Source organism: Marinomonas polaris DSM 16579, assembly GCF_900129155.1.
Lineage (GTDB): Bacteria > Pseudomonadota > Gammaproteobacteria > Pseudomonadales > Marinomonadaceae > Marinomonas > Marinomonas polaris.
In genome coordinates this window covers 113,666-196,850 of record NZ_FQVF01000009.1, presented here as the reverse complement: position 1 = coordinate 196,850, position 83,185 = coordinate 113,666, and the positions used below count along the sequence as shown (strand labels likewise).

The 83,185-nt window shown below is 41.6% G+C and carries 87 protein-coding genes, 1 tRNA gene, 1 other RNA gene and 1 riboswitch; of the genes, 36 read left to right on the top strand and 53 right to left on the bottom strand.

What is annotated here, in order from left to right:
* Positions 1-108: 108 nt before the first annotated feature.
* Positions 109-561 carry a LysR substrate-binding domain-containing protein gene (locus tag BUA59_RS11735; protein ID WP_072839877.1) on the top strand — a complete coding sequence of 151 codons (453 nt, stop codon included), beginning with the start codon at positions 109-111 and terminating at the stop codon, positions 559-561.
* Between the two features lie 154 nt (positions 562-715).
* Here the strand turns inward: BUA59_RS11735 and BUA59_RS11730 are convergent, their stop codons facing one another.
* From BUA59_RS11730 to rsmI, 8 genes are all read right to left on the bottom strand, one after another.
* A complete protein-coding gene (locus BUA59_RS11730) occupies positions 716-1,198 on the bottom strand; it encodes a Spy/CpxP family protein refolding chaperone (RefSeq protein ID WP_072839876.1) in 483 nt (160 codons plus the stop codon).
* A 209-nt stretch (positions 1,199-1,407) separates the two neighbouring features.
* The gene (thiH, locus tag BUA59_RS11725) at positions 1,408-2,580 is read right to left on the bottom strand and encodes a 2-iminoacetate synthase ThiH (RefSeq protein ID WP_139248865.1); all 1,173 of its coding nucleotides are present in this window, start codon (positions 2,578-2,580) and stop codon (positions 1,408-1,410) included.
* Positions 2,577-3,353: a thiazole synthase gene (locus BUA59_RS11720; RefSeq protein WP_072839875.1), complete on the bottom strand. Its 777-nt coding sequence runs from the start codon at positions 3,351-3,353 to the stop codon at positions 2,577-2,579. The genes thiH and BUA59_RS11720 overlap by 4 nt, the downstream gene beginning before the upstream one ends.
* A 1-nt stretch (position 3,354) precedes the next feature.
* Positions 3,355-3,552, bottom strand: a complete 198-nt coding sequence (gene thiS / locus BUA59_RS11715) for a sulfur carrier protein ThiS (protein ID WP_072839874.1) — start codon at positions 3,550-3,552, stop codon at positions 3,355-3,357.
* Positions 3,552-5,084 (bottom strand): thiamine phosphate synthase, encoded by a 1,533-nt coding sequence (gene thiE, locus BUA59_RS11710; protein WP_072839873.1) that lies wholly within the window; start codon positions 5,082-5,084, stop codon positions 3,552-3,554. Before thiE ends, thiS begins: the two co-directional genes overlap by 1 nt.
* Positions 5,085-5,099: 15 nt before the next feature.
* Positions 5,100-7,148, bottom strand: a complete 2,049-nt coding sequence (gene thiC, locus BUA59_RS11705; protein ID WP_245813139.1) for a phosphomethylpyrimidine synthase ThiC — start codon at positions 7,146-7,148, stop codon at positions 5,100-5,102.
* 183 nt (positions 7,149-7,331) lie between these two features.
* Positions 7,332-7,436, bottom strand: a riboswitch (TPP riboswitch).
* A 118-nt stretch (positions 7,437-7,554) separates the two neighbouring features.
* The gene (locus BUA59_RS11700) at positions 7,555-8,343 is read right to left on the bottom strand and encodes a transporter substrate-binding domain-containing protein (RefSeq protein WP_217653737.1); all 789 of its coding nucleotides are present in this window, start codon (positions 8,341-8,343) and stop codon (positions 7,555-7,557) included.
* A gap of 23 nt (positions 8,344-8,366) precedes the next feature.
* A complete protein-coding gene (rsmI, locus tag BUA59_RS11695; protein ID WP_072839872.1) occupies positions 8,367-9,230 on the bottom strand; it encodes a 16S rRNA (cytidine(1402)-2'-O)-methyltransferase in 864 nt (287 codons plus the stop codon).
* A gap of 113 nt (positions 9,231-9,343) precedes the next feature.
* Here rsmI and BUA59_RS11690 point away from each other — a divergent pair, with 113 nt between their 5' ends.
* The 3 genes from BUA59_RS11690 to BUA59_RS11680 are packed head-to-tail and all read left to right on the top strand — an operon-like array spanning position 9,344 to position 12,049.
* Entirely contained in the window at positions 9,344-11,116 is a 1,773-nt protein-coding gene (locus BUA59_RS11690; protein ID WP_245813138.1) for a penicillin-binding protein activator, read from the top strand.
* Complete coding sequence (locus BUA59_RS11685; RefSeq protein WP_072839870.1) at positions 11,067-11,450, top strand: YraN family protein; 384 nt, start codon at positions 11,067-11,069, stop codon at positions 11,448-11,450. Before BUA59_RS11690 ends, BUA59_RS11685 begins: the two co-directional genes overlap by 50 nt.
* Positions 11,451-11,455: 5 nt before the next feature.
* Positions 11,456-12,049 (top strand): SIS domain-containing protein, encoded by a 594-nt coding sequence (locus BUA59_RS11680; protein ID WP_072839869.1) that lies wholly within the window; start codon positions 11,456-11,458, stop codon positions 12,047-12,049.
* 99 nt (positions 12,050-12,148) lie between these two features.
* On the opposite strand, the gene BUA59_RS11675 is transcribed toward BUA59_RS11680, so the two are convergent.
* The 5 genes from BUA59_RS11675 to zapE all read right to left on the bottom strand — a co-directional run bounded on the left by BUA59_RS11675 (position 12,149) and on the right by zapE (position 15,735).
* A complete protein-coding gene (locus BUA59_RS11675) occupies positions 12,149-12,526 on the bottom strand; it encodes a ClpXP protease specificity-enhancing factor (protein ID WP_072839868.1) in 378 nt (125 codons plus the stop codon).
* Between the two features lie 89 nt (positions 12,527-12,615).
* Complete coding sequence (locus BUA59_RS11670) at positions 12,616-13,248, bottom strand: glutathione S-transferase N-terminal domain-containing protein (RefSeq protein ID WP_072839867.1); 633 nt, start codon at positions 13,246-13,248, stop codon at positions 12,616-12,618.
* Between the two features lie 397 nt (positions 13,249-13,645).
* Entirely contained in the window at positions 13,646-14,038 is a 393-nt protein-coding gene (gene rpsI / locus BUA59_RS11665; protein WP_072839866.1) for a 30S ribosomal protein S9, read from the bottom strand.
* Between the two features lie 14 nt (positions 14,039-14,052).
* Positions 14,053-14,481: a 50S ribosomal protein L13 gene (gene rplM / locus BUA59_RS11660; RefSeq protein WP_072839865.1), complete on the bottom strand. Its 429-nt coding sequence runs from the start codon at positions 14,479-14,481 to the stop codon at positions 14,053-14,055.
* A gap of 153 nt (positions 14,482-14,634) precedes the next feature.
* On the bottom strand, positions 14,635-15,735 hold the full coding sequence (gene zapE, locus BUA59_RS11655) for a cell division protein ZapE (protein WP_072839864.1): 1,101 nt from the start codon (positions 15,733-15,735) through the stop codon (positions 14,635-14,637).
* A gap of 127 nt (positions 15,736-15,862) precedes the next feature.
* Between zapE and BUA59_RS11650 the strand changes: the two genes are divergently transcribed.
* Positions 15,863-16,318, top strand: coding sequence for a Z-ring associated ZapG family protein (locus BUA59_RS11650; protein WP_072839863.1), 456 nt, complete (start codon positions 15,863-15,865; stop codon positions 16,316-16,318).
* Between the two features lie 67 nt (positions 16,319-16,385).
* On the opposite strand, the gene BUA59_RS11645 is transcribed toward BUA59_RS11650, so the two are convergent.
* Positions 16,386-17,147, bottom strand: coding sequence for a Nif3-like dinuclear metal center hexameric protein (locus BUA59_RS11645; protein WP_072839862.1), 762 nt, complete (start codon positions 17,145-17,147; stop codon positions 16,386-16,388).
* Between the two features lie 18 nt (positions 17,148-17,165).
* On the opposite strand from BUA59_RS11645, the gene BUA59_RS11640 reads away from it, so the two are divergent.
* Positions 17,166-18,218, top strand: a complete 1,053-nt coding sequence (locus BUA59_RS11640) for a S1C family serine protease (protein WP_072839861.1) — start codon at positions 17,166-17,168, stop codon at positions 18,216-18,218.
* A gap of 8 nt (positions 18,219-18,226) precedes the next feature.
* Here the strand turns inward: BUA59_RS11640 and BUA59_RS11635 are convergent, their stop codons facing one another.
* From BUA59_RS11635 to BUA59_RS11595, 9 genes are all read right to left on the bottom strand, one after another.
* Positions 18,227-18,778: an SRPBCC family protein gene (locus tag BUA59_RS11635; RefSeq protein ID WP_072839860.1), complete on the bottom strand. Its 552-nt coding sequence runs from the start codon at positions 18,776-18,778 to the stop codon at positions 18,227-18,229.
* Positions 18,778-20,088, bottom strand: coding sequence for a histidinol dehydrogenase (hisD, locus tag BUA59_RS11630; RefSeq protein WP_072839859.1), 1,311 nt, complete (start codon positions 20,086-20,088; stop codon positions 18,778-18,780). Before hisD ends, BUA59_RS11635 begins: the two co-directional genes overlap by 1 nt.
* A complete protein-coding gene (gene hisG, locus BUA59_RS11625; protein WP_012070108.1) occupies positions 20,089-20,733 on the bottom strand; it encodes an ATP phosphoribosyltransferase in 645 nt (214 codons plus the stop codon).
* A 1-nt stretch (position 20,734) separates the two neighbouring features.
* Positions 20,735-21,997 (bottom strand): UDP-N-acetylglucosamine 1-carboxyvinyltransferase, encoded by a 1,263-nt coding sequence (gene murA, locus BUA59_RS11620; RefSeq protein WP_072839858.1) that lies wholly within the window; start codon positions 21,995-21,997, stop codon positions 20,735-20,737.
* A gap of 24 nt (positions 21,998-22,021) precedes the next feature.
* Entirely contained in the window at positions 22,022-22,258 is a 237-nt protein-coding gene (locus BUA59_RS11615; protein ID WP_012070110.1) for a BolA family protein, read from the bottom strand.
* A gap of 213 nt (positions 22,259-22,471) precedes the next feature.
* Positions 22,472-23,089: an MlaC/ttg2D family ABC transporter substrate-binding protein gene (locus BUA59_RS11610; RefSeq protein WP_072839857.1), complete on the bottom strand. Its 618-nt coding sequence runs from the start codon at positions 23,087-23,089 to the stop codon at positions 22,472-22,474.
* A 3-nt stretch (positions 23,090-23,092) separates the two neighbouring features.
* Positions 23,093-23,557, bottom strand: coding sequence for an outer membrane lipid asymmetry maintenance protein MlaD (mlaD, locus tag BUA59_RS11605; RefSeq protein ID WP_072839856.1), 465 nt, complete (start codon positions 23,555-23,557; stop codon positions 23,093-23,095).
* Position 23,558: 1 nt separating this feature from the next.
* Positions 23,559-24,341 carry a lipid asymmetry maintenance ABC transporter permease subunit MlaE gene (mlaE, locus tag BUA59_RS11600; protein ID WP_072839855.1) on the bottom strand — a complete coding sequence of 261 codons (783 nt, stop codon included), beginning with the start codon at positions 24,339-24,341 and terminating at the stop codon, positions 23,559-23,561.
* On the bottom strand, positions 24,338-25,138 hold the full coding sequence (locus BUA59_RS11595) for an ABC transporter ATP-binding protein (protein ID WP_084122376.1): 801 nt from the start codon (positions 25,136-25,138) through the stop codon (positions 24,338-24,340). Before BUA59_RS11595 ends, mlaE begins: the two co-directional genes overlap by 4 nt.
* A gap of 127 nt (positions 25,139-25,265) precedes the next feature.
* Between BUA59_RS11595 and BUA59_RS11590 the strand changes: the two genes are divergently transcribed.
* From BUA59_RS11590 to BUA59_RS11545, 10 genes are all read left to right on the top strand, one after another.
* Entirely contained in the window at positions 25,266-26,264 is a 999-nt protein-coding gene (locus tag BUA59_RS11590) for a calcium/sodium antiporter (protein ID WP_084122374.1), read from the top strand.
* On the top strand, positions 26,264-26,842 hold the full coding sequence (gene lptC / locus BUA59_RS11585; protein WP_072839853.1) for an LPS export ABC transporter periplasmic protein LptC: 579 nt from the start codon (positions 26,264-26,266) through the stop codon (positions 26,840-26,842). Before BUA59_RS11590 ends, lptC begins: the two co-directional genes overlap by 1 nt.
* Positions 26,826-27,353 carry a lipopolysaccharide transport periplasmic protein LptA gene (gene lptA, locus BUA59_RS11580; RefSeq protein ID WP_072839852.1) on the top strand — a complete coding sequence of 176 codons (528 nt, stop codon included), beginning with the start codon at positions 26,826-26,828 and terminating at the stop codon, positions 27,351-27,353. Before lptC ends, lptA begins: the two co-directional genes overlap by 17 nt.
* Positions 27,354-28,079, top strand: a complete 726-nt coding sequence (gene lptB, locus BUA59_RS11575) for an LPS export ABC transporter ATP-binding protein (RefSeq protein ID WP_012070118.1) — start codon at positions 27,354-27,356, stop codon at positions 28,077-28,079.
* Between the two features lie 78 nt (positions 28,080-28,157).
* Positions 28,158-29,633: an RNA polymerase factor sigma-54 gene (locus BUA59_RS11570; protein ID WP_072839851.1), complete on the top strand. Its 1,476-nt coding sequence runs from the start codon at positions 28,158-28,160 to the stop codon at positions 29,631-29,633.
* A gap of 17 nt (positions 29,634-29,650) precedes the next feature.
* Positions 29,651-30,100 (top strand): PTS IIA-like nitrogen regulatory protein PtsN, encoded by a 450-nt coding sequence (ptsN, locus tag BUA59_RS11565; protein WP_012070120.1) that lies wholly within the window; start codon positions 29,651-29,653, stop codon positions 30,098-30,100.
* A gap of 9 nt (positions 30,101-30,109) precedes the next feature.
* Positions 30,110-30,379 (top strand): HPr family phosphocarrier protein, encoded by a 270-nt coding sequence (locus tag BUA59_RS11560; protein ID WP_012070121.1) that lies wholly within the window; start codon positions 30,110-30,112, stop codon positions 30,377-30,379.
* A 7-nt stretch (positions 30,380-30,386) separates the two neighbouring features.
* Positions 30,387-31,739, top strand: coding sequence for a magnesium transporter (gene mgtE / locus BUA59_RS11555; protein WP_072839850.1), 1,353 nt, complete (start codon positions 30,387-30,389; stop codon positions 31,737-31,739).
* A 6-nt stretch (positions 31,740-31,745) separates the two neighbouring features.
* Positions 31,746-32,285, top strand: a complete 540-nt coding sequence (yjgA, locus tag BUA59_RS11550; protein WP_072839849.1) for a ribosome biogenesis factor YjgA — start codon at positions 31,746-31,748, stop codon at positions 32,283-32,285.
* Between the two features lie 225 nt (positions 32,286-32,510).
* The gene (locus tag BUA59_RS11545; RefSeq protein WP_072839848.1) at positions 32,511-32,879 is read left to right on the top strand and encodes a methionine-R-sulfoxide reductase; all 369 of its coding nucleotides are present in this window, start codon (positions 32,511-32,513) and stop codon (positions 32,877-32,879) included.
* 67 nt (positions 32,880-32,946) lie between these two features.
* Here the strand turns inward: BUA59_RS11545 and BUA59_RS23650 are convergent, their stop codons facing one another.
* From BUA59_RS23650 to BUA59_RS11525, 5 genes are all read right to left on the bottom strand, one after another.
* Positions 32,947-33,324, bottom strand: a complete 378-nt coding sequence (locus BUA59_RS23650) for a hypothetical protein (RefSeq protein WP_139248863.1) — start codon at positions 33,322-33,324, stop codon at positions 32,947-32,949.
* 237 nt (positions 33,325-33,561) lie between these two features.
* On the bottom strand, positions 33,562-34,263 hold the full coding sequence (locus tag BUA59_RS11540; RefSeq protein WP_072839847.1) for a C40 family peptidase: 702 nt from the start codon (positions 34,261-34,263) through the stop codon (positions 33,562-33,564).
* A gap of 64 nt (positions 34,264-34,327) precedes the next feature.
* Positions 34,328-34,828, bottom strand: a complete 501-nt coding sequence (locus BUA59_RS11535) for a hypothetical protein (RefSeq protein ID WP_072839846.1) — start codon at positions 34,826-34,828, stop codon at positions 34,328-34,330.
* Entirely contained in the window at positions 34,815-35,498 is a 684-nt protein-coding gene (locus tag BUA59_RS11530) for a hypothetical protein (RefSeq protein ID WP_072839845.1), read from the bottom strand. The genes BUA59_RS11535 and BUA59_RS11530 overlap by 14 nt, the downstream gene beginning before the upstream one ends.
* A gap of 115 nt (positions 35,499-35,613) precedes the next feature.
* Positions 35,614-36,495, bottom strand: coding sequence for a hypothetical protein (locus BUA59_RS11525; RefSeq protein ID WP_072839844.1), 882 nt, complete (start codon positions 36,493-36,495; stop codon positions 35,614-35,616).
* 312 nt (positions 36,496-36,807) lie between these two features.
* Between BUA59_RS11525 and BUA59_RS24130 the strand changes: the two genes are divergently transcribed.
* The gene (locus BUA59_RS24130) at positions 36,808-36,939 is read left to right on the top strand and encodes a carbon storage regulator (protein ID WP_425435121.1); all 132 of its coding nucleotides are present in this window, start codon (positions 36,808-36,810) and stop codon (positions 36,937-36,939) included.
* A 309-nt stretch (positions 36,940-37,248) separates the two neighbouring features.
* Here the strand turns inward: BUA59_RS24130 and BUA59_RS11515 are convergent, their stop codons facing one another.
* Entirely contained in the window at positions 37,249-39,009 is a 1,761-nt protein-coding gene (locus BUA59_RS11515; protein WP_217653736.1) for a UvrD-helicase domain-containing protein, read from the bottom strand.
* Positions 39,006-40,952 carry an ATP-dependent nuclease gene (locus BUA59_RS11510; RefSeq protein ID WP_072839843.1) on the bottom strand — a complete coding sequence of 649 codons (1,947 nt, stop codon included), beginning with the start codon at positions 40,950-40,952 and terminating at the stop codon, positions 39,006-39,008. Before BUA59_RS11510 ends, BUA59_RS11515 begins: the two co-directional genes overlap by 4 nt.
* A 382-nt stretch (positions 40,953-41,334) precedes the next feature.
* Between BUA59_RS11510 and BUA59_RS11505 the strand changes: the two genes are divergently transcribed.
* From BUA59_RS11505 to BUA59_RS11490, 4 genes are all read left to right on the top strand, one after another.
* Positions 41,335-42,405, top strand: a complete 1,071-nt coding sequence (locus tag BUA59_RS11505) for a DUF6765 family protein (RefSeq protein WP_072839842.1) — start codon at positions 41,335-41,337, stop codon at positions 42,403-42,405.
* The gene (locus tag BUA59_RS11500; RefSeq protein ID WP_245813137.1) at positions 42,371-43,354 is read left to right on the top strand and encodes a hypothetical protein; all 984 of its coding nucleotides are present in this window, start codon (positions 42,371-42,373) and stop codon (positions 43,352-43,354) included. The genes BUA59_RS11505 and BUA59_RS11500 overlap by 35 nt, the downstream gene beginning before the upstream one ends.
* Before the next feature lie 8 nt (positions 43,355-43,362).
* Positions 43,363-43,695, top strand: coding sequence for a hypothetical protein (locus BUA59_RS11495; RefSeq protein WP_072839841.1), 333 nt, complete (start codon positions 43,363-43,365; stop codon positions 43,693-43,695).
* A gap of 161 nt (positions 43,696-43,856) precedes the next feature.
* Positions 43,857-44,993 (top strand): protein NO VEIN domain-containing protein, encoded by a 1,137-nt coding sequence (locus BUA59_RS11490; RefSeq protein ID WP_072839840.1) that lies wholly within the window; start codon positions 43,857-43,859, stop codon positions 44,991-44,993.
* Between the two features lie 475 nt (positions 44,994-45,468).
* Here BUA59_RS11490 and BUA59_RS23855 read toward each other — a convergent pair whose 3' ends face one another.
* Together BUA59_RS23855 and BUA59_RS23850 are read right to left on the bottom strand one after the other, a co-directional pair.
* Positions 45,469-45,624 carry a hypothetical protein gene (locus tag BUA59_RS23855; protein WP_175550768.1) on the bottom strand — a complete coding sequence of 52 codons (156 nt, stop codon included), beginning with the start codon at positions 45,622-45,624 and terminating at the stop codon, positions 45,469-45,471.
* Positions 45,625-45,831: 207 nt separating this feature from the next.
* Complete coding sequence (locus BUA59_RS23850) at positions 45,832-45,990, bottom strand: hypothetical protein (RefSeq protein WP_175550767.1); 159 nt, start codon at positions 45,988-45,990, stop codon at positions 45,832-45,834.
* Positions 45,991-46,241: 251 nt separating this feature from the next.
* On the opposite strand from BUA59_RS23850, the gene BUA59_RS11480 reads away from it, so the two are divergent.
* The 3 genes from BUA59_RS11480 to BUA59_RS11470 all read left to right on the top strand — a co-directional run bounded on the left by BUA59_RS11480 (position 46,242) and on the right by BUA59_RS11470 (position 49,126).
* Positions 46,242-47,366 carry a hypothetical protein gene (locus BUA59_RS11480; RefSeq protein WP_072839838.1) on the top strand — a complete coding sequence of 375 codons (1,125 nt, stop codon included), beginning with the start codon at positions 46,242-46,244 and terminating at the stop codon, positions 47,364-47,366.
* A gap of 399 nt (positions 47,367-47,765) precedes the next feature.
* Positions 47,766-48,686, top strand: coding sequence for a bacteriophage abortive infection AbiH family protein (locus BUA59_RS11475; protein ID WP_072839837.1), 921 nt, complete (start codon positions 47,766-47,768; stop codon positions 48,684-48,686).
* A 140-nt stretch (positions 48,687-48,826) separates the two neighbouring features.
* On the top strand, positions 48,827-49,126 hold the full coding sequence (locus BUA59_RS11470) for a hypothetical protein (protein ID WP_072839836.1): 300 nt from the start codon (positions 48,827-48,829) through the stop codon (positions 49,124-49,126).
* A 73-nt stretch (positions 49,127-49,199) separates the two neighbouring features.
* Here the strand turns inward: BUA59_RS11470 and BUA59_RS23480 are convergent, their stop codons facing one another.
* The 6 genes from BUA59_RS23480 to BUA59_RS23845 form a co-directional block, all read right to left on the bottom strand.
* Positions 49,200-49,583 carry an MbcA/ParS/Xre antitoxin family protein gene (locus BUA59_RS23480; RefSeq protein WP_084122370.1) on the bottom strand — a complete coding sequence of 128 codons (384 nt, stop codon included), beginning with the start codon at positions 49,581-49,583 and terminating at the stop codon, positions 49,200-49,202.
* Between the two features lie 72 nt (positions 49,584-49,655).
* A complete protein-coding gene (locus BUA59_RS11460; RefSeq protein ID WP_072839835.1) occupies positions 49,656-50,078 on the bottom strand; it encodes a hypothetical protein in 423 nt (140 codons plus the stop codon).
* A 74-nt stretch (positions 50,079-50,152) separates the two neighbouring features.
* On the bottom strand, positions 50,153-51,424 hold the full coding sequence (gene umuC, locus BUA59_RS11455; RefSeq protein WP_072839834.1) for a translesion error-prone DNA polymerase V subunit UmuC: 1,272 nt from the start codon (positions 51,422-51,424) through the stop codon (positions 50,153-50,155).
* Entirely contained in the window at positions 51,424-51,870 is a 447-nt protein-coding gene (gene umuD, locus BUA59_RS11450; protein WP_072839833.1) for a translesion error-prone DNA polymerase V autoproteolytic subunit, read from the bottom strand. The genes umuC and umuD overlap by 1 nt, the downstream gene beginning before the upstream one ends.
* Positions 51,871-52,135: 265 nt before the next feature.
* On the bottom strand, positions 52,136-52,972 hold the full coding sequence (locus BUA59_RS11445; RefSeq protein ID WP_217653735.1) for a hypothetical protein: 837 nt from the start codon (positions 52,970-52,972) through the stop codon (positions 52,136-52,138).
* Positions 52,973-53,228: 256 nt separating this feature from the next.
* Positions 53,229-53,336 (bottom strand) — tRNA-OTHER (locus BUA59_RS23845).
* Positions 53,337-53,687: 351 nt separating this feature from the next.
* Between BUA59_RS23845 and BUA59_RS23840 the strand changes: the two genes are divergently transcribed.
* The gene (locus tag BUA59_RS23840) at positions 53,688-53,852 is read left to right on the top strand and encodes a hypothetical protein (RefSeq protein ID WP_175550766.1); all 165 of its coding nucleotides are present in this window, start codon (positions 53,688-53,690) and stop codon (positions 53,850-53,852) included.
* Positions 53,853-53,878: 26 nt separating this feature from the next.
* Here BUA59_RS23840 and BUA59_RS11440 read toward each other — a convergent pair whose 3' ends face one another.
* From BUA59_RS11440 to ffs, 12 genes are all read right to left on the bottom strand, one after another.
* Entirely contained in the window at positions 53,879-54,244 is a 366-nt protein-coding gene (locus BUA59_RS11440; RefSeq protein ID WP_072839831.1) for an MbcA/ParS/Xre antitoxin family protein, read from the bottom strand.
* Between the two features lie 126 nt (positions 54,245-54,370).
* The gene (locus tag BUA59_RS23835) at positions 54,371-54,523 is read right to left on the bottom strand and encodes a hypothetical protein (protein WP_175550765.1); all 153 of its coding nucleotides are present in this window, start codon (positions 54,521-54,523) and stop codon (positions 54,371-54,373) included.
* Between the two features lie 365 nt (positions 54,524-54,888).
* Positions 54,889-55,482, bottom strand: coding sequence for a type I-F CRISPR-associated endoribonuclease Cas6/Csy4 (gene cas6f, locus BUA59_RS11435; RefSeq protein ID WP_072839830.1), 594 nt, complete (start codon positions 55,480-55,482; stop codon positions 54,889-54,891).
* On the bottom strand, positions 55,482-56,510 hold the full coding sequence (gene csy3 / locus BUA59_RS11430; RefSeq protein ID WP_072839829.1) for a type I-F CRISPR-associated protein Csy3: 1,029 nt from the start codon (positions 56,508-56,510) through the stop codon (positions 55,482-55,484). The genes cas6f and csy3 overlap by 1 nt, the downstream gene beginning before the upstream one ends.
* Complete coding sequence (locus BUA59_RS11425) at positions 56,488-58,539, bottom strand: type I-F CRISPR-associated protein Csy2 (RefSeq protein WP_072839828.1); 2,052 nt, start codon at positions 58,537-58,539, stop codon at positions 56,488-56,490. The genes csy3 and BUA59_RS11425 overlap by 23 nt, the downstream gene beginning before the upstream one ends.
* Before the next feature lie 8 nt (positions 58,540-58,547).
* Positions 58,548-59,699: a TniQ family protein gene (locus BUA59_RS11420; protein WP_072839827.1), complete on the bottom strand. Its 1,152-nt coding sequence runs from the start codon at positions 59,697-59,699 to the stop codon at positions 58,548-58,550.
* Positions 59,700-59,780: 81 nt separating this feature from the next.
* A complete protein-coding gene (locus BUA59_RS11415; RefSeq protein ID WP_072839826.1) occupies positions 59,781-62,126 on the bottom strand; it encodes an AAA family ATPase in 2,346 nt (781 codons plus the stop codon).
* A gap of 42 nt (positions 62,127-62,168) precedes the next feature.
* Entirely contained in the window at positions 62,169-62,471 is a 303-nt protein-coding gene (locus tag BUA59_RS11410) for a helix-turn-helix domain-containing protein (RefSeq protein WP_072839825.1), read from the bottom strand.
* Positions 62,472-62,593: 122 nt separating this feature from the next.
* The gene (locus BUA59_RS11405; protein WP_072839824.1) at positions 62,594-63,598 is read right to left on the bottom strand and encodes a TniB family NTP-binding protein; all 1,005 of its coding nucleotides are present in this window, start codon (positions 63,596-63,598) and stop codon (positions 62,594-62,596) included.
* A gap of 4 nt (positions 63,599-63,602) precedes the next feature.
* Positions 63,603-65,432, bottom strand: a complete 1,830-nt coding sequence (locus BUA59_RS11400) for a Mu transposase C-terminal domain-containing protein (RefSeq protein WP_072839823.1) — start codon at positions 65,430-65,432, stop codon at positions 63,603-63,605.
* A 3-nt stretch (positions 65,433-65,435) separates the two neighbouring features.
* Positions 65,436-66,059: a TnsA endonuclease N-terminal domain-containing protein gene (locus BUA59_RS11395; protein ID WP_072839822.1), complete on the bottom strand. Its 624-nt coding sequence runs from the start codon at positions 66,057-66,059 to the stop codon at positions 65,436-65,438.
* Between the two features lie 135 nt (positions 66,060-66,194).
* Positions 66,195-66,291: signal recognition particle sRNA small type (gene ffs / locus BUA59_RS11390), an RNA gene on the bottom strand.
* Positions 66,292-66,512: 221 nt separating this feature from the next.
* Here ffs and BUA59_RS11385 point away from each other — a divergent pair.
* The 5 genes from BUA59_RS11385 to BUA59_RS11365 all read left to right on the top strand — a co-directional run bounded on the left by BUA59_RS11385 (position 66,513) and on the right by BUA59_RS11365 (position 71,573).
* Complete coding sequence (locus tag BUA59_RS11385) at positions 66,513-67,394, top strand: 6-carboxytetrahydropterin synthase (RefSeq protein ID WP_072839821.1); 882 nt, start codon at positions 66,513-66,515, stop codon at positions 67,392-67,394.
* Complete coding sequence (hisI, locus tag BUA59_RS11380) at positions 67,391-67,804, top strand: phosphoribosyl-AMP cyclohydrolase (RefSeq protein ID WP_072839820.1); 414 nt, start codon at positions 67,391-67,393, stop codon at positions 67,802-67,804. Before BUA59_RS11385 ends, hisI begins: the two co-directional genes overlap by 4 nt.
* A 320-nt stretch (positions 67,805-68,124) precedes the next feature.
* A complete protein-coding gene (locus BUA59_RS11375) occupies positions 68,125-69,792 on the top strand; it encodes a methyl-accepting chemotaxis protein (RefSeq protein ID WP_072839819.1) in 1,668 nt (555 codons plus the stop codon).
* A gap of 73 nt (positions 69,793-69,865) precedes the next feature.
* The gene (locus tag BUA59_RS11370) at positions 69,866-70,651 is read left to right on the top strand and encodes a class II glutamine amidotransferase (protein WP_072839818.1); all 786 of its coding nucleotides are present in this window, start codon (positions 69,866-69,868) and stop codon (positions 70,649-70,651) included.
* Positions 70,652-70,814: 163 nt separating this feature from the next.
* A complete protein-coding gene (locus tag BUA59_RS11365) occupies positions 70,815-71,573 on the top strand; it encodes an SDR family NAD(P)-dependent oxidoreductase (protein ID WP_072839817.1) in 759 nt (252 codons plus the stop codon).
* 133 nt (positions 71,574-71,706) lie between these two features.
* On the opposite strand, the gene BUA59_RS11360 is transcribed toward BUA59_RS11365, so the two are convergent.
* The 3 genes from BUA59_RS11360 to BUA59_RS11350 form a co-directional block, all read right to left on the bottom strand.
* A complete protein-coding gene (locus tag BUA59_RS11360; protein ID WP_072839816.1) occupies positions 71,707-72,663 on the bottom strand; it encodes an isopenicillin N synthase family dioxygenase in 957 nt (318 codons plus the stop codon).
* A 10-nt stretch (positions 72,664-72,673) separates the two neighbouring features.
* Complete coding sequence (locus tag BUA59_RS11355; RefSeq protein WP_245813136.1) at positions 72,674-74,980, bottom strand: ATP-dependent helicase; 2,307 nt, start codon at positions 74,978-74,980, stop codon at positions 72,674-72,676.
* A gap of 72 nt (positions 74,981-75,052) precedes the next feature.
* A complete protein-coding gene (locus tag BUA59_RS11350) occupies positions 75,053-76,195 on the bottom strand; it encodes a succinylglutamate desuccinylase/aspartoacylase family protein (RefSeq protein ID WP_072839887.1) in 1,143 nt (380 codons plus the stop codon).
* A gap of 176 nt (positions 76,196-76,371) precedes the next feature.
* Here BUA59_RS11350 and BUA59_RS11345 point away from each other — a divergent pair, with 176 nt between their 5' ends.
* From BUA59_RS11345 to BUA59_RS11320, 6 genes are all read left to right on the top strand, one after another.
* A complete protein-coding gene (locus BUA59_RS11345; protein ID WP_072839815.1) occupies positions 76,372-77,601 on the top strand; it encodes an ABC transporter substrate-binding protein in 1,230 nt (409 codons plus the stop codon).
* Between the two features lie 183 nt (positions 77,602-77,784).
* Positions 77,785-79,521 carry an ABC transporter permease gene (locus BUA59_RS11340; protein ID WP_072839814.1) on the top strand — a complete coding sequence of 579 codons (1,737 nt, stop codon included), beginning with the start codon at positions 77,785-77,787 and terminating at the stop codon, positions 79,519-79,521.
* Positions 79,515-80,147, top strand: a complete 633-nt coding sequence (locus tag BUA59_RS11335; protein WP_072839813.1) for an ATP-binding cassette domain-containing protein — start codon at positions 79,515-79,517, stop codon at positions 80,145-80,147. The genes BUA59_RS11340 and BUA59_RS11335 overlap by 7 nt, the downstream gene beginning before the upstream one ends.
* 248 nt (positions 80,148-80,395) lie before the next feature.
* Positions 80,396-81,613, top strand: a complete 1,218-nt coding sequence (locus tag BUA59_RS11330; RefSeq protein WP_072839812.1) for a metallochaperone AztD — start codon at positions 80,396-80,398, stop codon at positions 81,611-81,613.
* A gap of 164 nt (positions 81,614-81,777) precedes the next feature.
* A complete protein-coding gene (locus BUA59_RS11325) occupies positions 81,778-82,128 on the top strand; it encodes a hypothetical protein (protein ID WP_072839811.1) in 351 nt (116 codons plus the stop codon).
* Positions 82,129-82,136: 8 nt separating this feature from the next.
* Positions 82,137-82,676 carry a nucleotidyltransferase family protein gene (locus BUA59_RS11320; protein WP_175550764.1) on the top strand — a complete coding sequence of 180 codons (540 nt, stop codon included), beginning with the start codon at positions 82,137-82,139 and terminating at the stop codon, positions 82,674-82,676.
* Positions 82,677-83,185 lie beyond the last annotated feature (509 nt).

Here is an 83,185-nt window from a genome sequence, read left to right as displayed (position 1 = left end):
CCCATCAGTATAATGGTGGGTTATCACCCAATGAATCAGAACGATTATATTGGGAAAACTCTAAAACCGTGGCCAGTTTTACTTGACCACTACAGTTTTGATGCCGCCGTGCATTTTGAACATCTAGCATGGGCTGGAGAACGAACTTATCGATTATTTCAGGAGACTTTGATTCCTGTATGCCATCCATCTCTTCTCGGAGACAATGAACCAAAGGCACTATTGGATAATTTACCTCGCTTGCATCGACGTCAAAATCCAGAGGCATGGCAAGATTATGCGAGAGAAACTAACATAACATTAACGAATCCCGCCATTGGTGCTCGTTATGATCTGCATACTATGTTGATTGAAGCGGCTATTTCAGGCCTAGGCGTTGCCTTAGTGCCACGCATATATGTAAAAAAGGAACTGGAACTTGGTAACTTAATCGCTCCTTGGCCGGAGAGCGCAATTGTCTCCAAGACATTCTGCTTAGTCTTGCCGGAGTCCATTATGTTAAATGAGCTTCCAGTACAAAAGTTTGCAAAATGGATTATAAGCGAGGCAAAAATAGCCTAATAAACGACTGTTACAAACATCAGACACGGAGCATCAAAAAACAAAAAAGCCCCAGCTTTTTGACGGCTGGGGCAAGGCTCTCAGTACAGGATTACTAATAAAGGGGATTATCAGTAATAGATTTCAGTAAAAAGGGAAATGATTTACTGAAAAATTAAGATTGTGGTTGTGCTGGCGTTTCCAGCTTTTTAATCTGTTGCGGAGTTAACAAGGCATACAAGCCTGCTCTATTTTTTGCATAGGCAATGGTAAGATCTTCGGTTAACTCACCGCTTTTTTCTGCAAGATCATCAACTTTGTCCATATAATCTTTTGAACTCGGTGACAGGCTACTTAGCTCCATTTGAGTTGTTTGTAGCTGCTCTTGAATTTTACGAATCGCCTTGCCATCTTTTTCAAAAAGATCAGATACTTTCAACTGCGTTTTTTCATCTAAACCAAGTTGTTGAGCCATACGGCTTGCAAGCTGCTCATGACTTGGTACTGCATTCATTGGAGCTTCCTGAGTGGCTTGGCCTTTGACGACATCACTTTGAGGTGATTTTGTTTCTGCATAAGCACTCACTGCTACACCGGTTATAATCGCGGCACTCAAACCGATAACACCCATCATTCCTGCTTTTTTATGATTAAACATAGTTGGCTCCTTAAGCTCTGTTTCCTGTTTGGATGAAGTCTATTATGTCCATTTATTTGTCAAACAGTGTCAAAGAGAGTGAATCGAGATGCACAACTTGTCATGAGAGCGTAAGGGAAAATGCGCATTCGCAGATTTTCCCCATTAACCGAGTAAGACCGAACATATTCTTAGGAATGGCGATGAATGGCTTTACGCTCATCCTCTTTTTAAACATGTGAAAGCGCAGGATCCCAGTCTTTCCAGACAACTTCACGTCCCTGCTCACGAATCATCGCCATAATTTCAGCGACTGGTCGCTCGTCGCTGATCTCAAACTGTTCAAGAGCCTCTTGAGAGTCATCCGCGTATCCACCCGGCTGGGTTTTGGATTCTGCACTCATAGTGGTAAAACCCATTCGCACCGCATGATGACGGAATTCAGGTGATTCACGAGTAGACAGACTCATTTCTAAATCTCTATCAAACAAACGCCACGCCGCAATAAGCTGAACCAATTGTCGATCAGAAATTATCGACTTTGGCACTATGCCACCTTCACAAGGACGAATACGCGGAAACGCCACACTAAAGCGGCTTCGCCAATAGCGCTTTTGCAGGTGCCGTAGATGATGCGCCATCATCACCGAATCCGTGCGCCAGTCTTCCAAGCCAAGTAACACACCCAAACCAATCTTATGAATACCAGCCTGCCCAATACGATCAGGTGCGTCGAGGCGATAATTAAAGTTTGATTTGTTACCCCGCAGATGATGCTCAAGATAGGTTTTGCGACGATAGGTTTCTTGATAAACCAACACCCCATCCAGACCGATACCTTGTAGCTGTTTGTATTCGCTAGCATCTAATGGCTGAACTTCCATGGAAAGCTGGCTAAAATGCGGCTTAATCAAGGGAATCATGCGCTCAAAGTACGGCATGGAAACCTTATTAGTTTCCCCAGTCACCAAAAGGATATGATCAAAACCTTTACTCTTAATCGCTGCGACTTCTTTTCCCACCTGAGTTTCATTCAACGTAAGACGCTTAATCGCATTACTCATAGAAAAGCCACAATAAGTGCATTCGTTCGCACAAGTGTTAGATAAGTACAAGGGTGCAAATAAGCTCAAAGTGTTGCCAAAACGCTGCAAGGTAAGTCGTTCGCTTTTCGCGACCATTTCCAACAAATAAGGCTCTGCTGCTGGCGAGATCAAGGCAGCGAAATCATCGACATCGAGCTTGTCCTTACTCAAGGCTCGCAACACATCTTGTTCGGTTTTCTCTTGATGAGATTGGGTCACTGCTTGCCAATCTGTACTCTCCACAAAATGACTAAATTGCCCTTCTAACGCTGGGCTTTGTTCTAACAAACGAATTTTATTACTGGTTCCGTCTATCATGACAATGCCCCGAGAAAATCAGTCAATGGACTCGTTGCTTGAGCCTGCACTCGCCTTTCCCCCAAACCGGACTCATACGCCATTCGCCCCGCTTCCACCGCAAGTCTAAAAGCTTTACCCATTTGTGCTGGCTGTCTAGCAACGGCCATAGCGGTATTCACCAATACCGCATCAGCACCAATTTCTAGCGCCAATGCCGCATCAGACGGTGCACCAATACCAGCATCCACAATCACAGGCACAGTACTTTGCTCGATAATGATTTCCAAAAATGGGCGACTTGCCAACCCCATATTCGATCCAATCGGCGATCCAAGCGGCATCACGCACTGACAACCCACTTCTTCTAATCGTTTACACAGCACAGGGTCAGCATGGACATAAGGCATTACCACAAAGCCTTTTTTGATCAACTCTTCGGCAGCCAACAAGGTTTCCATGCCATCTGGCATCAAGTAACGCGGATCAGGATGAATCTCTAACTTCACCCAGTTGGTTTGCAATGCTTCTCTGGCAAGCTCGGCAGCAAATACCGCTTCTTTCGCGGTGCGAGCACCGGAAGTATTGGGCAGCAGTTTTATGCCCTGCTGCTGCAAAGGCTTAAGAATATTATCCGTCTGGTTTTTTAAATCCATGCGACGTAATGACAAAGTCACCAGCTCACTTTCACTGGCGGTTAAAGAATCCATCATGGCGTCGGCACTGGCGTATTTCCCTGTGCCAGTAAAAAGTCGAGAATGAAATTCGTGTCCTGCAATAAATAAAGACGACATATTAGCCCCCAGCAATGGATTCAAAAATAAACACCTGACTCTGCTCATTCAACTCAGTACTGCGCCACAAACTCTTTGGCACCACTTGCTGATTTATCGCAATAGCGATGCCTTGCTCGCTCTTGTCTAAATGAGTAAGCAAGTCCTGCAAAGTTTCCCCTGAGAATTCATGAGGCGCATCGTTCAGCATGATTTTCATTACTTGCCTCCCTTATTTCTTTGAGTGTTCAAGTGCATTTCAAACAAGCAAATAAGTGATCGAGTCGCGGCTTCTGGCTCAACCGCTTTGGTAATAGCCGTTACTAATGCAACACTATCAACACCTGTTTGAGCTACAGCAGACAAGCGCTCTGCATTGATGCCACCAATCGCAACGGTTGGAAACACGCCTTTTAATAAAGTCGCGTAATGGGCAAGTCGAGTTAGTCCCTGCGGCTGAGATGGCATGTCTTTGGTTTGTGTAGGGAAGATATGACCTAACGCGATGTAACTTGGCTGAATGGATTGAGCGCGGGCAATTTCATAGTAACCATGAGTACTGATGCCAAGCCGCATGCCAGCCGCTTGGATTTGTGCTAAATCTGCCAAATCTAAATCTTCTTGGCCAAGATGAACCCCATAAGCGCCAAAGGCGATGGCCTGCTGCCAATAGTCGTTGATAAAGACTTGGGCGTCGTACTCTTTGCCCAAGGCGATCGCCTGCTGGATTTTATTTTCCAGATATTCATCGTCAGGGTCTTTGATACGCAACTGGGCGAGTTTCACTCCTTGCTTGAGCACTAACTCTAACCAAGCAATGGAATCCACTACTGGATACAAGCCCATTTTATCGAGATCCATCTTGGCAAAAGGCAAACTTATCGACGTCGTAGGATTATTTGGGGTGACAATTGTTGGCAGATTTTCAATTTGCAACGGCCAACCAGGACGACCAAGCGGCCCTGCCCCTTCACCAATTTGCACACCGGTTTTTAATGCACCCGTGATATAGGCTTTGGCCATGGTCATAGCATCTAGAAAATCGTAACCATGGGCGATAAAGCTAGCCAGCGCTGTCGACAAGGTACAACCCGTGCCTCGTGTATTGTGTACAGAAAGCCTTTCACTTGCGAAACCAATGATAGAGTTGCGATCTACTAACCAGTCAGTTGAGCCATCTAAGTGACTGCAATGGCCTCCTTTAAGCAACCAACGGCTTTCAGACGCTGCGAAATACGGTGTCATTTCAGCTTGCAAATCCTCAATAGCCAGTTCACCAGATAAGCCCGTAAGCGCACTAAACTCCATCAAATTTGGTGTGATCACATCTACATACGGCAAAATATGATCCAGCAAACTCGCACCTGCGTCGGTTTGCTGCAATTGATTGCCCGATTCACTACTCGCCGCCATAACTGGGTCAAATACCACCTGCACTTTCGGGAAATATATTTTTATAAGTTTCAACCAATTCGAGCACGCTTTAACTATCTCGATTGAAGGAAGCAAACTCACTTTAATAGCATTTGGCGGCACATCATCGAGCAAGGTTTGCCATTGCTCATCAAACATAGTCAAAGAAACCGGTTCAACAGAGCGCACCTCTTTGGAGTTTTGCGCTGTGATGCAGGTGATAATCGTTTGTACATGGCAGTTTAAATCTTGCCCCGTACGCAAATCCGCTTGAAGTCCTGCGTGGGCGGACGAATCCGACCCGCCCACACACCAGACAACAGGAGGTTTTATAGACATAAATCCTCCTTTTACTTACAACGATTTTTCTTTTGATTTATCGGTTGTAAGCTTATCTGTGGTTAAGTAGACATCACTGCCTAGCTCACGGAATTGCTCGGACATTTTTTGCATGCCCGTTTCGGCTTCACTGACATCAACTGCGTTCGCTTCTAAAGCACTCGTATCGATTTTTTGAGCGTCCTCTAGACCTTTCGCATAGTCACGCACTTCTTGGGTGATTTTCATCGAGCAGAATTTTGGCCCACACATGGAACAAAAATGCGCTACTTTGCCAGAGGCCTGCGGCAATGTTTCATCATGGTAAGAGCGAGCCGTTTCAGGGTCTAACGATAGGTTAAACTGATCTTCCCAACGAAACTCAAAGCGTGCTTTCGACAAGGCATTATCTCGAATTTGCGCCCCAGGATGGCCTTTGGCTAAATCCGCCGCATGGGCAGCGATTTTATAAGTGATCAAACCTTGTTTAACGTCTTCCTTGTTAGGCAAACCGAGATGTTCTTTTGGCGTCACGTAACACAACATGGCACAGCCGTACCAACCAATTTGAGCGGCACCAATACCAGAGGTAATGTGATCGTAACCCGGTGCAATGTCTTGAGTTAATGGCCCCAACGTATAAAACGGCGCTTCGTGACAATGCTTAAGTTGTTCTGTCATATTCTCTTCGATCAATTGCATCGGCACATGCCCAGGACCTTCAATCATCACTTGCACATCGTATTCCCAAGCAACTTTCGTCAGCTCGCCCAAGGTGCGAAGTTCCGACATTTGCGCTTCGTCATTGGCATCCATAATCGAACCCGGACGCAAACCATCACCAAGCGACAAAGCCACATCGTATTCCGCACAAATCTCACAAATTTCACGAAAACGTTCGTACAAAAAACTTTCTTTGTGATGTGCCAAACACCATTTAGCCATGATGGAACCACCACGAGACACAATTCCTGTAAGACGCTTAGCCGTCATTGGCACATAACGCAGCAATACACCCGCATGAATAGTGAAATAATCCACGCCTTGCTCCGCTTGCTCGATTAAGGTATCGCGGAATACTTCCCAATTAAGATTTTCAGCCACACCATCGACTTTTTCTAAGGCTTGATAAATTGGTACAGTACCGATTGGCACGGGAGAGTTACGTAAAATCCATTCACGTGTTTCGTGGATATTTTTACCAGTAGACAAATCCATCACGGTATCCGCGCCCCAACGAGTAGACCAAACCAGTTTTTCTACTTCTTCTTCAATAGAAGACGTCACGGCAGAGTTACCGATATTAGCGTTTACTTTCACCAAGAAGTTTCGACCAATAATCATTGGCTCAGATTCAGGGTGATTAATATTGTTAGGAATAATGGCACGACCTCTTGCGACTTCGTCGCGCACAAACTCTGGAGTAATACGAGTTTGCAGATTAGCACCAAAGCTTTTTCCAGGATGCTGCTTCAATAACAACTCGCTCTTGATCGCATCGATATTCTGATTTTCACGCAGTGCGATGTATTCCATTTCCGGCGTGACGATGCCTTGGCGAGCGTAATGCATTTGCGTCACACATTTACCTTGGCGAGCTTTGCGCACTTTAGGCAATTCTTTAAAGCGTAATTCGTCCAGTGCAGAATTTTCTAAGCGTGACTGGGCAAACTCAGATGACACACTCGTTAATACTTCGGTGTCATTACGCTTATCAATCCATGGCGCACGCATTGGCGCCAAACCACGGTAAACATCGATATTTTCTTGCGGATCAGCATAAGGACCAGAGCAATCGTAAACATAAATAGCTTCGTTTGGTTCGAAAGTAAGATTGTCTGGATCAGAACCAATCGGTGTGTCTGTCAGATTGATCTTGCGCATAGGAACGCGAATCGAGTCGTCTGAGCCAGTTAGATATATACGTTCAGACGCGGGAAAAGGTCTTGCTTGTAATGATTCGATAAAAGATTTCGCGGCTTGGCGTGATTCTTCACGAGACTGCTTTTTAGATAAGTTGGTTGGTTTTTTATGTTGATTGGCTTCGCTGTTCAATTCGCTGTTTAATTCATTAATAGTCGACATGAGCACTTCCCTTATTTTTAAAATGGAGAATTGCTTGTCTGGGGTGCTGTTTCACAGGCAAACGCACTACTGGCGTTAATTGCAAAACGTGAACCCTGAATTTTATTCAAAAAGGATGCTTTAGAGGATATGACTGCATCGATTCCATAAAAAATCAGGAGTTCATTCGATGCAGAAAAGAAAAATGGAGACTTTCTTGTTTCCTACGCGGGTATTAGCCCGATCAGGTTCTGCGGATCCCGCACTTAATTATGCGATCTCAGCCAAATGGCACTCCGACAAGTTGTGCAAGCATACTCTCAGGCAATAGATCTTGTAAACACGGATTTTTTGCCCGATTGATCAAGAGCTTTCCTTCAAGAGCAAAATACAGCTTATCAGAGCCACTGATGATAAAATGAATAGTTTACTGAGTAATACCCCAATGCATCATCAAATCTGATTTATCAGAATCATGAAGCCACGTATTAACCTTTCCAAGCAAATGGCTATTATCTTTTTTCATCATATAAACTTTAACACTCGACGTACCAGCTAATATTTGCTTTGAAGAAACACAAAACACACCCTTTTCATGCAGTTGATAATAGTTGCCTTCTATTAAATCTGTAATCATGGCGTCCGCCGTGTTATCACGAATTCCTTGCAAGTTAGCAAAATTATCTTTAGTCCGAATGATGTCAGCAGATGTAATGTGCTCATCCACATAAGTTTGGTTGGTGCCACCTGGATTCACTATGACTTTCACGGTAGGCTGATTAATATCCTCTAGTGTATTCAGTGGTTTAGCATTACTGCAATTGCTTAGAATGATCTTGCCATTTGCCGCTACAGAATCGGATAAAGAAAACTGTTCTGCACGCTTTTGCGTTTTCGTCACACCGCCAGCTGCAATATCAAACTTATCATTAGCAAGATCTTGAGAAAGTGCAGGCCAAGTTGTTTTAACGAAATTCACTTTTAAGTCCAATGACTTTGCTAGGTTCGTCATCATATCAACATCAAAGCCCTCTAAATTTCCGGCTTTGTTATAAAACGACAAAGGAGAATAATCCCCCGTTACTCCAACCTTTAACTCCCCACTCTGCTTTATTTCATCCCAAGTACGGGCTTGAGCAGCTTGTGAACTTAATAGGACTAACGCGGCAAAAGATAAAAACTTCACGCTATTTTTTTTATTTTTCTCAAACATCATATACGTAGCACTCATAGTTTAATTTAATTATCGCCTTGCATTTCCAGCGCCATTTTATAAAGGTAATTTTTCTTTTCACCGGTTAATTTAGCCGCCATAGCTGCCGCTTGTTTAACTGGTAAGTCTTCTAACAATATTGTCAGAATACGCTTCGCTTCTAATTCTGCTTCGTTACCGCTTTCTTGCGTAAAACTCAGCATAACGACGAATTCACCACGTAATTGGTTAGCATCTGCATCGAACTTGGCAAGAATTTCAGATGCGGTACCAGACAAGAAAGTCTCAAACGTTTTCGTTACTTCGCGAGCCAATACTAATTGCGCGTCTTCACCATAGACTTTTTGCACATCCGCAATTGAATCATAAATTCGGTGAGTGGATTCATAAAATACCACTGTGCCAGTTTGCTTCTTCCAAGATTCAAATAAATCACAGCGCCCTTTGGATTTGGCTGGTACAAAACCCGCAAAAAAGAATTGATCCGTAGGTAAGCCTGAGGCGCACAAAGCTGCGACCAATGCACAAGCACCTGGGATCGGCAAAACTTTATGGCCTTTTTCTCGTAATGCATGCACAACGTGATAGCCAGGGTCAGATATAAGCGGCGTTCCTGCATCAGACACCAGAGCGACACTCTTACCTTCGTCTAATAAACTAGCAACGTAGTCGGCTTTGTCTTTTTCATTGTGATCGTGAATGGAAAAAAGTTTTGCTTCAATGGCAAAATGATTGAGTAAACGTCGGGTGTGTCGAGTGTCTTCAGCTGCGATATAATCTACATCACGTAATGTTTGCTCGGCTCTTTTGCTGAAATCGTCTAGATTACCAATTGGGGTGGCAACTATGTATAGCGACCCTCTCGCATCATCAGAACTATGTGGTACCATGTGGCCTCTTTTATTTGTCATTTTATAAGCTTATGAGCCTAATTAATTACCGCATCATATCATTAACTCTTTGCTCTTTTCTGCTAAGCGCCTGTAATTCCATGAATTTAAATATGGATCAGTCTCAAAACAGGGTACAAAACGCCAGTAGCAGCTCGCAAGAAAGAACCTTGCCGCCTAGCATCTACTATCCAATTAAAACTTCGGATGTTTCTAAGGAGCTAGCGGATGCCTACAACGCAGCAAAAAACTTCTATGCACAAGGCGAGTATCAACAAACCATTGATGCATTAGAAAGTAAGGTGTTAATTACAACATCGTCGATTCAATTTGAAGCCTATTTACTTGCTGCTTTAGCCTCTTCAAATTTAGACAATTCCACCGACGCTTTAGCTTACCTAGAAAAAGCCGACAAACTGCCTGCAGCAAGCCACCCTGACAATCAGAATCGATTGAAAGAAACAAAAGCATTGATTCTTGAATACTTTGGCAATTGGCTTGAAGTCGTAAATCTACGAATGGATTTAACTTATAACCTTCCGCTAAATGAAGGTGAAGAGAATCAAGCAAAATTATGGATGGCTATCCAAAATTTAACGCAAAATGAAATTGATGAATTATACCAGCTGCAAAAACCCTTACTTAATGGCTGGCTGACCATCAGCAGCATATTAAGAGATCAATCACTGTCAATCGAGCAACAACTCAAGATATTCAAAAATTGGCAGATTGAAAACCCAAGCCACCCCGCAGCACTTTCGCCACCGGAAGATTTCGAAATCATGTCATCCGTTGAACAGATGGCACCGAAAAAAATCGTCTTGATGTTACCAATGAGCGGTAAATTAGAACGCGCATCTCAAGCCATTGTAGATGGCTTTTTTGCCTCTTTTTACAACCAAAAAGAAGCAAGACCACAAGTTAACATTGTTAATATTGATGACTACTCAAACATTAATGAAGCACTTGCCGCCGCAAATGCACAACAACCCGATGTCATCATTGGACCATTGCAAAAAAACAATGTTGCTCAAGTAAGTCGTTTAGACCTACCTTACCCGGTGATAGCACTAAATCAGCTGGACATAAATCAACACCCAAAAAATCTTTATCACTTCTCCTTGAGTGCAGAAGATGAAATACACGAGCTGATCACCTTCGCTAAGCAAGAAGGCGCAACGAAAGCGGCGATCCTGAGCACTCAGGATACATGGGCACTAAAACAAAGTGATGAATTTCGTGCCGCAGCAGCAAAAGAAAACGTCACCATCACTTCTAATCAGTCTTATGCCAACACACCAAAAGGCAGACAAGATGCGATTCAGAAACTGCTTTTGATTAATGAGAGTTATGCCCGTAAAAGATCCGTAGAAAAATGGATCGGCACAAGTGTAGACAGCATCGCAAGATCTCGCGAAGATTTGGATTACGTCTATTACATTGGCAAACTCAATGACGCTAAACAAATCAGACCTCTTTTAGATTTCTACTTCGCTGACAAGATACCAATGCTAGCCAGCAGCACTCTAAATGACAGCGCCCCAGAAAGATCAACAAAACCTGAAGATATTGAGCGCATACTGTTTACAGAAGCTCCAGCTCTTACGCCAAACAACACTTCGTTAGATGCTTTGCCTAAAAATCAAAATTCAAATATTTTGCGCAGATTACAAGCTCTAGGTGCCGACTCGTATTTACTAGCCAGCAAATATCAGCTATTCACCCTGCTTCCGAGCACTAAAATTTCTGCAAATACTGGCATTATCACCATGGATGAGAATGGCATATTTCATAAACGACCTGAGATCATGACTTACCGAAAAGGAAATTTGGTATATGCCACCAGTCACCAGTTTTTTAAACAGAAGGAAGGCACCGAAAAATAACGGTGAGAAAGCCGAGCAAGCAGCCGAAGCCTTTTTACTAAAGCAAGGGCTTCGGTTTGTAGAACGAAACTTCTTCTGCCGTATCGGAGAAATTGATTTAATTTTTTTAGATCAAAATACCTATGTTTTTGTAGAGGTGCACTTTCGTGCGAATAACACTCATGGCAATGCCGCTGAAAGCCTTGGACAATCAAAGCTTAAGAAAGTACGCAACAGTGCGGCTTTATGGCTACAAAAGAATAATAAAGTAAATAACGCAAGTCGCTTCGATGCGATACTATTTGACGAAAAAATAGACTCTCAACATTTAACCTGGCTTAAAGCAGTATTTTAATCACTATGGATTTTCAAGAAGCAATCTACACACAATTTGCCCAGAGTTTTGAAGCACAACAACAAGCCCTGGAAAGTTTACCTCCTTATATTGAACATGCTGCAAAAGTGATTTTTTCAAGCATTGCTTCTGGTGGTAAAGTTATTTGCATCGGCAACAGCACAGGATCTCACCTGTCTCAGTACTTTAGTACTTTAATGTTAGACCGAATGGACAGAGAGCGCCCTGGACTGCCAGCAATCAACCTAAGCGGCGAAGGCTCCGCTCTATTAGCAATTACTCATAACGATAGCTATCACGATGTTTTCTCAAAGCAAATCACTGCACTAGGCAATCAAGGCGACATACTGTTTGTCATTGCTAACAGAGGCAACACCTCACCAATAATACAAGCCATTCAAGCGGCCCATGAACGCAAAATGAGTATAGTCGCGCTAACTAGCCCAGAAGCAAAGAATGTCTCGTCACTCACCTCTCAGGATGATACAGAGATAAAGATCAATCTTCTTGGCACAGCCAGAGTGCACGAATGCCAACTTAGCGTCATTCACATATTGATTGACCTACTTGAGCGCCAACTATTTGGCTACGAAGACTAAGTAGATTCAATCAAAAATATTTGAGACAAAAAAAGAGCCACTTTAAAGCGGCTCTTTTTTTGTCTGTTAGAAAAGTATAGCGAGATGTTGCGCTATTCTTTATTTCACAACTTTCAACTGAAAACCTTTTTTAGGTTCTGGTGGTGTTGGAGTCGGCTCATCAAAAAATTCTTCATCCGGAAAAACAAAACCATCGCCATTTTCTTTTGCATATAAAGCCAGTGCCGCTCGTATCGGCACATAAACCTGCATAGGTTTACCGCTAAAGCGCGCCTCAAACGAGACAGCGTCTTTATCCATGATCAAATGACGCACAGCAGACATACCAATATTTAACACTATCTGACCATCTTTAACGAATTCGGTAGGCACCACAACATCTTTCTGCTGAGCATCTACCAGCAGATAAGGCGTCATATCATTATCAGCAACCCAAGAATAAGCCGCATTTAATAAATAAGATCTTTTCGGTAACATTTTGTCTCCTACCTAATAAATATTTAGTAAAAAAAAGGAGCTATAAGCTCCTCTTTTGCTACTTAACAAAACCGAGATAAAGCCTCAGCTTAGTCTAAACGCATTTCTTGTTCTGCTTCAGAAAGGCTTTCTTGGAAAGACTCACGAGCAAAGACAAGATCCATATATTTGTACAGCGCTCTTGCTTGATCCTTAGGAATCTCTACGCCAAGTATAGGCAAACGCCACAAGATTGGAGCCAAACAACAATCCACGATAGTAAACTCATCGCTCATGAAATAAGGTTTTTCTTCAAAAATTGGAGTAACGTTCAACAAACCTTCACGCAATTCTTTTTGTGCTTTAGCAACAGCTTCTTTGTCCTTACTAGTAAGAATCAAATCAACTAGCTTTGCCCAATCACGCTGAATACGATACATAAACAAACGACTTTCAGCACGAGCAACAGGATATACAGGCAGCAATGGTGGATGTGGAAAACGCTCATCCAAGTATTCCATCATGACATTTGGCTCATAAAGAACCAAATCACGATCAACTAAAGCTGGTAGCTCATTGTATGGATTAACATCCGCCAACTCGTCTGGCTTGTTAAACGGGTCTACATCTATGATGTCCACTGTGACGGCTTTCTCAGCCAATACAATACGAACTCTATGGCTGTAATGATCTTCTCCATCAGAGAAGAACGTCATTGAGGAGCGCTTTGCAATAACACCCATGTCTAACCCCTATATTGAAAACATCTACATCCCCTTCAAAGGAGGGGACAAACTATAATATGGTGACGAAGTAACAAAAATATTACATGATATCGTCAACACAGAAAATTTTTCATGGAATATTTACTCGCGCACCTCTTATAAAACAAGGCTTTAACTTAGTACTTGAGTCTATAAAGAGAAATATCTCAAACCTAGACTTCAAGCAACACGTAGCAAACTAAAATACACTTATGAAACCATGAATTTCAAAGCCCGACTATTCTAACATTATTTTCAAACAATTTTTCTTAGAAAAACCATTTTGTTGCAAGAATTCTATAGCCAACTTTATTTCAAGCAAAAAAAACGCTTGGCGAAAACACCAAGCGTTTTGATAATAATTCCAAAGCGAAAATTAACGCTTAGAGAACTGAGGACGACGACGTGCTTTGCGTAGACCAACTTTCTTACGTTCAACTTCACGAGAGTCGCGTGTAACGAATCCTGCAGAACGTAGAGTACGACGTAGAGTCTCATCATATTGCATCAAAGCGCGTGTGATACCGTGACGGATCGCACCAGCTTGACCAGAGATACCACCACCTTTAACAGTGATATAAACGTCAAATTTTTCAGTAGCGCCAACAAGTTCAAGAGGTTGACGAACAACCATTTGAGCTGTTTCACGACCGAAGTACTGAGAAAGAGTACGGTTATTGATAACTAGGTTACCAGAACCCGCTTTAAGGAACACACGAGCGGTAGACGTTTTACGACGACCTGTACCGTAGTATTGAGTAGCTGACATAATGATCTTCCGTATTAAATGTTAAGGGCTTGAGGCTGTTGAGCAGCATGTGGATGCTCAGTACCAGCGTACACTTTCATTTTCTTGTGCATTGCACGGCCCAAAGGACCTTTTGGCAACATACCTTTTACGGCGATTTCAAGAACGCGCTCAGGAGCGTGATCAATCAACTTCTCGAAATTCATAGAACGCAAGCCGCCTGGGTAACCAGTATGGCGGTAGTATTGTTTAGCAGCTGCTTTGTTACCTGTAACGTGAATTTTCTCAGCGTTAACAACAACGATATAATCGCCAGTATCAACGTGTGGAGTATATTCAGCTTTATGCTTGCCACGTAGACGACGAGCAATTTCAGTAGCCAAGCGGCCTAGAGTTTTGCCTTCAGCATCAACCACGAACCAGTCGCGGCGAACTTCAGCAGGTTTAGCTGTAAAAGTTTTCATCAAAAAACCCTTTCAATACGCGTGTTCAATGACACGCTATACCTATTATTATTGGTTGGCCAAGTAGTAAACTACTTGATCAACGTACACTTACCTTTAAAAAGGCGAGCGAAGTATATACCAACACAATGAAATATGAAAGTCGAAATACACTTAAGGACGGTGCTCTAAAGACAAATATTCTTCTGATTGCATCTCCAATAATCGACTCACTGTACGGTCGTATTCGAAAGCCAATCGCGTACCCGTATAAATATCTGGAATAGCAACTTCTGCAGAAAAAATCATCTTAACATGGCGATCATAGAACTCATCTACCAAGTTAATAAAGCGTCTCGCCAAATCATCTCGTGACGCATCCATTTGCGGTAAATTAGAAACAATTACCGTAGTATAAAGACGCGCTAATTCAATGTAGTCAACCTGACTTCTTGGCCCATCACACAACGCTTTGATATCAAACCAAGCGAGCCCTTCACAGCTTCGCAACAAAGGAATGCTTCGGCCTTCAATTTCTGCAGCCCCCCCCTCAACAACATGCGAGGCATCAGAGATTAAACTCATGAAACGCTCATTTAAAGCCTCATCCGCTTCCTCACTTAAAGGAAAGTGATAAAGTTTAGCTTGTTTCAAGGTACGCAATCGGTAATCCACACCACCATCAACATTCATGACTTTAGTGTATTTTTTCACAAGGTCGATAGCCGGTAAAAAACGTGCCCGCTGCAAACCATTTTTATACAAGCCATCTGGCTCTATGTTCGAAGTTGCCACTAAAGTCGTGCCATTTTCAAACAGCACCTCAAGTAAGCCAGCCAAAATCATAGCATCAGTTATGTCTGTCACAAAAAACTCATCAAAACACAACACCTGCGCTTTAGACGAAATTTCCTTACCAACAATCTCTAATGGATTTTTAACATCATGCAACTTACGAAGCTCTTGGTGAACCATCTGCATAAAGCGATGAAAATGGAGACGCATTTTCTTTTCTGTTGGCAAACAGTCAAAAAAAGTATCCATTAAATAGGTCTTACCTCGACCTACTCCACCCCAAAAATACAATCCTTGTTCAACAGTCGGCGCTTTCTTTTTCAAAAAGCGCCCCAAGAAGCCACTGGAGGATTTATCTGCTTGGTTCGCAACCAAACGGTCAAATAAATCCTGAAGAGCTTCCACTGCTTCTTCTTGAGCTGGATCGTAATTAAAGTCTGTTCTTGTCAAATCTTGCTTGTAACGTGTAATGGGTGTCATCGCAGCTCTTTCGTTCGATTAGTAAATTATGCTTATTCTAACAAATTGCATCTTAAACAACACCTATCAAGCTGTTATCGTAGGGGTGGTTTCGCTATAATGGATTATCTGTTTTTTGGAGAAAGTCATGAACTTAGAAGAATTCAACATTATTATCTTTATTACCGGCATCATTATTGGCTGTGTTGCTACACTTGCTCTTAAAAGCTACAGTGCAAAAAATAACAGCAAGAAAGCTGACTCAAGCTCAAACATCATCACGATGAAGTCACTACAACAAGAGCTAGACAGCAAGCAAGTTATTATCGACAACTTCTTCACTGACAGTAATGAACACTTAATGTCTGCAGAAAAACGCTTAGCAGACCTCAGAAACACTCTTGCAGATAATGCAACTCAATTAAGCAACATAAAAATTGAAAGAAGCACAGCCGCTTCAAACAATACCGATACTATTGAGCCTGCATCTTTCGAACCACCAAGAGACTACGCTCTGAAAAAAGATAAAGAGCCTGGCACACTGAGCGAATCATTCGGCCTTGATGATAGAAATATAGACCTCGAACCAAAACGAACTTTTTAACAAGAAAACATACCAACAAAAAACGGGCTTTCAAAAGCCCGTTTTTTTTCATCTGCTTAACATCTCACTAAGCTGGATTATCCACATCAATAAAGACCGCTTCCAAACCACACTCACTAGATAAATACGCAGCCATAGACTGCGCTCCAAAACGTTCTGTTGCATGATGTCCTGCCGCAATAAAATGAATATCCATTTCACGCGCAATATGAATTGTCTGCTCAGAAACCTCACCAGTGATAAACACATCCGCACCAACAGCGACAGCCTGTTCTATATAACCTTGCGCACCACCGGTACACAATGCTACCCGACGAATTGGGCGATCATTAACGCACTCAAACAATACGCTTCGACCAACCGCAGATTCGACGATTCGTCGGAATACATCGGACGAGACAGGCTCATTTAATTCACCAACAACGCCGATAGACTCTTCGATGGGCACACCTACCTGCAAGCCAGACCGATTTAAAAGTCCAATAGCATCAGCTAAGCCAGCATTATTACCTAGCGTAGGATGTGCATCTAATGGCAAGTGATAGCCATATAAATTGATATCATTTTTAATCAAAGACGCAATTCTACGATATTTCATACCAACAATTCTGGGATCTTCATTCTTCCAAAAATAACCATGGTGAACGAAGATAGCGTCTGCTTTATAGTCAATAGCAGCATCAATTAACGCCTGACTAGCAGTTACACCAGTAACCACGCGGTTAATCTCTTTTTTTCCTTCCACCTGCAACCCATTGGGCGCATAATCTTTGAAGCGACTTGGACTTAATGTCTTATTAAGCAATAACTCAAATTCACTGCGTAGCAAAACAACTCCTTATACTTTATGAATCAAAAAACCTACTGGACGCCCATCATTATCTCTATTCTCTCTGGCACTTGTATAGGTCTAGCTGTACTACTTATACAGGAGAAACAAAAAATCTCCGACTCTAGCTATTCAACGCCGGTCAAAATCGCCACACCTTCTGTTGTTAACATTTACACCCAAGTCATACAACAAAAAGGCCTTAGCGATTCAAACAAAGCAAAACACAGCGTTAACCTAGGCTCTGGCGTCATAGCAACGAAAGATGGCTTCATACTAACAAACCATCACGTCATTCAAAATGCACAAAGTATTGTCATTGCTCTTCATGATGATAGACGTGTTGAAGCAAAACTCATTGGCTCAGATCCATCCACCGACCTAGCGGTTTTAAAAATAGACTTACCTAATCTTCCCAACATTAAAATGGGCAACAGTGACAAGGTGTCAGTTGGAGACAAGATCCTCGCAATAGGCAACCCATTTGGAATTGGACAGACGGTAACAGCAGGCATTATTAGCGCCAAAGGCCGAAACAGCATAGGCCTTAACACCTATGAAAATTTCCTACAGACGGACGCAGCAATAAACCCAGGCAATTCAGGCGGCGCGTTAGTCAATCTACGAGGCGAACTCATTGGCATTAGCTCTGCCATTTATTCAAGCACTGGCGGCTCACAAGGAATTGGCTTTGCCACACCGATTGACGACGCTCTCGATGTCATGACCGATATTATAAAACAAGGGGAAGTAGTAAGAGGATACTTAGGAATGGACGCTCAAAAAATAACTCAGTCTCTGGCAGATAACTTACTCTTACCATCAAATCACGGACTATTAGTAAGCGATATAACTAAAGAAAGTCCTGCTGAAAAAGCCGGAATAGAAGTTGGGGATATAATACTTGAAATTAACAACACGCCGAGCGAAGACCCATTTCAGATAAGACACCTAATAGCATCACTAAAACCTGGAACACGCATTTCGCTGGTTGGCATTCGCGGGCAGCAATCCTATCAGACAAATATCATGCTAGAAAAACAACCCACGATGCAACGTATTACATATTAGGATATGCGCTAATGCTGAAACTCAACCTGCTCTTTCAACTTCTGCAAGCTGCGCTCAAAATTACTACCCGCAATATCATTTGCAAACATCGCAAGATATGGACTCAACAAGCCAGCACTAAGGCTACCTTCGATCGTCCACTTAACCAAAGTACCGCCTTTGCTTTCCTGCAAGTCTATTTGATTATGCACTAAGTTTACCTTCGGTTTAGGACGCACATCAAAACGCACGACATCCTCAGATGATTCAGTCACCGATAAAACACCCTGCTCGGTTGTTTTATCATAAAACAAGGCAACAGAATCACCTTTACCCAAAACACCTTCAAATGAAGCCACTTTACCATCCTGAACAAACATCCAATCTGGCAAACGATCCCCTTGAAGCATATCTTGGTAAACCACATCACGAGGAGCATTAATAATCACACTACGCTCCACCCGATAATCTGCCGGCATAAAAAAACCAACTACCACTAAAAACAAGATAACTAACGCTGAAATACGCGTCACCTTTCTCAGCCTATAAAGAGCAGCTGGATGCGATAAATTACCCGCCATTAAAAATCCTTCAGAATACGATATTCCGCCGACATAGCATGCGCCTCTAAAGACTCTCCACGAGCCAAAGGAGAAGCAATTTTTGCCAACTCACTCGCCCCTTCAGGCGAACAATAAATCAAAGAACTACGCTTTTGGAAATCATAGACACCCAAAGGTGATGAAAATCTTGCCGTACCAGACGTTGGTAAAACATGATTTGGTCCTGCACAATAATCACCCAATGCTTCTGGCGTATGACGACCCATAAAGATCGCACCAGCATGACGGATTTTTTTCGCCCATTTCTCAGGTTCATCAATAGATAACTCAAGGTGCTCAGCAGCGACTACGTTCGCAATATCCATAGCCTCATCCATATTTTCAACATGAATGAAGGCTCCACGACCTTCTAAAGAAGCCTTAATAATATCTTTGCGACTTTGAGTTTCAATCAAACGCTCCATAGAAGCTTTTACATCTTTGATAAAAGCTAAGTCAGGAGAAATCAAGATAGACTGGGCATCTTCATCATGTTCCGCTTGAGAGAATAGATCCATGGCAATCCAATCAGGATCTGTCTTACCATCGCACACAACGAGTATTTCAGAAGGTCCGGCAATCATGTCGATACCGACAACACCAAACACCATCTTCTTAGCTGTGGCCACATAGATATTACCTGGGCCAACAATCTTATCAACTTTTGGAATAGTTTCAGTACCATACGCCAAAGCCGCAACAGCCTGCGCACCACCAATAGTGAATACACGATCCACACCAGCAATATAGGCCGCCGCCAAAACGATATCATTAACCAAACCATCTGGTGTTGGAACAACCATGATAATTTCGCCAACTCCAGCTACTTTAGCAGGCATAACATTCATCAACACAGAAGAAGGATAAGCCGCTTTACCACCTGGCACATAAACACCAACACGATCTAAAGGCGTTACTTTTTGACCAAGCACGGTACCGTTATCTTCTTGATACTGCCAAGATGGCTGCTTTTGACGTTCATGATAATCATGAACGCGCTTTGCTGCCGCTTCCAAGCTAGCCACTAACTCAGCACTGACTCGACCTTTTGCAAGAGCCAACTCTTCACGTGAAATTTCAAGCTCAGCAGAAGAAACAACATGACGACGATCGAAGCGATTGGTGAATTCAATAACCGCCTCATCACCTTTTAGGCAAACTTGCTCAACAATATCGGCCACTGCCTTTTGTACGCCTGCATCAGACACGGAGTCCCAAGCAAGCAACGACTCCAACTCAGAACGAAAACCAGCAGAGCTAGAAGAGAATTCTCGAATATTCAGGTTCAATTATTTACCCTCGTTATCTTCAACCGCACGTCTTATCATTTCTAGGATAGGCTCGATTTCAGAATACTTCGTTTTATAAGCCGCTTTATTGACCACCAAACGTGTACTGATTGGCGCGATCAACTCACGAGCCTCAAGACCATTTGCTTTTAGCGTATTGCCTGTATCAACGATGTCCACAATAAGATCAGCCAAACCCATAATAGGCGCCAATTCCATCGCACCATATAGCTTAATGACATCAGCCTGAATACCTTGCTCAGCAAAATACGCCTTCGCTGTTTTGATAAACTTCGAAGCAACTTTCAAACGTCTATTAGGCAATGGCTGACCAACAACGCCTGCCGTCATCAAACGGCATTTCGCTATTTTAAGATCCAGCAGCTCGTAAAGATTTTTTGTGGATGCTTCCATCAACACATCTTTACCAGCAACACCAAAGTCTGCCACACCATGATCAACATAAGTCGGTACATCAGTCGCACGCAAAATAACTAGCTTGATATGCTCATGATTGGTATCGAATATTAATTTTCGGCTTTTACTAATATCTTCAACTGGAACAATATTCGCTTTTTCTAAAAGCGGTAAAGTTTCACCAAGAATGCGCCCTTTCGACAGCGCAATCGTTAATGTTTTACTCATATTAATTTAAGACCCGTGAAATTTTCGCACCCAATGAACCGAATTTTTCTTCAATACACTCATAGCCACGGTCAATATGATAGATACGATCAATCTTTGTATCACCCTCCGCTACTAAAGCAGAAAGCACCAAACTTGCAGAAGCACGTAAATCCGTCGCCATTACTGGCGCGCCTTTCAAACGCTCACAACCACGAACGATTGCAGTGTTACCATTTACTTCAATATCGGCTCCCATGCGAAGCATTTCATCTACATGCATGAAACGATTTTCAAAGATATTTTCGATAACTCGACCAACGCCGTTTGCAATTGAGTTCAAGGCAACAAACTGTGCTTGCATATCTGTTGGAAACGCAGGGTACGGCGCAGTACTGATGTTTACAGCATTTGGACGACGCCCTTCCATATCCACTTCAATCCAATCATCACCACAAGTCACTTTCGCGCCAGCCTCTTCCAATTTAGAAAGAACAGCCTCAAGCGACTTAACATTGGTATCAATAACACGTACTTTGCCACCAGTAATAGCAGCAGCAACCAAGAAAGTACCTGTTTCAATACGGTCTGGCATCACTGGATAACTGGTACCATGCAAAGCTTCTACGCCATCAATAATAATGGTATCTGTACCATGCCCCTTAATTTTAGCGCCCATTGAAATTAGACATTCAGCCAAATCAACCACTTCAGGTTCACGCGCCGCGTTTTCTAAAATAGTTTGTCCATCAGCCAAAGTCGCTGCCATCAACAGGTTTTCAGTTCCCGTTACTGTCACTTTATCAAAAAAGATACGAGCACCTTTAAGACGACCATCAACGCTTGCAATAATATCGCCGCCTTCTACAGCGATTGTTGCACCCATGGCCTCTAAACCACGCAAATGCAAATCCACTGGTCGACTACCAATAGCACAACCACCAGGAAGTGATACAACCGCTTTACCAAAATGACTGACTAAAGGACCAAGAACCAAAATAGAAGCGCGCATGGTTTTAACAAGATCATAAGGCGCTTCGCAATTATTAAGAGTCGAAACATCCAGCTGAACACTCATTTTTTCGTCAACAACAACGCCACATCCCATAGAGCCAAGCAGCTCAAGCATGGTGGTAATATCGTGTAAATGAGGAAGGTTTTTAATTGTGATCAATTCTTTAGTTAACAAGGTTGCCGCTAAAATTGGCAACGCAGCATTTTTCGCACCAGAAGCACGAACAACACCATTAAGCCGAGTACCACCGGTAATCAGAAGCTTATCCATATTTTTAATCTCTTATAATAGCTTTTATAGCTTGCTTATTTGTTCTGGCGTATAGGTTTTCATTGTAACGGCGTGAATGGCGCCACTGGAAATAGCTTCTTGAAGATGTGAATACACAAGCTGCTGCCTCTTAACCGTTGACAGCCCCTCAAACTCACTTGTCACTACAACTACTTGAAAATTACAACCTTCTCCCTCTGCAACCACTTCACAGTTGCGGATAGAGGATTCCAAAAGTGCTTTAACTTCACCTGCGTTCACAGTCGCTCCAATATATAAAATATGCTCGATTCCCCTATTCTACATGAGTACAGCCAACTACTTAACACCTCTAAGCCTAACTCTGAATAAAAAACCACTTGTTTTCTAAGATTTTAATCAAGACTGACAATGCTCCCTCCCAAAAAACAAAAAATCCGAACCCATTTAATGGATTCGGATTTTATTGCTCACAATAAAGCCAGATTTATTGAATTAAGACTTCTTCGCTAGAGACTCTCGCCATGCAGAAATAGCCAACTCAATGTCATTCTTATTCTGCTCCATCATGACACCAAACTGCTTACGAAAGGTTAAGCCAAAGTTAATGTTGTTAATCACAACATTACTCAACATCCATACACCTTTTTTAGACTCTTCCATGAAAAAGCTGATATTTAACATCCCGCCAGATTCCATCTGGAAGTCAACGTCAACTTTGGTTTCTTTCCCCCTACCTTGAGGCCCTAGAGGTAAAACATTAATTCGATCTGCATCCAGCTCAAGCAAGGAAGTGCCGTATGTTTTCAACAAGGTATCTTTAGTAACACTGGCAAAGCGAATACGCTGCTCAGGCGATGCTCTTCGATAATATTTCCCCATCACTTTTTTGGAAAAATCATCAAAATCGACCACATTCGCCAAGATATTATCAACTCGCTTCTCTAATAAAACCGGATCTTTAGACAACACCGCTTTATCAGCAACGATATCTGTTCGAAAAGCGTCAACCACTTTAATAACCGTATCCCTTGCACCATCAACGTCAGACCAAGTTACACTTGACCCAAGCAAGGAAAAAACAAAAACAACACCAGATAAAATCTTAGACATATATTACTTCTCCGAATCGCCGCCTTTGAACAAGAACTGACTGATCAAAGTTTCTAAAACCAGGGCGGATTGGGTATCAAAAATTTCACTGCCATTTTTAAGCATTTCATCCTCAGCCCCAATAGAAATACCTAAATACTTCTCACCCAGCAAACCACTCGTCAACACTGCAATAGAACTATCGGTAGGAATATTATTAACGTCCGAATCAATATTCATTGTTACCAAAGCCATATACAACTTCTTATCAAACGTAATTGACTCAACATTACCAACCGCCACGCCAGCAATAGAGACTTTAGCTCGATTTGTGAGCCCTGCAATATCATCAAACCTAGCAACGACCTGATACGTGTCTTTCTTGCTAGAGAAGGCAAGCCCACTCACTTGAACGGCCAAATAAACAAGAGCAACAACGCCCAATACAATAAAACACCCTACCAACAATTCTGAACGCTTACTTCTCATGCTAAAAATCCCCAAACATAGCGGCGGTTAATATAAAATCTAAAGCCAAAATAGCCAATGAACCTAAAACCACTGTACGAGTGGTTGCTTTACCAATCCCTTCAGAAGTGGGGACACACTCATAACCTTGATAAACAGCAATCCATGTAACAACAACTGAAAAACATAACGCCTTAATAAGGCCATTCATAATATCAGTATCAAAATACACAGACTGCTGCATTGATGACCAAAAAGCGCCATCATAAACACCTAACCATTCAACAGAGACAAGATGCCCGCCAAGAATACCCGACGCAGAAAAAATCAAACTCAAGATAGGCAAGCAAATAACACCAGCAATAAAGCGAGGCGCAATCACCCGTCTTAGAGGATCAACACCCATCATTTCAAAACTGGATAATTGCTCCGTTGCTTTCATCAAACCAATTTCAGCCGTCAAAGATGAGCCAGCACGTCCAGCAAACAAAAGCGCCGTCACCACTGGAGATAACTCTCTCAACAAAGAAAGCGCCAGCAGCTGTCCAACCGCTTCTTCTGAGCCAAACTTAGCCAAAATACTGTAACCCTGAAGCGACAGCACCATGCCAATAAAAGCACCTGAAACAATAATAATAACGAGAGATAACACCCCAACAGAGTAAAGCTGCTTCACTAGCAAATTTACAGACTCTTTAAACCGAACAGGCAACCTAAAAATACTTTGTACCAAAAATATTCCGGCTCGACCAACGGCTTCAAGCCAATCCAGTAGCGACGCCCCCAACAACTCAATGCTTTTCATAATGCAGCCCTACTAGAAATACTTTCTTCTGGATAATGGAAGGGAACAGGACCATCAGGTTCACCATTCAAAAACTGCTTTACCTCAGGGTCATCAGAAGCACGAATTTCGTCGGCAGAACCCTCAGCAATCACTCGCCCGCCAGCTAAAATACACACATGATCAGCAATAGAAAGAGACTCTTCAACATCATGAGATACAAGAACAGACGTCATATTTGCTGAATCATTAAGCTGGCGTATCAACTTAACAAGAACCCCTTTAGAAATAGGATCTTGCCCAGTAAAAGGCTCATCGTACATTACTAACTCTGGATCCAAAGAGATAGCACGGGCTAACGCAACACGTCTAGCCATCCCTCCAGATAATTCCGACGGCATTAGATTAGCGGCACCGCGTAAACCAACGCTATAAAGCTTATCAGAGACAATACCCGCTATTGTTTTTGCATCCAGCTTGGTGTGTTCTTCCATTGGAAAAGCAATATTCTCAGCAACAGTCATATCACTAAACAAAGCACCACTTTGAAAAAGCATGCCCATTTTTTTGCGCACCTTATAAAGTTCAGAGCGGGACAAAGCGTGAACATTTTGACCGTCTACTAAAATAGTGCCTGAGTTTGGTGCGAGCTGCGCCGCAATTAAACGTAGCAATGTCGTCTTCCCCGTCCCACTAGGACCCATCACCGCAGTAATCTTACCTCTTGGAATAGTAAGTGATACGTTCTCATAAATAGAACGCTCTCCCCTTGAAAAACTAACATTTTGGACCTTTATATAAGCATCTACCACTGACACACCTTTTTAATCCCTATCAAATATGGCCCGATACTAACATCGCCCCCCAACAAATAAAATCATGACACAGCCAAATCCACTTTGTTTATAAGATCAAGCCTTGAATTTCAACGCCAAACCTCATTAAATGGTACTCCCTGTATCTTTGAGTAATATCAATACCATGCTGTTGTTTTCTATCGCCCTAATTGTAGGGTTAGTTTTGCTCGTAATGAGTTCCGACAAATTTATAGAACACTCTGCGCTTGTAGCAGAGAAACTGAATGTAAATCCAATGATAATAGGGATTACGTTAGTCGCGTTCGGCACATCCGCACCAGAAATGGTCGTTTCGGCCATTGCGGCACTTGATAACGCACCAGAAATAGCAGTTGGCAATGTGCTTGGCTCGAACATTGCCAACATCGCACTTGTCTTCGGCATCACATTATTATTCTCAGCAATTCCAATCGCCTCCGGACTGTCCACCAAAGAAGTCCCTCTCGTATTAGCTATCACCCTGCTAGCAGGTTTTTTACTATACGATCAGACCCTTGGCGTATGGGATGGCGTGATTCTAATTGCTGCTTTTATTATTATCCTGACAATATTGCTAAGAGGCAGTAAAGATTTAGAAAAAGATTTAAAAGAAGGCTTACCAGAAGACGATGGTACCTCTGTCAGCAAATCCCTCATCATTGCACTAATCGGATTAGCTGTATTGATAGGAAGTTCTAAATTACTTGTCTGGGGTGCAATAGGCATAGCAACCGCTTTAGGCGTAAGCGAATTAGTTATAGGCCTTACTATCGTTGCAGTTGGAACCAGCCTACCTGAACTAGCGGCTTCAATTAGCAGCGTCAGAAAAGGCCATCACGATATAGCAATTGGCAATATATTGGGATCAAACATCTTCAACTTGGCCACCGTATTACCACTACCGGCCCTTATTGCTCCAGGACTAGTAGATCAAAGCGTGATAAGCAGAGATTTTCCTTGGGTTTTAGGCCTAACAGTTGCTCTCGCTCTTGCTATTTTCATTTTCAAGAAAACGAAAAACAACAGCATCCCTAGATGGGTAGGCTTACCGCTTATTGCTTCTTATGGTGTTTATTTATTTATTATTAGCTCAAACGGTTCGGTGTAATGCTTTCGTTAAAAACACTAACAAAACCCAAAAGCCTTTTAATCATTGGGGCTACTTTAATAGTAGTAGCCTCTTTAGGTTGGTATGGGGCAGCACCTATACAAAACCTCGTTCAAACAGACTCATTGAGCAGCTCTCCAGACTACTTTATAACTAATGTCAAAGTTAAAGAGTTTGATGCTGACGGACTTCTGATCGAAACACTTGATGCTGAACAAACGCTGCACTACATAGCAAAATCCACAACACTCTTACAAACGCCTAACGTCGAGCGCTACTCAAAATCAGGCCATTGGAGCGCAAAAGCAGATAAAGGGGTTATTGAAGACGGAAGTAATGATATTCTATTAACCGAAAATGCCAGAGCGACTAAAAAATACCTTCAATCTGAAGATATAAAGCTAAGTGCAGATAACATACATTATTTAGATAAAGATCAATCACTAACCAGCTATGGAAATGCAACACTTATCTCCACTCAAGGAGAGACTTCTGCTGGCACAATTACAACATATATAAACTCAGAAGAAGTCGTGATGACAGGATCTGTACGAGGAAAATATGAAACGATTCATTAACGTCAGCGTGTTGCTTACTTCAGCCCTAATTGGCCAATACGCATACGCACTACCTGAAGACACAACCAAGCCATTAGAAATACAAGCTGATGAGGCATCATTCGACCAAAATTCAGGCGAAGCAATATACAAAGGTAATGTATTTGTTAAGCAAGGTACCATTGAAATTCAGGCCCAATACCTTAAAGTAACAACAGACGCTAAGACCCGAAAATTTAGCAGCCTAGAAGCCACAGGAAAACCTGCGAAATTCAGTCAGCAGATAGACTGGAGCGGCAACATTGTTATCAGTAAAGGCAATGAAATACATTATTTAACCAGCGAATCAAAATTAGAAATTATTGGTGATGGCTACCTAAGCAGAATGCAGAACTCCATCACCGCAGACTACATCCTCTATATGATTGATGACGGCACATTCAGTGCTGAGAAAAAAGATTCAGGGCGCGTATCAATGACCTTACAACCACAAGCGCCAAAAGATAAACAAGCACCTGAGAATAAAAAATAGATGGCACTACTAGAAGCAAAACACCTTGCGAAGAGCTACAAAAAACGCCAAGTCGTAAAGGATGTATCTATTTCCGTTGAGTCTGGCCAAGCCGTTGGCCTGCTTGGCCCTAATGGCGCGGGTAAGACCACCTGTTTTTATATGATAGTTGGCATGGTAGCAAACGACGCTGGAGGCATATTTATTGATGGCCAAGACATCACTCATGACGCCATGCATACTCGTGCTCAAAAAGGCATTGGCTACCTCCCTCAAGAGGCATCTATTTTTAGGAAAATGTCTGTAGAAGATAATATCCTAGCCATTTTAGAAACCCGCAAAAAGCTAACAAAAGCACAACAACAAGAAAGACTAGAAGAACTCTTAGAAGAGTTTCATATCACCCATATTCGCACCAACCTAGGAATGGCACTATCAGGAGGAGAAAGGCGCCGGGTTGAAATAGCGAGAGCGGTTGCCATGAACCCAAAATTCATCCTACTTGATGAACCCTTTGCTGGCGTAGACCCTATCTCAGTTGGTGACATAAAACACATAATCAAACATCTCCAAGAAAGTGGAATCGGTGTCTTAATTACCGATCACAATGTCAGAGAAACACTAGACATTTGTGATAAAGCTTACATTGTTGGCAATGGCTACATCATTGCATCTGGCGATGCCAGTACCGTCATCAACAATGAACAAGTAAAAAAGGTCTATTTAGGCGACGACTTCCGTCTGTAACCCCTTATCATTGCTGTAGAAAGGGAGTAGTATGCATAACTCGTTCCAATTCATTCAAATAGAAGAAAGAGTTGCTCTATGAAGCAGTCTTTACAATTAAAGCTTGGTCAACAGCTGACTATGACGCCACAACTGCAACAGGCTATTCGCTTGCTGCAGCTTTCTACGTTGGATTTAAAACAAGAAATTCATGAGTTTCTTGAATCGAACCCATTGCTTGAGCTCGACGACGACGAACAAATTCATCACGACATCCCTGCAAGCATAGAATCAAAAAGCGCTGCCGATACAACAGTCGACAATAATAGCGAAGAACCACGCGTAGAATCTGAGTGGACAGAAAGCATCCCTGAAGAACTATCCATAGATAGTAACTGGGATGATACCTATCAAAGTTCTGCAGCTGTCAGCGATCACAACAGCTACGAAGGCGATAGCGACTTCGAAAGCCGTAACGCACCAGCAGAAAGCATCCAAGACCATCTTATATGGCAATTAAATTTAACCCACATGTCAGATCGCGACATTGAAATCGCTTACGCCATCATTGAATGCGTTCAACCTGATGGCTACCTAAGCATTTCTCCCGATGACATCTGGGAATCTCTCGGCACTGAATTAGAAGATCTAGATATTGAAGAAGTCATTGCAGTGCAGCATAGATTGCAGCGCTTTGACCCTGTAGGCGTATGCTCAATTGACCTACGCGACTGCCTTCTTGTGCAACTAGAAGCATTCCAAAGCCACCCGCTGTATAAGAGCACATACAATCTTATTGATCATTACCTACCATTACTAGGTAATCGAGATTTTGCTCAGTTGAGCCGTAAGACAAAACTCAAAGACGAAGCGCTAAAAGAAGTCGTCAATTTGATTCAACAGCTCAACCCACGCCCAGGCTCAGTTATTGACGCTGACGACACGGACTACGTTATTCCTGATGTCACAGTGAAAAAACGCCATGACGTATGGCAAGTGGAACTAAATAATGACGCTTTGCCACCCATCAAAATCAATGAGACTTACTCAGCGATGGCTAGCACTGCAGCAGCAACAGCAGAAGATGTGACTTACATAAAAACATCTCTTCAAGAAGCAAAATGGTTCATGAAGAGCCTACAGAGCCGCAACGAAACTTTATTAAAAGTGGCAAGCTGCATTGTAAGTCGACAAATTGATTTCTTCGAACTAGGCGAAGAAGCCATGAAACCCATGGTTCTTCACGACGTTGCAGAAGAAGTAGGTATGCATGAGTCAACTATTTCCAGGGTAACAACTCAGAAATACATGCACACACCGAAGGGCATCTTTGAGCTGAAATACTTTTTCTCCAGCCATGTAAACACCGCCTCTGGCGGAGAATGTTCTTCTACCGCAATACGAGCTATGATTAAAAAGCTTGTATCGGATGAACCGGCGAAAAAACCGTTAAGTGATAACAAGCTAGCTGCTATTTTAGCAGACCAAGGCATACAGGTTGCTCGACGCACTGTAGCCAAATATCGAGAGGCGATGAACATCCCTCCTTCCAATGAACGAAAACGACTGATCTAAACGGAAACCATTTTATCATGTCCTTGAAATCATTATTAAAAGCGGAACTCGTTCTCGCAAAACAAGATATTGTTAGTAAAAAACGAGTACTTGAAAGCATTGCTGAAGTTGCTTCCAATCGACTACATTGTGACAACGAAGCTGTCTATGACGCACTACTAGGTCGTGAAAAGCTAGGTAGTACAGGCATAGGCAACGGCATAGCTATTCCACACTGTCGCCTAGAATCTGCAAACCATACCGCTATTGTCGTTATGTCATTGCAAACTCCGATTGATTTCGATTCCATCGATAAAAGAGCGGTAGACTTAATATTTGCATTAATTGTTCCACCTCATGAGTGTGACCAACACCTTGCAACGCTAGCTCAAATAGCAGAACTTGCCCAATCCCCAGAAGCACTGGATAAATTGCGCACAGCACAGACCAATGAAGAACTATTCAATATATTTGAATCACTAATATAGGAAAAAAGCATGCAGGAAGAGTCCGTCACGATCATAAATAAACTTGGCTTGCATGCTCGCGCTGCTGGCAAATTGGTTGAAACAACCACTCGCTTTTCTTGCGATATCACCATAGAAAAAGATAGCCGAAATGTTGACGGAAAAAGCATCATGGCAATGATGATGCTTGCTGCCGGCAAAGGCACAGAAATTCGCATCAAAACCAATGGTGAAGACGAGTTAGATGCAATAAAAGCGGTAATAGAATTAATAAATAATCGTTTTGGTGAAGACGAGTAAGACTTATATGTCAGAGCAAAACACTCTAAATCACCTCCAAACGGTCACCGAATCGCTCGAATCCGGTACCACCATGCAAATCCGTTATTTACTTAACGGCGCTTTGCCCGCACAGGATGTTGCTCGTCTATTAGAGTCTTCTCCTCCCAAAGAGCGTAAGCTTCTTTGGGAGTTAATAGAAGCCAAGAATGAAGGCGAAGTACTTCAATATCTAAGCGAAGATATTGGCGTACAATTCATGAAAAACATGGATACAGAGCGACTTATCGCCGTATCCGAACATTTTGAAAGCGATGACCTAGCCGACTTACTACAACACCTACCAGAAAAGGTCGTAAAAGAAGTTCTTGCGTCAATGTCCACGCAAGACAGAACAAGAGTTGAAGCACTATTAAGCTACTCGGAAGATTCTGCCGGCGGCTTGATGAATACGGACACCATCACCATACGTCCAAATATTACCGTCGATCTAGTGTTTCGCTATTTACGCAGACACTCAACACTACCAGACATGACAGACAACTTACTTGTTGTCAGCCGTTCAGATCGCCTTTTAGGAATACTTCCACTTACCAAACTACTGGTATCAGATATTAGCGCTACAGTGCGCGATATCATGGAAACAGAATTCACCGTCATTGACGCAGAAACGCCTGCCAGCGAAGTAGCGCAGCTTTTTGAAAAAATGGACCTAGTATCCGCTCCCGTTATTGACAGCAAAACTAAAAAACTACTTGGCCGCATCACCATCGATGACGTTGTAGACGTTATCCGTGACGAAGCCGAACACTCCATGTTAAGCATGGCGGGTCTTGATGATGACGAAGATACCTTCGCACCCATCATGAAAACCACCAAGCGACGCGCAGTGTGGCTTGGCATAAACCTAATAACCGCATTTACAGCGTCTTACGTTATCGGCTTATTCCAAGAGACACTAGACCAAGTTGTCGCATTAGCTATACTCATGCCAATCGTTGCTAGCATGGGCGGTATAGCTGGCTCTCAAGTACTGACACTGGTCATTCGTGGTATTGCACTCAATCAGATAGGCTCTACCAATACTCGCTGGCTACTCAATAGAGAGCTCATTGTTGGACTCATAAATGGCCTTCTTTGGGCAACAGTAATAGCCGCACTTACCGCACTTTGGTTTGACAACATCAAGATTGCCTATATCATTGCAGGCGCTATCATAATAAATCTGCTTTTTGCAGCGGCCACTGGTACACTTCTGCCAATTCTACTAAAAAAAATTGGCATCGACCCCGCCCTAGCCGGCAGCGTAATTTTGACTACCGTGACCGACGTGGTTGGATTTCTATCCTTCCTTGGTCTCGCTACTATTTTTCTAATATAGGTTCCCATGACAGATTTTGATCAATTTGAAAACAACGACGAAGAAATCCCTAAGAGCAAAACCCAGATCAAGCGTGAAATGGAAGCCCTGCAAGATCTTGGAAAAAAACTACTAGGCCTAAGCAAAAATCAGCTTAAAAAAGTGGAAATGTCTGACACTCTACGCGAAGCATTCGTTGAAGCTGGCCGCATAAAGCAACATGAAGCCATGAGAAGACACTTGCAATACATCGGCAAGGTGATGCGCACAGAAGATCACGAAGCCATAGCGCACCGTGTAGCGCTTTTCGATTCCACTTCTGCCGCTTACAACAAGCTATTTCATCAGCTTGAGATTAAACGCGACATGCTAATTGGCGAGAACAGCAAAGAAGTGCTGTCTGAATACTTAGCAGAAAACCCACAGATTGAAGACATTCAACTGCTTAGACAGCTTATTCGCCAATCTCAGAAAGAAGTGTCACAAGAAGGAAATACCACAAACCGTAAAAAACTTTTCCGTTTCTTACGTGAAGCCGAAGAAAAGCGCCTTGGTTTAATGGAATAACCTTAAACTCAAGTCCAAAGATCGACGCTATATATTGATAATGGCGTATCCGTACACAAAATTGCCCGTCTTTAAGATGGGCTTTTTTATGCCCACTCCCTACTAAAAACTAACGCCCACAAAAACTCGAACTCGCCGTGCAATTTATTGTCTTAGTCTACAGCGATAAGGCATGACATAATTTATGCTATTAACGTCCATCATAGTGACAGGAGAACAAGTCTTATGAGTAAACCATACAACAAGCTTACACCTGTAGAAGCCAGTGTAATCCTCGATAAAGGCACCGAACGTCCATTTACTGGCGAATACACGGACACCATGGAAGGCGGCCTGTATGTTTGTCGCCAATGCGAAGCACCACTTTATACATCAGAACACAAATTCATCTCTCACTGTGGCTGGCCAAGCTTTGACGACGAAATTCCCAATGCAGTTAAGCGTGTCCCTGACGCCGACGGCCGACGCATAGAAATCGTCTGCGCAAACTGCGAAGGCCACCTAGGCCACGTATTTGAAGGAGAAAGACTCACAGAAAACAACATCCGCCATTGCGTTAACTCCATCTCAATGAAGTTCGTAAGCCAAGGCTGATCACTTAGCCCAAGCGCTAAAACAATAAAACCGCCCAACTGGCGGTTTTATTGTTTCTACAACTGTTTTATTGGTGGCGTCTGAAACACAAAAAATCACCTAAAGCCGGTACTTGCTTAGCTGGATTAAAAAGCGAGTTAGGCGATTGAGGGTTCTTATTTTCAGGGAAAGTGCGGACGGCTTGGATTAGGTCGATGAGTTCTTTTGATGGAACGACGACGTGGTCGCTGTGTATCTGCATGGATTTGACGATGTTGTTGAGCAGTTGCTTTCCTTGGTGGGAATAGCTATCTGTTTTCGCTAGGGATAGGTTGTATGTGGTTGGTTTTGCTCGTGGAGCTGTTTGGAGTAAATGAAGGTTTTCATCTGACCACAAACTCAGGATACGGCCAACCCGAAGGTTGCCCAACAAAGACCCACCATAACTGGCGGACTCCGGCCACAAAAAAACACGCGGTGCGTGTTTTAGGCCGCTGTGTAAAAAGGGGTTCTAATCCAAGCACTGGATTTTGGCAGTGCAAAGAGAGTGCTAGATCAAGATTGGGGTGGGGACAATGTTAGCAACAAACCAAATCCATTAAGGAGTTAGGCAAATGAAATTATTGCTGGCTTTCGTCTGTTCCCAAGCTCTCATGTACTCTACCCACCTAACTGACACAAGCTAAGGCTGATGTGACATTTATTATCTGTCTTTCTCATGCCAGTACTTTAACTCTCTTCCAGATAACATTTCTCTCATTGTTCGAGCTAGTTCTTGACTCTCTACTGAACCGCCTTCAAGGCGCTCAATAATTTGTTGCCTATATGGTTCATGTGCTTTACGCCTTGTCATGACAGCACTTAATGTATTAGCAGCCAATCTATATGGAAAAAGATTTTTTTTCATGTCAGCAAGAATAGCTTGATATTCTTCGGTGACATCTACCCAATCTTCCAAATTATCAGCTTCTTTGTCAAAATGAGCTGGTGTGACTTTACTTGGAGCTTTTCCTCCAATAATTTCTATTTCAGCTCTAGCGTAGGCTTTCGCAACGAGTTCAGAGCAAAATGAAGATGACTCATTCCCAGAGCCCATGAAAGCTTTATTGTAATCTTGAGCATAAAAAAACATAGCTGCTTTCTGAAGGTTCTCAGTAGCCAAACACATATCTGTAATAGATCTATGCCTAATCACTCTCCATCTGCTTTTACAGGCAATGTCTTCATCGATTAACAAAGTTAAATGAACACCTTTATTTCCTGTCGAATGTATAAAAACACCATCACCTAAACTTAATTCAACATGACTTGAACTTGCGTGGGGGTAAATAACTTTCTGAACAGTCACAAGTGATGAAGACAATTTACCTTCACCACTTACTAGCAATATATCTCCTGGTAACATATGCTCCTCCTAGACAGCTAAAGCCTAAATCAGGTAAACCGTAGGCGTTACTTGAACCTTTAAGTTATAAGAATTTTTGTACATCTTTCATTTCAAAATTTGTAGAAATTTTTGTATATTTTTGAATTTGATCTAAGATGAGAAAGCCAATCAGAGATGATTTCCTAGTGAATGCTGTTGAATCTACAAAACCATGACTAATTGTATTACGACTAATAAAGCTATTTTCACCGCGCACATCAAAATCTTTGAAAAAATTGGTAAGAATATACTGACTAAATTTCTCAGGAAAAAGCCTTGATATATTATGTGTATGATTAGTTATGTTCGTTTGTAAGTGTTCAGATAAAGCATCTTGACGGCGCCCTTCTTTTTCTGGGTTAGCACGAATAAAATCGTCACGAAGAATAGCTTCTATTCTTGGATATAGTATGTGAATTGAAGCATCATAGTCGCCACCTGTATGGTAATTTAATGCTTTCTCTATAAATGAAAAATGCTTAGAAATTTTCTCATTCGTTTGTATTTCATTTAACCATGACTCTTTTTCATCAATAAACTTCAAGTTTAACCTTTCTTCTATGGAAGTTGTCCCCCACCCCAGTTTTTATATGGTTCAATAGATTTTTCTGTTCTTTGTAGTCAATGAATGAAAATGGAAACCAGCTAGACTCTAGAATTACTTTCCACTCTTCTTCATTCAGGTCAAAGATGTCATAAAATATTGATTCTGAAAGTGCCGCACCGACTAATTGACCGACGTCATAATCTATAGGGTGATTATCATCATCCTGTAGTGATGGCCCAAAGTCATAGCACATAACCCTATCCCAGCCATTGTTCATAAGAACAAAATATGAGCAATCACTTGGAAATGAAACATCTTTAAAATCAACTTTATCAATATGATATATATCACTTTTATAAACAGGATCTCCAATCTTGATTCCCTTAGCAACCACAACATGAGCAGAGATTTCAACCTCATTTAAATAAACATCAACTTCAAGATTACTCTTAATTATTGCAATTAGAGTTTTAACTTGCGAAGGATGGAAGTCACCGAATGCTTTATAAAGTATTTGTTGAGGATACCCTTCAACCTTACGAATAAAATCTTTGCCATAAGAGGACAAAGAAATCCCACGAAATTGGACTTGTAATGATTCTCCAGCTTGCGCAGCCCCTAAGCTATAACCTGCTGGTCTTTCATCTAACTGAATAGTTTTTTTCATGTTTATGATCAACTCGATTAAAATATGTAGGGTCAAGTTTTTATCAAAAAAAAAATTGTTAAGATCCTTGAAAAAATTGACGTCTTAAGGTGCGTATCTTAATAGACTTTTAATATTAATGTTTTTTACTCAACGCATATACAGCATTTTTTATTTCTTCACTACCATCTAAACACATTTTTTCAATCAAATAATTAACCCCCTCAGTAACACTATTTTCTGGCGACTCACTAGAATGTTTATTTAAATCAAAAACACTAGTCTTTTGAAAATCATATCCAAATTTTGTTAAGAAAGACATTAAAATAAAATGAAAAGACTGAATTGACTGCCATTTAAGGCATTGTTTGTTTTTTTCAATGCTTGATATATAATCGTAAACCTTATTATAATCATGAAAATCATTTTTATTTTTATTTTCCAAAAAAACATTAAAACTTATAATTTCACCATCAACAACCATCAAATCCAAAACTCTATTAAATTCATGCCTGAAAAAATGATCTGAATCAATAGAGTCGTCATACCCTTTACCTTTGAATATTTCAACATTACAAAAAAACTGAGGCATTAATTTTAAATACTTAATTAACTCAAGGTCTTCTTTTTCAGAAACGGTACTATCTATATAAATCATTTCTTTTTCAGACTTTCTTGCCCATGCAAAAAAAGCTAAAAAATTATATGCAAATGAATTTAGATAATAAGCTTTCCCTCCTTCAGTTTCATCATAGCAATGCCACCCTTCTCCAATTTTTTTGGAAAAATTCCATAATCGATGATTTAATGTCTCTGCATTTTCAATCAAGGAAATCTTATTTTTAGATATTACTTCTTTTACTTTTTTCTTTTGCTCATATGTATGATTTGACCTAAGCTTATAATTATGAAAGTAACTTTCCCATAAAGGCTTAATAACCCAATTAATAGCAAGAACAATAAGTGTCACTATCGCGGAAATAAATACAGGCTGCGATTTCGTAATAAGCTCTTCCATTTCCCTTCCTTAAAATCTGTAAAAATTTGGTTTAATAGTTATTTTATATATCTTTCATTAAGTATTAATAAAATATACTGCAAACTCAACAGCTAACTTCCCAGCTTATCTGTCAAACTCCCATAGGCCCTTGTCGCCACGTCCATATTCCCCATCATTCCTTGTGCAAATTCGGCTCTGAGTCTTTCTATTACTTGGTGAACTATGTCTTGATCATACGTTGGATTGCATGTTGGTGTTAGGTGGATGACGGGCGCAAAGGTTGTTGTTTTGTAGCTGTTGGCTTTGCGCTGCAATACAAGCGGGTGCGGGTTGGTCGATTTTGCCGTGGTGAAATTAAATATCAGTCGTAAAGACGGACAAGTTCGAGTCGGTGTAACAGCACCAAAAGGCGTGACGGTACATCGTGAAGAGATTTATAAAGGCATTAAAAAAATGAAATAAAAATGATGTAAAAAAAGGGAGAGTTTAGAACTTTCGGTATTGTTTGAACCATAAAATGACAAGCCACCCAATTAAGAATCAATGAGTTACGCACTTTTTTGAAGCATAAGTTGACAAACAAATGAAGCATAAGCTGACAATTTTTTGGTTACACTCAAGTATTTACTCAAAGCACGCCAAGAGTTTGTTGTAATTTTACAAGAAAATCTAATTATCTCATCTATTTGCTAGACTATTAAAGAACAAATAAACTCACAACCAAATGCCTTCTAATTCTAGCTTTGCACAATGTTTGAATATGTCGCGTCATCAAATAATTGTAAAACCAACAGCTTCTAGTTGCTTCTTTTCGGGTTGTTTAAGAGACTTCACAGCCCATATAAGGAATTCTTTTGGTCGTGAAGAAGCAACATAAGCGAACCTAGCAGCTTCGCTATCAGGATCTTTAAGCCAATCTTTCCAATGAGAGTCCTTCCCTGATATAGCGGACGATATAACAATGGTGACATCATGAGTTTCCCCTTTCGCCCCATGAATTGTTGATTTTTTGTACTTAAGCGAAGGCGTTGTTGTCACCCCTAATGACGAAGCGACTTCAAGTTTGGAAGAACCAGATGGCGCAGATAAATTTACATTTTCTAATGAAGCCAATACGCTTGCTATACTTTCAGAACAAAAATTCTGCTTTGGAATAGCTCGAATCAGTGCTTTTGCGGTCTTAGTCCAACTTGACCAATTAACATCAATCTTCTGTAGATCATTGCCAATCAAATAATGTAAAGACTCATATAAAAACTTTCGCCATGAAAGGTTTGAGACAATAGATTGAGGACAATTGAAACTATTCGGTTTACAACTTTCCTTTAGGTGATAACGAAGAAACTCAGAGAAGTACTGTAAAGACTGGTTTAAAGCTTCCATATTCTGAGGATTATACAGCTTAATCGCGAGTGCTAGCTTCTGTATGTTGTTTGGCTCAGTAACAGAAGTCTGGAATTTATTAAGTATGGAATGACCTCTTGATACAACAACATTGTTGTTAAAACCAATACATTTTTCCTCAAAAATTTCTATCAGTTCTGTAGGGCAGATATCATACTGAACAACAAAACACCTTGGTTCAAGCCAAGACATACTACCAACTATATTGCTACGACCAGTAAGTTTCATACAGAGATCGACTATATTTTGGCAGCTTCTAAAATTTCGAGTCAATTGCAAACTTGTAAAGTTATTATCCTTTACGAATTTATTAACTTTAATGGGCTCAACATCACGAAAACCATAGATTGCTTGATGAAGATCTCCAACAAAGTGTAGTTTTGCGCCATTATCAGCAAGTACTTGAAGAATGGAAAGTTGCTCTTCTGATAGATCTTGGCATTCATCAATTAATATCAAAGGGTACCGCTTTACTAATAATTTGACGAAATCCTGATATTTTTTATTTATTAATGCTTCTAAAGCTAAGCACTCAATGTCTTTGTAGGTAGCGAATCCTCCCTGAAGCATTCTAAGTTTAGCTTGAATAAAGTCTTTGATTTGCCAATCGTCTAATTTTAGAGCGCCTAACGTGTTATCTAGTACAGAATCCCCTGAATCAAATATCAGCTTGCCGCTTTCTTGGTCGATTGAGTAATGGTTCGCAGCTACATTTCCTCTCATAGCATATTGGTATTTAGTACGATAGCCAATATGCGTTGTAGACTCTATTATACGGATCGATGAATCACCTCCTTCCCCAATATAATTTGTTAGCTCTGTGGATAGAGGAGATACGACATTCTTGTAGATGAAGCTATCAAATGTACCTAAGAAATGTGGAAATATGCCTCGGCCGTGTGGTAGATACTTAGATACTCTGCTCGTTAACTCATCAGTTGCACTGTTGGCAAAAGAAAGTGCAGCCAGACCTCCTGGATTCTTATTCCAAGAATCTATTTCCTTAGCTACTTTCACTGCAACTACCTCAGTTTTGCCACTTCCAGGGCAGGCTTCTAAGAATATGTGCTTCTCGATGCCTGAGTTAACATAGCTCAGTTGCTCCTCCGTAAACTCTACCGCCATCATTTATCCTCCGTGACATCTAACGATGAAGCCCACAGAATGGCATTTTTGATATACTCAGGAACAGTAAAATCAAACCCACTAGACTGGATTCTATCGCTCAAAACTTGAGCAAACAGCCCCTTACCAATACTGTCGTTATCAATTTTTTTAAGTATTTCGTGAGCAGTAGTAGCAACCTCATGAGTTGATTTTTTACTCCAGTCTTCCTCTGACATTGCAATAAACTTTGGAATTACTGTGCCCTTCTTTTCAGTTGGTTCCGGCCACAAATCAGCAATTACCCTGGACATTAATGCTGCATTATTACCCTCCATGGCTAAGTCATACTCTAATGTCTTATACTTACTTACATAAAGTCGTGCATTAGCTGAGTTATTGACATGGTCAACTAGTTTAATTGCATGGTTGGTCCCATCAAGAATATTACCTTCGCAAGGAAGAAAGTCTTCACTTATTTCTTTTTCAACACCCTTCATTTCCGGATCAGGTACTTTTTTCTTTACGGTTTTTGGAGGGTCCAAATCGGTTATTCCAACACATCTTACCGGAATGCTCTCCCATTGTGCTTCTTCTGCAATATCATCTGACTTTGAAACGTTGCAATATAGTTGCATGAAGTGATTAAAGTAGATCCCATTTAGGTTGATTGTTGATACCCCAAGGTCTTCGAGACTTTTGCACCCTTCTTTCTGTTCCTTTAGAACTATTTTTGCCAAAGCTGGAATTAGCATTTGCTCTGCAATCCCTTCGACAAGAATTACACCGCTAGCAAATAGTAAATTTGACTTTGTTACATCTAGCCAACGATTAATGAATTGGCTACTGGGTGTCGGTAATCCACAATTTCGTAAAGGTGTCGCTACAGGAGTTGGTAATTTAGATATATGAATTATCGACTCAAGGTCAACCGAAGAGGCTAAAACTGTTGAATGCGTAGTGACAATAACCTGAACATTTTTATTCTGTTGTGCTACTGATTTGAGATGGTTTAGCAGTCTAATTTGTAACTGTGGATGTAAATGAGCTTCCGGTTCTTCGATCAGTAGCAACTTAAAAAGAGGTTGTTCTTCATCCTCATCATCTAGAGTAAGTTCAGCAAGAATTGAAGCTATATACAGTAAGTTGTTATATCCTAAGCTGTTTTGGCTAAGGTCACGGAACAACGTCTGCTCCTCAGCCGACAAGTCCGGAAAGAACATTAAGGTAAGGTTCTCTGCGATCTTAGTGAAATCACTTTCGGCAAATTGAATACTAGTATTTTGTGCAAAATGATGTCCAATTGCTTTAGTTAAGTTACTTGATATCAGTGCGTTAGCACCTTTAATGCTCAATGTCTCATCATTTGCCAAGGATTCGTTGAAGTTCTTCAAACTAGCTTCAAGAGGGTGTAATGCGTCGTCTTTTCTACATTGTTTTAGCTGCTTGCGATTTAGCGCCTTAAGAAGTTTTGAAAGCCTAGACTGACGACCGTTCGACAATTTTGCTTCTGCGTCTCTTAGCGGCGGTAAATAGATACATTGAACTAGATCTAACAACTCAGGATCAAATTGAGAACTTTTTGACTTCCCTCCCCATATAACTTTTTTGAACCTTCCACGTATTTCTTTATTTTCAGCTTGTAGATTTAATAATGCTGTATTGGAAGCTCCTACCCAAGGAAGAAAGGCTACTTTATCTTTTGTATTCAACCCATCAAATTCAGCACAAATTGAGAAAGATTCGGCCGTTTTTCCTTCAACTACGAATGGGCGAAAAAAATCATCGCTAGTTAGGCTATATCTACCCGTTTCTGAATCTTCAAATAATTGACGAATCGCACTTATGATAGCTGTTTTACCTGCACCATTTTCGCCAACTATTACATTTAGACCATCTGATAATTGAACATTGAAGTCTTTGCCAAAGCATCGAAAACCTTCCGCTTTTAAATTACTTATGTACATAGCTTTCCCTATTTAATTGCTTACGAAGTCAGAACACCTTTTAAGCTATGACAAGTGATTAATCAGCTTGCTTTATTGCCATCTGGAGACCCTTCACTTCCTCTAAAACTCACTCGTTGGCAACAGTAACAGTTCTACCGACTCATTACTCAATGGGAAGTATGGACTATCCAGACTTTACTAGACAAATACCCCAGTCGAATGGTGAACAGGATTAGAGTAATTTCAGTACACCAATTCGATGTATTAATTACCGAAAGAGTGAATGATTATGAACAATAAATCGTCAGTTATTAACACAAAGCTTAGCCAATTAACTAAATACTATGCTATATAAATATTTACTCGATTATCTTACGCCCATTTATATAAGGAAAGTCAAATGCAGATAGACGGACATCATACCCTAACTTATGTCGTAGCCCGTTACGCCGGTATCGATCATTATACAGCCGAGAAGGTTGCCTATTCGGCACAATATGTAGATGAAGCAACAAATGATTCTCAAATCCATTTTGAAAATGGTGCAATGTATGATCGAATTGTTTCTGCACATAAAATGCTTGATTACCGAAACACGCAAGAGTTAGCGAATAACTTAGTGTGGATACCTTTTCATTTTTTACCTGGTAACGAAGGTTTTCCATCAAGTGAAACTCCAGAAGGAAGCTTCATAAATCGATTAATATGCATGCCAGACAGTCAGGTAGCTAGAGACATGTTGAAAATGGTTGCACAACATTGGGAGCGACCGTATGCAGCCCAAATGATGGGGGTAGCTATGCATGTTTACGCTGACACATTTGCCCATCAAGGCTTCGCCGGCGTTATACATGATGTTAATCGGGTTGATGAATTAGAATCCACATCGACCAGTCTCTTACAAAAAGTCAAAGACAATTTATTTAGCTATGCTATATCAGAGTCGTCGCCCCTAGGCCATGGCGCAGCCCTATCTTTTCCTGATCGTCCCTATACCTCTTGGGAATATCAAAATGGGCTAGGAAAAAAAGTTGAACGAGATAATACAAAGATTTTTTTAGATGCCGCAGATGCTATGTGTAAAGCGATGCAATGCTGGAAGTCTAGAGACACTTCGATAGATATTGATAATCAACCAGGCTTAACAAAAGATCAACTAGCACTTATTAAACACGCACTACTTACTATTAATGATGACAGTGGAGACGCTCGTCATAAAGAATGGTTAAAATGGCTTCAAGAAGACAAATTCGAGCTGGGAGCTGTCGATTTAAGTTTTGATATTGAAGGTCAAGATAGCTGGAAATTTAAAGCAAGAGGCGAAGGAATAAAAATAGACGGTGTTTTCAAATATCCCTACTCCGAAGCTTTTCTAACCTCTGATTGGAAATACTTTCATGATGCACTAAAAACCTATCGACTGGAGATTATTCGAGATGTACTCCCAAGCTACGGCATTTGCGTCGCCTAACCCAAAACTAAAGCAACTAAATTGGTCAAATAAAATCCTATTTATGAAAATAGTATATCAAAGAGTTTTTTTCGTTATATTTTTATCGTTTGGCCTAATGGGCTGCGCCTCTAACAAATCATTAGGTTTAGTTAATAACTATGCTAAGCAAACACACGAAGTTGAAGAAGCTCTTTTGGAGGTCTATCAGCAAACACATAATGCACAAGTAGATGCGGTATTAGCTCAAGCTTCAAGAGATGGAATTTCGAGTAATGACCTACTCATTAAGAAAATAGACAATCGAGGTCAAGTAACAATGCTACAAAACCTTCTTTCATTCTCACAAAGTATATATCTTCTCTCTTCAGACAACTACGATGAAGATTTAGACTCCTATTCTAGACAGCTCAATTCTTCACTATCCTCATTGTCCGAACTTTCTTCCACTCAAGTGATAGACAAACCTCAGATAGAACTAGTATCGATTAGCGTAAATACTATCACCAGAGCATATTCAGAAAGAGCTAGATACAAGAGCCTTAAACAAGTACTAATTAGCTCCCAAAGCATCGTACAACGATCATTTCAAACTCTAAGCAAAGAACTCCAAGCATGGGAAATGATCACAAAAATTTCAATGGAGAAAGAGCTAAGAGCTAGACTCTATATGCTGAACAATCCCAATCGATGTGAGACAGAAAATGCAAGATGTGCGGCCCTCTTCCACTCATTAGAAGAACGCATTGAGGCATACAGAAAAGCTTACATATTAAAGTCGAATATAAACGCTTTAAATACTAAATTTAAGAATTTAGAAAGTGCATTACAAGCGGTACAAGATCTAAATATTGCTCTTGTCGACTCTCTTAATCAAACCGATACTTTTTCGAAGGATTCAGTAACGAGTGCAATCGAATCAACACAAATACAATTGAAGAAGTTAAAAAACTTCCAAAGCACCTTATAGGCAACAAAATGATAGAAACGCACGAAAAAATTTATGCTGAAATCAAGTCTCTTTACGATGAACTTCAAACATACTTAGATTCGATAATAATGACACCTGAACAAGAACATATTTGTCTGAAATGCGATAAACTAGGTGACAAAATAGTTGAATACAATATATCAATAATTACAAATAACTCTAGATTAAGTCAGTCAAATAATGAGGCGTTAAGAAGTTTACTTGAGGAAGTCAGTTTAGCTAGAGCTACCATTAAAAATGATATTAACAAGCTGAAATCAGTAGCAAAAGCAGCCAGTGCCATTGATAAAGTTTTGGAAAAGTTAGTTGGGATTGTATGATTTTTTGGAAATGACTACTGTCTAGCAAACTTTGGGAAGTCCACTCATGGCCTACGGACAAGGTAAAAGTAGAAAGCACTAATAAGTTATGAATCACCCCCTTTTTTAAACACTTTAGCACCTAACATGTCTCGCCCGTTAAACTTTTATAAGGAAGTAGTATGTCTATTAAAACTAGCGATTTAATGAAGTTCGAACCTATGTATAGCAGCGAACAAGAGGACAAAGCACACAAATTTAGAGGGGCTTTTTTAAAAGACTTCCCATTAGATAACCTTGAGAGTATGGAAATTGACGATTATGTCATTGGTCATGGGACCAATTCATTCTGCGCTCAAGTAGAAGCAAAAACCATAACTTGGGCGAATATCCAAGGTTCCACCTCGTTTAAGTTTGGCATTTACTTTGGTCGAACTAAGTATGATCCAAAGAAAGTCTATCGTTTTTCAAAAAAGTTTAATAACACTGGAAACTCTGAAGAAGCTTATCGAAATGTAAAAAACGAACTTTTAAGACTTATTGAAGCAGGAAAGAAAAAAGACTTCCATGAAATTGATGCTAACAAGACCTCCCAGATGTTTAAAGCAAAAATATTGAGTCTTTATTTTCCTGAAAGTTTCATCAATATGTGCAGCGCTGAACACCTTCAATTAGTTGCCAAAGAACTAGGCTATGCTGATGACTGCTACATTAGCGAGATTCAAAATATTCTTGTACGCGAGAAGAATAATAACGAAATCACCAAAGATTGGAGCAATCCTAGGTTTATGCAATTCCTATATGCCAAATACATTAAAAAAACGCTTGTAGGTTCTCCCAGTTCAAAGCCTGATAAAAAAAAGCGAAAGCCGTCTGATCAAAGTGTAGATTTCGAAAAGTTGAATCAAATCAGAGCAGAGAAAGGCAAGAAAAGTGAAGCATTTGCCCTTGAGTGGGAGAAAACGAGACTAATTGGAGCTAACTTGGGTGATTTACAAGAAAAAGTAAAAGATCTAACTAATAAGCCTAGTTTCGGATATGATTTTCAGTCTTACTCAGCTAAAAAAGTAAAGCGCTATATCGAAGTTAAAACCATTAGCAGATGGAAAGGTGGATATCATTTTTTTCTTTCGGATAATGAGCGCTTTAGATCCGAGTCAGAGGAGCTTCGAGACAATTATTATTTCTATTTAGTTGAGTATGATAAACATAACGAGCCAAAAGATGTCCACGCTAAGCTTGCCAAGGATTTTTATGGAGAATGTGAGCTTAACCCAATTGCTTACAAAGTTGAATTTGATTTGGACGAGGTCAATTAGGGACTCTACCTTAGAAACTAGGGAACATACGATTAAGTCGGCAACATGAGACAATCTTGCCGACTTCATCCATTGATGACTACAATTGCTACTCCACTAATGTCATCGAGAAGCAATTTTTCAACCTGTTGTGCTTTCATACATAAAGTTCCACGTTCACTTTATAACTAGCTGTAGTTCTTTCGACATTGTTACATACCATCAACAATCTGGCTACGCACTACAGGACGTCCCAGAGTTTGCTAGAGGCTATCTGATATGGAGAATTGCTAACGACATCCCCCTGAAGAAAAAAGTAATAAATTACTCTTCTAAGATGCCAATTATATGCAATTATATTTTTTCATATAATTGGCAGTTTCCCGTTAGATGGGTCGAAAAAACCACACCACTTTGCTTTTTGAAAATCACTTCTAGCATGTATTCTTTCGGTGTTTTTGACATGGCAAGCTGCATTAATAAAAAAACCAACCTTTCATTCCTGCTTTTTTTCTTCGCCTAATAGCTCTGCGGCTCCGCGCCCCCACCACGGAGGTCGATTTATTTCGGGTAACACCAAACTCGCCGGAACGGCCATCCAAAAATAAGGATTCGCGTTAGATCCGGTCAAACCACTAGCTAGAACACTCACAGCCCAACCATACCGGATTACCCTCAAAGAAAGGACACAACCAACGAAGAATTGGCACGCACCTTGAAATCCCATCCTATTAACGCTCTTTAAGAAAAAATTAAAAAAGAACACCCCGGGGAAAAAGAGGACAAGCCAAGCGAGTAAGAGAATAAGAAGAAAAGGATTTGTTGATTAGGGTATCTAAGAGGTTGACTCCTATACAAACTATAGGGTGACCATGGCCATATAGCCGGATAATAAATAGGCAGGTTTGAAATGGCCGGTTGACCATGCCGCCGCATCGATCAAGTTTTCACCAGACAATATCCGCTCTAGACGACTCGAGCGAAATCGCCTCAAGCGACCATCCACTTCCCTGCTCATAGAAATGGTTGCCACGGTCACCTCTTCATATGCTCGATCAAATCTCGTTAATTCATCTTGCCAAATTCGGCTAGTCTGCTATCTTAGATATTGGAGCTGATTGCCAAGGCTGTAAGTGACCTAAAAGACAGCATACCGAACTACCTGCCAATTTCAGTTGATCTTAATTAACCATGCTGGCAAGCGTAGTGACTTAAACACTTACCACTACCTATAAAAAAGTCCAGCGTTGTTTGTAAAGGATCACTCTCATGAGTACTGACTTATCAAAACTTTGCGCTGATTTCCTGCGTAACAATCATGCTTCCCAATCCACTGAAAAGCTAAAAGCCTCACATGCCAGAGAACTTGTTGCAGCGTTTTTTGGGTATAAGAGCCATGCTGCGCTTATGGCTGAAAAGACCTACCCACTGGATCAGCTCGAAGAGGTTGATATCTTCATTCCTGATGTACCGTTGATGGACGACAGACGCTCAAAATTTAACGGTTTGCCAAATGACCTTACCCAATCAATCGACCTTGTTAAATTTCTAGCTGAAAAGCTTGCCGATGAAGGGCTATGCGCTGCAAATGTTTGGATCTATGACACACTCGAAAGCTATATGGCCGAAGTTTTCCTACCCGATTGCCAAACTCTAATAGATGATCAGCTTTCTGGTGCAATGGCTGAAACCAATGCGGAATTTTTCGATTCACCTTATTATGAAAATGTACAAATCGAAGATCGAGGTGACGAGCTGGTTGTTATTGCCAAAACCAAATACAAGGGCGAGCCATTGGAAGATAAACCATTCTGTGGCGACACTCTTGATATGGTAGTTCAGGTGACATTTCCTCGCATGGCAGGCAAGCGCGGGTTTCACGAATTCGAGCTTGAAGTTGGGGGCAGCGTCAATGACGACTGGGCTGACCCAGAACTACGATATGGCATACGCTCTCAGAGCAGATTAGCAATGGAACTTGGCCTAACCAACGAAGATCTCGATTCGCTGGAGTGGGACACCCAAGAAAACCGCAGTAATGACGGTATGCTCTATGACCATGTGCTGACCTTTAACGAAAATTGTCCACCTGAGATTTTAGAGAAGATTGAAGGATTATCGGATAATTTGACCATCCGTGTTTCTGCAAACGCTTTTGACAGCCCTTTTCCAGATGAGACAGATGAAAGCATGCATTACGAGATACCGAATATCCGTCCCAAAGATCAGTGGCTTGAGATGACAGGCGGCTTTCAAATTGGTGAAAGCACTGAGCAGCTCAAGACGAGACTAGATGAAATTCATGTCATTCGTAATCGAATTGCTGAAGGCAAAAGCACAGTAAATGATATCGAAAGACTCTCTTACCTACTTGGTAACGATCAAGACTATTAAGGGGATCTGAAAAACAATGGAACAAAACGTACACTAAGCTAATCGGACCCACCTCATAAGACTTCGTTGCAAGACTTGGTGTGGTTTAATTCAGGCCATTACAATCGCTATGATCGGCTTAGTGTACGTTTTTGTTCCGAATTTTGATGTAACATCTCATCAATGCCGATAGAGAGGGAAGCCCATCTTTAGCCTAAATTTATCAATTTCTTGAAATAATAAATGCATCTTTAAGTGCGGGACATGAAACTTAATAAGCGCATATTATCTGACAGGTTATCAGCAGAGTTCTAAACCAGACATATGGGCAGTTGATATTGTACTAATGAAGCAAAACCATGACGAAATTTTATCTTACTAGTGAAGAGCTTTCTTAGAAATATACAGGATGGAACAGGCATGAGTACACTTTATATCATTGGTAATGGATTTGATTTACATCATGGCTTGCCAACATCACTAACTGATTTTAGGAAGTATGCCGAATACAGTGCTTTCTCTCGCTTGTATGAAGATGGCGCTTTTATGATTTGTGCTAACCAGACACTGGATAAGCATTGGGAAAGTCTGGAGGAGAATCTATCTAATTTTGATGTTGACGCACTCATTGAGCATGCAGCAGAATACTATGATGATGACCCTCATGAAAATCAGTTTGTTTATGAAGTTGAGTCTGCTATTGATGTGCTTACAACGGGTCTTAAGCGGGGGTTAAGCAAGTATTTGTCATTGGCAGAATCTCAGGATGTTGGCATAGACAAATTATTGAAGATCGACACTAATGCTCGTTTTCTTTGCTTCAACTACACAAACACTCTCGATCGTATTTATAAAATACCTTCAAATAGGATTTGTTATATCCATGGAAAGCTGAATACACCAAATGCACCCATTGTTATTGGACACGGTATGGAAGATTCTGGATATACACCCCAGGATGAAATTGACATTTCAGCGCTAACTGAAGAAGCACTAGCAGCATATGAGGACTCTTACTCTCCTGACTATGAATATGCAGTTAAGGAGGCTCATGGATACTTTAAAAAGAACTACAAGGATACAGTTGGTTGTATCAATGCTTCTAGCGAGTTTTTTGAGTCTTTATCTGATATTGATAGAGTGATAATTCTTGGACATTCTTTGGGTGAAATTGATTTGCCTTATTTTGAATGTATCAACAGGACTGTTAGAAGCGATTGCCATTGGGCAGCTACTTATTATCAAAGCGACCAAAAAAGAAAAATCTTCGAACGCCTTGAGGGGATCGTGAATGATCGAAGCAGAATGAGTTTATTTGAAATATCCCAATTAGTAAGATAAAGATAGAGAGCATTTTAGAGCGCCAATTATTGAAGATACTTTGCGATTTGATCCAGATTAATAGAGCTTTTATCCAGTTACCGTCTAAGAACTAAAGCTCAACCCCCTTCAATCAACCCTAACAACCATAGGCAAATGAAATGTTAGTGACAAACGAAATAACACAAATGGCTAACGCGATAGTAGCTCAGTTACCAATTCTGAATGGTATATCGAACTCTGATGAGCACCAACAAGCCCTGATACTTTTAGAAGAATTGTTAGAGCGCTATGACGAAAACTTGATCATTATTGAGGCTTTGAGCAATGTCATTGCACGGTATGAGGATGGGGCAGCAGAGTTTGATACTTTCAATAAACGACAAATAGCTATAAACCCAGAAACAGCAATGCTAAAGCTCTTGATAGATCAGGACCTAGCGAATACAGACCAGACCTAAGTACGTTACAAGAAAGAAATCCGATGTGCCGTCATCATCTCAACCCTTGATATCAAATAGCTACACTGTTCATTTAAACCACTACCCCGTGGCCAATTTGGCCCAAAAGATCACTTACCCGCTGAATTCCTTCTTTAGTAGCCATAATCGACTCTGGTGACTTACCACCTAACGCTAGTGCAGGTGCTTTAATCCATGATTTCCATTTGTCTTCGTCACCAAACAGCTCTAGACCCAATTGATGAACTCTTTCATTCAACTCTCTCATTTCAGATGCATCAACTAATTCTAAAATTGCCACATATGTGTCAGCGGGAACACAGTAAAATACGGGGTTACCGTCCTTCATAACAGCAACTGGACTGCCTTTTGAATCATTCATAACACGATCAAGACTGCTCTCAATATCATGAATATCAATGCATTTTTCAGCATGATTTTTTCGTTTAGTACTCATATCTCTCCTCCAACATATCTGTTAAGTACAATAATGACTAACATGAAAAGCTTAATTAAGGATAAATAATTTTTAGATGAGTACCTTACTCCGAAAAAAATTTCTTACCTTGAGGAAATCATCAAATGAATTATTCTCCAGCATAAATTCTCTAGCTGACTTACCATTAAATATCGGGTCATTTATAGGCCTTTTGAAAAAATCATACTTAAATCCAGTTGGTGCACTTAGGTGAATCATCTTGTATATACTTACCAGCATCGCCAATGTATCAATGGTTTCTTGGTCTACTTGAAGACTCCCACTAGTGTGTGCTGTCTCTTTCCATTGATTCCAAGTTGAAATCGTAATACCACCTAGAAGAACACACATCTGTTCATCAGATAAGTCCCAACGCTCCTGTGAACATTGTTCATCTAGCCATAATACAACCGTTGCAATTATCTTGTCTGCTGGCAGATTACTGGCGTTTTCTTTAGTACTTTTCTCGTTCATGGAACACCTCCCAATCAATTATTATAGTTTGAATTTTTTAACTAATAGCCCGTTTCTCTTTTCTACATTTTGGTTCAATAAACCTTTGGTAACTCATCCCACCTTGTCGTGTAGCCTGGCGATAGGTGCTCTCTTTTCATAGACCACTGAGGTGACACACCTTGCGAGGCGAAGAAGACATTGCCGAAGCCGCTGTGGTTGATTTTGTCCACGACGTTCATTAGGGCTTTTGAGTTGATTTTTGTGTTGTCGGCTCGGAATAAATCTTGTTGAAAGGCGCCGTGTTCGTAGAAGTCCGCCAGCATCACGCCGCCTTTGGCGTAACGATAACCTGCACGATAGATGCGACGAAACAACACATCCGCCACTTCTAACAAGTCTCGCGTATCGTCCGTGGGATTAGGCAGCTCTACAGACAGGGTTTTCGAGTACTGCGGTTCGTTTGGAATAAATGGACTGGTACGAATAAACACACTCACCACACGACAAAGACGTTTTTCACCGCGTAGTTTTTCGGCGGCTCTGGTTGTGTATTTGGCGATGGCTTCCCGTAGTTCGCGCTTGTCTGTCACCTTGTGACCAAATGACCGACTACAAATGATCTGCTGCTTTGTTGGCCTAAGCAATTCCAAATCCAAACACGACACACCATTCAACTCTCGAATGGTTCGCTCCAGCACCACAGAAAACTCACTGCGAATCGATTTAGGGTCAGCATTCGCCAGATCCAACGCGGTTTGAATTCCCCTAGCCTTTAGCTTGGCAGTGGTGCGACGGCCAACACCCCATACATCACTGACATCAACAATTGCCAATAAACGCTTTTGTCTGTCTGGGTCCATCAAATCTACCACCAAACCGGTGGCTGGGTATTTCTTCGCGGCATGATTGGCCAACTTCGCCAACGTCTTGGTTGGAGCGATGCCCACGCCTACCGTAATGCCCGTCCATTGATCGACCTTGGCTTTTACTCGTTTACCAAATGCCAGCAAATCCGTCACATGATCTACACCGGTTAAATCCATGAAAGCTTCATCAATGGAATACACTTCCAGCCGTGGCGCTTCCTCTTCTAAGATGGTCATAACCCGATTCGACATATCCGCATACAAAGCATAATTCGAGGAAAAGCAAACAATACCGTGCTTTCTTATCTCGTCCTGAACCTGAAACATCGGCACGCCCATCTTGATGCCCAGCGCCTTGACTTCTTTGGAACGCGCGACAATACAACCATCGTTATTCGACAACACCGCTACAGGCGTGTGTTTTAAATCTGGTCTAAATAGCTTCTCGCAACTGGCGTAAAAGTTATTGCAATCGACCAAGGCAAAGACCGTTTTCATCAACCGCGCTCGTACTTACGAACCACACCCGTCACCACGCCGAAGATTTCAAGCTCCGACTCTTCGGTAATATGAATGGCTTTATAGGCTTTGTTCTTCGGGCGAAGCAACACATTGGGCTTCAGCTCCAACGTCTTCACCGTCATTTCCCCATGAATACAAGCAATCACAATATCCCCATGCCGTGCGGTTAACGAACGATCCACCACCAACACATCACCGGAATGAATGCCCGCCTCAATCATCGAATCACCCTGAGCACGCACATAAAACGTCGCGTTCGGATGAGCCACACAGAACTCATTTAAGTCTAAAGATTTTTCAACAAAGTCCTGAGCAGGCGAAGGAAACCCCGCCGACACCGAATCCACATAAAGTGGGATTCGCACACTATTGGCAGCGATAGACGCCGCCGACTCAGACACACCAAGATAAGTCACACGCATGATCAACACCAAAAACTGTATAGATATACAGTATAGTTTTAAGCAGTGGGAATGACCAAGTGAATTTTTGTAACAGGTAGAATTTCCGATTTTGCGACCAAAAATGAGGGGCCAAAGAGAGTTTTTCACCTTGACTCCAAATATCTGATATTGGGCTAGAGCAAAGCGCCTTAACAACTCAATAGCGGCGTGTCGCGGCAACTCACAGGTGTTTTGATCAGGTACAAAAAACCACCCGAAGGTGGTTATATTGATCCTTAAAAACTTACAAATTCACCTTAGCTGATGGATAACTAGTAATGCATTGATCATCATTCAAAACCATAAATACATTTCCATCTAATGCACAAAATGGAAATTGAGCAAAACCTATATTTCTTGCACTGACTTCAATGTACATACGTTTGTCATGCAACTCTAATCGTTTTGCCTGAACAGGAAAGATCCCTTCATTTTTAGGCGTAATCAAAAATGCTAACGGAAAAAAGTTCAAACAACTCAAAGATGCATTATGTCCTTTGTTATGAAAACCAACTAAGCGGGCACTAAAATGGCGCCGAAACGGATAATACCAATAATATAAATCATGTGTTTCTGAGATAGCGTTATCGTCACCTAATACAAATCTTCGAAGACTATCGAAATGTGGTGATGGCAATGGCTTTTTTAGACACTCTTTGGATGACGTAGCAGCAAGAACATGACCAACCATAGCTCTGCAAAATTTTAAAGCATCTACTTCGATGGATAAGATATTACTATAAGAATTTGCTGATTTAATGTGATGAAGTAGTTTATGGTTCAAATCTTTAAATAAGCGCGCAACTTCATTATCATTTTTCCCCAAGTGGTAATTGTTACAGTTACTGCAAATTGTTTTAAAAGTACTTCCCCTCTTACCTTTAACTCCCTTTAAACTTGGATCTAGATTACTTCCATATATTTCTGTTACCAACTTCTGTTCAACCGCGGTTAGTACAATGGCTCCTTTTGGAGGAACATGATCTTCTGTTAAACGAGAAAATTCACCACATATGAGGCAATAGCCTTCATCAATTCTGCAACTATCAATTCTTCTAGAAATCCCTCTGCTTTTTTTCATCATCAAAATCCTTCTAGCTTCTGCAGTTTCTTATCAAATTACTTCATTTATTTTAAATCAATGCTATACAACAAAAAAACTGACAATTATAACCAAACCTTTGGCAATTCATCCCACCTGATCGTGCAGGTTGGCGATAGATGCTCGCACGGTTTTGAACTATACGGATTAATAGAATTTCCGATTTTTCTACCGGAAGTGAGGCGAGATCAAAGAGGAGCAAGTGTGAACTTTTCATCTGAGCTCAATATCTCGATGGTGAGAGAGGGGGGAATTGAACCCCCCGCGTTACTCTTGGCACCTGAATATTTAAATAACATTATATATGTCTCGCTCGGGGTGAAGCCATACCACAGGCTCTCTCAGGAACGCAGGCATCACCATCTCACGCTTTTTAGTATTAATTACTTTATTTCTCGACATAGACGTCTCCAAATTAATAGATGCATTAAAACTCGCATTACATTCATTGGTTAGGTCCACCCCAAGCGACACATCACAATCTACCGTCATAGACAGGCTTAGTCCCAAGACTTTAGGCTATAAAGCCAATAAATCAATATTACTGGAAGCAACCAAAGTTACAACAAAAACCTAACCTTCACCGAAGTGTCGGCCTGTGGCGTTTTTGACGCGTTCGATGGTTTGGTCGGCCCATACGGGGTTAGTTCGGGTTCTGGCGAGTTGTAGTTGATAATTTCGAATGGTTTGAATCTTGGCAATGATGTCGGTGGCGGATGCGACGGCGATGCTTTCTGTTATGCCTAAGGATTTGGCGACATCGTTAATGAGTTTGAGCTTTTCGTCGTCTTGGATAGGTTTCTTGGGTGACCTTGGGCAAAGGAACTTATCAATTGCAGATTTAACTTGGGAGAAGTAAGTATTATTGACGAGTCAACCTCTTCGTCACACATACTCTCCAAATTCCATTCGTCGAAGCGCTTGCCGCACAACTTCACGGCCAGCATGTGAATCGATCATGTTCACTGGAATTTCTCCTCCAAGTGCTGGAATAGACGAACGCATCCATTCTTTTGCCAAATCGAATGATTCATAAATTTTTGCAGCTTGAATATAAACTCGTAGAAGGTCAATCAGATTATCCGTTGCAGTAGAAGATAAGCGTTTAGTTTGATAACTCTTACTTAAATTTGAAGTGGTACCGATTGACCGAGCAATCAACTCTTTTTCCCCTATCAAATCCGTAATCGCTTTCAATTGTTTGCCATTTGCCCCTGATCGAACAATCGACAAATAACCTACTGCCGACATGATATCAACATCAGGAAACAGATCATTGATGGAATCAAGTGAAAAATCTTTTATAGTTCCAAGCGGTTTCAGAGGCTATCCATTAGCTATTGTTTTGATCATATTGAATACACTAGACCACTGACTTTAATAAAATTTAGACTCCAAATAGTCTTGCAGCTCTTCAATTTTTGAAGCTATTATGTGCTGCTCTTCTAGGGGAATTTTAGAAATATCTTCAAAGGTGATCGATTTAACAGCAAGAAGCAGTTTCAAAAGAAAGTCGTTATAAGTAGTCATTTTTTCAATCCTTGAATAAATTATAAACAATAGAAATTGCCCATCCGTGGGCTTTATCTACCTTTTCGGTAGGTTTATGTTCATCGTTGCGGAATCTTACTTCCAGTCCTAATCTCAGCTGCCTATGCGGCAGGACACGAAATTGGTTACACCTCAAAAGCGCCAAAATGTTTACCAGCTGCCTATGCGGCAGGACACAGTCGATGATAATGTTTACGCCCTAACGTTATTTTACCAGCTGCCTATGCGGCAGGACACTACAACAAAGTTAAAAAATCGTCTTAACTTACAATAATGTAGACCAATTTTATAAAAAATACCTAATTTCTCAGGTTATTTCTAGATTATTGTTTACCCCTACCAAATTAAATTGGTAACAGTGCTTGATGCTGCGAGTTAGTTGAAAGGCCATATGAACACACTTCAAAGCAGCTATCGTTGGCCTGTGATTGAACTACATCATACCGCTGCACTTTTAACATGTAAGCTCTACCTGATTGTGAGCTATCCATTGGAATTGAATGGTAAAAATCAATTTCCTTTGGTTGAGCGTCAATAGGATTAAACTCTTCGCCTCTCTCTAACGCTCTTTTCTTTGCTCTACGCAGCCTTCTAGCCTTGGCTGCTGGTGTTAGTTTGTCTATTGACTGATTTCGAACGTATTTAACGCATGTGTTTGACTGCTCAAGAATAATAGGATCGCTTATTTCAAAAAGCCCATTCTCTGTCATCACTTGATAATACGGCTGCTGAATCAGTGTATTAAGTTGATCCACTATAGGCGAGACAAACATCAGCTGGTTACCAACACTAATTTGAGACCATTTAGGGAAAGATACAGCAATATTTGAAAGGCTATGCCTGCTCATAAAACCATGCAACACCTTAATACAGCGCCCTGCCAATAAAGCATGATCACAGCTCTTTGGTAGATAGGTAACCACAACACCATACAACATCAACTTTTAGCTCCTTGAAACATTCCCCCTTTCACGAGTACTGATGCAATGAAGTGGATATCAGGATTTATACTCGCGGTAGAACTTGAAGCAGCCAATTCTTTTAAATAGGACGGTAGTTTTTGTAGCAATTGGTAAAAATCGCGCTTTGTCTGAGGGTGACGCCGGGCAATTAAATTTGCCTGATCAGCAGCAAACTCACTTACTCTTAAGGGGAAATCGCAATGCTCATCCCACCAGTCGTCGATAATTTGAATTCCCGCTCCTACCTTATCGGCATTAAAACAAGCGGCCATAACACCGTCTATGTCCGTTGTTAAAAGAACTTTACTCGCGGCACTTTTATCGTCGTTATCTACGAAACACTGGCTTGGAAAGACTTCTGCGCAAAAAGGCAGCTTAACCTCAGCCCAAACATCACAATGCCAAACGTAACGAGTATTGGTCAGTGCTAATGCTAACTCTGAAGCAAGCTTGTCTAGTTCGTGACTTTGATTATCTGGCCATTCAGAATCCCAATACAAGCGGTGAGCATTAACAAAGCTAAAATCACTTCCTTCACTTGTTTTTACAAACACGTCAAAAGCATTACCTTCCTTGTTACGCCACAACCAGGTTCCCATGGCTATATTTTTCGCGTAACGCCTAGCTAATTCGATATAGCCTCCTTTGTCAGCATAGGCTCTAACAAAATCAGATATATTGCTCTTAACTGACTGATCTGAACAACGGTCTGGCGTTAATGAATTTGCACAAACTCGAATAGAAAAACGGCAAACGAGACATTCTGCTACTGGCGGCAAATAGCAGGTATCGACAGTATGCGGGTTACCCATAGAAAGGTTATGTAATGTGGCAGATTCTTTAATACCTTTTGATGTATGAGCTTCGCTAAAACCACTCTTACTACCACGAATTTTAATACGTTCAATTGGAAGCGGAAAAAGCTGCCCATCTCGGCGATAGTAAAAAATCGCCTTACTAGGGTTAATTGATCGCTTGTAGCTAAGTTGATTCGGAAGTTGCATTGGATTCTCCACAAACTGGGCCTACTTGTAATGTAGTACAGCTTTGAGAGATAGGCATAAATTGCCAAAAAATTTGCTTTTCAATATTACTTGCAGCTCTTATCACGTCTATGCTGCGCTCACGCGTACAAAGGCCTATAAGCGGCTCACAGAATGCATGAATACCAGAATCTACCTCACGAGATTTGATAGGCTCTAAAAGCCTATAACCCACTAAGCAAAGCGACAATTTAGCTTTCTGCTTTAAAAGCTGCAAATTCGAGGATAAGTCAAAACCGCTGTCTCTAACGGGTGTCAGCCAGTTTCCATCAAAGAGATTGATCGCTATGAATTGCTTCAAGTTATTTGAACCATAAAACAACTGAGCCCATTCAGTTTCTTCGTATAAAAATGGCGGATGAAGAGAGCCACCCCACAATCGCTCTGGTAGAACTTGCTTAAGTAGCTCTACATCAAGCTTATCTGTAAAACCAGAGTGTTTATGAAGCTTAACCACTATAGAAAACTTACCATCAAAACTGCACTCTGGAACTATGCCGCTGCGCCTAATCCCCATATCCTTTTCAGGAATACTGTAGGCGGGTAATTTATTTTTATTAATTACTTGATATTGGTTACATTGCAGCGCGAAGCTTTCAACAATTACTTCTGGATAGCAATCTATTAACTGCCTCTCAAAACGGTGTAAGAAACCATATAACCCAATCATGGATGGCATCCCAGCCACGAATGGATTGTTTAAACCGTTAGCCTCAGTGAGTCGGAGATTCTTTAAAACAAGATACAATTCTTCTTCATGGTCAGATGTCACTTTAGCGTTTATAGAAAACGCCCTTTTAAGCATACTTGCTAAACGCTTCTGAGTTACCCCTAACAAGCGCTGATGGTAGCTATAGCTTCGAGTATATTTATTGTGCTCAAGTACACCATGAAGCTTTCGATTCAAATAGCGTGAGAAGTCCTGTAAGTCTGTTTCTTTTGACTGAAGAAAGTAATGTTCTTCATCGCTTAGTTTGTTTGTTTCAGCAGCCACTTTACCAATGAGCTTTAGGCGTACAAAAGGTGCAATCCATTGACTTAAAACATCATCTAGTTGCTTCAATACCAAAAGACGAGCCCGTCTTTTAAGTCTTAGAGAAGAATAAGTATTAACATCTATGATCTCACGATAAATACTGACAGCTTGCTTGCAAGTAACTGGATAGCCATTAAAAACCTCTTGCTGCTCAGCATAAGACCATTTCGTCTCAGGCCTGCGCAGCAATGGGGACTGTTTAATAAAGCGCATATGGCCGCCCATACAACCACACAGAACACCTAGCGCGCTAGGGTGAGGAAAGCTTAATGTCTGAATAGGAACACCTGAAATACTTTGAATGAGCAACTGATCAACATGAGACGCCACAGGAGTAACAGTTAAGTAATGATTATCTTTATATGGAAACAACAATTCATGGCTGTACTGATCAATCTCCTCAGGAAAATGGCTACCTGAGAATAGCTCCTGGAACTCTTGCTTTATTGAATACCAAAACGTCTTGTTTATCCCTAGCTTATACGCAGCTTTACGCCAAATTACGTCATCATCAAGCCATACAGAAACAAGAGAATGCTTACGGCCTCGCCACAGAAAAGTACTTGTGAGCATTCGACCAATTCGATAGTCACTGCTATTCCCCGCCCAACCAAACTCGGGTAACTCTCCGTTTTGAGGAATAACTCGTATTTGGTGTTTTAGGCTAACACGCGAGTCTGGCCATTTAAGGTTGTGCGTATGCAGTTGCGAGGCGACTTTGCGAAACTTAGTCCAAAAAAGATCGCTATTTAAAGTCGTTTTAGCATTTTGAATATTATCCAACCGACATTCGGCTTTACTGGTTAAGTTGACCAAGATAGCTAGACACAGCAGTTCTTGATCAGTCACATCAACTAAGACCGAATTCAACTCAAATAGCTTTTTAGCGATATCGTTAAAGTCTTTAAGGCTAAGTGAGTTTTCTGATGAAAGCAGTGCTTGAAGTGAATCCATAAAAACCACTACCACGCTGATTGGCTAAACTGATATTTAGAATAGGACAATGCTAAAGAAGCAACATCTCTTAGCCGAAATACTGGGTTGTGAGACTCCAGTTTACCTTCATTTCGTAGCCGCCTCCCGACAACTAAAATCCCTGACTCATAAAGTCGATATATATCATCAAGTTCTGAACCGATTATAACGGCAGCCTCTCTAGCGGACACAAGGGTATCGCCAATATTGGCAATCGTTGAACGTTCTTCGTTGATCGCTAAAGTGATAACAACACCGGCAATGAACTCTTTGATTTTTAATGGTAAGCAGCTAATTGCAGAGATATCATCTAGAAAATCATTGGATATTTGAGCAAACGACAATCTATTTGGCTTCTCCGTTGCCAGCAGTAAATTTTGCTCGATTAAACCATTTAGGTACTCATCAATATGACGACGTGGATCAACAATGAAGTCTTCATAAGCTAACAAAGGAAAAAACTTATCTGAAAATACGAGCACTGCTAATTTTTCGGAAAGTGAGCAAGAACCAATTGCCTCATATAGCGAATGATCACGCCAGCTATCAAAGCCAAACTCTCTATGTGAGTTTTGTAACAAATTCAGACCACAGATGCATCGTCCAGGGTCTTCAGAGTTCATGTAGTTCAAAGGGATATGACATGAAGGGCAATTTCTTAGCAGTTTAATACCATGCTTCTCGCAGCACTCAACCTTGTTGATATGCCAATCAAATCGAACATAATTTGATTCATTCAGGCATTCTGGGCAGATAGGGATAATCGTCGAACGAAGAAATTCTCTGGGAATATTGATTTGTTTATAACGAACTTCGGCATACTGTCCAAGGTCTACAGCGGTGGTATGCTTGAAGCAGATATCCAGTAATGAAAAACGTGACAGGCCGACCAACTGCTCAAGTAATTGAATCGCCTGTACACGCTGGGCGCTGCTTTGCTTTGCGTGATAGATGTTTACTGCATCTAGAGAAAGTGGAAATGCCCCAGCAATAGTGGGATGGCGCTCTTCCAACCAAGACTTCACCTCAATTGAAAGGTCACTGTAATGCTCAAAGTGATTGACTCTGCACAGGCGAAGCAAAGCACTTTCAAGCGCTTCATCTTCATATAGATCGATGGAGTTAGGTAAGAAGCTCATCAGCACACCTATTTTCTAAGATATACTTAGAAATGTAGCAGAAGTAACTAGCTTTACCACTATTTAAATCAAATCATGAGACTATAAACGGTTATAGATAAAGTCCATCATACCTTTAGCATACGATCTTGAGTCTTCTAAACTCCATGAGGTTAACTCATGTGCAGGGAGGTTAAGTGTTGTTCTATAGTCATGAAGAAGAACCGCTACAGCATCGTCAATTTGACTATTGTTTTTTAGTGCTTCAATACAATCGTTAAAACTATCTCTTTCTGTTAGATTCATGCCTGATAATGGCAACCTATAACGCTGTCTCATTTCATCTTCAATGAATGGCCTGAGTTTTGTGATTTTGTTGTCCTGTGTCCTTAGGTTAACAAAATCCATAATTTCCATGTATCTTTCATCATGAGCTGTTGCAGTCATTTCTACTTTTGTTGATTGAATAAAACTAGACCCTTGAGCTGTTTGAATGATTTTCAATGCTTGAGCTTCATTAAACTTTTTCATTACCGCTGATGCCATACCTTTGTAGTGGGTCGTGATAATCATCTGTTTAATTGATGGTTTAAGCGCAAAAAGAATGCGCAGAATGCTTGAAATGCGCTCATTATCAAAGCTGGTAACAGGATCATCCATGACTAAAATAGCCTTGCGTTTATCTTCATCTGAAAGTCGATGGATTTTTGCTAGGAAGATACACAGAGCTAGCGCTCTTCTATCCGACTCACTAAAGAGACAATGTAACTTTGAGTTATTAATTACTTGTCCTTTGAATGTAACTTTCAGATCATAAACGGTTCTTGCTCCACCTCTGTTAATTTTTCGGGATATATTAAAATCAGATGAACCAATTGCTCTAAATAACGTATTTATTTCGGTAAAGTAAGTGTCCAAAAATACCTCTTGAGCTTGCTCTAGAGAGGTTTTATCCATGTCATATTGCGCTTGAAGAACGTCAATCTGGTTTTTTAAGTCAATGTACTCAGTACATTCTGTGTCTAAGTGAAGCCTCTTACGTTCATTTGTGATTGCTACTTCATTTTGTTCTTCTTGTCGCATAATATTCAAAAGAGCGGTTGCATCTTGAGCGCCTTTAAAATTGATAAGAATCTCATTGGTCGCAATAGTGATTGCTGCGTATTCAGTAACAGTGTCATTGAAAGTTTGTAGCCTGAATTGGAGCGCACTGAAATTAATAGGGTTTATAAGGTTGTAGGGAGTGTCATATTTCTCAGTCAATGAAGCTCTAACTATTTGGATTGTTTCCGCTAGAGATGCATTCAACTCTTGAAGAGTGACATTAATATCCTCGAACTTATCATTTAACTGTGTCGCAAAATTTCTTTCATCGAGTTGTGCTTTTATAGCTTCTTCTGGATAGCTATCAAGTGCTGCAAGGTTACGTTCATGCTGTTGAGTCAAGGCATTTAAGGAGATCTCTAAAAGAGTTTCTCGCTGTAGCTGAGTAGCAGATGTTTTTGTTGTTGCAATGAAACGTTGAAATGTATCGTCAAAAGCAGTTCTATAGCTTTCTATAAGGCTATGAGCTTCATTACCAAGAGTTTGACCACAGAACGGGCAGTCTTCAATAAGATGTGTTAACCCTTTTGCTGTCCATCCATCGAAAGAGCTATTATTTGCGACATGACTTTTGTGAGCTGTCACTACCGATTTAGAGGCTTCGTGAACATTCTCCATCGACAAAGCCAAAAAATCGTTAATTCTTTGGACTTTATCATCGATAGAATGGAAACTTAAGATATTCTCAAGATTAGGTCTTCGAGTAACTTGATTAATATTTGCAATCTGAGTTGCTAGCGTTTGTTGGGTAAATTTTGATGTGTGAATTTCTGTGTCAAGCTCTTGCAGAGTCTTAATTGGTTTCGGTGAAGCTATGAATGTATTGAAGTCACCTAACTCGTGGGCTATTAGTTGTGCTTTATAGCTAGCGAGCGTTCGTCTGTCTACTCTTAGTTGCTGGTTTCGAGCTTCTAAAGCTTCAAATTGTGCAGCATTCTCTCCTAGGATGAAGCCAGACATATTTGTTGAATTATCGCGGCTGTATATGGCACCAGTCATCACGTTACGATGAATGAAGCTATGATCAAAAATGTAGAGTTTTGAATTTTCTGGTGGTTGAGAGTCCCATACTGCATTAATAAACCTCACAGCTTGTCTTTGACCTTCAAACTTTAACTCTACTCGCTGTTGGATTTGAGCAGCATTTCGATTTGGTAAGATTGATTTTCTATCAAGAATAAATTGTGGATCGTTTAAAGAAAGAGAATAGAAAATGTCACACAGTGTGCTTTTACCATTTCTATTTTCACCATAAATTATATTAACATCTGTAAATGTTATACTGCCCGCGTTAGCACCAGAATAATTACCTACATTATCTATCATTTGAATCCGTTCGAGCACGCCAATTTACTCCAATAGTTTAAAAATAATTTGCTTTACCATTTAAAGATCTGAAATAGATTCAATTATCATAGTTAGTTGATTTTCATCTAATTTGGAGGCGGCAAGAATCAAGTCAGCCAATTTCTCTTCATCACAATAGAGATATGCCACAGGCACTCCTAATGCATCTGCCATTTTCTTCGCCATTGCAAAATCTGGGGCATGCTTTCCGGTCTCATATTGACTAATTCGGGCTGTCCCATGGGATCGATCATCAAACCCTAGTTTATTACTGAGTTTTTCCTGTGTGAGCTTGGCCAACTTGCGAGCACTCTTTAGTCTTTGAGGTAATGGGCTTTGCATAATCCTAGCTACTTAAAAAACGTAATCTAAGATTTTCTTAGCATAGAGACCAAAAGTATATTAAGGAATCCTTAGAAAATGAAGCGTTGAAGCCAATTTAGACTGTTTTTTAATCAACGCAGCTATTTCTTGGATAAAATCTGGGTCAATGTCATTACTTCGGAAAGCCTTCGAGGCTCTATTGAAGCGCGATGAGAGCTATCTCCACGAATGTACTGGGAATGCATTTCAACTTCACGGATTTTGATTTTTTCTTTTGGCAGATCAAAAGGATTTTCATTACCAGGATAAAGGTTTTTAAATGAATCACTCAGAGATTGCTTGGAAAGAGGCTTACTACTGATAAGACATAGTTTAATTGCCTCTGTCAGGAGCGCTTTAAGCTGACGGATCTCGCCACATGAAGCTGCAAAAAGAGAAAGGCTAATCTCAAACTCTGTTAGGCTATTTTCAACTTCACATGGAATTGATTGCTCTAACAGCTTTAGAAGCTCATTGTATTCTTTTGGCCGCTTTGACAGGCTCAAATAGTTCAACGTGTGCCTTCTGGTTGCAAGTCGGGAGGCCCACTGAGAGTCATTAAGTATCTCATCAATCCAAGGCATACCTGCAAGAACTATCGGTACACCAGCCTCTTCACTTATAAGCTTTAAACGATTCCCTATGGCCTGACGATCACGAGCGCCTTTAAACTCAATCAGCTCTTGGAACTCATTAATTATAATCAACTTTGTATTCTTAACTCTTAAAGCGTCAAGCAGTCTGCTCGTAAGATGCGCATCACTTTGAGTATTTTTGTATCTGTGTGAGCTTGAGCCAAATACTCCTAGGTCACATAAAAGCTGTCTCGTTGTATCTTCGACAGTCAGTTTACTTGGTACACGCGATAGCAAAATGGGAAGGCTTTCAGATTGATTTTGATTTTTTGTTTCGCTGAAGTAACGAATGAGAGCGGATTTACCAGTTCCAGTATCACCGCATAGAAGCATTGAAAGCTGATCCCCACCAATTTCGGCACTTTGATAAAGTGACTCAAGATCTGCTAACACTTCACGAACTGGGGTATAAAGACAAAATGAGTCTTTAAATGTTCGTATCTTGGACTTATTTGCATCAGTAAGGCTCAAGGGGTCAATCCTTATTAAACGACTGCCATAATGCCTCTAAATCAGAAATATTCTCACTGGAGTCTGACGTTTTGCCCTCATGAGTAGATAATCCTTTATCTGCATTACCCGCATTTCTGACTGTCTCGCTACTGTATCCTTTATACTGAGCTGCTTTTTTATTGGTTGTTACTTTTGTTGAAGTTTTAACGTTAGCATCATGCCCAGCAAGGACTTCTCGTATCTCCTCTCTCGAAGCTGCTAAATCCTTATCAGATTTTCCATGTAAGAGGTTTTTCGCTCTTGTTAACGACTTATTTATCAAGTGCTGATCTAGACTTAGATTGTAAGTGTAAACTTTATCTACGCAAGGTACGGTTAGATACGTATTTAACTCGGATAGATATACATAAATTTTGCTAACATCATCTATATCAACTTTAATTATAACTTTTTTCCGTTGGTCAGGTGACCAGCAACTTTTACGATAATCGGATAACGCTTCAGAATCATAACGCAGGAGCTCATGGGTAATTCCGGAAGGCTGTAATGTCCTAGTTTTTTTAAGTCCTGCAATCTTTGGCAAGTCTATAGCATCTTGTTCATTTAACTTAGCAGGAGGTAACTTATCAAAACCTTCTTGCCAAAGAAGAGATGGCACCCTCAACCCTCGGCTATCTGAAGAGCAATTGTAGACCTCAGCCATCCACTTCTCAAAACCGTGAACAAAATTACTAAATTTAATTGTTGCCTCTTTAACAGAATCATATTCATCACGGACATCCAAACTACGAAAGGTTTTTCCATCTTGCTCGTCCAGTAGCAGATCATTAATCGACCTAAAGTTACGCTCAATAAAGGGTTTAAGCCATGGTTGACGTACTGGGTTATACTGGATATTTATACCTAACTCTAAGCACATTTGCTCTAATGATTTAGACCAAAATTCAGCGCCATTATCGACAACCAGCACTTCAATTTTTCCATTACAAGGCCATTCAATACCCCATAATTCTTGAGATTGGCTTTTAGGCAATAAAGTATGGCATATGGCCTTTGCTACAGAAGCATAACTTGGCGCCTTGAATGTTAAATGGTAGCCGACTAAACAACCACTATAGACATCTTTAAGGAGTGTTAGAAACGGCTTACCAATAGGCTTGCCTGTTCCATCATCTAATAAAATTATATCTAGGGGTGTATGGTCTATTTCAACTCGTTGCATGACTCGTTCTGGTTTTATTATCCCGCCTTTGTAGCCAAACTTCATATCGGCTTTGTATTTACCCCTGCGTTTTGCAGTCATTTCATAGGAGTTTTGTTTATAGATCCTGTCGTAGAACGCCCTCTGCGACATCGGACGAATACCTCCACCTTTACTTTGATCCCTTAGAAGACACTTATCTTTATAATAACGATAGGCACCAGCTATACTAGGGCGCTTCGCTTTTAAAAAAAGATCATTTGGTACCTCTATAATGTTATCATGATCTAGGTGTAGTTTCTTGTTTCGATTCCCCTTGCAATCATGTCTATCGATTAGAGCAACTAGGGCATCACATTGCTCTAATAATTTTTTATGCCACCTAACCGCAGTACGCCAGCTTGGCATTGTGATGAGCCTATTTTGTGAAAAATACTCATCAAATAAAGGATCAATATTTTTCTGAGTCCACCCACCGGTCAGTCGACTGCGTAGAAATATTACTAATTCATATTTTGCAGTGGCTTCTTGGCTAATATCTTCTGAGTATGAACCTAAGTCAGAGCTGAAGAAAATAGGATCATTGGTTTGAAGATGCTGATCTGAGGTGTCTTCAGAGATAATTTGATCTTCAAACTCATCATCAAACATTCCTTAAGCCTCATTTAACAAAGAATGCTCACAGAGAAGTTCGACCTCTAGGTCCACTTTTATCATGCCTATTCCGATAAGCATTGCGCAAGCTGCGATACAGTCTCCAATAAGAAGGTCAAGCTTATTGGCTAGTTGGCGAATAGAAAGGCTTTTCGCACTTTTAATATGATGTAATACAAGCTTGTGAAGCTCAGACAAGCTAGAGCTTGCGTATCGATGAAGCACTTTAAGATTAGCAAGTAGGTTGTCGTTACGTATTTGCTTTTCAGACACCAGAATTAATTTGTATCCCAGAGTGTTGTAAGCAGCCCTTTTGCACTCAAACTCTTCGCGAAACTTCTGAGTAGAGTGAATCTGTTCAGGTTTTATCTCAATGTATTCAATCTCACCTGTATCCTTCACGATCTTGAAGTCCGGTGTATAACGTCGAACTTTATTGTCCGCTTGATACTCTATGCCGGTGGGCTGAGATTCAAATGAAGCGATGAATGGAGAAAATTCAAGATGAAAACAGGCATCAAACTCTAAACCGCTCTCACACATAATAGTTGAACGATTTTTTCTACTAACGAATTTGTAAATGTTTTTATTTGGACTTGGCTTGCGGAGGTTGCGATTGTACATAACCCATACCTGTAAGTTGTAACTAAATAACAACTTAAAAATAGACTATGACATCATATAGTGCAAATTTGACAGCTTATGCTTCCAATTTGTCAGCTTATGCTTCAATTAATATTCGGGAGATTAAGGTGGCATCTCTACCAGCCGCACCTCGGCACACAAGTCCACCGCTGTGGCTGCTTCCTTCCGGACCTGACCAGATTAACGGTTTATCGTTGCGAGGGGACCAGCAGAGACACCATAAAGGAGGCTTGTTGACCTTGGGGCGCAATTATACGCAGCAAAATCGAAATATCAACCGCCTTTCTTATGTATTTTCAAATACTTATAAATTGCCGCTAATCATCACCCTTTTCTACTCCATCTCTACTCTATTGCTTCTTAGTATCAAGCTATAACGCTGCTTCTATTTACGGTAAGATACGCGCCATTAAGAATCATAGGAGTAGCGAGTTGAAGCTATTTGTAAAAAACCTGACCCACGTGGATTTTTCCTACTTTGATGCCACACGTGGTTTGTTGGGTGAAAGCTGGCAGACAGACATTGTGCTGACAGGCAAGTTAAACGATGAAAGCATGATTTGTGATTTCAGTATCGTTAAAAAACAAATCAAGAAATGGCTGGATGACAACATTGATCACATGCTGGCGATTCCTGCTGAGCACAGCGGATCAACTATGACTCCATTAGCTGATGATCGCGTGTCTTTTCACTTTGATCACAGTAAAACCACAGCTGACGACAAACGCGTATTTCAATGCGACGCACCGACTCAAGCTATTTGCGTGTTGCCAATGACAGAAGTGACACCCGAAGCGGTCGCTAAATGGGTTGAGTCACAAATTCTTAATCTACTTCCAGCGGAATTAGAAGCGGTCAGCGTGCGTTTTTCACCAGAACAAATTACTGGCGCACAATACCAATACAGCCATGGTTTAAAGAAGCATGCAGGTAATTGCCAACGAATTGCTCATGGTCATCGCTCTACGGTTGAGATTTACACCGATGGCGCACGTAATGCAGCAATGGAACACGATTGGGCAAAGCGTTGGGAAGACATCTATTTAGGCACCCAAGAAGACTTGATAAGCCAAGTGACTGAAAATGGCGTTCACTATCACTGCTTTAGCTACACCAGCCAGCAAGGTTTGTTTGAACTAAAAATCGACAGCAATCAAGTCTACATGCTGGATTGTGACACCACGGTTGAGTCCCTTTCAGCGCATATTGCAGAGGTACTGGCGGAAGAAAACCCAGGAACGCATATTGAAGCACACGGCTTTGAAGGCATTGGTAAAGGCGCGATCTCAGAAAAAATAAAGGCAAGAATATGAGCTTAAAAGAATACGAAAACCTCGCCAAAGGCGAAAAGCTATCGCTAGACACAGTATTAGCGAATCTGAAAACAGACGAACACGGCTTGATCGCGGCCATCGCGCAACAGCACGATACTGGTGAAGTATTAATGTTGGCGTATATGAATGAGAAATCCATTCGTGAAACCCTAGAAACAGGCCAAGTATGTTATTGGTCTCGTTCACGCCAAACTTACTGGCGCAAAGGCGAAAGTTCTGGTCATCGTCAAACGTTAGTATCCATGTCATTTGACTGTGATGGCGACGCGATTCTGGTCAAAGTGAATCAACAAGGCCCTGCTTGCCACACCAATCGACGCGACTGCTTCTTTTTTACTGTTGACGGAAACGACGTCGTTATCAGCTCCGCACCATCTACAACCAAGTAAGTTACAAAAAACGCACAAAAATGGAGCATTTTGGCAAAAAACCACTATGCTTCTCTCTCCCTTTCGAGTTACCTTAGGTCTTGTCAGTTTTTTTTGCACATTCCACAAGAATTATGCAATTCAATCTGAACGGTAAAAAAGCAAATTTTTTATTCACTCTCGAAGCTAGCAAATATTTTGCCAAACTTTAGATCAAATAAAGTACAAGTTCAGGAAGGATAACAAGTCAACGCCCTTCGTGCGAGGGAATGAAACTTGATTGGCATAAGTATTGCTGGATAAGAGATATCGACCAACACTCTTAATTCATTGGGTTAACTATGTTAAATCTGTCCGTACGCACTAAAATACTTTCACTTATTGCACTCTTTTCGCTGGTTATTGTTGGTATGAGCGTTAGTTCTGCACTTACCAGTAAATCCGTGTCTTCAGAATTACAAAGTCTTTCCTCACAAAGCCTCCAACTAGTTAAGAACTTAGAAAAAAGTCGTCAGCTTTTACTACAACAATCTGTTGAATTTGAACGCGGTTACTTCCAAGTATCTATTGCTAAAACAATTGGTGGATATGGCACTGAGCAAATTGCAGAATCAGCCGAAAAATTCAAAACTTACACTGGTGAGTTGGTAACCAGTATCGAAAATGTAAAAAGCATTCTTGCAACCATGCCAGTACACGATGGATTAGACGGATTGCTAGAACAGATTAAAGCCCTAGAAGAGCAACAAGCTATCTTCTTAGAAGCCAGCACAGAAACTTACAGCTGGTGGGTCAAGCTAAATACCATGAAAGCGAATAAATCTCGACGTGCTGCTGACGAAAGCTTGATTACGGTGAACAAGCAAATGGAGGAAATTATAACCTCCATTAATGAATACAGTAGTGCCGTTGCAGACAACCAAAACAGCAAACTTGATCAAACCATTTATGCTAGTGGTTTATTTGCCGCAGTACTCATTGTGATTGGTATCACTGTCAGTATCATCATTGTTAACGGCATTTGTAGACCGCTTATTAAAGCTGTTCGTCGCGCAGAAGAAATTGCCTCAGGTGATTTGGTTCAATCTAAAATTGCCAGCACACGCAAAGACGAAATCGGCATGCTGGAAACAGCAATGGACAAACTAGTCATTCAGCTTAGTAGCATTTTGCATGATGTGGCTGAGTCCAGCTCCATGTTGACCAATGCTGCTAATGACCTTAACCGTATTACCGACGAATCCTCTGAAATGGTCGATCGCCAACAACAAGAAACCAACTTCATATCTCAAGCGATACAAGAAATTCAAGCCACGGCAGTGCATGTTTCTGAATCCACAACAGACGCAAGCCAAGCAGCGCATGATGCCGAAACAGCAGCCAATGAAGGCACCGCAATTGTCACTAGAACAATTGATAGCATTCAAGAATTAGCGACTGAAATCGCCAGTTCTGCATATACCATCAATGAATTACAATCCAATACTAAAGAAATCAGTAATATCCTTAACGTCATTCTAGGTATTGCTGAACAAACCAACCTACTCGCTCTAAACGCTGCGATTGAAGCTGCGCGAGCTGGTGAACAAGGTCGAGGCTTTGCAGTGGTAGCTGATGAAGTGCGTCATCTTGCGCAGAACACGCAAAATGCTACGCAAGAAATTGAGAAAATGATTGCTCTATTACAAAGTGGTACAAGCTCTGCAGTAAAAGCCATGACATCGAGCCATCAGCGCTCCACTGATGCCGTAAATCAAGTTAAACACGAGGAAGATTCGCTTCGACATATCAATCAATCCGTGTCTAAAATTCGCGATATGAACGATAGAATTTCAGCGACAGCAGAAGAGCAAGCATCAGTAACGGCCGAAGTAAGCCGCAATGTCGAAAATATTACCGAGATTGCATCACGCACCACTAAATCTATACATTCTATTAGTAACTCAGCTGGACAGCTGGCTTCATTAGCCACACAATTGTCGGCAAAAATCAGCTACTTCAAAGTATAGAACTACAGCAAATTAAGATCTCTAGGGAAGTAACGAAGTTACTTCTCTTTATTTTCATTCCTAGGAGAAAATCATGTGTCGTTGGATGGCGTACCAAGGCGATCCTGTTTACCTTGAGTCATTGCTTTTTAAACAAGAGCATTCTTTAATTCATCAAAGCTTAAGCGCCAGAAAATCCGAAGTCACCGTGAATGCCGATGGTTTTGGTCTTGGCTGGTACGATGAACGCGAAGAACCAGGGCTTTATCATGAAGTCTTGCCAGCTTGGAGTGACAGCAATTTAAAGAGTTTAGCGAGACACATTAAAAGTGGGCTATTCTTCGCCCATGTTCGCTCCTCTACGGGCACAGAAACCAACCGTTCGAACTGCCACCCATTCAGTTACAAGAATTGGTTATTCATGCACAACGGACAAATTGGCGGTTATGAGTCTTTACGCTGGCAGTTGGATCGCTTGATTCCAGAGCATCTTTATAGCCACCGTCATGGCGCAACTGATTCAGAAGTTATTTTCCTATTGATGATCGCCAATGGTTTAGAAACGAATCCAGAATACGCGATTGAGATAACTTTATCGCAAATTCTCGACATGATGAAACAGAAGAACATCAAAGATCCATTGCGCTTCACGGCGGTTTTTTCAGACGGAGAAGAAATCACCGCGATTCGCTTTTCCAGTGATGAACTGGCACCAAGCCTATACTGCAAGCAATTCGCCAAGCACATTGTGATTGGCTCAGAACCTCTCGACCATTGCAGCGACAGCTGGACTCAAGTGCCAGCAGGACACATTGCCAGAATCAAAGGTCAAAATTACCAAATCCAACCTTTGTCTGAATTATTAAAAATGACCGCCTAGCGGTCATTTTCGCCCTTCTTTTTTGATAAATAATTTATCTTTTATATTATTGCTACTTTATCTTCCCACTTCCTTTGACCTACATCATGCAACTTAACCGTTTGACTGTTACCCTTCAGGGGTGAGTTATTCAATTGCATTGATTCAATTAAAAGGAGCTAACATGATCAACTACCAATTAGACAACAAAAAGGCCATGGTAACAGGCGGCGCATCAGGGATTGGTTTAGCCTGTGTAGAGCTACTGGCCTATTCAGGTGCCGATGTCGCCATTTGGGATCTTCATGAAGAGGCATTAGAAAAAGCTAAACAATCTATCAGCAAATACAATGTGAAATGCATCACCATTAAAGTCGATGTAAGCGATCAAGAATCGGTCAAAGCCGCTATGGCTGAAACGTTGAAGCAACTTGGCAGTCTAGACATAGCGGTCAACAACGCAGGCATCGGCGGCCCAGCATGCAAATCTGGCGATTACACCACAGAAGATTGGTTAAAAGTGATTGATGTAAACTTCAACGGTGTTTTTTATTGCCAACGCGAAGCCATTGCTGCCATGCGTAAAAATGGTTCTGGTAGCATTATCAACATGGCGTCCATTCTTGGCCAAGTTGCGTTCCCGAGCTCACCCGCTTACGTCAGTGCAAAACATGGCGTTGTTGGTATGTCCAAAGCCGCTGCAGTCGAGCATGCAGAGGACAATATTCGTGTAAATGCCGTAGGCCCTGGCTTTATTCATACGCCTTTGGTCGATGAACATTTAGATGCCGAGACACTAGATATGCTTGCTCAAAAACATGCACTGAAGCGCCTTGGCAAACCAGAAGAAGTCGCTCACCTTGTGGCTTGGTTAGCCAGTGATGCGGCGTCTTTTGTTACTGCATCGTATTATCCTGTAGACGGTGGTTACCTCGCTCAGTAAATCGACCTAGATAGATTTTTACTTAGCGATAAAGCTTTTTACTTAGCGATAAAGCTTTTTACTTAGCAATAAAAAACCTCACCTTGGATCAAGATGAGGTTTTTTATTGCGATACTATTTATGCACCCTTCTTTTATGCGCTCTCTTTTTCTCGATACGCGTAAGTCGCATCAAAGCGCGACTGAATCCAGTCGCCGCTTAAAATAGCATCGTATTTCGCAGGTTTGTCAGCTGTAGCACAACTCGGCACGCACTCAACATTGGTTTCGTAATCTGGCTCCACAAAGAATGGGAAAGAATAGCGATGCACGTCTGGCAATGAAGCACGCACACGGTGTGCAGTAGAAACATATTCGTCGTTGGTCCAACGCTGCATCAAGTCACCAATATTTACCACTAACGCGTCATCGATTGGCGTTGCATCGACCCATTCGCCTTTGCGATTTTTCACTTGCAAACCACCAATCTGATCTTGCAACAACAAGGTGACACAGCCGTAATCCGTGTGCGCACCCGCGCCGTTGTCATGGTCGTTAGCTGGACGCGGCGGATAGTGAATCATACGTAACACGGTAACGTGATCTTTAAAGCAACGTACAAAGAAATCATTGTCCAAAGACAGTGCTTGCGCCATAGCCGTCAGCAATTTTTGTGCTACCTGAAAGGCTTGTACATAGTATTCTTGCAGTACTTCTACGGTTGCTGGATCACTTGGATTTTGGTTTGGCCCGTACATGGTTGGGTATTTCGCGACCAAAGGATGATCCTTTGGAAAATCCAACGCCATATCAAAGGTTTCTTTCCAATCCGCGTGACCAATTTCATCCAGCTGCTCTTCACCAATATTGCCATAACCGCGGTGATTAATACTGTCTTTAATATCAATAGCGTTTTTCACATCTTGCGGCTGATTAAAGAATCGTTTAGCTTCACGCATCAACGCGGCCATCAATTCTTTCGGAATACCTGTATTAGTTAGGTAGAAAAATCCAATCTCTCGGCACGCCTTGTCTAGGGCGTTTATTTCAGTTTGGCGGACTAACTCGCTCTCGTGAGTCAGTTTAGATAAATCAATCAATGGAATGGACATTACGCGTTCCTTAGGCTCTGGAAGACAGTTTAATAAGTTGTGTGTGCTTAGGATTAAAGCGTTTTAGACCCACTTCGCCAAAATCCACAAAAATCATTTGTTTTTCGTCTCGCTCTTGTCGCACGACAACGCCCTGACCGAACTGATCGTGGCGCACTTTATCGCCGGGCTGCAAGAGACTTTTACCTTCAACCCGATGACGAAAGGTCAGCGACGGAGATGGATCGACCGCGTTCAAATAACGTTGAAAGACCGAACCTTTTTCCGTATCAATTGGCGTGCCAACATTCTCGACATACCAGGCTTCGCAAATACGACTCACCGCATAAGGCTGCGCTTCAAAGACAAAACGCGACAAAGACAAGCTTTTCAGTGCCGCGCGGGGAATATCACCCTGCTTCATGCGTTTATGCTCATCTGCACTCGGCGTTTCTAACAGCACGAGTTTCTGTTTCGCGCGGGTAATCGCCACATAAAACAAACGGCGTTCGGATGCCAAATCACTGGCGGCTTGCTTATCAATGGCGCTTAGATCCTCATCATAATAAGGAAAGCGCCCTTCTTGTAAGCCAGACAATAACACCTGATCGAACTCTAAGCCTTTCGACTTGTGAATCGTCATCAAATGTACGCCATGAACATCGTCCGTTTGTTTTTCATTCAAGGTGGCGAGTTGTTCTAAAATCGATTTAGCATCACCGCCAACACCTCGCACATAGGCCATAAAAGCATCGCAAGTAGCTATTTTCTCTTGGGTCTGAATATCTTTACTACTGGTGCTTTCAAAGTAGCGATAAATGCCTAACTTTTCTAAAGTGTGCGCCAAGCCTTGCGCCGGATCGGTGCGATAAATACTTAAGCTGCGCAACCAGTCTGCACGTTCGTAAAGCTTTTTGGCGCGCCAACCATCCGTCGCATCCGCAACAGACTCAATAATCTGAGGCAACAAATGCGGCGATTGTTTGGCTTGTTGGATTAAGGTTTTACGCTGAGCCATCGAAGCACCAAGGCTCGGAATCATCAGCAAGTATTCGATATCGTCGGGGTGAAAAAACGTGCTGGTATTTTCTAAGCCACCAGCAATCACCGCAAGATACGCCATTAGCATGCGAATCTGACGATTTTCCAATAACGGCGAATCACCGTGTAATTGATACGGCACACCTTTGTGCATCAAGGCTAATTGCACTGGCACCATGTCGCTGTACAAACGCACCAACACTGCGGTATCGCTTAGCGCACGACCCTCTTCCACCCAAGCTTTCAATTCGCCCAGCAAGGCTTTGCCTGTCTTCGGTGCTCGTGCAAAAGACACTCTGGTGCGTTCGCCAGCGCCAATCACCAAGGCATCAGGGTCGTTTTCGCTGATCACGCTCGACGCCATTAAACCGACCGCGTGGCCGAAGCGAAAACTGGTGCTCAATGGGTAAGTCGCCACATTAGCAAAGTCTTGGTCAAATTGCGTCGCCATGATGTCTGGACTGGCTCCGCGCCATTCGTAAATACATTGCTGCACGTCGCCCACAATCATCCATTGGCAAGGCGCAGGATAAAGCAATTTTAATAGCTCGTATTGGCAAGGGTTGATGTCTTGAAACTCGTCAATTAATAAGTAGCGGAAATCCGGCACCAAGCCACGTACTCTCACGCGTTCAGCTTCGTCTAATTGACTGATTAATTCATAAGGATCGCTGAGTAAATCAGCAAAAAAACGAATGTTATTGCGTTTGCGCAGCTTTTCTAATTCATCGTATAGCGCTGGGAAAAATTTGCGTTCGTTAGACCAACCCAAGGCTTCAAAAACGATCTGTGCTGGTTGGTCAGACGCTTTGACCTGATCGACAAATAACAGCACGTCTTCCAGCCAATCCTTCTCATCCAAAATAGCAATTTTCTCACCATTACGAACCAGACGCTGTAAGGCCTCGCGTAACATCTTCACCAAGCTAAAATCATCGGTAATTAACTTAGCAGCAGACAACCAACCTTGCTGCTCTAAACGGCGACAAAACTTCATCCCAAAGGCATGAAAAGTCATCACACTGGGAGAACGGAAATGCCCAGCACTCATGAGTCGCTTGCTCAAACGCTCGGAAAATTCTTCCTGCGCGCTTTTGTTGAACATAAATACGCCAATGTGAGACGGATCAACACCCTGAACCAATAAATGCTCGATGCGAGAAATTAAGGTGGTGGTTTTACCTGCACCCGCCACGGCGATAACTTTCGCAGGCGACGTGAGATCGTGATGTACAACAAGCGTTTGCTCATCGGTTAACGAGGTGGTCATCTCAGTATTGGGCTGTACTTGTGTCAAAATAATTTTGCCTAGTATTTATACGATTGGATCTTCAATTACTAATTATCGACTTTTAAATCGCCAATTTTTCTAGTCTTCAAACAGCTTGCCGATCTCACGAAATGCGAGATGCTCTCTGCCAGCTATCTTGGCAATGGATTCACCACATACCACCAAACGACGCTGTACGCGGGCGAAAAATACGCCATTGGTTCGCGCCACCAGAGGATAACTAGAGGTTTCCACATCATCGTCCATCAGGTTTACCACTTCGCCAATCACCTCGCCCGCTTCCACTTCTTCACCAATGGCTTTGTGGTAACAAACAATGCCAGCACACGGCGCTTTTACTAAATCCATGGCATCCAGTGGATAATATTCAACGTCGCTGTCATCAATCGCTGGTGACTTACCAGCAATCACTTCTCGCAGCACAAGATAATCAAATAAAGCTTGTGCATCTTGCTCGGCAAACTCATTGGAGATGTCATTTTCGCCGCGTAATTCTACCGTTAAAGAGCGGCTTCCCCAAGGAATCAAATGGGCATAATGGGCTTTTAAATCGCGCCACACGCTGACATTGGTTTCATCAAACGAAGCAGCGCCAGTTTCTAATTCAGACAAGCCAACTTTCGCGCCCAATAGCGCCAATAATGGCTTAAAGTGGCCTTCAAATTCTTGCGCCACGTAGGCGTGCATACTAGCTTCGCCAGAACAATGCAGATCGATAAGTTCATCCGCATCCATAGACAAAGCCAACAAGGTTTTCTTCATACCTTGCAGTTCCGTGGTTTCAGGTAACAAGGCCAATTCTTCGTGAATGGCTTGGCGAACTAAATCAATATTACTTTCAATGTCGCCGGTCACATCACCCTTGATACGTTTTTCAACTTTCGCGCCCAACTGTGGCCAGTTGCGATTAAAATTACCGCCGCCATCAGAGAACGCAAAACGCCCCGGAATATAACCATGAAAGTTCTGCGCCAAACCAATCGGGTTCGCCACAGGAACGATGACAATTTCACCTTGAATCAAACCTGCATCGTCGGCTTTTTTTAGCTGTCTTAGCAAGGTGTTAAGCACCAAAAAACCTGGCCATTCATCGGCATGCAATCCCGCCTGAAAATAGACTTTAGGACGCGCACCCGCTTCGCCGAAATGATGCGCTTTTAAAATACGCTGGGTGCCCGGTGTCGCGCTCGGTAATACATGAGAGTAGATTTGATAAGACATAACACCTCGCAAAAAAGCCGTGAAACATTCGCCCAAATTGAGCCTGCAACATGGTACGCTAAAACCCATTTTTAATAAAAACCAATTCCTTAAATAAAAGCTGTAAGAAACAACGATCTATTTACGTCTAAGAACTCGTAAAGATTAAAACAACTAAAGAACATCAGGAGAAAGGAATGAGAAAATCGTTTGTCGCGGCTTCCATCGCTGCCACCCTAGCCTTATCAAGCTTGCCTACACTAGCCACTTCAACTCAAACCAACGCAAGTCAACAAAGCTGGCAAAACACTCTTCAACAAGCCAAAGGCCAAACCGTGTATTTCAACGCTTGGGGCGGAGCCGACAACATTAACGATTATATTCAATGGGCGGCAGATCGCATTAAAGCAGAATACGATGTGACGCTTAAACAAGTGAAACTAACCGACACGTCCGACGCCGTAAACAGAGTATTGGCCGAAAAAGCCGCTGGCAAAAACAGCAATGGCTCCATCGATCTTATCTGGTTGAATGGCGAAAATTTCCGCGCTATGAAAGACAACAATCTGCTGTTCGGCCCTTTCAGCAAGTCTCTACCTAACTACATCACTTATGTAGATGAAAATGCCCGTCAAAGCTTAACCCAAGATTTCGGCACACCAGTCGATGGTATGGAGTCTCCTTGGGGCATGGCGCAAGTCATCTTCATGCACGACACAGCGACTTTGAGTAATCCGCCAAAATCCATTGCCGATTTACTCACCTACGCCAAAGCGCATCCTGGACGAATCACCTATCCTGAGCCACCACAGTTCCTAGGCTCGACCTTTTTGAAACAAGCCTTGTACGAATTAACGCCTTACCGCAAAGCGCTGTCGCAACCGGCCGACACTGTAGATTTCGACAAGATCACTGCACCATTGTGGGCGTATCTCGATCAACTGCACCAAGTGGCATGGCGCAACGGCCAAACTTTCCCATCCAGTTCAGAAGAAATGGTACGTTTGCTTGATGACCAAGAGATCGACATAGCCTTGAGCTTTGATATTTCCTCCGCTTCGGTACAAATCGATAAAGGCAATTTGCCGGATACAGTGCGCTCTTACGTGTTTACCGGCGGCACCATTGGCAATACACACTTTCTAGCAATTCCATATAACAGTGGCGCGAAAGCGGGTGCACAAGTCATCGCGAACTTTATGTTGTCGCCAGAAGCTCAAATCAAAAAGCAAACGCCAACTGTTTGGGGCGATTTAAGTGTTTTATCTTACGCAAAACTCCCCGCTGCTGAGCAAGCCAAGTTCGACGCCTTACCACGTGGTATCGCCACACTGAGCATTGAAGAACTGGGTCAAACCTTGCCAGAACCACACAGTAGTTGGGTGGGAGCGTTGGAATCGGAGTGGCGTAAGCGTTACGCACAATAATTAATAGCACGACTACTGCGCTCGCCAATACTTTGTTAAAAATAGACTCAAAGTGCTCATTTATAACTTATAAACTCCGCCTTTTCGTCTATTTTTGCCTCGTCTTGGCATCGCTCGTGACGTAGTGCTAAGTTCCGCATTGACGTCGTGAAAATTTCTATAATGAGCTGAATAAGAAGCAAGATGCCGTTAAAACACGCTAAATGGATCACGGGGATTATCACCCTATTACTGATCTTTCCTATTGTCATTGGCTTGGTCGGCACCTTGCTTCCTGCGTTTGCGTATTTCCCGCCCCTTGGCGAATACAGTATTTCCTTAGTGCCTTGGCGCAATTTATTTGCCCAAGGAGAATTTTACGCCAGTTTAAAACTGACTCTAATAACCGGCATAGCCGCACCATTACTCGCTCTTTGGTTCGCTCTGTCGCTATTGGCTTGGGGTTATCAACGTCCGTTTTTCACTAAAGTTGAAGCGGCGTTATCGCCGATTCTAGCGATTCCCCATGCGGCGATTGCTATCGGCTTGTTGTTTTTATTAAGTCCGTCCGGTTGGTTAGTTCGCTTGTTCAGCCCATGGCTAACAGGATTTGATCGACCGCCTAACTGGATTACCGTACAAGATCCTTATGGCGTTTCACTGATTCTCGCCCTTGTGATAAAAGAAATGCCTTATCTATTGTTTGTCATGCTCGCCACGATGAGAAGCATCAAGGCTCGAGAAAGCTTACAAGTCGGCCAAGCCCTCGGTTACAGCCGTTTTACCTTGTGGCGCAAGGTGTTAATCCCTCAGCTGTATCCAATTATTCGTTTGCCTATTTTTATCGTTGTCGCCTTTAGTTTGACTGTAGTGGATTTGGCTTTGGTGATCGGCCCCAACACACCGTCAACACTGGCGGTGACTTTATTACGCTGGTTTAATGATCCCGATTTATCCATGCGCTTAATGGCAAGCGCTGGCGCAATTTCCCTTATGTTGGTAATTGTTGTTGTCTTAGCAGGCTGGGAACTGGCGCATTTGTTGTTTAGCAAGCTAACCCGAGCAGAGCGCAGCAATGGCAAGCGTTTTGGATTAACCGACAGCTTGCTCCGATTGGGTGTTGTTTTAGGTTTGCTCGCCTTACTGAATGCCTTTTTGGCTCTGGCTTTGCTACCGATTTGGTCGCTTGCCAGACGCTGGCGTTTCCCTGATGCGTTACCAAGCCAATGGACCTGGGACAATATCGACCGCGCCACACCGCTGTTGATTGAGCTCACTTCGAACACACTGACCATTGCATTAATTGCCACACTGTTAGCCTGCGTCATCAGTCTTGTTATGTTGGAAACCAAGCGACGTTCTTACTCAACCGACCATGGCAAACAGCACGTATTCGATTGGCTGATTTACGTGCCGATTCTATTACCGCAAATTGGTTTTTTGTTTGGTTTGCATGTGCTGCTGATTTATCTGAACCTGAATGGCGATCTATGCGCCATTATTGCCCTGCATTTGATGTATGTTTTGCCTTATGTTTACTTAACACTAAAAGGCCCCTATTTGGCATACGAAGAGGAATACTTACTGCAAGCCAATCGACTCAATCATCGCCCTTGGCGCAATTATGTCTTAGTCAAAATCGCCATGCTAAAACCAGCGATATTCACCGCTTTTGCCATTGGTTTTTCCGTCAGCATCGCCCAATATTTACCAACTCTTATCGCGGGTGAAGGCCGTTACAGCACTTTAACAACCGAAGCCGTTGCCCAAGCCGCATCGGGTGATAGAAAGCAAGTGGGCAGCATGGCAATGTTGCAAGCCTTCTTTCCCATCATGGTATTTTGGCTCGCGCAATTCATTCCACCACGTTGGACAAAATGGCGACTTAAATTCAAGAAAGCCTTTAACACTGGATTAATAGAAAAGGATAAAATGTGCTGACTGTAAATGCGTTTTCTTTGTCTTTGGGCGATAAGACACTTATCAAAGAATTAAGCTTTAAGATCGCTGACGGACAAGTCTTGTCTATCATGGGGCCGAGTGGCATTGGTAAATCCAGCCTACTGCATTTTTTGAGCGGCTCTTTATCATCTAACTTAACCACCACTGGCGAAGCTTTTTTAAACGACGAAGCTTTGCAGACAAAATCTACACAAGATCGAAAAGTCGGCTTATTACAACAAATGCCCTTGTTGTTCCCACACATGAGCATCATCGAAAACCTATTGTTTGCCATTCCTGCCGACATCAACAAAGCAGAACGCATCACCATGGCACAAAATGCCTTGGAAAAACTCGGCATTCCCGATAAAGCCAGCGCTTTACCGAAAGAACTCTCGGGCGGCCAACAAGCCCGCGTCGCCCTGCTCCGCACCCTACTTTCCCAACCAGACTACCTACTGCTTGACGAACCCTTTAGCAAACTCGACCCAGCCCTAAGACGCGACGTAAGAGCCTTTGTACTGAACGAAATACGCCAAGCGAACATACCTGCACTGCTCGTCACACACGATCCAGAGGATGCAAAAGCCATGGAAGGGGAATGTTTGGAATTGGGACGTGAGTAAATAACCTTTTAATTTCATATAAAAGGTTCGTAATGCGTTGGCTCGCGTTCAGGCGTTAAGTCTGTCTAACAACACGTAATTTTACAAAGTTCCCCCTGTTAAAGTTTATAAACTCGGCATAAGCACTTATTGCGCACATCAATGTTATGATATAACATTTCTTTTGTCGTTAACCTAGATTGACATTACCTGTGCAAACAACGAACCCTGCATTAAGTAAAAATTATAATTTCAAAGGAGAGAACTGAATGATCAAACGCCTTAGCAGTGTTAGCCTTCTCGCACTGAGCATTAGTACTATTGCGATTGCAAGTGAAAACCACGATGACAGCATGACTCGTTATCGTGTATTTATTGGTGATCACGCTACACCACAAGTCACTGCTTTGGACTTAGATAATCCAGATAAGCGTTGGACCTTTAATACTGCAGGACAAAGCAAACTTTACTCTGTTTCCAACAATGGCCTAATCGTTGCAGTTCAGTCTGATAATGATCAGGTGAACTTTATTCAATCCGGCTTCCACTTCCATGATCACGGTGCCCATACTGATATAGAAATCAATGATCCTGTCGCTCTAAAAAAAGTGCTTCAGGGCCCTCGTCCATTCCATCTAGTTGAGCACGATGATCTAGTGTCCATCAACTTTGATAAAGGTGGGTACGCTGATGTTTTAGATGGCCATGAACTAACGGAGGGACATATTGAAGTAACACGAGTACAACAAAATCATGCACATCATGGCTTTGTGACACCTTGGGGAGATAACTGGCTTTCTAGTATCGCATCGAACGAAGCTGAAGAAGGTCATGCTCCGCCACGAATTGGTTTAAAAGCAATTAAGACAGACGGAACACCAGCAGGTGATTTGCAAACTTGCACAGGATTACATGGAGAAGCTTTTTCTGGTGCTTATCTGACTGTCGGTTGCAAAGAAGGAGTCTTAGCCGCAAAAGCTGGTAAAAACGGTACAGAATACAAAATGCTTCCTTACCCTGCAGATTTTCCAAAAGGGGAAACAACAGGCACCTTATTAGGCTCTAAATCCTTTCAGATATTCCTTGGCAACTATGGCAAAAAAAGCTTAGCCATCATAGATCCAACAGAAGCACCTTACATGCAGCTTGTAGAGTTGCCATTCCGCCGTGTGGACTTCATTTTAGATCCAGTTAAGCTTCAGAATGCCTATGTTCTAACCGAAAATGGTCAAATCCACCGTATTAACTTATTAAGTGGTGAAATCGAAAAAAGCACTCGTGTAACAGCGCCATACAGTATGGACGGGCACTGGAATGATCCAAGACCTCGCTTAGCCATGGCTGGTGATAATATTGTTATCACTGACCCAAATGCTGGCCTGATACGCCTCATTAATGCAAAGGACTTCTCTGAGTCGAAGACCATTAACATTGAAGGTATCCCTTATAATATTGCCGTTGCTGGCGGTAGTGGTATTAGCCACTAACTCAACCTTAGCCTTTAGATTTCGCAGATTCTCATTCAAAACCACTTTATGCAATGTAAAGTGGCTTTGTTGTTTTAAATTGACCAACAATATTGCAGACTTTAAGGCAGTTAGAATTTCCATTCGTTCAGACCACTAATAACCAAGCAAACAAGGAAATAACTATGCCTGAACTCAAAAATGAAAGAGCCATCGCGGAACAATTCCTTAAGGAAATGCTGAAAGCAGATGACACAGGCAACTATGAGTTGTTTGTTAAACATTACGAAGAAAAGGATCTTGTCGATTTCTCTCCAGAGCGTTTTGAGCATGACATCAAACAAATGCAAGCCAGAAATGGCAAGAACATGAGTTACGAATATTTTGGAGCATTAAAAGGCTATCACGACGGTAAACGTTGCGCCTGCTATCGGTTTGTGTGGAAAGGCATTTATGAAAAACGTGAAGCGCTTATCACTATTGGTATTCACCATAAAGATGATACTTGGTATATCAATGAGTCAACCGTTCGATAAAATACTATATGATAAATAAAATCATTCAGTTAATTGAAAAAGACCAGGTTCGAATAAGAGCACTTGAGTGTGTCGCTTCTCTGGATTTACCTCAGTGCTATATTGCTGCAGGATTCGTAAGAAATTTAGTCTGGGATTCGTTACATAACAAACAAATCCCAACTTCGTTAAATGATGTTGACGTTATTTATTATGACACCAACGAAATCAACGAGACCGCGCATCTAGAATATGAATCTCGCTTGTCAGCCTTGATGCCAGGGCTAAATTGGCAAGTTCGCAACCAAGCCAAAATGCATTTAAGAAATGGCGATAAACCCTATCTAAACTTGATCGATGCAATGAGTTATTGGCCTGAAAAAGAAACAGCTGCCGCGATTCGCCAACTCGAAAATAAAGACTATGAATGCGTATCAGCCTTCGGCTTTGATTCACTATTTGACTTAAAGCTAAGTCACAATCCAAAACGTAAGAAAGCCATATTTGAACATCGTCTTTCATCAAAAAAGTGGCTACATCATTGGCCTAAGCTAACTCTAGAATCATAGTGAGCTAAAAACCATTTAAGTGACTAAAATCGCAGCGTTTAAAGATATGGACTGTCGTCGTAATATTATATTCCTTGATGGCATAGCTGCATCTTGTATTGGAGTCATCACCCTATCGTACATTAAGCTGGCTACAAGATTTGCATAAGTTACCCAAAGAGTTGCTCGTATCGATCGCCTTAATCAATTTACTCTACGCGGCCTATTCTCTCAGCCTTTCAATACTTAAAAATCGACCAACGATATTGATCATTGCATTAGTCATAGCGAACTCTATCTGGTCCATTAACTGCCTGAGATTAGCTTATAACTACGCAGATATTGCGAGCCTATTTGGATTGTTACACTTACTTGGTGAAGCGATATTTGTCGGTACACTTGCCTATTTAGAATGGCGATGGCGTGGAGCTTTAGTGAAAAGATAGTGGTTTAAGAAACTTTAAGGCACAAACCATTACGTCACCCTTCCGTACAAATTGCATCTTTATTGATCAAGTTTTATACTACCA

What these genes read in the sequence shown, in the direction of transcription:
- lptA (WP_072839852.1), top strand. Translation starts at nt 26,826, where the DNA reads ATGAAACGATTCATTAACGTCAGCGTGTTGCTTACTTCAGCCCTAATT.
- BUA59_RS11325 (WP_072839811.1), top strand. Translation starts at nt 81,778, where the DNA reads ATGCCTGAACTCAAAAATGAAAGAGCCATCGCGGAACAATTCCTTAAG.
- BUA59_RS11610 (WP_072839857.1), bottom strand. Translation starts at nt 23,089, where the DNA reads ATGTCTAAGATTTTATCTGGTGTTGTTTTTGTTTTTTCCTTGCTTGGG.
- BUA59_RS11570 (WP_072839851.1), top strand. Translation starts at nt 28,158, where the DNA reads ATGAAGCAGTCTTTACAATTAAAGCTTGGTCAACAGCTGACTATGACG.
- BUA59_RS11650 (WP_072839863.1), top strand. Translation starts at nt 15,863, where the DNA reads ATGAACTTAGAAGAATTCAACATTATTATCTTTATTACCGGCATCATT.
- BUA59_RS23835 (WP_175550765.1), bottom strand. Translation starts at nt 54,523, where the DNA reads ATGACTACTTATAACGACTTTCTTTTGAAACTGCTTCTTGCTGTTAAA.
- BUA59_RS23850 (WP_175550767.1), bottom strand. Translation starts at nt 45,990, where the DNA reads ATGAGCAGGGAAGTGGATGGTCGCTTGAGGCGATTTCGCTCGAGTCGT.
- lptC (WP_072839853.1), top strand. Translation starts at nt 26,264, where the DNA reads ATGCTTTCGTTAAAAACACTAACAAAACCCAAAAGCCTTTTAATCATT.
- BUA59_RS11445 (WP_217653735.1), bottom strand. Translation starts at nt 52,972, where the DNA reads ATGAAAAAAAGCAGAGGGATTTCTAGAAGAATTGATAGTTGCAGAATT.
- umuC (WP_072839834.1), bottom strand. Translation starts at nt 51,424, where the DNA reads ATGAAAACGGTCTTTGCCTTGGTCGATTGCAATAACTTTTACGCCAGT.
- umuD (WP_072839833.1), bottom strand. Translation starts at nt 51,870, where the DNA reads ATGCGTGTGACTTATCTTGGTGTGTCTGAGTCGGCGGCGTCTATCGCT.
- BUA59_RS11400 (WP_072839823.1), bottom strand. Translation starts at nt 65,432, where the DNA reads ATGTTTGATGATGAGTTTGAAGATCAAATTATCTCTGAAGACACCTCA.
- yjgA (WP_072839849.1), top strand. Translation starts at nt 31,746, where the DNA reads ATGACAGATTTTGATCAATTTGAAAACAACGACGAAGAAATCCCTAAG.
- BUA59_RS11460 (WP_072839835.1), bottom strand. Translation starts at nt 50,078, where the DNA reads ATGAACGAGAAAAGTACTAAAGAAAACGCCAGTAATCTGCCAGCAGAC.
- BUA59_RS11685 (WP_072839870.1), top strand. Translation starts at nt 11,067, where the DNA reads ATGCCACCAGTCACCAGTTTTTTAAACAGAAGGAAGGCACCGAAAAAT.
- BUA59_RS11360 (WP_072839816.1), bottom strand. Translation starts at nt 72,663, where the DNA reads ATGTCCATTCCATTGATTGATTTATCTAAACTGACTCACGAGAGCGAG.
- BUA59_RS11490 (WP_072839840.1), top strand. Translation starts at nt 43,857, where the DNA reads ATGTCTATTAAAACTAGCGATTTAATGAAGTTCGAACCTATGTATAGC.
- BUA59_RS11340 (WP_072839814.1), top strand. Translation starts at nt 77,785, where the DNA reads ATGCCGTTAAAACACGCTAAATGGATCACGGGGATTATCACCCTATTA.
- BUA59_RS11470 (WP_072839836.1), top strand. Translation starts at nt 48,827, where the DNA reads ATGTTAGTGACAAACGAAATAACACAAATGGCTAACGCGATAGTAGCT.
- BUA59_RS11330 (WP_072839812.1), top strand. Translation starts at nt 80,396, where the DNA reads ATGATCAAACGCCTTAGCAGTGTTAGCCTTCTCGCACTGAGCATTAGT.
- BUA59_RS11320 (WP_175550764.1), top strand. Translation starts at nt 82,137, where the DNA reads ATGATAAATAAAATCATTCAGTTAATTGAAAAAGACCAGGTTCGAATA.
- BUA59_RS11395 (WP_072839822.1), bottom strand. Translation starts at nt 66,059, where the DNA reads ATGTACAATCGCAACCTCCGCAAGCCAAGTCCAAATAAAAACATTTAC.
- ptsN (WP_012070120.1), top strand. Translation starts at nt 29,651, where the DNA reads ATGTCCTTGAAATCATTATTAAAAGCGGAACTCGTTCTCGCAAAACAA.
- rsmI (WP_072839872.1), bottom strand. Translation starts at nt 9,230, where the DNA reads ATGGTACCACATAGTTCTGATGATGCGAGAGGGTCGCTATACATAGTT.
- thiE (WP_072839873.1), bottom strand. Translation starts at nt 5,084, where the DNA reads ATGTCTATAAAACCTCCTGTTGTCTGGTGTGTGGGCGGGTCGGATTCG.
- BUA59_RS11495 (WP_072839841.1), top strand. Translation starts at nt 43,363, where the DNA reads ATGATAGAAACGCACGAAAAAATTTATGCTGAAATCAAGTCTCTTTAC.
- thiC (WP_245813139.1), bottom strand. Translation starts at nt 7,148, where the DNA reads ATGTCGACTATTAATGAATTAAACAGCGAATTGAACAGCGAAGCCAAT.
- BUA59_RS11680 (WP_072839869.1), top strand. Translation starts at nt 11,456, where the DNA reads ATGGATTTTCAAGAAGCAATCTACACACAATTTGCCCAGAGTTTTGAA.
- rpsI (WP_072839866.1), bottom strand. Translation starts at nt 14,038, where the DNA reads ATGTCAGCTACTCAATACTACGGTACAGGTCGTCGTAAAACGTCTACC.
- BUA59_RS11375 (WP_072839819.1), top strand. Translation starts at nt 68,125, where the DNA reads ATGTTAAATCTGTCCGTACGCACTAAAATACTTTCACTTATTGCACTC.
- BUA59_RS11365 (WP_072839817.1), top strand. Translation starts at nt 70,815, where the DNA reads ATGATCAACTACCAATTAGACAACAAAAAGGCCATGGTAACAGGCGGC.
- murA (WP_072839858.1), bottom strand. Translation starts at nt 21,997, where the DNA reads ATGGATAAGCTTCTGATTACCGGTGGTACTCGGCTTAATGGTGTTGTT.
- BUA59_RS11480 (WP_072839838.1), top strand. Translation starts at nt 46,242, where the DNA reads ATGAGTACTGACTTATCAAAACTTTGCGCTGATTTCCTGCGTAACAAT.
- BUA59_RS11345 (WP_072839815.1), top strand. Translation starts at nt 76,372, where the DNA reads ATGAGAAAATCGTTTGTCGCGGCTTCCATCGCTGCCACCCTAGCCTTA.
- BUA59_RS11545 (WP_072839848.1), top strand. Translation starts at nt 32,511, where the DNA reads ATGAGTAAACCATACAACAAGCTTACACCTGTAGAAGCCAGTGTAATC.
- BUA59_RS11425 (WP_072839828.1), bottom strand. Translation starts at nt 58,539, where the DNA reads ATGGATTCACTTCAAGCACTGCTTTCATCAGAAAACTCACTTAGCCTT.
- thiS (WP_072839874.1), bottom strand. Translation starts at nt 3,552, where the DNA reads ATGAAAATCATGCTGAACGATGCGCCTCATGAATTCTCAGGGGAAACT.
- BUA59_RS11675 (WP_072839868.1), bottom strand. Translation starts at nt 12,526, where the DNA reads ATGTTACCGAAAAGATCTTATTTATTAAATGCGGCTTATTCTTGGGTT.
- BUA59_RS11440 (WP_072839831.1), bottom strand. Translation starts at nt 54,244, where the DNA reads ATGTCGGCAGTAGGTTATTTGTCGATTGTTCGATCAGGGGCAAATGGC.
- BUA59_RS11700 (WP_217653737.1), bottom strand. Translation starts at nt 8,343, where the DNA reads ATGATGTTTGAGAAAAATAAAAAAAATAGCGTGAAGTTTTTATCTTTT.
- cas6f (WP_072839830.1), bottom strand. Translation starts at nt 55,482, where the DNA reads ATGTTGTATGGTGTTGTGGTTACCTATCTACCAAAGAGCTGTGATCAT.
- mgtE (WP_072839850.1), top strand. Translation starts at nt 30,387, where the DNA reads ATGTCAGAGCAAAACACTCTAAATCACCTCCAAACGGTCACCGAATCG.
- lptB (WP_012070118.1), top strand. Translation starts at nt 27,354, where the DNA reads ATGGCACTACTAGAAGCAAAACACCTTGCGAAGAGCTACAAAAAACGC.
- mlaE (WP_072839855.1), bottom strand. Translation starts at nt 24,341, where the DNA reads ATGAAAAGCATTGAGTTGTTGGGGGCGTCGCTACTGGATTGGCTTGAA.
- BUA59_RS11640 (WP_072839861.1), top strand. Translation starts at nt 17,166, where the DNA reads ATGAATCAAAAAACCTACTGGACGCCCATCATTATCTCTATTCTCTCT.
- BUA59_RS11530 (WP_072839845.1), bottom strand. Translation starts at nt 35,498, where the DNA reads ATGAAAAAAACTATTCAGTTAGATGAAAGACCAGCAGGTTATAGCTTA.
- BUA59_RS23480 (WP_084122370.1), bottom strand. Translation starts at nt 49,583, where the DNA reads ATGAGTACTAAACGAAAAAATCATGCTGAAAAATGCATTGATATTCAT.
- BUA59_RS11500 (WP_245813137.1), top strand. Translation starts at nt 42,371, where the DNA reads ATGTACTCCCAAGCTACGGCATTTGCGTCGCCTAACCCAAAACTAAAG.
- csy3 (WP_072839829.1), bottom strand. Translation starts at nt 56,510, where the DNA reads ATGCAACTTCCGAATCAACTTAGCTACAAGCGATCAATTAACCCTAGT.
- BUA59_RS11525 (WP_072839844.1), bottom strand. Translation starts at nt 36,495, where the DNA reads ATGGAAGAGCTTATTACGAAATCGCAGCCTGTATTTATTTCCGCGATA.
- BUA59_RS11690 (WP_245813138.1), top strand. Translation starts at nt 9,344, where the DNA reads ATGGATCAGTCTCAAAACAGGGTACAAAACGCCAGTAGCAGCTCGCAA.
- BUA59_RS11560 (WP_012070121.1), top strand. Translation starts at nt 30,110, where the DNA reads ATGCAGGAAGAGTCCGTCACGATCATAAATAAACTTGGCTTGCATGCT.
- BUA59_RS11730 (WP_072839876.1), bottom strand. Translation starts at nt 1,198, where the DNA reads ATGTTTAATCATAAAAAAGCAGGAATGATGGGTGTTATCGGTTTGAGT.
- BUA59_RS11540 (WP_072839847.1), bottom strand. Translation starts at nt 34,263, where the DNA reads ATGTTACCAGGAGATATATTGCTAGTAAGTGGTGAAGGTAAATTGTCT.
- BUA59_RS11410 (WP_072839825.1), bottom strand. Translation starts at nt 62,471, where the DNA reads ATGCAAAGCCCATTACCTCAAAGACTAAAGAGTGCTCGCAAGTTGGCC.
- mlaD (WP_072839856.1), bottom strand. Translation starts at nt 23,557, where the DNA reads ATGAGAAGTAAGCGTTCAGAATTGTTGGTAGGGTGTTTTATTGTATTG.
- BUA59_RS11670 (WP_072839867.1), bottom strand. Translation starts at nt 13,248, where the DNA reads ATGGGTGTTATTGCAAAGCGCTCCTCAATGACGTTCTTCTCTGATGGA.
- BUA59_RS11510 (WP_072839843.1), bottom strand. Translation starts at nt 40,952, where the DNA reads ATGTACATAAGTAATTTAAAAGCGGAAGGTTTTCGATGCTTTGGCAAA.
- BUA59_RS11370 (WP_072839818.1), top strand. Translation starts at nt 69,866, where the DNA reads ATGTGTCGTTGGATGGCGTACCAAGGCGATCCTGTTTACCTTGAGTCA.
- hisG (WP_012070108.1), bottom strand. Translation starts at nt 20,733, where the DNA reads ATGAGTAAAACATTAACGATTGCGCTGTCGAAAGGGCGCATTCTTGGT.
- BUA59_RS11515 (WP_217653736.1), bottom strand. Translation starts at nt 39,009, where the DNA reads ATGATGGCGGTAGAGTTTACGGAGGAGCAACTGAGCTATGTTAACTCA.
- BUA59_RS11720 (WP_072839875.1), bottom strand. Translation starts at nt 3,353, where the DNA reads ATGTCGTCTTTATTTATTGCAGGACACGAATTTCATTCTCGACTTTTT.
- zapE (WP_072839864.1), bottom strand. Translation starts at nt 15,735, where the DNA reads ATGACACCCATTACACGTTACAAGCAAGATTTGACAAGAACAGACTTT.
- BUA59_RS11420 (WP_072839827.1), bottom strand. Translation starts at nt 59,699, where the DNA reads ATGAGCTTCTTACCTAACTCCATCGATCTATATGAAGATGAAGCGCTT.
- hisI (WP_072839820.1), top strand. Translation starts at nt 67,391, where the DNA reads ATGAGCTTAAAAGAATACGAAAACCTCGCCAAAGGCGAAAAGCTATCG.
- BUA59_RS11590 (WP_084122374.1), top strand. Translation starts at nt 25,266, where the DNA reads ATGGTACTCCCTGTATCTTTGAGTAATATCAATACCATGCTGTTGTTT.
- BUA59_RS11635 (WP_072839860.1), bottom strand. Translation starts at nt 18,778, where the DNA reads ATGGCGGGTAATTTATCGCATCCAGCTGCTCTTTATAGGCTGAGAAAG.
- BUA59_RS11505 (WP_072839842.1), top strand. Translation starts at nt 41,335, where the DNA reads ATGCAGATAGACGGACATCATACCCTAACTTATGTCGTAGCCCGTTAC.
- BUA59_RS11475 (WP_072839837.1), top strand. Translation starts at nt 47,766, where the DNA reads ATGAGTACACTTTATATCATTGGTAATGGATTTGATTTACATCATGGC.
- rplM (WP_072839865.1), bottom strand. Translation starts at nt 14,481, where the DNA reads ATGAAAACTTTTACAGCTAAACCTGCTGAAGTTCGCCGCGACTGGTTC.
- BUA59_RS11350 (WP_072839887.1), bottom strand. Translation starts at nt 76,195, where the DNA reads ATGTCTTATCAAATCTACTCTCATGTATTACCGAGCGCGACACCGGGC.
- thiH (WP_139248865.1), bottom strand. Translation starts at nt 2,580, where the DNA reads ATGATAGACGGAACCAGTAATAAAATTCGTTTGTTAGAACAAAGCCCA.